Consider the following 87,335-nt stretch of genomic DNA (forward strand, 5'->3'; position numbering starts at 1 on the left):
CTACGATTGGAGGCTTTTTTATTCAATGTCCATTTTCTTTGGTTCTAAGCACAGGGGCAGCTTGGGGTTTAAATACAGATATATGATACAGACAGTTTTTACTTTAACAGAGCAATTTTATACAATGCAGCCGTAATGGTTTAGCTTATTATTGAAGTGGGCGGTGATTTGCCTGCCAAAAAATACCTTATAAGGAGTGTTTACAATGGAATTCCAGAAACTTTTTGAAAAATTCAATCTTGAGGGTCATTTGCTTTTGTCCGATACCGATGTCGCTTTTAAAGAAATTCCGTGGTCAAAACATCCGGTATTTGCCGGGGTGGAGTTAAAACATATTCTTACGGCGCAGCAGAGTGGCGGCGATTTCAGCTTTCATCTGGTACGCATTGCCCCCGGCTGTAAAATTGGCGGCCATGTGCATGAAAAGCAGCTGGAGACCCATGAAGTGCTCGCCGGGAAGGGCGTGTGTATCAATAACGGTACAGAATTAAAGTATGAGCCGGGCATTATTTCGATTTTTCCGGCCGGAGTGCCGCATGAAGTGCTTGCCGGGTCTGAAGGTCTGTATTTGTTTGCCAAGTTTATGCCGGCACTTTGTTAACAAGCAGTAGTTGCTAGAGCCTATGGCATGAGTTTTTATAGTCGGTAGGCGTTAAGCCTGTATATTTTTCAAAGTGTTTGATAAAGTGGCTTTGATCGCAGAAACCGGCGGTCAGGGCTGCTTTTGTTATAGTGTCAGCACTGCTGAGCAGACGCTGTGCTTTGCGAATACGGTTTTGCAGCTGAAACTGGTGCGGTGTCAGTCCTACGGCCCTTTTGAAGCAGCGGATCAAATGATATTTGCTGGTGCAGGCTGCCTGAGCCATGTCGTTGATGCTGAATTTATTTTCAGGAGCCCTTTCCAGGCGTTGTTTTAAATTATTGATGAACTGGTCACCGGTGTTGTGACGGAAAAGTTCTGCTTTGCCGCTAAGTGAGTCAAGGCAGTCTGTCAGTTGGACGAGCTGCTGCCGGCTGAGCTCATTTGCAACAGCGGCGCTGCGAAGCGCTTTATTGACGCAGGCTTTAAGGATATGCATATCATAATTACAGCGGCAGAATAATTCTTCGTGAATGCACAGGCTCAAAAGTGTGTAACTGTCTGCTGCGTCAATACTGTGCGGCAGATAAGGGGGAATGATAAAGGTCTGGCCTTTACCGTAAATATGTGAAGTTTGCCCGATCGTGACCGAAAGAGAGCCTTTTATTACGAGGCCGATCGTAAAAACGGAAATATGGTTATGCAGTGGATAAGAGAGTGTAGAGTCGGTGCAGATGATCACTTCCAGAGCACGGTCGGCACAGGTCAGGTAACGGATATGATTTTTTCTGGGCACCTGGCTCACCTCTTTCCTGTTTGGGAAGATTATATCATAATTTTTATTATATTTCTTCCAAAATCTGCCCATCTGTGCTGATAGTGACGACCTGCCAGGGGATCAATCTGCCGCTTTGCTGCAGGGCAGTTTTGACAGCCTGCTCGATGCCGCCGCAGCAGGGGACTTCCATGCGGACGACGGTAACGCTTTTAATGTCATTTGCCAGCAGGATCTCGGTCAGTTTGCGGCTGTAATCTTCATTGTCCAGCTTGGGGCAGCCGATGAGTGTGATGTGGTTTTTGATGAATTTGCGGTGGAAGTCACCGTAAGCAAAGGCTGTACAGTCAGCGGCAATGAGAAGCCTGCTGTTTTGCAGATAAGCTGCATGGGGATTGACCAGTTTGATCTGGACAGGCCATTGCTGTAGCTGGCTGGTTTGAAATATCTCTGCTGGTGCAGAATGAGGCGGCTGCAGCTGCTGTGCCTGCGTACCTGGGCAGCCTACAGTTTTCTGACCGGTTTTGTTAGCTAAAACAGCCGCTTCGTCATAAGCTGCTGCTTCACGCACTTCAAAGCTTATAGCATCAGCAGGGCAAACTGGCAGGCAGTCCCCAAGTCCGTCGCAGTAATCGTCGCGCAGCAGTACTGCTTTGCCGTCTGCTATACCGATAGCCTGTTCGTGACAGGCCTGGACGCAGAGACCGCAGCCATTACATTTTTCCTGATCTATCGTGATTATTTTACGTAACATGATGAACCTCCTGTTGTTTTTCTGCTTTTATTATAGTACGATAAGCAAAGGAAAGCTGTTGTTTTTACAACGGAGGTAAAGAAGCTTGGATAAATATTTGCAGATCATAGCGTCGTCGTCTTTGTTTCACGGTATTGCCAAAACAGAGATCGCAGCGGTGCTGAAGCACTTGGACGCACAGCTGAAGGTCTATCCGCGGAACGGGTTTATCTGGCGGCTGGGTGAGCGGGTGACGACTGCCGGTTTTGTGGTAGCCGGTAGTGTGCATATCCTGCGCGAGGATTATTGGGGCCGGCAGAATATTCTGGCACAGCTGGGCTGCGGTCATCTGTTCGGCGAGGTGTATGCCTGTTTGCAGCAGGTGCCGCTGACTGTAAGCGTGGCAGCGCCTAATGGAGCTGCTGTGATTTTTCTGGATCTCAAACGGCTGTTGTCGGGGCCGTCGCGCAGTGAAGCCGAAAGCAGGCTGCTGCATAATCTGCTCCTGTTGATGGCGGAACGTAATTTCTTCCTGACTCAAAAAATGGAATATCTGACGAAGCGGACAACGAGGGAAAAACTGCTGGCGTATCTTTCGGAGCAGGCACGCCTGCAGCAGAGCAATAAGCTTGTTATACCCTTTAACAGGCAGCAGCTGGCAGATTTTCTGGCGGTAGACCGCAGCGCTATGTCCGGCGAGCTGAGCAAAATGCAGGCTGACGGACTGATCAGGTATCAAAAGAATAAGTTTGAGCTGTTATAAAAAAATAAAACCAGCTGCCTGATGCAGCTGGTTTTATTTTTATCTGTTGTTACATATAAAGGAATTGCAGGCAGGTAGCAAATAAAGCCGCCGTTAAAACCTTGATAACAGCGCCGATAATTGCTGCCGTCATAGCTTCACGTTCGGTAAGGTCGGTACAGCCGCTCCAGATAGCGGGGATTTGCCCGAAGATGACCTGCAGCGGGAAGCCGGAGGAAGCCAGGATATACGAGCCTACGACCAGCGGCGGCGCAATAGTGGCGGCAATTTCTTTCAGCTGGGCCATAGCCAGCGAACCGCCAACTAAAATCGAGACAGAGCCGGTTTCAGCTTCGATATTGAACGCATTGAGCATGGCGGTGATGCCGGCCTGGATACTGCTCCAAAGACCGAAATGATCCAGCGCGCCAATAGCGGCAAAGACAACGGCGCAGGAGGGGATGATGAGCAGAAACAGCAGCTCGGCCCCTTCTTTGGCCGCATTGAAGATGGTCGGCAGAAAGCCTGTTTCCGGAGTGAATTTAGGCAGCTCGTCAATGGAAACGGCCTTAGTATCACGCCAGATAGTGAGCCGCAGCAGCAGCGGCGTCAGCAGTACCGGCAGGAAGATCGCCAGGAAGACGACGACCCAGACGGAAACCTTAGCGGCGTTCAAAGCTATCAGACCAAAGACAAAGATCGCGAAGGAGGACTGCGACTGCATCATCGTCGCAATGGCTATCTTCTGTTCATCTTTGGTAGCGTTGGATTTTTTGAGGATCGGGCCGCCGATACGGCCGGCTGCGTTGACGTCGCCAAGGATATTATAAACAGACGGCACGGCAACGGCTGCGTTGACACCGATGACTTTCATCAACGGCACAAAAATACGCATCAGAGCATCAGTAAAGCCCAAACGCTCCAAAAGACGGCCCATGGTGACGCTGATAATGATCGCGATACCGATAGAGCCGGTGATATAGACTTTGATGATAATAGGGGCAGCGTGATTGAACATGTTGTTGAACAGGTTCCCGATGCCGCCGGGATTGACTACCAGCATCAAAAAGGAAAAGGCAACTAAAAACAGACCCACGTATTCGATCAATTCGATCTTTCTTTTTCCACCATTCATCATAAACCCCTCCGTTATTCTGTTTTCGGCTTAGGCAGATAGTTGCGGGCCATTGTTTCGCCGTAGTTTTCGATATGAGTGCAGCCGCAGTGATCCAAAGGCAGGCTTACCATGCGTTCGCGGAAGATATGGATGTCCAGCTCGGGCAGTTGGAGACGCAGGGCCCAGGCCAGCGGGATACCGTTTTCTAAAATCTCCAGCGCATGGGAATTACCGGCGATCAGATTCAGGCCCAGCTCTTCGGCTTTTTTGACCAGCGGGTCGCCGGGCAGCGGGCGGCTGATAGTGCAGACGACTGTGTTGGCTTCGGGATATTCGGCGTAGGCTTTTTCCAGGTCTTCGGCCGAGAAACCTGTATGCGGGAAGACGGTGATAGTTTTACCCAGTTTGTTTTCCGGCTTGCCAACATAAATTTTGGCGCGGGCCGCGATCGAGGTTTCATGGATCTCGGTGCAGCCGCGGATCTGACGTTCAGAGGTGAGCACACGGGACTCGATATCAGTGCCCATGATCGTGTCGATACGGTTGAGCAGGTCGCCCAGCGTCTCTACTTCCGGCAGGGCGTTGCCGTACCAGACGATTTTACCGGGCACGCCGCCGAAACGGATATTGACGTGCTTGGCGCAGCTGCCATGGATCCAGGCAATACCGGGATGAAGGCCGTGAAAGGCTTCGTGCAGCTCGAACACTGCTAGATGATACAGATTAAAGTAGTTTCTGGCAGTCACGCCGCCGGTGTTGGAGCCTTCGGCAATGGGATGATGGGCGATCAGGCAGTCGACGCCGGTCGCACCGGCCAGTTCGATAGCGCTTTCAGTAAGCGTCATCATGACTGCTACTTTTTTGACGGGCATATCGGGGTCGCCCCAAACAAGTCCCGGAAGCTCGGTAACTGCTTTACCTGGGATACCGGAGGTCTTGGTCACGACGAAGGGATTGCCGCCGCCGTAGCTGAAGGAGTCGGTAATGACGCGTCCACCGGTGATGGTATCGAGGGCTTTGAGGATGTCACGTACAGTTGCCATCGGATTATCACATCTTTCTTATAATTTTGCAAAAATGTCGGTACAGCCAGCCGCTGCAACACGCGCTTTGATCGCGTCGTTGTCGGTGCTGTAAAGATTTTTGGCCTGCATCCGTTCAAAATAGACAGAGCCGGAGAAGGTGTATTTTTTATTGCGGGTTTCGACATCCAGCATTTGTTTGACAACGTAGCCGATAAATTCGCCGATAGCGGTACTTTCAGGCAGGATAACAGGTTCCAGGACGTTAGCTGCGCGGGCGGCGTTGTGGCCGGCAAGCGAACCGCTGACAATGGCTTCGGTGTGACCTACCATAGCGCCTGCCCTCTCGCCGCCGCAGAACAGATTGTCTTTGCCGTCGGCTTTCAGAGCAGCGTCGACGTGGGCAAAGTTGAAATAACGCATGGAGTTGCCCTTACCGCCGGACAGGGGATCTTCAAAACGGGCCCGTTCAAAGCCGGGGATCATACGCAATTCTTCCAGTGGGTAGTAGGGCGTCATCAGTTTGGCTGAGCCTGTGTCCAGCAGAACTATATTATCGGCGTAAGCGTCGAGAGCATATTGCTGGCAGGCTTTCATAGCCAGTTTTTCTTTATGTTTTTTGATTTCTTCCGGGATCGGCACGACGCAGCAGCCGGTTTTTTCCAGCTCGGCGACGATTTCCGGCGCCAGCGATTCTTTGAACAGCTTGCAGGAACCGCTCATGGCACCAAGACCGGTCGGTTTTTCTGCGGTCCATTCTTCAACGCCGGACTGGGTGGTGACGCTGACGCGGGGGCCGAAACTGTGACAGCGCAGGATGCACATGGCGCAGCCGTTGCCGTGTTTGTTACAGTTGAGCGGCATGGCTGAGGACCCGCTGACATCGACGAAAGCGTCGGCAGTGAGCCGCAGGCCGCTTTTGGTAGTCACAGCGATGATCCTGCTGCCTTCATAGTCGGTCTTGACCGCCGGGTCTGCCATCAGCAGTTGGATGCCGCGGCTAAGGAGCAGCTGTTTGGCAGCCGGTTCGATTTTATAGATATTATACAGGGTTGCGTGTTTATGACCGGGAAATTCCATGTTTTTGTGAGTTGCAACGGATTCCATAACTGCAAACAGGTCGCCTGCGCCCATGGCGATGCATTCTTCGGCAGCAGTATAGCGTCCGTTATTGCGGAAAATACCGCCGACCAGACCAGTGCCTAAAAGCATATCGGTACGTTCGAGCAGAGTTACGTCAGCGCCGGCTTTAGCAGCCGTGAGAGCAGCGGCACAGCCGGCCCAGCCGCCGCCGATAACGACGATTTTTTTCTTGGTCATCCTGATTCCTCCAAACGGGGTAAATTTTTATTTAATTATACCCCTTTAGTATAACAAATTAACAATTAAAGAGTAAAGTACATAAATTATGTATACACATAAAAAATGCAGGCTATACTGCCACAGCAGGTTGTGGTACAATAAACGCATAAAAACAGTTTTGGCTGGTGGAGGGATCAAGGTGACCAAGTATAAGAAAAATGGTAAAAAACTGGGAGTGCTGGGTGGCATGGGACCGGCGGCAGCGGCAGAATTTCTGCGTCAGCTGGCTGCCAGATGCCCGGCGGCAACGGACCAGGAGCACCCGGTGGTATATATGATCGGTGATTGCGAGATACCTGACCGCAGTACGGCGATCTTCGGTAAGGGTGAAAGCCCGGCACCGGTACTGCAGGCGCGCTTGCAGCAGTTGTGCGCTATGGGTGCCGATATTCTGGCGGTGCCCTGTAATACGGCCCATTATTTTATTGACGATTTCCGGGATGATCTGCCCAGGCCCCTGGTGCATATCATTGAAGAAACTGTACTGGCGGCGCGGCGCCTTAATCCTGACGGTGCCTGGATGCTGTCGACCCACGGTACCCGTGCCAGCGGCCTGTATCAGAAATATGCTGATAAGCATGGTTATACCTTATATCTGCCCAATGATGAACAGGCGGAAAAAGCGCAGCAGGCGATCCTGCACGTCAAAGCCGGTGAGCTGGCTCTGGCTGGCGCAGTGACTAAAGAGCTGGTAGAGGAGCTGTGGCATGCAGGGGATCTTCCCGTGATGACGGCCTGTACGGAGCTTCCTTTGGGTTATGCGGCCTCGGGACTGCCGCTGGAACGTGAAGTTTCCAGTATTGGTGCTTTGGTCGATGCCTGTATCGGGCTGCTGTATGACGAAGTAAAATAGGCATAAAACAAGGACTATCTCATTGAGATAGTCCTTGTTTTTTTACCAGCGCCGGCTGGAGCCGCCTCCGCCTCCGGAACCGCCACCGAAGCCACCGCCTCCTCCGCCACCACGTCCGCCGCCGCGCAAAAGCGCAAGCAGGATGAACTGGGTAATGATACCGCCGAAGAACATATGGTCAACGATGATGAGTACGATCAGGCCGACTGCGATCAGGGCCTTCATCCAGCCCGGCATCGGCGTATCGCCTGTGCCCTGCCCGGCGCCGCCGCTATAACGTACGCCTTCCAGCTTGACGTTATAGCTTTTGGCTACCGTGGTGGCAACAGTCAGATAGCCCTGCACAATGCCTTTTTCATATTGGCCCTGTTTAAAATAGGGCAGCATCTGCTGGTCCTGGATCCGTCCGGTCAGGCCGTCAGGCAGTACGCCTTCCAATCCGTAACCAACTTCGATACGTGATTGTCGGTCATCGACAGCGACTAAGATCAGCGCGCCGTTATTTTTTTCTTTATTGCCAAGACCCCATTGTCGCAGCAGAGTCAGTCCATATTCGTCAATGGGCTGGCCGTCCAGCGTTTTGACCGTTACGACAGCGACCTGGGCGGTCGTTTTATTGTCCAGATCCTGACCGATCCCATTGAGGGCCTGACGGGTCTGCGGTGACAAAACACCTGCGTAATCCTGTACATAGATACCGGACGCTGTGCTTGGTTTAGGTGGTACCTGGATCGCTGCTTCCGCACCGAGGGCAAAGAACGTCTGGAGCAGAAGCATTATAAGGACGAGCCAACGTTTCATGATCAGTAAGCTCCGTTATCGCTTAAAATTGTACTTGCGGAACAGTTTTAGCGCTTTCATCAGCTTTAAAGTAATCGCGGGCGTCAAAGCCGAACATGCCTGCATAAAGGACGGTCGGGAAGGATTTGATCTTAGCGTTGAAACCCTGTACGGCATTGTTGTAATCCATACGGGCTACGGCAATACGGTTTTCTGTGCCGGCCAGTTCGTCTTGCAGCTGTAGGAAGTTGGTGTTGGCCTTCAGATCAGGATAATTTTCCGCGATCATCAACAGGCGGGAAAGAGCGCTGCTCAATTCGCCGTTGGCCTGGCTGGTTTCGGCAACAGTTTTGGCGCCGCCCAATTTAGCACGGGCATCGGATACGGCTTTAAAAACGTCACTTTCGTGAGTAGCGTAGCCTTTAACGGTGTTGACCAGATTGGGTATCAGGTCGTTGCGGCGCTGCAGCTGGTTTTCTACCTGCGACCATTTGCCGTTGACGTCTTCGTTCATGGTGACCAGGCTGTTATAGCCGCTCATAATAATACCGACGAAAATAACAACGACGGCGATAATAATCATTAAAGTTTTGTTCATTTTTTATTCTGCCTCCAAAGATTTTTTTCTTAATACTTATCTTTCATTGTAACTAAAGCAGGGGCTGCTGTCAAATGGCGCAGTGCCTGAAAATGTAAAATATCTGTGTTATAATGTAAGCAATAAACAGGAAAAGGGCGGTGTTGACGTGGGTGCACTTGACGGTATCAGAGTTCTGGATTTGTCGCGGCTTTTGCCGGGACCGTATTGCAGTATGATTTTAGCTGATTTTGGCGCAGAAGTCATCAAGATCGAAGAACCGGGACGCGGCGACTATTCGCGCAGTTTCCCGCCGTTCCAAAACGGTTTTGGTTACTGGCATTTGCAGCTGAACCGTAATAAAAAAAGTGTGGTGCTGGATCTGAAAAGTGCTGCCGGCAAAGCAGCCTTTTTGAAATTGGCGCAGACAGCGGACGTAGTGCTGGAAAGCTACCGGCCAGGCGTGTTAAAACGCCTGGGCATTGATTATGAAACCGTGAGCAGGTTGAATTCGAAAATCGTTTACTGTGCGATCACCGGCTATGGCAAGCAGGGACCGTTGGTCAGGCAGGCTGATCACGATCTTGGTTATGTCAGTCTGGCCGGTATCACCTCGATGAGCGGCGAGCCCGGAGGCAGACCGGCGATACCGGGCATCCTGATGGCGGATATGAATGCGGCGCTGATGGCCGGTATGAGTATTATGATGGCTGTGCGCCATGCTGAGCAGACAGGACAGGGGCAGGAGATCGACATTTCACTTTATAATACGGCTTTGACGCTGATGCCGGGAGCGGCCAGCCTGTATTTTGGCAGCGGTTTTGTAGCCGAACGCGGTAATAACTGGCTGACCGGCGCCTATGCCAATTATAATATCTACGAAACGCAGGATGGGCGTTATGTTTCCGTCGGCTGTCTGGAGAAAAAATTCTGGAGCAACCTTTGCCGGGCTTTGGACCGGGCCAATCTGATCGATGCTCTGGATGATGAAACGCAGCACGGGCTGGTCAAAAGCGAGCTGACAAAGATTTTTAAGACTAAGACCATGCAGGAGTGGACTGCCTGTTTACAAGGTAAGGATACCTGCGTAACGCCGGTGCTGAATTTTGATGAAGCATTGGCGGCCGAACAGACGCTGGCTAACTCAATGGTGCTGACAGTAGAGGATGAGGAGATCGGTACTTACAAGCAGATGGGCTTTGCTATGAAAATGTCGGCAACGCCGGGAGCCTTGCAAAAACGGGCACCCAAGCTGGGCGAGGATACGGAAACTGTTTTACGCGGCTGCGGTTTGAGTGAGACTGAGCTGCAGGCGCTGCTGGCAAAAGCATAAAGACATAATAAAGGACCCGCATCGGACAGGTGCGGGTCCTTTTTGGGGGATGGCTCAGTGAACTTGGTATTTAAGTTCTTTTTCCATCAGAGCGCCATTTTCAGGGTTGAATTTCATTTCGCCGCGTAATTCGGGTGTGTAAAATTTCAACTCATATTCGTAAAGGCCATCGTCGCTGTCAAGTTTTACTTTTGTGAAGGTCGCGTTGGGGAACTCTTTGCGAACGAGGTCCTGAACGTCAGCGGCAGAGAGTACTACTTTAGGGCTGCCGAGAACTGTTTGGGCATCCATTTTGAATTCTTTCACAGCGCCGCCGTTTTTGAGTACTTCTACTTCATATTCGGTGTTGGTAGCGTTGTCATAGAATTTTACTTCATAATAAGATGCGTATTTGTGGCTTTCGTCTTTGGTCACCAGATGCGTGCTGCCGGCAGGTACCCATTGGGCAGCAATGCTGCGGGCCTGATCGGCACTGATGAACTCAGCGGCAAAAGCGGTTGCGGTGATTGCTAATGTACAGATAGCAGCGGCGATGAACGCCAGAAATTTTTTAGTCATTTTCTTTACCTCCTTGCGCCGTTTTTACTGCGGCGTTTTCTTTGTCTTTATTATAACGCGGAAAGATTAAAAGAAGATTAAAAGAAACTTTAATAAAAATTTATTTTATAAACTTATTATGGAACGGCTATTTTGACTATTTTTGTTGTACAATCTTATTATAGAAACTTGTAGAAAACAGCAGTTGTTTATTGAAGCGGCAGAAAGCGGGAAAGCTGAGGAATTTTTATGGCACAGGAAGCAGCGTGGCAAAAGCAGACGGCATTATTTCTGATCAGTCAGAATATATCTATTTTTGGCTCGTCGGTAGTGGGATTTGCCATTGTCTGGTATATCACAGTCAATACTGTGTCCGGTTTTTGGATCACTGTTGCGACCCTGGCAACGCTGATCCCTCAGGTAGTCGTTTCCCTGTGGGCCGGCGTTTTCGCTGACCGCTACAGTAAAAAACTGATCATCATGCTGGCGGACGGGTTTACGGCGCTGGCGACATTGCTGGCCTTTGCAGCGTTTGCGTTTGGCTATGAAAGCCTGACGTTTTTGATTTTTGTCGCCTGTCTGCGTTCTATCGGCAGTGGCTTCCAAAGTCCTGCCGTCAGTGCGCTGTATCCGGAACTGGTGCCGCCGGAACAGCTGGTAAGAGTTAACGGTATCAATCAGATGGCCAACAATGTACTGCTGCTGATCGCGCCGGCAGTAGGCGGAGCGATTTTAGGCACGTTCGGGATGAAGTGGGCTTTTTTGGTCGATGTGCTGACGGCAGCCGTCGCCATCATTATTATGCTGCGTCTGCAGGTAACTAGAACGGTTGTCAATCAAAGCAGAAGACCAGTGCTGGTAGAATTGCGCGAAGGTGTGCGTTATACCTGGTCGCAGCCGCTGCTGCGGGTCATGCTGGTTTGTTACGCGGTGACCTTTATTCTGATCACACCGGCAGCTTTTTTGACACCGCTGATGGTAGTGCGGACTTTTGGCAGCGAGGTTTGGAAGCTGACAGCTAACGAAATGGTATGGGCGCTGGGCTCGTTTTTAGGCGGCTTATTTGTCGCCTGGAAAGGCGATTTTAAAAATAAGATCACGGCGATAGCGGTCTCGTTGGCAGTGTTTGGCTGCACATTTGCCCTGATGGGCCTGTCGAAGGTTTTCTGGCTCTATCTGCTGTTTGACTGCATCTGCGGCTTATTCGTGCCGGTTTTTATTACGGCTGAAACGGTTTTGATCCAGACCCATACGGAGCCCGGTTATCTGGGACGTGTTTTTGCGTTGCTGCAATTTGTTTCGCAGGGCATGATGCCGGTGGCTATTCTCGGCTTTGGACCTTTGGGGGATTTTATCAAAATAGAATATATCATGATTGTCTGCGGCCTGTTGCTGCTGGGTTGGGGCCTGTGCTTTAAAAGGGCTGCCGAACAGGCACAGCGTTACAGGGGTTGAGTTGTTTTAGAACGTCTGCTGTCTGTGCTATAATAAAAATAATTAAAGGAGGTTGCGCTTATGCGGCTTTTATTCGTGGAAGATGAGCCTGATCTGCGTGAGGTGCTGAAAAAGCAGCTGCAGAGCAGCGGCTACAGTGTAGATGCCTGCGGTGATGGTCTGGAAGCATTGGATTATATGCATATGACATCTTATGACGCCATTATTTTAGATATTATGCTGCCGGGACTGGATGGGCTATCGGTGCTGCAGAAAATGCGTACTGCCGGCGATAAAACACCGGTGCTGCTGCTGACTGCCCGCGGCAGTGTCGAGGATCGCGTTGCCGGGCTTGATCTGGGAGCAGACGACTATTTAGTCAAACCCTTTGCCTTTGACGAATTGGTGGCGCGCTTGCGGGTACTGCTACGGCGTAGCAGCGGGCAGGTTTCGAACGTATTGCGGTGCGGCGATCTGGAAATGGATCTGAGCAGTCGCAGCGTCAGCAGAAATGGATGCGAGCTGCAGCTTTCCGCTAAAGAGTTTGCCGTGCTGGAATATTTACTGCGTAACCAGGGCGTAGTTTTAACACGGGAAACGATCGAAAATCATGTCTGGGATTATGATTTTGAAGGCGGGTCCAACGTGGTAGATGTATATATACGGTATCTGCGGAAAAAAGTAGATGACGGCTTTGAGAAAAAACTGATCCAGACAGTACGCGGCGCCGGTTATGTGCTGAAGGAGACTTTATGAAAAAGCTGTCGGTAAAAATGAAAATAACCCTGTGGTATACAGGGCTGATCGTAATAATTTTAGGGGCTATTTTTGCGGCCGTCCTGCTGGCGACAGATAAGGTTTTACTGTTGGGCGTGCAGAACAAGCTGGAAGAAGAAGTTTATGATTTTGCGGAAGAACTGAAAATAGACAATGCTGGCCGTCTGCGCCTGGAGAAGCTTGATTTTTTAAAGGACGGCGTCCGGCTTGCCGTATACTACGAAAACGGGCAGATGATCACAGGTCTGGTGGCCAGCGATCTGCCGGCAACGCCTTTTGCCGACGAGCTGCTGCAGAAGGCTGGTAATGGGCAGCAAAACTGGTTTGTTTATGATTTTTATTTCAAACCGCGCCATGCGGAAAATTTTTACTGGGTACGTGGCACGGTGCCGCTTAGCTCGGCCTATGCGGAACGCGATAAGATTTTGTGGCAGTGCGCGCTGTTTTTCCCATTGCTGATTTTATTGGCGGCCCTGGGTGGTTACTGGATCACCAAAAAAGCTTTTCGTCCGGTAACACGGATCACAGAAGCTGCGGCTCAGATCAGCAGCGGGAGCGATCTTTCCAAACGGATCGAACTGGAAGGTGCTGACGATGAAATCGATACGCTGGCAAAAACCTTTGACGGAATGTTTGCCAGATTAGAAGCGGCCTTTGAAGCAGAACGGCAGTTTACTGACGACGCTTCGCATGAATTGAGAACGCCGACCTCAGTGATCATAGCACAGGCTGAATGCGGGCTGCAGCAGCCTGACTCCGAGAGTAAACAGCAGGCGCTGCAGGGTGTGCTGCAGCAGGCCAGAAAAATGTCGAAACTGGTCAACCAGCTCTTGCAGCTAGCCAGAGCGGACCGGCATCAGGCAAGCCTGGATCTGGAAGTGTTCGATTTAAGCGAATTGACAGAGATCGTGGCGGAAGAAGCTAAGGGACTGGCGGCAGCCAAAGCGATCACGCTGACGGCAGAGATCGAGCCGGCAGTTATGGTTCAAGCTGATCAAACATTGCTGATGCGGATCTGGCTCAATCTGCTGACTAATGCGGTCAAGTATGGCAGGCAGCAGGGACAGATCTGGCTTACTTTAACAAGCGACGGTCAAAATGCCATTGGTACTGTCAGTGACGATGGTATTGGTATCAGTGCTGATGAACTGTCAAAAATCTGGAAACGCTTTTACAGGGTCAATACTGCCCGCAGCGGCGGGGCAGACAGCGGCACAGGCCTGGGACTGGCAATGGTAAAGTGGATGGTTGAAAGCCACGGCGGGACGGTCAGCGTCGTCAGTGAACTGGGCGTAGGCAGCAGCTTCAGTTTTACGATACCTCTGCGTCCTTTAGAAAAATAAACAGCGCAACAAAAAAGCTCACTTCGTAAGAAGTGAGCTTTAATTTCTGGTGGCCCCGGCAGGATTCGAACCTGCGACCTTTTGATTCGTAGTCAAACGCTCTATCCAACTGAGCTACGGAGTCATTGAGGTTACCTAAATCTTTAGGCAACGATAATATTATATCTGATTGCAGTGTTGTTGTCAACATCTTTTAAGAAAATTACTGACACCATTTTTGCAGCATGGTCTGAAATTGTTCTAAATTGACCGGCTTGCTGAGATGTTCGTTCATTCCTGCCTGCAGTGTGGCTGCAATATCTTCAGGAAAGGCGTTTGCCGTCATCGCGATGATAGGGACAGTCTGGGCGTCTTGGCAGGGCAGCGCCCGGATCGCTTTAGCGGCCTCCAGGCCGTTCATGACAGGCATTTGGATATCCATCAAAATCAGGTTATAGGTGCCTGGCGGTGTGGCTTTAAATTTATCCAGTGCTTCCAGACCGTTTTTTGCAGTAGTGATCTCCAAACCGGCATACTTTAATAATTCTACGGCTATTTCCAGATTGAGTTCATTATCCTCTGCCAGCAAAACCCGTTTTCCCTGGAAAGCCAGCTCCTGCAGTTTATCAATGCTGGCTGTCTGCATCAGAGATTTGCTGCGGCCTGCCTCCTGCTCGCGTGGCTGTAAATAAACGATGGCTTTAAAAGCAGAACCTTCGCCTAAAACACTTTGGACTTCGATAGTACCGTTCATCATGCGGGCGATGTTGAGAGCAATCGTCATACCCAGACCAGTTCCTTCTATTTCGCTGGTGCGCGAGTCGGAAGCGCGGGCAAATGGCTCAAAAATTTTTGCTGTAAATTCCGGCGTCATACCGATACCGTTATCTGTAATGATAAATTCATAACCGATGGTATCGTGAAGCCGGACGTGGGTTTCACGCACTTCCAAAGAGATATGGCCATGGAAAGGCGTGTATTTGATAGCATTGGCTAAAATATTGAGCAGCAGTTGTTTCAAGCGCAGCTTGTCACCCAGAACGTTGACACAAAGCGCAGGCGCTATATTCATAGTAAAAGTATGCTTTTTGTTTAAAAGCTGCGGATTGACCAGATCAAGCAGCTCCTCCAGCATCTCTTTGAGAGAAAAATCTTCATTTAGAAGATTGAGCTTGCCGCTTTCAATTTTGGACATATCAAGCACTTCATTGATCAAGGTCAAAAGATGATTGCTGGCAGTAGTTATTTTGGCAAGGCAATCCTGGAGCCGTGCTTTGTCTTCCAGATTTTTGCCGGCAATGGCAGTCATCCCTATAATGGCGTTCATAGGGGTACGTATATCATGGCTCATGCGCGAAAGGAATTCATTTTTAGCCATATTGGAAGCCTGGGCAGCATTAAAGGCTTCCTGCAAAGCCTGTTGTTCCCGCAGCTCTTTCAATTTATCCTCATGGATATCGCGCAGAGTAAGAATGATCTGGTGGTAACCGTCGCTTTGCGCTAATAAAGTCGAATTGAAGGCTGTCCAGCGATATTCTGTGCTGCAAAGGCTGCTGCGGCATTCCATGGCAAAGTCAATATGCCGGTCCTGTTTTTGACGGCGCAGGCCGCTTAGAGAGAAATGCTCTAAAATTTTTGTGCTGTCATCAGGATGAAAATGGCTGCGGATCAGCGGTTCGATGTCATAACTCCCGTTTGTACGGTATTGCGCGAACGCTGAGCAGTCTGTTTCCGGCAGACGCAGAGGAATGCCGGAGCCGTCTTCAAGGTTGACCAGATAGATGAAATAATAATTAGAATTGATGCTGGAAAGCAGATCATAATATTGCTGTCGGGTGCGGCGTTCGTGATCCAGCTCGCTCTGGCGGGCTTCCTCATCTTTTGTTATATCCAGGTAAATACTGTTGATAATAGTTTTGCCTTCCGGCGTCTTTGTTTTCCGGCCGCTGTCTATGATCCATTTCAGGCTGTCATCTTTGCAGGGGACGCGGTATTTCGTTGAGTAGGTAGGATTGCCGTCTTTAAAACATTCTTTACAATCAGCCAGCGCCTTAGGCAGATCCGGCGGATAAACAAGCCCTGTGGCGTTATTGCCGGTAAATTGCCGGAACTCTTCCATAGAATAGCCAAACATGCCGGGCAGCTCTTCGCTGATATAAGCGTAAGAATAGGTAGCGTCGTCATTGCTGCATTTGACGCCGCCATTGACGGACTGCAGTACGACTTCCATTTGCTGCTGTTTCTGCTGGAGCTGTTCTTTGGCTTTAGCAAGTTCTGCTTCCATATATCGATAGGTTTGTGAACCGACCTGAAAAGGAAAGTTTTCTGTGCCCTGCAGCTCCTGATATGGATGGGAAAGATTGACATACATATAACTGAAATCACTGCCCAGATCACGAATAATGATAGTGGCACGCTGGTGTGTTTGAACGAGCAATTGCTGGTCCTCTGCTGCTGTCAGATAATGACGTCCCTGAGCCAGATAGAGGGTTTCTGCCAACGGGATAACAGTCCATTCTTCATTTAACAGCCGGCAGGGAGGGATCTGACCATTTAAAGAAGCGATAAAATCGCGGGCTGCTTCAGGTGTATTATAATAATTATGCTCGGCGGCGCCGATGCCGATGAGCTGAGGATCAAGATGGCTGAGAATAAAAGGCAGATCCTGGTCACAAAGTAATTTATAGATATATTGATGGGCAAAATCTTTAATTGCCTTAATTTTTTCCTGTGATAAATTTACCATAGTACCCCTCCATCCATTTGCAAGTAAATCTTGAATTTTAAATATAGTATGTATTTATTATAACATTGTTTATTATCTTTTATTTAAAAATATTAAATAAAAGATAATGGGTAGGCTTGTGGGTGCGGTATTCTGGTTTAAAGGATTAGTTGATTATGGGCAAAATAAAAAACGCATTCCTTTTCGGAATGCGTCGATTGCCATGGTGGCCCCGGCAGGATTCGAACCTGCGACCTTTTGATTCGTGGGCAAGGGTTGCAGGATAAAATTTTGTGTTTAAAAGGCCCTAAAAACGCATTAATACAGCGGTGGAGTTATTATATTGCCGTTGATACTTGGTAATATCTGCGGTTTGCACTCAGTGCTGGTAATGCTGGGCGGTTTTAGTTATTTTTTAATAGATTTTATTTTAGCGGCTTCTTGTTCTAATTCCAGTAGATCTATGTGGTCAGCTTCCTTAGCTTCTACTGCCTTACGCCGTGCATCAAAGCTTTTATAAATCTTGTTAGCGTGCGCTATGGCCTGTTTATGTGAAACTTTACCATGTGCTTGTAATAAAGGAACATCATGATCAAGAAGAAGTTTATCTACACTGGCACGCCAAAATTCAAGCGTTAAATCTTTGCGCTTCTTTACCCTGAATTCAGCACTTTCTAAAAAGATGTTCACTAAACGATTTAATGAGTCTAACTCATCATGTAGGAGGTAGTTTTTAGCTGTGATAATATCTGATTTTCGAACTATGGAACCTTGCCATGAAGTTAAAGCCATATTGGGTTTATCAGCATTAGCACGTGTCATAATCAACTCTGCTGCAGTTTGCCCTGTAACGCCGTAGATAAGTTTATTTTGTGTTTCTGCAAAAAATAATTTAGTAGTGTTTTCGTTAGGGATATAATCGCTTGAAAGTGAGAAAAGATCACGCAACTTTTGATAGAATCGTTTTTCACTGGCACGAATATCGCGAATACGTTCCATTAATTCGTCAAAATAGTCGGGCCGTCCGTCAGGATTTTTTAGGCGTTCATCATCCATCACAAACCCTTTTAAAAGGTATTCTTTTAATGTACTGTTAGCCCACTGTCGAAATTGGGTGCCACGTGGTGAACGTATACGAAAGCCAATAGCTAAAATCATATCAAGATTATAATATTTAACATTATAATCTTTTTTATCAGTGGCAGTTGTCAAGTAATACTTGACAACTGAATTTTCAACAAGTTCACCTTCACTGAATATTTTATTGATATGTAAACTTATATTTTGTTTAGTTACATTAAATAAATCTGCTATTTGTGCTTGGGTCAGCCAAACAGTGTTATTATCTGCATAAAGGTTAATGCTGACTTTACCGTCTGCTGTATTGTATATAATAATATCAGCCATTTGTATAGTTCTCCTTCATCTAATTTTTGTCAAGATCAACATATATTAACCAACTTTGTTTTAATGGTAATATTTTTTCGTTCATGTGCTCAGTTCCTAAATCTTTATCAATATTATCTTACTCTGAAATCTTTAATCCGTAAATAAAAATCATAAGAAATTTGGTAAAACTACTTGCCGTCACGATAAAGTAACATAGCATGATATTCAACAGTGGAAAATTTTAGCCAGAGCAAATTTTGAAAAGATGGAATATAAAGTAAGAACTGATTGGTTTGTTGCGTTTAGGCTCATTGATAATCAGTTTAAGGCATTGAATAATGAAGAGTTTTTCAGGAATGCAAGTGTGGAAGATACAATAAAATATTTGCGCCAGTGTTTGAAAATTCCTAATGCTGAAAAACAAAAAATGGCAGATGTAAAGAAAATATTGGAAAAATATACTGCCTAAGATATCACATGAATAATAAAAAATATTTTAAACACAGAATATTTTATTTTGTTATTCTTTGTTAATGAACAATACTCAAAATCTTCCCCAAATATTCCCCATACCAAATTGACATTTGTTCCCCGGAAAACAAAAAAACACCGCAATTCCTTGCGGTGTCTGCATTCTAGTGGTGGCCCCGGCAGGATTCGAACCTGCGACCTTTTGATTCGTAGTTATTTTACCATATTTTTTTGAATGGCCTGACATCTAGCTTTAGCTGGAAAACGTTGATTTTACTGTATTTTTGCTTTTAATACAAGAGAACAGTTTAGAACCTAACAGTTTTCTTTGGATGTCAAAGTGGATGTCAAAAGATGTCAGATGTTAAAACGTTTTTCCGCGCTTTCAACAGCTTCGATGATACCATCTTGCATAGATGCGGAATTATGAACGTAGGTATCCATCGTAAAAGCGGCGCTGGCATGACCAAGGCGGAGCTGGATTTTTTTAGGACTCAAATTTCCTTCTGCCAAAACTGTAGCGTGAGTATGACGGAAACTATGCATACAAGTACGGTCTGGAAGATCAAGCTTTTTCCTGAGCTTGGTCATCATAGAAGTGATATAATCCGGACGTAATGGTTTAGATAAATCAGTGGGGCTTCTGAAAATATAATCTGATTCATTCCAGGGCAAGCCTGCTCTGAACAAATTTCTTCTCAAAATCTTTTTCCACTCAAGCAACTTTTCTATAGCGGTGTCGGATATAATAAGCTCCCTTTCTCCGTGCGGACTTTTGGTAGTACCTTCAAATAAGCCTTTTTCTTTGGTCCTTTTCAGGGATTTTTTTAACTTTAGTATTTTTTCATTTGGGAAAAATTTATTCCAGCGCAGGGCGCATAATTCACCGCGACGAGCACCGCAATCGAAACCCAAAAATAAAATGTAATACATTTGAGTATCTTTTACTGTATTCATCAAAGCAGTATATATTTCAGGGGTGAGCAGTGCTGCCGGTTTTGCTTTGGCTTTTGGTTTACGGACAAATTTACAGGGATTGTCGGTTATGACCTGCTCGAAGACAGCTTCGGAGAAAATAGAATTAAGAATAGTATAGGTGTACTCTTTTGTACGATCTCCTTTTATTTGCCTGAGAATATTTTTGATGTGAAAAACTTTTATTTCTGACATTTTTATTTTCTCTGGCAAATATGGTAAAATATGATTAGTAATAATGTTTTTATATGATTCTTCGGTGACTTCATTTATCTGTTTATATTCACGCTTGGTTTTTAGACATTCTAAATACCAATCTGAAAAAGTGGCATCCTGTAGAAAAAGAATTTGATTTTTAGCAGCCTGGAGAAGTTGTTTTTTTTCAAATTCTATTTCTGCTTCACTATATCCATAAACATATTTACGTTCTTTTTTACCGGTAAAGATGTTTTCCACATAAACGGATGATTGAAGTCGCCCATCTTTTCTTAATGTTGACATATGATCGCAGCTCCTTTCTTTATAATCTTATGTTTGCTTAATAATCGTGAAGTGAAACAGCCAACCTCAAATGGTTGGTTATTTTTTTACCTTATCTGTAAGCATATTTACATGGGGACAATTTGTCCCTATGTAGACACCTAATTCCGAAAATTAAAGGTCGATGACCCATTTTTGCATGTTAACTCTACTTACTATTTTCCTCTGCCAGCTTTTGTTTTAAACGCTCTTTAAATGTCAGCTCAGGTTTTGGTGCATTAGGATCTATTGGCTTTAATTTTCCGCTTTCAACTGCGTCAAAATCTTCATAGGTAAGCTTAGTGATTAGTCTGATTTCTTCAAGCTCTTCCGCAGGTAATTTTTCCGGTCCTTGTTCTTTGTCTTTCATGTAAAATTGAAACCAAAGTTGATCTTTGAAGTTGGTGATTTTACTAACGACTTCCGGTGGAATGAGAAAATCAGCAACGGCCATATGTTTTGCTGGACGAATGGTATAGGTGGGAGCAGCAATAATTTTTTCAATGGTATAAGTAACTCCGTCAACAATAACATCTGCTTTATTTTCAATTATACGCTTATGAAATCCTATGCCTTGATATTTGATTTGAACGTGGCAAAATGAAGAACCATCATCACGAACAGTTTTCATAAAATCAATAGTTGAAGAATGGCGCCAGTGCATTACATTTTTGTATGCACGGTAAATAACAGCATTTTGCGCATTGTCAACAGCACATTCAATTTTCGCAAAAGCAGGAACTGCAAACAGCACGGTAGCAGTTAAAGCCATAATTAAAGTTTTTTTCATAATTTCATCCCCTTAAATATTGCCCGGCATATGGCCGGGCTTTTTTATTTATTTGTCTGGTGTGTGAAAATGTAACACTTTAGTGCAGGGATAATGCCGGCGAGTTACATTTTCCGAAGTCGACCCTCGTAGCTGGTAATCCCCATATTTTTAAAAATAAGTCCGTTAAGATAACCTACCGCGTTTAAAAACTGATCATGTGGCAGTGATCGCAGCAGGTTGATAATAGAGCGTTCTTCTTCATTAAGAGTATTCATTTGTAATAGCCTCCTTTATTTTGTGCCCGTAGCGGGCAGGCTGACAGAGTTCCTTCTATCAATAAAACTGTCCATGATGCCGAAAAGGAGCATTTGGTCATCATGGCTTAGTTTTCTAAATTTTTCAAGGAAGGTTTTTTCATCGTTTGCCAATTCTAAGGAAGTGTCCCTATTTGTCTCCCAACCCATAAGTTCGGTAGGCGAACAATCAAAAAGTTTTGATAATATTATAATTTTGTCATAATCAATAGTTGTTATTTTTCCTGATTCATATCTTTGGGCTGTAGCTTCTGAAACCCCCAAATGCAAAGCAATATCTTTTAAAGTGAGTTTTTTTGTTAGTCTGTATGATTTTATTCGTTCTCCAAGCTTCATTGTAACAGCCTCCTTTTAGTGCAATTATACCAATAGTTTACACAATCTGCAAGAGAAAAAAGGAAAAACAAACAAAAACTTGCATAAAATGTATTGACATTAAAACCGATTAGCGTTATTATACTTACATAGAATGCAAGAAGGAGGCGGAGGAAATGAACCAATATATTGTTGATACTGATGCTATTAAAATCATTATGATTAAGAAAAAAATAAAGTCCCAGATGGAATTGTCCCGTCGGTCGGGGATTAATCGCAATGTATTAAGCAATGTTTTGAACAATAAAAAATATCCATCAAGTACAGTTATGAATAAACTTATTTCTGCTCTTGATATAGACCAAGACACTGCTGGGAAAATTTTTTTTGCACATGAACTTACTTAAAACGTAAGATTATATAAATGTTAAGGAGGTGCAAAATGAAAAAAGAAAAAAGCCCTGCGGACAGGCAGGGCGAGAATAGGCGTATGCTGGTCCATACAGATTATAAGACTGTGTGTGAGACATCAAAAAATCGCGTTAACAAAAGTATCACAACTATAGTATTAGGTATATTAAGGGAGGTATAAATATGAAGTTAGATGCATCCAAACAATCAAATGTTAGACAAACTTTACATGGCAATCCTCAAAGAACGTTTCGATCTTACGTACGACAGACTGAAGAAGTTGTTGTGAAGGCAGTTCGATTATCATGTCTCCGTCGGAACAAAGATCATCAAAAAAATCTAATTGATCTTCTGCTAAATCCTTGACTGTAGCAAGAAATTGGATAGAATCCAGGTCATTCTCTTTACCGTTTAACTGGTCATAAACTTTATGTAAATGTTGCAATTGAAGATTTTTTTCACTGTTGGATAGTGAATCGTCTTCTGTAGTGTATTCTATTGCTTCCTGTATAAGCGGGTTGATTACAAGAATTTCTTCATCAGTTATGCAGATTGTTACTTCTGTTTTTTTAGTATCCATAAAAATACACTTCCTTTAACAATAAAGTCAGGAATGGCAGTTCCTGCTGATTCACATTATAGCATTAATAAGAGTTAGAAAGAAGGCAAAAAATGGACAGTGGATATTTAGTACCACCACCGCTTCCACCAGGAGTTCGTAATGAAGTGGCAGCAATTATGGATAAGTACAAGTTAAATGAAGAATCGCGCCGCGAATTGCTTTTAGCTGAACTTAGGAAAATAGATAAAGAAAATACAGTAAAGAATTTCCCTGACAAAGTATATGAACTGATAGCAGAGGTCAGAAAATTAAGAGTTACCATATCGGCTGTTGCCTTCATAGCTGTAGCAACAGCCATATATATAAGATAAATTTGCCGCTGTTTTAAAATAGCGCAATAAAAAAGAAACACCCGCCTCTACCGTGGAAAGTTTAGCGAGTGTTTCTTGTGACCAGCCGAAGCTGACGAGAACATTATAACACGCTTCGACTGGTATATCAACTTTGAAAGAGGGATATACCATGGAAAAGAAACAGTTAAGTGCTGCTCAAATTAAGGCTTTACTTACTCTTATTAAAATAGTGAAGAGTATGCCGGAAGAAGAATTTATAAAAAGATATGCCAGCTTACCGGAAGATGGGCTGGTTGAACAATATTTAGCCGAAAAAAACAGGCAGGAAGGGGATGGTGAATAATGATGCCTGCAGAGATACCGATTTGGAGAAAAATTGCGTTATCACCGGAAGAAGCAGCCAGTTATACGAATTTGAATGTCAAGCTGATCCGTGGCTTAGTCGCTTTGGCGGCAGCAGGGAAAATTGATTTTCCCGTGTTCTATTCGGGCAACGCGGTTAAAATACCAAGAGCCTCTTTAGAACAATGGGTTATTGAAGCTGGCGCCGATCATCACAGGTTTGATTTACAAATGGTCGAACGGATGCTGAAAAATTCAGAAGAAGCAGTAGCAGGGAAACGTGGAAGGCCTAAAAAAACGCGGGAGGCGGTGCCTGTATTATGAAAAAAACAAATGGATGTAAGGCTTTAAAGATTATTCTGGAGGATCAATTTATTAAGGTAAAAGCGGCAAAGATTATCAGCTTTGGCTCCGGTCATAAAGTTATTTTCGACAAGCCGATAAAAGTGAATAATCGTAGTATTACAGGTTGGTACTTTTTGAATATTATGGCCTATGATGTGCGGGTAGGTGACATTATGAGATTTGAGTTTGTCGAAAATGGTTTATATTTTGAAGGCGTGGATCTGGCGAAGCGAAAAATGGAGGGGTGAAGAATGTTGGAAAAAACGTACGTTATTGGGGGAGAAAATGCTGGGGGATTTTGGGCGCCGGAAAAGCTTATACCAATACCAAGACCATTAATAGCTGAAGAACTGGAAGCAAAAGAACGATTAGAAAATGTTATGAATTATTATAAACTTGATGAAAATATTAGGTATCGTCTTTTGAAGGGGATGATTGAGAATATCGAACGGAAACGAAAAGATGAGCGGGAAATGAATCTTTTGCCATATAGAGTTGAAAGAATTGAAGAAGATATGAGAAGTCAGCTGCGAGAATACAAAAGCCGTTTGGTTGCGGTCGAAATAACCTTAACAGTTACTGCTGCATTACTTATGTTGAAAGCGATACATTGGTGGGTTACAGGAGCATGGAAGGAGCTTGGATATGAATGAAATTTATTTGTGGTATTTAGCGGCAGTAGACGGCATTTGTTGGGTATTGAATAGTATTGCCAGGCGACCGGCATTATGGGTATGTGGATCGGCGGCGGTACTATTGGCGGCATATTTGATTTATAAAGTTGGTTTTGCTGATGGGATGGTGAGCAGGCTATGAAAAAGCCTAAGCCTATATGGCAAGAATACTTAGAGGCCTGTTTATTAGGAATTGTAATAGTTGCAGGTGGTGTTTATATAGCTATCATAGCGGCTGTTGTGACTGTAGGAGCTTTACGATGAATGGTAAAGAAAAAGAGCCATTGAAGCGGTAACTTCAACAGCTCTAGGTGGACAGTAAATTTACGCAATATGTTTAACGTCCGTATTTATTTTAGCATAAAGAATGATATTGGACAATCTAGTTTAAGCGGAATGGAGCGATATAAATGGAACAGCGTTATTTAAATAAAAAATCTTTAGAGGAATTATTAGAACTTGTCAAAGCTAAGGCGTATTACCAGAAACAGCTTGATGAGTTATCACGTCTAAAAGAAAAAATTGGGAGAAGTAAAAAACACGGCATTGATCTTATTATCTCATATGAGGTAGGACCTGAAATTGGTGCTCATAAAATGGAAGAATTTGCAGTGGAAAAGGCTTCTAATTCATTGGTGGATTACTTTGAGATGATACCAAACAGAGTAATTGAAGAATTACAAACTGAATTGTTAAATATAGTTTCGGCTATAGAATCATACCTTTGGGATCGGTTTGGTTATACCGATGATGAAGCAGCAATGAAAGAAGCTGAACTGCAGGACAAAATAAATCAATTTATGTTTGAAAAGAGCATGCAAATTGAAATTTCTCCGAACGCAACAAGGAGCTTTTTCGGTGCAGGAACTTCTATACGGAAAATGTTAGAAGCAACACTGAACCAACTGAACCAAAGGACGGATGGAAATGATAATGGTGGAGGAAAGCAAGATGAGCAAGTCTAAATGTAGCCGCTGCGGCAAGAGACTACGGGCTGGGGATTGGATGCTTGTTTATGATCAAGGACAAAAATGCGCAGTAAAAGTTTGCAGGGACGACAGAAACTGCATTGCCAAGCAAAAGGGAACGCCGCTGCCTGGCCCAGAGCAGAATAGAATGATCAAAGATTATCGAGGCCGCTGATATGGCAAGGAAGAAGAAACTTTCGAATCTAACTCTAACGAATAACCATAACGTAAACTTAGGAACTTTGATGCCAGAGATTGTTTGTCAAGAATGTGGAAAGTTAAAATGTTTGCCGTGGGGAACGAATTTAACAGATTATGCATATAAAAAACAGCATGGTTACAAAAGCGGCAGGCCAAGAATGGAATATTACTGTTCATATACTTGTTATCGTAAAGCCATTGCCAAGGGCAAATAGGAGGATAATTGAGATGCGCAAGGCCGATTATAAAGTGTCCGCAAAGCCAGTAAGGATAAATGGCTTCTGCAGTATATGCAAAAAAGAGACGAATAATGGTTATTGTTATGTTCATCCTTATGGGCATAGAGAATACTTGATCTGCCCAAACTGCTTAATGCATGGTGATGATTCTATAGTAAAAGAAGCCAGGATAGAGTTAAGAAATGGAGGGCAGAAAAGATGATCCATAAATTAAAAATATTACCAGAATTTTTCCCGTTGGTGGAGAAGGGAAAAAAGAGATTTGAATTGCGTAAGAATGATCGTAATTATTAGGAAGACGACATTTTATTACTGCAGGAATATTTTGACGGCGAATATACCGGTCGCCAATGCGTAGTAAAAATAACAAATGTTTTTGGCAGTAATAACGAAGAAAGTCTTTGGCCAGAGTTAAAGAAAGAAACTATTATCTCAGACCAGTACGTCATTTTATCAATCAAGAAAATCAATGTACCTATTGAGATATTAATGGAGATTGAAAGGCCAATGGAGCAAGGGTATACCAATAGTTTTTATGGCGAAGAAGTGGATGCAGAGGTAATAATCGTTGAAGACACTAAACAATTAGGAGAAGGAACGGCGGCGTTACCTCCACCATCTAATCCGTGGGCATCTAAAAACCGTAAGCAGACTGATGATTCCGACAATGATGGACAGTAAAATTTTTGAAAAAAGCTTTGATGCTTGGAATCTTGCAACAGTAACTTCTACTGTTTGGGGCCCTGAAAGTAATATGGCCCAAAAAGCTCAAAAAGATTTTTACCGTTTGCTTATGGCTATGGATGATCAAATAAAACTAGATTTTTTTGAATACTTAGAGAAAGTTAAAGTACGATTAGATTCATGGGGATAAAGTTTATGGCGTAGTTGTAATTATGAAAATTAAAGCAATAACACCAGAAGATATTGACAAGCTGAACACTAATAAGTCAGAACCGTTTTGATATACAGTCAACTTTAGGAGGCAAGCAATGAAAATAAAGACAGAATTTTATTGTGATAATTTTCAAAATTTTAAACGGTATGGGATTCCCAAGGCACAGTTAGTAATTGCGGATATACCGTACAACCTTGGAGCAAATGCTTACGGATCTAATCCAATGTGGTATGTAGATGGCGATAATAAAAAAGGTGAAAGCAAATTTGCAGGTAAAGCTTTTTTCAATACAGATCATAATTTTAACATTGCAGAATACTTTCATTTTTGTAATCGCTTATTAAAAAAAGAGCCTAAAGAAAAAGGGAAAGCTCCGTGCATGATAGTTTTTTGCTCATTTGAACAAATGCCGATGGTAATTCAGTATGCAGAAAAACATGGGTTTAAAAAACACATTCCTTTAATTTTCATCAAAAACTTTTCAGCACAGGTATTAAAAGCAAATATGCGTGTTGTTGGTGCTACTGAATACGCTTTGGTGTTATACAGGGAAAAACTACCGAAATTTAATAATAATGGAAAAATGATTTTTAATTGGTTTAACTGGGTAAAGGATACAAAAACATATCCTAAAATACATCCGACACAAAAGCCAGTTAATTTGTTGAAGCAGTTAATAACAATCTTTACAGACCCAAGTGACGTGGTTATAGATCCAGTAGCAGGGAGTGGGACAACATTAAGAGCGGCTATGGAATTAGGTAGAAACAGTTATGGATTTGAGTTATCTAAGGAGTTTTACAATAAAGCTAAAACCGAAATGCTCAAGCCGCAGAAATTTGAACAATTAGTTTGTTTTTAGTTAAAACGGCCGCGCATACTAACTATATACAAGCATAAAGGGAAGTATACCCCTGCGGAGGTGATTAGCCCGTAGGGGGCGGCCTTTTAAATATAAGGAGTTGAAAATATGACGAGAACAAGAATACTTGACGCTTGTTGTGGCAGTAGAATGTTTTGGTATGATCGAGATAATAAATATACAGTTTATCAGGATAACAGAGAATTGGATACTACGCTATGTGATGGGCGGAAACTGAAAATTACTCCTGGACTTTTTGGCGATTTTAGAAAAATGATATATGCAGACAATTACTTTGATTTAGTGGTTTTTGATCCGCCTCACTTGGTTAGAGCTGGTAAAACGTCGTGGCTGGCGCAGAAATATGGGGTGTTGGATGAAAACTGGAAAGCTGATATTAAAGCAGGATTTGCAGAGTGTTTTAGAGTGCTGCGGCCATTTGGAACGTTGGTTTTTAAGTGGAATACAGAGCAGATACCATTTAGCGAGGTTATAAAACTTGCGCCTGAACAGCCGCTATTTGGGGATAAAAGAGTTAATACTCGTTGGGTTGTGTTTTGCAAAGGTACTAGAACCAGTGATAGAGTTACTGATTAATACAAGTTTGGAGTGGTAAGGCATGAAGCAATACTGTCGTTATTGTAGTAACTGTATGGATGCAGGCGATATTTATTATTGTGACGCTAAAGCAATTCCGAATACAAGCATAAATGCTATATTGCCAATAGAAAAATTAAAGCGTGTCAATAAATGCAGAGATTTTTGCTTTTGTGCAGTAGATGTGTTAGATCCGATAGGGGATAGACGATATAAACCGCGACGTCCATCTGTTCTGAAAAGAAAAATGTTAGAAGAAACCTTGTTCAAATAAAGGAGAACGGTAAATGAAACCAATAAATATAAAAATTATGATGGCGTTAATCGAAAAAGAACCAGGCGATCAGTATGTACCAGTATTGAAACCAGTGCTTATGCAGATACTGACGGAACTTAGACATCTGCGCTGGAAGAATAGCCAGATTAGTGCTAAGGCTGCTCGGTATCGGAGAGAAAAGAAAGATCTTGAAGATGCCTTGGCGATGTACCAATGACGACGTGGAATGAACTGCCGGCACACCTTGTAAGTAAAATACGTTCGGACAGCGTAACGGTGCCGGCGAATTTACCCGGGGCTGTACCTGTGCTGAAATATGGCAATAGAGTTACCGAGGTAGACGGTATCCGTTTCGACAGCGAAAAAGAAGCTGACTATTACTGGCAGTTACACTGGATGATGCGCGAAGGTACAGTAAAAGAGGTTGAACTACAGCCAAAATTTGTTTTACAGCCTGGTTATAAGAGGGAAGGTAAAAAGATAAGGCCGATTATTTACAAGGCTGATTTTAAGGTGACGGAAGCCGGCGGTCATGTTTATTACGTCGATACAAAGGGTATGAAAACACCGGTATATTTGCTAAAGAAAAAGATGCTGCTTTATAAGTACCCAGATATTGATTTTAGAGAAGTTTAAGGCGGTGGAGTAGTGGACAAAATCACACAAAAAATTGTGCAAATTAAACCTATTGACAAAGTAAAAAAGGGCGTTAGATGTAAATGCTACAATAATTTTCTGTCAAGCGATAACAAGCCCCTAAAACTGGTGTTAGACAGCGAAAATAGACTGCTTTATTGCGACCATTGCGGTAACATAATAGACCCAATTATTGCGCTAGAGATGCTTGCTAAAACATGGGAAACTCTATATGAGGAAAGAGAATATGTTGTGAAGTGTATCCGTCGTGCATGGGAAATAGGGAGAAAGTACCGACCATGGAAACGGTCGTTAAAAGACTTAGAAAAGCAGATAGGCAGAAGAGGCGAAAACTTGCCATGTTGCCCCCATTGCGATAAGGCATTTCGCATTGAAGATATAACCAGCTTTGAATGTTCTCCAAACGGATACCGAAAATTCGGATACAAGCTAGGGAGTTTTAATAATATAGATTAGGCGGTGGAGTAGATGACCAAATATTATGTTGGCTCTAGTTTAAAATACCATTGTGTTTTTGAAAAAGCTGGTGACAAAAAGCGAAAGATACTGTTGATGTTGAATTGTCGAAGAAATGCAGAGCTTATTGCAGAGATACTAACAAGAGATGATAACGGTAAAGCGCAGACGCCATATGGCATACTTGATGCTATAGATGATTTAAAAGATAACATTGGTGGAATCCTGATAGAAAATAAACGTTTAAGGGATTTATGGAACAGACGGGACGGTGAATAAAAATGGAAGAAGAACAATGCCCTTGTGATGATTGTGACGCTACCTGTGATTACTGGGACAGTAAATACTGCTGTACATATTGTCGTTGGCAGTATGGAGACATTGAACCTGACTGCGAGAATTGTGACCCGATGGATGTTTGAGAGGACGGTGAATAGATTATGAGATTAATAGACGCTGATAAAGCGAAAGCTGAATTATTAAGAATAGCTAGAGATATACACGATTGCTGTGGGTTTTATGACGGTCTTAAAGCTGGTTATCAAAGTGCTGCTGATAGGCTTGATACAATGCTAGTTGTAGAAGAACGTAAGCATGGGCATTGGCTTACTAAAAAAGCATGGCATGTGGAGTGTTCCGAGTGCCATCATGTTTTAGAGTTTATTTGCGACGTTAAAAAATACTGCCCGAACTGCGGCGCCAAAATGGACGGTGAAAGTAATGAGTAAATATAGACGCGGCCAGAGCATACGGGTGAAGTCAATAAAAAGACTTTTCAGAGCAGTAAAAAAGATCATACGGCAAGAAGCCGCTAAAGGACGGTGAATAATATGGAATTGATAGATAAAGATGCTTTGGTGAAATATTTAGAGGGAATGGGAAATGAAATATATGCAGGCAATGATGAATATTTTCTAGGACAGAAAGCGGCTTTAATGAAAGTCGTTGGTGTTGTAATGACCTTTCCTACAGTAGAAGAACGTAAGCATGGTTACTGGAAAAAGGAAGGCAGTTGGTATAAATGCAGCTGTTGTAATAGCGCTATTGATCCATGGGATAACACATGGATGAAATACTGTTCCTGCTGTGGGGCTATTATGGACGGTCAAGCTATATGTAATGATTAAGGAGTGAAGATATGAATTATCCTGATCTAATAAAATGGAGGTATAAAATATGAAAAATTTAGCGGAAAAAGTGTTTATAGGTACTATGATTTTAATATTTATAATTATAGGCGGTATAGGTTATCCGCTTTACAATGTATGGACTAGTGAACAAGCTGGCATTGCAGAACTAAAAAAAGCAGAAGGAAATAGAAAAATTGCTATTCAAGAAGCTGAAGCTAAGAAAGAAAGTGCAAAGTCTTTAGCAGAAGCAGAAATCATCAGAGCGAAAGGTGTGGCTGAAGCTAATAGAATTATTGGAGATAGCTTAAAAAATAACGAAGCTTATTTACGGTATCTTTGGATTCGCAATCTTGAGGATGGACCTAATCAAATTATTTATGTGCCTACAGAAGCGAATTTACCTTTGTTAGAAAGCTCCCGACACATTGCTGATAATTTATTGAGCAAGGATGTACTTAATGATTGATAAATTAGAGTTTATTGGGATAGGAATATTATTTTCGATTTGTCTGGGAAATTATATTAAAGAAAGAACAACATCTACACTTCTTATGCTTATTTCTTATATCATTTTAGTAATTATTAAGATATTAAAGTAATCTATCAAACTGGGAGTATATTTATCAATATGTTCCCAAACCTTAATATTTTAGAAAATTTCCTTCCATTATATATGCTATTTTTATGACAAGGGACGCTGGTCCCTTTTGACTTGATTCAATCTATTAATTTAAGGCGGATTTTATCATGTATATAAAAAAATCAATTTTTGCGGGGATGACGTTGGAAGTCGAAAAGACTTACACGATTAAATATAAAAGTAAAAAAGTGACCAAGTCGGGCAATATAAACCCTACTCCGGAAAATATGAAAAAAGTAAATGAGCGTAATGCTGCAAAAAAATTACGATGGCAGATCAACACTAATTTCAGATCAGGTGATTACCATTTGATTCTCACTTATAGACCGGAAGAAAGAGCGCTCAATCCAGAAGAAGCAAGAAAAGACCTAAAAAGATTTTTGGAAAAGTTGAGAAGTCATTACAAAAAAATGGGGCTGGCACTGAAATATGTGGCGGTAGCCGAATATGGAAAAGTTTCCATGCATTTCCATTTGGTGGTCAACGGTGGTATATTGCCGGAAGAAATAAATAGAATATGGGGGCATGGCAGAGTTGGGCTGAGAGTGTTGGATGATTCTGGAGACTATATCAAGCTTGCTGCATATTTAATAAAACAGACCAGTAAAACATACAACGATCCTGAAAAAGCTGTATTCAGGAAAAGATGGTGCTCGTCTAGAAATCTTAAAAAACCAGAAATTAAACCAGAAATAGTTAAAGCTGACAGTTGGCGCGAAACTCCAAAAGTGCCGCAAGGGTATATGTTAATTGCTGACAGCGTGGAATATGGCGTAAGTGAAATAACCGGGTATCCATATCAATATTACCGAGCAATTAAAATATCAGATAAACCAAAGAAAGGACGGCGTGAATATGATAAAAATGGTATTAGACATACCACCTAGTGTGAATCACTGTTATGTAAATATTGCTGGTCAACGTAAAGGCAGGAAATTGACTGAGGCGGCTAAGAATTGGAAGCTCCTTGCCGGTTATGAAGCCAATCAGGCAAAACGGAAACAGGGCTGGATTTACCCGGACAAAGATGAAAAAATCGTCCTGCTGTTGTGGGCGTTTTGGCCCGATCGTCGTCCTCGCGATATGAATAATTGTCATAAGCTCCTGCCGGACGCTCTTGAAAACGTCCTCTTTGAAAATGATAAAAACGTCCTTGTTCGCGATATGGATTTCTCCTTCGACGCAAAACGTCCTCGGCTGGAAATTGTCGTCGCCCGGAAAGATGAGGTAGACGTGAATGAAACACAATACTAAAAAATTCGTCCTGCAGGAACTGGCTGACTACAGGGAAAGCTGTGCAGAAAATGTCCGGATCCGTGAGCGGATAAATAACCTGAAATGTTCTGGCAATGCAGACGTGACAAACAGGGAGCTTAAGCTACTGTTTTTACGACAGGCGTATCTGGAACGGGTTATAGTTGCAATAGATAATTTACGCGAGAATCTGAATGAGGATTTATCACAGTTGTTTAATGCAAAGTTTTTGACCAGGCCGAGTATGCAGGATAAAAAAATAATCGCACAGCTTAATATCAGCCGTGCGAAGTTTTACAAAGATATTGATTTGATTTGTCAAATGCTGGCCGACAGGCTAGGGCTTTCATAGTTGCACGCAGATTTGCCGTTGCACGCGGTTTTGCCGTTGCACGCAGTTTCGCCGTTGCACGCGGTTTTGCCGTTGCACGCAGTTTCGCCGTTGCACGCGGTTTTGCCGTTGCACGCAGTTTCGCCGTTGCACGCAGTTTTGCCGTTGCACGTAGTTTTGCCGTTGCACGTAGTTTTGCCGTTGCACGCAAATAGCCGCTGATATACGTCAGCGGCTGCATTATCAGAGTGGAGAGAGTACCGCAGTATTCAAACTTGCGGATAGTTGGCCACGCTTGCAAAAAACAAGACCTTTTCGCCCTTGGTAACCTCAACCCTATAGCTCTAAGCGGTTCTAAAGCTTTCCAAGACGTAGCGCCCTCAAGTACTTTGAGTAGCAAACTATTTAATTCTTTTTTTGTTTTAAATTCAGATTGAGCTTTTTCGTTAACTTGCAAATGTCTGTCACCGTCAACAACTAAAAAAACGCTATACATGATTCAACACCCTTTCCGGTCTGCCATCGTCAGAGCTGGGCGACCATCCCACAGCTGACGCCCGCAGGCGCGGGCGTTTCGGATTAAAATGTTCTGATAAATTCAGCGTTTCCATTCAGATCACTGTTAATTTTTTTGATTGCATTATGTAATTTTCTTTCTGTGAATTCTGTAATATCCCACGCTTTAAAAATAACGTTGTATTCTGCCGTTATAAAAATCATGTTTGCAACTTTTTCAATTTCGAATTTCATTTTTGGTATCTCCTTTAGTTTAATTCGTCGACAGCCACAAGGGTCGTTGATTTGTAGCGGCGGTTAAACTGGTTGCCTCTTTCGTTAATCGTTGTAACAATAACGCTTTGAGCGCCTTTTGGTTCAACTGCCAAAATCAAGCTTCTTAATCCGTAGTTATAGAGTATATGCTGGCCAGGTTTTAGTTCTTGGGCGGCAACGGAATTTTTCCAGCCTATGCCTTGTAATTGGCTTTGGTGTTTGCGCTTTTCTGCAAGTTCTTTTTCAGCTGCTAAATATTGGGATAAGTTTGTCATTGTGATCACTCCAATTCTAATTTTTAAATCAGCCTGCCATCATCAGAGCCGGGAGGCTATCCCACGGCTGACGCCCACAAGCGTGGGCGTTTCGGCTAATTACATGTACTTTTCAAAAATTTTAAGCGCTGTTTGAGCCGCATTTTTTTTCATAGCCTTACCGCTTTTGCGTTTCAAATATTTGACGCAAGCCTTGGAGCTAGATAAACCGTACCACGCACTTGCCTTTTTCACAATAGTCGCATCTTCCGGGGTCATTTTTATAGCTTTAAGCGTATTAGGATTTATGTAGTAAGATTCGTCACTTTGACACAAAGGCACTAGCTCAGCGCTTTGCATGTGATTGCCAATGTTCCAAATTTCGTAACCTACGGGGATTTTTTCAACGATTTCAAAACTGTAATCCTCAATATTGTGATATGCTGTCATTTAAAACATCTCCTTATTTTGATAATGATTTATATTTTCTGGTTGTAAATTTCAGTTTAGTATGATATTCTTTATTTGTAGGCAGTGTTGACGCACTGCCTACAGGCTAACTATTTGCTAGCTTTTGTTGCTGCCGCTGGTTTTACGCCAGCGGTTTTTCCTTTTTCCAAAATGTTAACGCCAACCCAGGGCGCCGGTGTTTTTGGAATCTCAAAAGGGTTTATAATGCTTTTCATGTTCCCCACCTCCTTTCTTTAGTTATATTTTAATACAAAACGGTTAAAAAGTCAATGGTTTTTAATAAAAATAGGTTAAGATTTACTTAAAATGTTGACAAAAAAAGCTGAAACGATTAAAATAAAAGAAAGGCGGTGAGATCATGAGCGTAACTGATAAATTAAGAGCACTAATGGAATTATCAGGAGTAAAGGGGGTAGATTTGTCTGAAGCGCTGGGGGTCTCTTACAATTCTGCATCTAATCGCATGTATAAAGGTGTTAAGCGGATTGATGACTTGATAAAGATATGTGATAAATGCGAGGCTAAGATATCAATCACAGCCAAAGACGGTACAGTTATACGGCTAACCATAGACGACATAGAGAAGACAAAAAGTAAATAGTTAAACAGTAAAGGGCACTTGCTCAATGCAAGCGCCCTTTCTATATTCAAGCAGAAGCTTATAGGCTTCTGCTTTTTTCTTTTCGTAGACAATTTCGAGACTTTTGGGGGGTACCGCTTACTGTCTGCTCGGTATATGGTTATATATATATAGCTGTACCAGGTGCAGACACACGCAGGGCAGAGCACCAGTAGCCGACAATGTGCCGCACGAATGGGCAAAGGTACTTCCCAGAGGGGGTGCGGCCCGAAGGTCGGGGAGCGCGCGGCGTCTGTCTCTAAAAAAATAAAAATTTTTACTTCGGAACTTCGGAATTGATATGGATAAGAAAAATGAAAAATCAGAAAAAAACTTAACATCTAATGGCCCGAAAAAAAGCACCTCAAAAAAGGTGCAAAAAAAGGGGCAAAATTCCGAAGTAAGGGACCCCCCTAAACTTCGGAATTCGGGAAGCGAAAAAACGGTCAGATTACGACGTGTTATTCCGCAGTATTTACAAATATCTACCGATGATCGGCTTTTCCTTCGTAGCAGCCAGGTCTGTAAGCTGTTCGACATTAGCGACAGGACGCTTTCAACGTGGACTGCCCGCGGTGCTCCGCAATACAAACGTGGCTGGTGGGACTTGGCGGCACTTATTGATTGGCGAATCAAAGAGGCGGGGCTGGGAGAAGAAGACGGTGGTACTACAAACGAAGCAAAAAGGCTTAACGCAGATGCCCGGCTGAAAGAGGTAAAGGCTGACATTGAGGAAATGCGACTTGAAAGGATGCTGGAAAGGTTTATTCCGGTAGAACTTGTGGAAGAAGAACTTTCAAGCTGTTTTGCAAATGCCAGGTCGGCCATGCTCCGCATAGGAGAAAAGGTTTTTACGGAGCTGTATTCACAATATCCGGAAATAACGAACGATGTCAGGAGAATCATAAATTATGAGATCGAAAACGCACTCCAAAGGCTTGCAGAGTTTAAGCTGGATAAGTGAGCTGCAGATCAAAAAATGGCAGAGCGCGTTAAAAGAAATCAGCAAAAGGGCCTTTGAACAGTTCAGACCGCCTGAAAGAATGACAGTATCCGAATGGGCAGACCGAAATAGGGTCCTGCCGGTTGGATCTACATCAAGACCAGGTTTATGGTCCACAGATTTTGTACCGTATATGCGTGCCATAATGGACTCATTTGCAGATGAAAGCATTGAGGAAATTGCTTTTATCAAGGCATCTCAGACCAGCGGAACAGAAAGTGCGCTGAATATGCTGGGATATACCATAGATCAAAAGCCGCATCGTCTTCTATACGTAATGCCGGACGAAGACACCTATAGAGAGTTTTCAGAAGAACGCCTGCAGGTAATGCTTACTTCCTGTGACTGCTTCAAAGGCAAGTTTGATGAAAATGCAAGCCGTGATGGCTTCTTAAAATTCCGTGGCGGTTTTTGTAAGCTGACAACGGCCAATTCTCCTAGTAAACTGGCGAGTTTATCTATACCGTATATCATCATGGACGAGATAGATAAATATCCGCGCTGGTCTGGACGGGAAGCAAACCCTATAAAATTGGCCAGAGAGCGTTCTAAAAACTGGCCAGGAATGAATAAGCTGGTGCTTATTTCCACACCGACGCTGAAAGAGGGCAATATTTATAAAGCCTACATGGAATCCGATATCAGATTCAGGTATCACGTACCGTGTCCGCATTGTGGGCATATGCAGCCGTTTTTATGGGAAAATGTGAAATTTGACAGCAAAGAACCCGCAACGGTAGTCGAATATGCTACTCATTACGAATGCTGCGAATGTCATGGTGTTATCAAGGACCATCATAAACCAGAAATGCTCAGGCATGGTAAATGGATTCCGGAAAATGAATGTAAAGGCAGACCGAAAAAGATTGGTTTTGCTATAAATTCTATCTATAGCCCGTGGATCACCTTCGGACAGGTGGCGGCAGAATTCCAGAGATCCAAAGACGACCCTGCTGATTTGATGAACTTTATCAACTCGTGGCTGGGCGAACCGTGGGAAAATCTTTCTGCCAACATGGATATCGGCAGCGTTTTGGAACAGCGTACAGAGATACCAGCTCATGTTGTACCTGCATGGGCCCAACTGTTGACTGCTGGCGTAGACGTACAAAAGGATTATTTTTACTGGACTATTCGCGCATGGGGAGCAAAGCTTACAAGCCAGAATATAGCATACGGTATGGCCCGGACATGGGAAGAGCTGGAAGCCGTTATGGATAAATTCTGGGCGGATGAAGAGGGAGAGCTGCGGTGGCAGGTCAACGCCTATTGCGTCGATTCCGGTTACAGGACGGACGAAGTTTACGAATACTGTAATGCTCGTCACGGCGTAGCGATTCCCTGCAAAGGGTCCAGTACGCCAATGGTAGGTAAATACCGTCCGGCGAATATAGAACCCAAAATAAAAGGCCTCAGGCCGTCGCTTTTGTATATCGTTGATACAGACCAGTACAAAAATATAATCGCATCGAGACTGCATAGACCTATTGGCATAGGTGCATGGATGCTGAATAAGGACACGGAGCTTGTTTACGCGGAGCATTTGACGGCTGAACACAGAGTAGTAACGACTAAAGGCAGCAGACAGATTGAAACGTGGGTCAAAAAAACTTCGGCCAAGCAGAACCACTGGTGGGACTGCGAAGTATATGCTTTTTTGGCGGCAGATCTCAGTCACGTTTCGCTTCTGGAAGAATTGCCAGAAGAATAGGAGGGAAAACATGGCAACGATTAAAGAACAGCTGGAAGCCATTAACGCCGCAATCAATGATATTCTGACGACAGGCCAGCGGATAAAAACACCGACCGCAGAAGTTGAACATGCCAGTCTTGCAGAACTGCGCAGCGAACGTGCAAGGCTTGAAGAAAAGCTGGCTCTGGAAAATGGCGGCGGTGGTAGCGGCGGAATAGTCCGCGGGATTTTTTTAGGATAAGGAAGGATAAAAATGTCAAATAATGCGAGAAATCCTACCATGGGAAATGATTTGAATATTATCGATCGTACGATAGCATTTTTTGCCCCGCAAAAAGCATGGGAGCGAATGCAGTATCGGCGCGCTTTAGGCGGTTACAAGGCGGGAGACCAGAACGCCAGCCGTGCTAACTGGCAGCCGATGATCGGTACCGGCGAGAGTATCAATAAAGTGTCAAGAGACAGGATGAGGGCCAGGGCTAGAGATGCTGAGCGCAACAGCGATATTGCCAACGGTATCCTGCTTGCCTATCAGCGCAATGTAGTTGGTCGTGGCTTTAACCTGCAGGCCAGGACAGAGGATGATACCTTTAACAAAGCCGCTGAAAAACTTTGGCGGCACTGGTCAAAGCCTGAAAACTGCGACTTGACAGGGCAGCAGTCGCTGCGTGAGATGCTGAACATGATCACTCAGCGAACGCAGGTAGATGGCGGGATAGTTATTGTCAAAACGTATGTGCAGGATAAAAAATATCCTTTCAAAGTGCAGATACGGGAAGTTGATGATATTGATGCCATGGGCCGCATGGAAGCGGACAACGGCAATGTTATCTGTAACGGTATCGAGCTTGACCAGTATAACCGTCCGGTAGCGTATTACCTGAAAGAAACTGATCCTAACGGTTTTAGTGACTATAAGGTAACAAGGGTAGAAGCGGACAGGATTATTTATTTCTGGCAGCGGCGGCGTCCTACTGAATACAGGGAGATATCCCGACTGGCGCGGACACTACCAAGGATACGCGACACTGACGATTATCTGGACACAGTGAGTTTTGCTCATAAAATAGCTGCGTCACTGGCGCTGGTAATTACCCAGAAATTCCCTGACGGCATTGCCGGAGGTATTGGTCGAAAGGTACAGGGCTTGCTTGAAAAAATGGGCGAACCTATACCTGAAGACCAGAAAATACAGGGGTTTACCGGCGGCGATATTCTATATCTGCAGCCGGGTCAGGATGCTACCAGTGTCGTACCAACAGGGGCGGCGGCTGAGACCAAGGATTTCACAACTACGCAGCAGCGGCTGGCGGCGGCGGGACAGGGATTGTCACATGAAAGTGCCAGTAGGGATGTGAGTGAGGTCAATTATTCCTCTGCCCGGCAAAATCTGTTAGAAGACGAAAAAACATATCTTGATATGCAGATGTCTTTGATTGAGCATGTACTAAGTAAGCTTTATGAAGAAGTCGTCAAAGCAGGTTATCAAACAGGTATGATCGACGCCCAAAAGTATCCTGATTTTTGGGAAAGGCTGGAAGAATATTTGGAACATGAGTTTATTCCGCAGGGTATGCCGTGGATTGACCCTCTGAAAGAGGCCAACGCCAAAAAGATCGGCATTGAATCAAAAACGCTCACCCGCAAAGCCCTTGCGGCCAGCGAGGGCAAGGATTGGAAGGAAGAGCTGGAACAGCTGGCAGCTGAGCAGAAAATGATGGAAGAACTCGGATTAATTGCGAAGGGAGAGGATAAAAATGCCAAGTCAAAGCAAGACACTGACCCGGCAGCAGGCGGCCAAAGCCCCAAGGATGAGGGCAGCGTCGCTGACTAATTTTAACGCTTCAGAGCGTACAGCGCGGCTGTCATTTGCGTCAGAAACACCGGTACGCGATTACTGGTATGGTAAGGAGATTCTGCGGGTCAGTGATAGCAGTATGAACACGGAGCGTTTCATTGCAGGTGTGATGCCGATACTGTTTAATCACGACAGAGATAAGGTTATTGCAAGGGTGGATAACATCTGGACCGAATGCAGCAAGGCGTATGCCGATATTACTTTTGACGATGATGAGCTTTCTGAGCGTATTCTGAAAAAAGTGGAAAGCGGCAGCCTGCGCGGTGTATCGGTAATGTACAACATCCAAAATTACAGTATTATCGAACGTGATGAAACCAGTGCGGACGGTATCGAGGGACCAGCGCTGATAGCTGACAAGTGGGAAGTTTTAGAAATCAGTATAGTTTCAGTACCGGCAGATGCGGCTGTAGGAGTTGGCCGCAGCAGATTGTACAGTCCTGACGTCTTCCGTGATATGGGAGACGGAGCAGGGGCGGAAGAAGCCGAGGAAACTGAGGTAGAGAAACCAAATCCTGACGGCGGCGAACGGTCCGCTGAGCTCCAAGAAGAAAAAAATAATTACGAAGGTGAGGAAAAGGAAATGACACCAGAAGAAAGAGCAGCACTCGCGGCGGAGGCCCGCACTGCAGAAAACCAGCGGCAAAGTAATATCCGCGCATTGTGCCGTGAATTGAAAATCGAAGAAAAGGATATGGAGGCAATGCTCAAAGATGAGGACTGCACCATGGAAAAGGCAAATGAACGGGCTTTGGCAATTTTGAAAGAGCGGATGAAACCTACCGCTCCGCCTAAAGTAACAGTTACTCAGGATGAAGCCGATAAAAAACGCACAGCTATCGTTGACGGTTTGTTCCTGCGCCATGGCGGCATCTTGGAGAAGCCGGCAGACGGCGCTGATGAGTTCCGCAACTGCCGCTTTGCTGATGTGGCAAGAATGACGTTGCAGGATGCTGGCGAAACCGGCATCGGTCGCATGACTGATCGTGAACTGTTTGCTAGAGCGCTGACTACTACCAGCGCATTGTCTGCTATTGCTGATAATCTGGCGCATAAGAGCCTGTCCAGCGGTTACAACGAGGTTGCGACGACCTATGGAGCATGGACCCAGACCGGCAGCAATACTGATTTTAAAATTGCCAAGCGTTACCGCATTTATGACGCTATGGCACCGGTTAAAATTCCTGAGGGCGGCGAATTCAGTTACAGTGAATTGCTGGATGAATCCGTAGGCGTACAGTTGGCGACCTATGGTGACGCTACTAATTTTACCCGCGAAATGATGATCAATGACGATCTTGATGTCTTGGTAAAAATCCCGAAGCTGCTGAGAACATCTATGGAACGTTATAAAAATCATTTGGCCTATAAAGCGCTTATCGATGCCAATAATTACAGCTCTGCTAAGGGCAATCTTGGTACAGCGGCGGCACTGTCGGTCAAGTCTTTGGGTGAAGCCAAAAAGCTGATGCGTAAGCAGAAGCTGGGCAATAATACCGTACTGAATATTGTGCCTAAGTATCTGATCATTCCGGCAGCATTGGAAACGGTGGCTGAACAGCTGCTGACGTCTACAGCAGATCCGGAAGGCAAAAACAGCGGCGTAAGCAATCCAGCAAACAGAACCCGCAGTAATCTTGAACTGATCGTTGACGCCACGCTGGATGAATTGAGCGGTGAAACTGCTTATTATCTGGTAGCTACCAAAGGGATGGTAGATACGATCGAGGTTTGTTATTTGAATGGTAATGCAGCGCCAATCATTGAAACTGGTACTGACTTTAATAATCTGGGCATTAATTTTAGAATGTACCATGATTTTGCAATCAACGTACTGGATACACGCGGCCTGGTTAAAAACGCCGGCAAATAAGGGAGGGAAAAGAAATGTTTAAACGTAAAGGTGAAAATCTTGATTATACATGCACTGCTGACGTGGAACGTGGCGAAGTTGTTGTTATTAACGACGCGCTGGGTGTAGCGGCCAGCACAGCCAAAAAGAATGATGTGATCGCTGTTTATATGGCAGGAGTTTTTCTGCTGCCCAAGGATAGTTCTACAGAATTACAGCAAGGGAAAAAAGTATATTGGGATCCGGCTGCGAAGAAGGTAACTGTGGATGCTAATGACGGCGCAGAATCCAATCCGACCGCTTATCTTGAAGCCGGCATTGTGTGGGAAACGGCACTGGCCAGCGCAGATAAAGTGCAGGTCAAAATCGGTTAAAAGGAAAAGGCGGCTTAGTCCGCCTTTTTCACAAGGTGAATTATGAGCAGTATCGCAGATGTTATAAAAAAAGCTGTCTTTGGCAGCGTTCTGTCAGAAACAGTATCTTACCAGGATCGGGAAATCAAAGCGATTGTCAGTATCGGAACGCCGGTCGTGCGCAAAAATTTCTTTCGTGGGATTACCGTCAATGATGTAGTCAGTGACGAGGCTTCTTTTACTTTGTTGGAAGAAGATGCACAGGAGATTAAAACTGGCGATCAGATTATCCATAAAGGTGTGACATGGTATGTCAATAAACAGATAGCGCAGGACACTATCGGCAAGACAGTTACCTTCGGAGCTTCGAAAAATACCAAAGGTTTTGCGAGGGGGTTTGAAAAATAATGTATTTCAAAATCGATCTCGAAGATGGTATCAGCCCTGTTGTGCAGCGTTGGCTAAAGAATAACCCGCGTTTCATAAGCTCTGTACTGAAAAGTACCGGTTATATGGTGCAGAACGAGTTGAAAGAAGCGGTGCGCGGCAAATTTACAGGGCAAAGTTGGCCGCAGCGTTGGACGCTGCAAGACAGGCGAAAATTATCGAGGACTGCGCCTGGCGTATGGTATGGACGTTTGAAAAATGCTTTAGGCTATGCCTATAATTCGGCAGATAGTAGCGTCAATGTTGGCTGGACCAGCAGGACAGCGGCGTTTGAAGGCAACGTGCAGGAGGAAGGCGTAACTAAACAGGTAACGCCGGGTTTACGCTGGTTATTTCATAAGCGAGGCATCCATCTGCGGGCAACGACGACAAAGCTGGTGACACCAGAGCGACCGTTTATTGAACCGAAATACATGGATATCCGAGATAAAATACCTGCTTATATCACGCAAAGGGTACAGGAATACATGGATAACGGCGGGTTTGTTAAAAATGTAGGAAAGGGCCGTAAATATACGGTTTACAGTGGCTTAAATGCAGCAGCAGATTAACATGGTGGAAATGAGCCGTAAACTGGCGGTACATTTAAAATCATCGGCAGAACTTGAAGCTTACTGCCAACAGGAATTTGGCAAAAGCATAACGACGGTGGTTGAATATCGTAATGTCAATGAGATACCGGACTTGGAGACAGCTCCTTATATTATGTTTTATAACGCTGGCAAGACAGAAGGACTGACTAAGAAGGTCCATTATCAGGTCGATATCGCTATCGGCGTTCCCGGCAGCGTCAGTGATTCGTATCTGGAAACAGAAGAAGGCGTTTTAGTTTTAAAAAGCTATAAAAATGTTTCTGATATCATGCAAATCATTCAAAGCGAGCTGAACGCCTACCAGAACAAGAAAATACCACCTGAGGTATTTTCCGCAATTTTTACCGGCGAAGCTGATCAGGCAGGCTTACTTTGGACAGGTATGATCCATTGCGAGTGGGAATTTCAGCAAATATTAGGACCGCTGGGCATGATCGATTTTTAATCTACATGCTAAAAACAACGGTTAAAATACGGTAAAATGCGGTAAGATACCGCTAAATTTAGCACAAAGAATAAAGGATGTGAGAGTAATGGCAATAGGAGAACAACAGCAGGGCGTATATACCCAAAGTTTAATGGCGTTTGAGGACGCTTTTGGTAAAGATCCGGCAGATTTGAGCAGCAGGGCTATTTTGCTGCCGTTCAATTCTAACGCGCTAACGGCCAGTCAAAACAGTACCGCTCCGGGAACGATTACGGGCAGACGTGATCCGGTAGAGCCTATTTACGGCAATATCGATGTTGCAGGACAGGTCGTTGTACCTGTGGATGCTACGTCTTTCGGCTGGTGGCTGACAGCGGCGTTTGGTGAACCAACAACGGAAGATGGGACTGTTGAAGGAACTTATAAGCACGTTTTTAAACCGTCGAAGCGGCAGCCTTCTTTGATTATGGAAAAAGCCTTTCCTGATATCGGCGTCTATACTAAATACAATGGCTGTAAGGTAAGCACACTGGAAATAACGACCGGCGGAGACGGCGAACTGGTGGCTAATATCGATATGATGGGCGCCAATGAAACGATCAATAAAGCGACGATCAGTACGACGCCTAAAACTCCGGTCATGGATAGATTCAATAATTTTATGGCGTCTTTTAAGCTTAATGATGAATTGGCGGCAGTATGTACGGAAGTATCTATGAATATGAATTTCAATCTAGACGGAGATACTTATGCTATTGGCGGCAAAGGATTCCGAACGGCATTGAATGAAGGCATATTGGAGCTGAGCGGCAGTATGACGGCATTTTTTACCGACAGCAAATTCATTGAATATGCAGAAGACAGTACAACAATCAGCGCTGAGCTGATTTTTGAAACAGGCGACTTTAAATTGTCATTCCTGTATCCGGAAATGAAGCTGGCGCGTAACACACCGCCTATTGACGGACCTACAGGTATTAGTCAGCAGCTGGATTACAATGCTTTTTATAAGAGCAATGCCCAAAACAGCAGTGTAATAGTTACGCTTATCAATAAAACAGCATCGTACACGAAGGGAGCTTAATCATAATGGCTATTAAAAAAATGATTGAATGCAGATGTATGACATGGGAAGAGAACGTCATGCATGATGATCTCGTAGAAGAATTACTGGACAAAGAACCCCAAATATCAGGAAGAAAAATTTTGCAAAAAATGGCGCCATGGGTACTGGAGACAGTTTACAAAGTCAAAGTCAGCGACTTTACCCCGGGCGAGATCGTTGAGATCTATACACGCACCAAAGAGCTGACAGCCCATGTACGTACAGAAGAAATAAAAAACTTGAAGCCCTTGTCGTCTGGCAGCGCGAACGGGCCGGATACTGCAGAGACTGCCGAAAAATCCAAAAAGTAAAGAGAACTCTTGATTGTAATACCTGCGCTTACCGCGCACCGGAGCTGATGGAAGGTAATCGTGAAGCGTATGCGGCGTGGTATGCGATCCGTAACTGCAGACGTTATGCAGTCGGTATGACCGGAGCTATTCTGCTGGGTATCAGCTGGCAGGATGCAGATTACATTTTGCAAAAGTACGGTTTTCGCGTATCGGCGTTGATGATGAAGAAGCTGCAAAAACTGGAAGATTTAGAGATAGAAAACAGCCTGAGGAAGGAAGGTAAGTGAAGTGGCAAAGAATGTAGCGGAAACCAGAGTAAAAATATCTCTGACGGACGGCATGAGCGCTGGGCTATTAACGGCACAGAAAAACTTAACCGGACTGAATCGGGCTGCTTCGTCTACATCAAGTATTTTTAAAGGCGTGACGATGCAGGCGGCAGGACTGACTGCGGCTTTGACCGGACTGTATGGAGTTTCCGAAGCGGTAGGGAACCTGATCAAGGCTCCGTATGAATTCGCCAAAAACATGGAAACCAATCAGATCGGCATCAGCGGTATTCTGCAGTCGATGACAAAACTGGACGGCAAAACGCTGGAATGGAATACGGCTATGCGGATATCCGGCGGCATTTTACATGACCTGAACGATGCGGCCCTGCGAACGGCAGCAACCAGCGAAGATTTGATTGAGGCATTCAGGGCGCTTTTAGGGCCCGGTCTTGCTGCAGGCATGAACATTGAACAGCTGAAAGAATTTACGACTATCGGTACCAATGCAGTAAAGTCTATGGGCTTGCCCAGAAATCAGATAGTGCAGGAACTGCGTGACCTGGTACAGGGTGGGATTCGTCCGCAGTCGAGTACACTGGCAACATCTTTGGGTTTGACTGACGCCGATATCAAGGCTGCAAAAGAAAGCAGCGAAGGCCTGTATGCGTTTTTGATGAAGCGCATGGAAGGATTTAAAGCAGCAGCACTGGCTACACCGAAAACCATGGCTGGATTGCTGGATCAGATTAAGGAAGGATATACCCGTACTGCGGCAGACGGAACGGCCGAAATCTACAGTTATTACAAAGAGCTTCTGGGGAAGGTAGCTAATCTGTTTTTGGATCAGGAAACTTTTAAACTGGACGAGGACCTGATTAAAAATGTAAGTGCTTTTAGTACCCATGTTGTAAATGCTGCCAGAGGTTTGGAAAATGTGGCCAGCGCAGGCTGGACTGTTATAGGGCCGGCCCTTGAAACAGCAGGGACGGCGGCCGGAGTTTTGGCAGATAATACCGAGCTAATCGTCAAAGGATTTGCAGCGTGGAAGTTGGGGGGTATAGTTTTTGATCTTGGCAATGTCGTAACCCAAACAAATAATGCGTATCAGGCGCAGACTTTGCTTGGTACTGCGGTGCAAAAGGTCAGCGGCTATTGGAACACCAACAAAATAGCGGCGCAGGGAGCATACCAGCAGGAGATACAGGCGGCAGAGAATGCGGCGGCGGTGATCAACCAGACTGAGCGTCAAAAACAGGCGGCAAAAAGGCAAACAAAAGTTGTTGAAGAGGCTTTTAGCAAAGCCATAAGAAATAATAATTCTGTTCTTGCCATTGAGCTAAAAATGGCAGCGCAGCATTATCAAAACTTGGGATTATCGGCCGAAAAAGCCGGGCAAATGCAGTTACAGGCGGCAAAAGTGGCTGCGAAAGGGCAGTTGGATCTGGCGAAACAGATCCTTGATACTCAGGAAAAACATATTCTGGCCGCTAATGCGGCGCTGGACCATGGCAAGAAACTGCAGGGATTACAAAATAAAGCCATGCTTTTTGGGGGAACACTTACAGGACTTGGTGTTACTGTACAAATGCTGTCAGATGACACGGAAAGTTTTTCGTATAAACTGGCGGGAACAGCAGTCAACGCAGGAATTACTATAGGAGCAATAGGAACGCTTATAGGATGGCTGGGAAAATTGGCACTTGCCTACAAGGAAGTAGCCACAATGGGTGCTGCGGCTGGATTACTTTCTACTGTCGGTATTGTCGGTGCTGGTGCTGTTGGGATAGGTGCGGCAATTGGTGCAGGAACTGTGGGGATTTATGCAGCAAAAGAAGGACTAAGCTTTGAAGACCTTGTTGACAGATGGACTGCGACACCACAATCCAGAGAAGAAGAACGGCTGGAAAAAAAGAAGAAATTTAGGGCGGAACAAGATGAAATTGCGGCACGCCAAAAAGAAATTGACGATGCTAGAAAAGCCGCGGAAGAAGCTTCGCGGTTGGCTTTGAACAGTTTTGGCGGCAGTGATGATAAAGGCAAAAAAGCTAAGGGCGGTAAGTCAGAAGCAGAGAAACAGGCTGAAAAGGCATTAAAAGAGCTGACGAAATGGCAGGGCAAGGTAAATGAGCTTGCCGAGGATCTGCAAACTAAAATAACTGAACAGACTGGTTCCAAACTCGATATAGCCACAGCTTCGCTGACGGCAGAACTGGAAAAAATGAATTCTACCATCGAAAATGCGAAGGTGGCGGGTGTTGATAATGAGGCGTTAAAAAGTGTTCAGGCCCAGATAGATTTATACAAAAAATTAAAAGAAGAGCAAAACAATCGTGACTGGATAACCGAACAGCATAAACTGCGGATGGATAACCTGCAGGCAGAGGAAGATGCACAGAGCCGGCATATCAGCGTAATCAACGAAATGCGAGTCCGGGAGCTTGAACTCTACAAGGAGAAGCTGCAGAAAGAACTTGAAGCAACTAATCTGACTGAGCAGGAAAAGCTACGGCTGCGGCAGGAATTTGCAGCTGCCAATCAGGCACTGCAGGATGCGCAGGCGACCGACCTGAAAGCGTCTTGGGACAATGCCATGGAATACATCAAAAATAAGCAGTTCAATCAGTTTGAGACTATCAAAGGCGGCTTTGATGACATACTAAGTACGATGACTAATTTTGGGCAGAATATGATCACGGAGCAAAAGTCTTTTTCAGAAATGGCAGACAGCCTGTTCAAAGATTTAGCCAACAGCATTATGAACACGATGTCGAAAGTTATCATGCAGGGGCTGGTAATGAACTCTATCATGAGTATGTTCGGTATGGGTAGCGGCATGTTGACTAGTGCTAACGGTATTCGCTATCAGGATTTTGGCGGTACTATAGTGTCCAATACTCCTTCTAGCCTAATACAGTTTAGGGCTAAAGGCGGTTATGCCAGCGGATGGAATATTGTCGGTGAAAAAGGGCCGGAATTGGTCAATTTCAGTTCTCCGGGACGCGTTTATACCGCAGAGCAGACCAGAGCTGCTTTAAGCGGGAATGCGGCAGGTGGAACAACAAAAATTATTGTGCAGCTGGAAAACAAGAGCGGTACGCAATTAAAGGCATCCGAGCAAAATACTACCTTTGATGGAAAGAACTATGTAGTATCGGTACTGCTGGAAGCGGTGACGACAAATTATATGGGAACGCAGAATATTTTAAGGGGCGCATTGGGAACGCCGTAAGGAGCTGAGAACATGGCAAATGTTATTTTCCCGGATATTCCGGCGCCGTCGTATCCAATCAAGGAAGATCCTGAGGACAATTCCATTATGTCAACCTTTGAAGATGGAACGACGCAGGCGCGGCGGCGATTCACTAAAAGCCGTATGACATTTGGCTTGACGTGGAATTCATTATATACGGATGAATATCAGAAGTTGAAAGACTTTGTGCAGAAAAAGGTTTATTTTGCAGCGGTAGCTTTTGAATGGACAAATCCTCATACAGGTATAACCTATACGGTGCGCTGCACAAAATTCAGCGGTAATCTGAAATATACAGACTATTACAGTGTTGAGATGACGCTGCAGGAGGTATGAAGTGTTACAGATATCAGCAGTCATAAAAGAATTGAAAAATAAGTTATCAAGTGACAGCTGTTGGATTTTGTTACTGGAGCTTGATACCAAAATAGAGGGGCTGGAACCGATCAGAGTGGCCCGCAATAATGAGGATATTGCTTATCGTGGCAACACCTATATTGCTTTCCCGCTGGAACCGCCGACGATATCGGAAGATGCTACCGGAAGCATACCATCTTTTGAGTTGTCGATCGATAATACTTCCAGGGCGGCTACGTGGTACATGGAGGAGGGCGAAGGGGCTATCGGCGGTATCGTGAAGCTGATGGTAATCAATACTTCTGCTATAGATGAAGATCCGGTACTGGAAGAGGAATTCAAGGTACAGAAAGCAGTAGTCAACGATAAGTTTATTACGCTGACGTTATCTGTTGATTACTACATCAATTCCAGGCGTCCGGTAGGGCGCTTTATGAAGAATAACTGCAATTTTAAATATAAAGGATTGCGCTGCGCAGCGACATCTGATCTGCCGGAATGTGATCATACGTTAACCGCCTGCCGTGAGCGTAAGAATAGCGCCAGATTTGGCGGGTATCCTGGTATAGACCAGAAAGGGGTATACGTATGATAGAGTATGCAGACTTGATCGGCGCACCATTTAAATCACATGGTCGCGACATTAAAACAGGCGTTGACTGTTATGGACTGGTGCAGGAAGTTTTCAGGCGTGAAGGAATAGAACTGCCGGAATTTGACGCAGATTATAACGACTGCAAAAAAATAAACGCTATCGTTCGCGGGGAAGAGGAGCGGGCGAGCATATGGCGTCGGCTGGAAGTTCCCAAAGTACCCTGCATCGTGACTATATCTTTTGGCGTAGCCAGAAGCGTTATCAACCATACCGGCGTTTATATCGGTGGCAATAAGTTTATCCATATCAGGGAGAATATCGGTGTTTGTGTAGACGATATAAATAGTCCGGCGTGGCGCAAAATAATCCACGGCTATTATGAGTACATCGGGAAGGAGTGAAAGCGGTATGAATGACAAGATCAGAGTAGTCATTGTCCGCAATCCGTTCCAGCCTGATGAGAACAGGGAAGTACATCTGCTGGCACCTGATGAACATAAAACACTGCAGGACTGTATAAGTGCTTATGAGGCGATCTATGCCGGCAGTGACGGCTTTAGAGTAACTGTCAACAGTTATGTTGTCGAAGACTTTAGCAGCGCAGCCAAAGCGGGTGATTTTATAGTGATGTCACCTGTAGTTGGCAAAGGCGGCAAAAGTGTTTTGGGTTTGATCGCTGCCGTGGCGCTGTCAGTAGTATCTTTTGGCGTTGGTGGTTTGGCGGCAGGCGGATCATTTTGGGGAGGCCTTGCAGCAGCTTCTGGATGGGCCGCGGTAGGTGGTTATCTTGCGGCAGCAGCGGTTATGTTTCTGGGCGGCAGTCTGGTATCAAAAATGTTTGCCGGTAAAGTGGATGTAGGAAAATATAATACCGAAGGCAGTGAGGCGACTTATAGCTGGAACGGTATCCAGACTATGGAAGGGCAGAACAATCCAGAGCAGCTTACATATGGCAAGGTCAAAAGCGGTGGACAGAGCATAGCGAAATTTGTGGATAACGATAATAACGATCAGTATTTGAACTGGCTGATCGCTGCCGGAAGCGGGCCGCTGGAAATAACAGAAATCAAATTGAATGATAATGATATTGGCAATTATGAAGGCGTGAAACTGGATATACGACCGGGAATCAATGATCAGGCGATCATCGACAATTTCAACGATATCAGGTCTACAAAAAGTCTTGGCTATGAACTTGAAGGTGAGTGGCGGCAAGATGTTGTTACCGGAAGCGCTACACAGGGAATAATTATTGATATCGAATTCAGCCAGGGACTATATCATGCTGATGACGACGGTAACCTGGTTAATGCATGGGTTGATTTGGCGGCTGATTATGCCTTGCGTGGCAGTGGCGAATGGAAGCCTATTGTCAGCGGTTATACTCTTATAACGTCAAATCCTGTCAACGCCGTTCTTATAGACGATTCTGCAGAACTTGGAAACTGGAAGATCAGAGTAAATAGGGTGAAATCAGAAACTACAGATAGTGATGGAGATACTATTAAACAAATTTATTGGCGGATTAGTGTTGGGAAGCCAGATGCAAAAGACGTCTGGATTTTTGCTGGTATTTCTGGTACTTTCGGTTGGTATTCCGACTCATTTTCACCGGGTGAAACAGGCAGTATCAATGTCGGGCCATTTAGGTTTGATAAACAAACAATGCAGGATAAAGGTGATGGCTATAGCACCAATATTGGAGTATCTAAAAATGGACGTGTAACAGCAGCACAATCATCAGCTGTGCGCCGCAGCTTCCGCATCGATAATATCGCTCCCGGAGAATACGACGTGCGTGTAAGAGTTGTAGGCAGGTCTGCATCCACGACCAGTACCCGTGACGGGGTGAAATGCTGGTGGACGATGGTAGAAGGTATTGTCTATGATGACTTCATTTATCCTGACATGGCGCTGATCGGGATTAAAGCACTGGCAACCAGCCAGTTGAATGGTACACCGACTTTAACCTTTATGAAAGAACGTGCTAATGTTTGGGTATGGAATCCATATGCAAAAGCCTATGAAGAAAAACCAGCCAATAACCCGGCGTGGGCCGCTTATGACTTTATTCATCAGGCGTCACAACTAACAAATATTCACACTGGAGAGCTTGAATTTGAAGTGAGAGGCGCCAAAGCAGAGTTGATGATGTATGACAAATTTGCTGAATGGGCAGAGTTCTGCACAGAATACAAATTGGAGATCAACATTGAGATCAATACTACCGGACGTTTATTGAATATGGTAAATGAAAAAATAGCGCCTATTGGGCGCGGGTTGGTATTGTGCTTTGGTACGAAGTTTGGATGTATTTGGAACGGACCAAAACAGCCGACACAGATGTTTGGGATGGGTAATATCATTCAGGGTACTTTTGAAGAAAATTTCATGCAGTTATCGGACAGGGCGAATGCTTTGGAGATAACCTTTACCAATAAACAGAAAAACTATGAACGCGATACGCTGGTAGTTTACGGCAAGAGTTATGACGATCCGGATGCCTATGATAATACTACGCAGGTATCGTTTGACGGTATTACCAGCTATGAGCAGGCCTATCGTGAGGGCAAATTCCAGCTGTGCTGCAATCAATATCTGACACGTACTTACAGATGGAAGACTGACATTGATGCCATAGCTTGTACAGTTGGCGATTTGGTATATATCAGCCATGACGTTACCAAATACGGCACGAGCGGACGCATTATTGCAGTAGAAGGTCCGAATATAACCTGCGGCGCCTTTATGGAGGACTATGATCCGGCAAAGATGTATCGATTTCAGTATCGATCCAGTGAAACTGATAATATTTATAAAATTAACATTTTACAAATCACCGTTAATGCTGATGATACGCGGTTAATCGTCGATTTGCAAAGCGTGGCAGAGCCGCCTGCAGTTGGAGATATTTTTGATATTGCCGAAGAAAGTATCGGTACCGTACCGGTTATTATCCAATCTATCAACAGGGATGGCGATCTGCGGAGACAGCTCGAAGCTATAATCTACAATGAAAATGTCTATAAAGAAAATTATAACATTCCTGAAATGGATTACAGCACGGCAGAGCAGGATGTAGCGGTAAATGTCATCAACCTGCAGGGTAATCAGGTTTTGTACTGCGATCCTATGAAAACGCGGCACAGCAGGATGTTCCTGTCGTGGCGGCTGCCTGATGGTGCAACAGCGACAAAGTTCAGTGTGCAGCTATCTTCTAATGGTGGGACCACATGGACTGTCGCCGGAGATACAATATCGACAAGCTTTGAAACAGAAACAACGCCGGGACTGGATTATCTGGTAAAGGTAGTTACGGTGTTGGGATTGTCGACTTCTACAGGCACAGTGATCTCTATTCCAGCGGCTACTGTTGATTTGCTACCGCCTAATGTTTTGCTGATTGACCATGATCAACTCAATGACGGTACCCGGCGGTTTTGGTGGACTTATAATTATCCAAATCCTAATGATGTCGCAGGATTTAAACTGAAATATATTCAGGGCAGCTATCCGACATGGGAGAAAGCGACAGATCTGCATACGGGACTTGTAACGCTGCAACCATTTGAAACAAAGGCTTTGTGTCAGGGTGTGCATACGGTAATGATCAAGGCGGTGGATAATGCTGGGCAGGAGAGTTATATGCCCACTTACGCCATATTGAACCTTGGCGATCTGCTGGAAGAGAATGTGCTTTATAAAGTAGATATCACGGCTGATAACTGGTCGCATACAGTGCATAACGGCGTGGTCCGGACAGATGGACAACTGCACGCCCAGCAGAATGTTTATTATTGGCAAAACTCAAACGTGCAGGCGTGGACAGCACCGACACTGGCGGCATGGCAGGAACGTTATAGCTCTTTTAACTTTATTTATCAGGCAATAGCACCTGCCAGCGGACAGTTTTGGCTGCAGTATGAAATTGATGGGCCAGCAGCCATTGAACATAGAAAAGTTGGTGATAAACCTGTGTGGAGCATACCGGAAGCGTCGGCTTGGGAAAAACCTCAATATCCTGCGTGGTTGGATGATACTACGATCTATAAACCTTATACCGGTAAAGTTTTGGTAAGAGCAGGAGACACAATTCAAGTAAGGGCTTCGGCGCAGGAGAACGTTGCCGAAGAAACAGTAATAAAAACTATGGATATGTTTATTGATGTTCCGGACAGAGAGGAGCATTTTGAAAACCTTAATGTACCCGAGGACGGCGTGACGCTGGATATCAAAACACCGCATTACTATACAACGGCAGTAAGGATTGATGCCGTACAGGACAGCACCGTCGGTGCTGTAATAATAAGAACGGCTATTATCAGCCGCAATCCGTGCAGAATAAAACTGCTGGATATAAATAATAACCCTGTCGCAGGCGTGGTTGATGTAACATGGCAGGGATTTGAAAAGGAGCTGATTTAAAGTGGAAGTACCAAAGTTTATAAAAGGCGTTGCAAAATACTTTACTTACGCCAGTGATAGTGGCGAAACAACGCCGACGACGCAGGCTGACCTGCAGGAATTGATGAAAAACAATAATACCATCTTAGAATGTCTGGTTGATGGTCTTTGGCAGGCTGAAAAAGAAATGAAACTGAACCAGATAATCAGATCACCGAACATGCCTGCAAACACTGTTGCAAAAGTGACGTCGGTTGGTGTTACGGGAACGACTGAACCGGAATGGCCTGAAACGGTTGAGGCAACTGTGAGTGATGGCAGCGTTACGTTTAAGATGGTTGAAAACATTACGAATACTTTTAGATCAAACATTATAGTATCAAACGGCACAGCGGCAGGTAGTAGCGGTAGTGTAAGTTTTGGTGTTTCTCCAGCAGGTGAGACAGTACAAGCGAGAATTGGTACAAACAATTTAGGTGGATTATTTTATAATACAAGCACAAATCAACCTCATGTATTTAGAATTGGAACTAACAACGATGTGCTTAGCATACGTGATGCCACCTCAAAGATGGCTTTAATAAGTAATAATAAAGCTTTCGCAACGGTAACTCATGAAGGCGTTGCGAAGTGGCTAGGTAATGCAAATACCGCTACGAAGTTAGAAACCGCTCGCACAATAAACGGTGTGGCTTTCGACGGAACGAAAGATATAATTGTAGGCTCCAATCCAGTGGGAACAATAATCGCCGTGGCATATACAGGGGTGCCGGAAGGATATATGCACTGCAATGGTGCAGCGGTTAGCCGTACTACTTACGCTAATTTATTTAGTAAAATCGGTACAACTTATGGTGCTGGCGATGGTAGTACTACATTTAATTTGCCTAATACTGTAGCTAGATTCCTAGAGGGCGGCATAGGTGCCGGAACTTACTACGAAGCTGGGCTGCCTAATATTACTGGTAATATTTCAGCATTTAAATCTAGTATTAGTGGTGCGTTTGTAGGAAGTAACAATACTAACAGATACGATGGTTGGAATGATAACGAAGATGAATATGCAGTATCTACCAGTTTTGATGCTTCTCGTAGCAGCACCATTTACGGTGCAAGTACTACTGTGCAACCGCCTGCTATGACTGTAATTTACTGCATTAAATATTAAGGGGAGAATAAAGATGAAATTATATTATTATGACGAGAACGGATATTATAGTGCAATGTCAGAAGCGTTTTTAGACCCGCTTGAAACAGAACTGCAAGGGAAAGAAGTGTGGCTTATACCACCGCACGCAACAACTATTGAGCCACCATCAAGCGCAGATGGACACATTATAAAATTTAATGGGAAGACATGGGAACTGGAAAAAATGCCTGATCCGGAGCCGGAACCAGAACTTACGTTAGAAGAATTAAAAGCCCAAAAGCTTAAACTTGTTGATGCATGGACAGCAGATAAAATTACTGGCGGTTTTACTTCTCGATGCACCGGTAGCCCTGTGAGGTATGATAGCGACAGAGATACACAAAACACAGTTTCTAGCGATCTCAACACAATCTATCTTTCGCCTGAAAAGTTTAACGAAAATTTCCCCAATGGATACCCAATGAGAGGATATCCAGAAAATGCAAATATTAAGCAGGTATATTTTTTAACAAAAGAACAGTTATTGCAGTGGAATGTTGATCTAGGTCTTCACAGAGGCACTTGTAAACAGAATGGTTGGATAAAACAGGCTGAAGTAAATGCAGCCCAGAGTAAAGAAGAACTGGACGCTATTATATTAGATTAGGCGGTGCATTGATATGGCAGAAGGAGATACTAGAAGAATTTTTGAACGGTTAGATCAAATGGGACAGGAGCTAACTAGGCTCGTTGTCTTGGGTGAGGCGAAAAATAGACAATGTGATCAGCAAGAAAAAAAAATTGCCGATCACGAGGAGCGTATAACAAACTTAGAATGTCAAAGCGGCTGCATCCGCGGAAACGTAAGTTTACTGGCTTGGTTGGCGACATTAGCGGTAGCTGTTTATGGTGTGGTTATAAAGTGAGTGATAAAAATGTTTAATAAAATAAAAAAGTGGATAGAAACAGGACTGAATAAACTGCCTAAACTAAAAAGAACTACCGGTAATTTATGGCTGACTTATACGGCAATAGGTCTGCTACTGGGGACGATATTGATGTATATCGGCACTTGGGTATATTTTACGTTTTGGCTGTATAAGGCTGGGCTGGCAGAGTTGAGAGAGATTATTGTGCTCATGGCTGGCGCACCATTTATAACAGTACTATGCCTGTTGAGGAAGGGGACAGTAGATAAAGACGGCAATGGCATAGCTGACGAAGATGAAAAACAACCCGAAAGAAGGCCGCGTAATGACTTTAACGACAGATGAAGCAATACAGGTATTGGAAGCTATACGCAACTGTTTAGATCCTCGCCGGGTGAGATATGGCGCTGACTGGCGAAAAGATAAAGCGTTATGTATGGCTATAGAAAAATTGAAAGAAGATGATCAGAATGGATAACCCATTATATGTAAGTAAGCATTGGAGCGTGACAGAGTGGGATTGCTGGCGACGTAGCAGGAATGAGTATGCATGGGACGAAAATGGTCGACTATGTACAAATGATGAAAAGACTGCTAACTTATTTCGTATTTTTGATATGCTGAGAGATTGGAACCCTAATTGGGTTATCAACACTACCAGTTACCATGAAGAGTATGGCACCAACTTTAAATCAGGCTTCAGAACAGTAGCTGATGGAGTAAATGCTGCTTGTGGCGGTGAAGTAGGCAGTTACCATACTCGTGGCTGTGCAGCTGACATCCATATTTCAGGGCAGGACGATACTGATACTGCATTGGCAGACACGGTCATTGCGGCAGCTAAAGCATGGGGAATAGAGGATCAGTTAGGCATCGGATATTATGGAAACTGGATTCATGTTGACACTCGAGGCTATACATCAAGATGGTAAAGGAGTTAGAAGAAAATGAAAAATATTATTGAATGGTTTATTAAAACGACAGAAGACTTAAAGGGATTTGACGCACATTTGCAAGAGGAAATGCAGAAATATGCTAATAAGCAATGTAAAAAATCTTTTCTGGCCGGAACGATCATTGGAGTAGTACTTGGCATTGCGGTAAAAGCGTATATATTCTAATAATTTCCACAGAATTAACTTGTACGCTGTTTTATTGTTAAAATCAGTATTAATATTCGAGCGTATAGAAAACGGCGTACAGGTTAAATATTGAGGTGGTGAAAATGCTAAATGAAGAAAAGCAAATCAAATATAGTAAAAACTTTATTATTGTCTGTTTTATTGCTGCTTTTATTGTTATGGCCTTTAACTGGCTTGGCGGCAGAAGCAATAAATCAGGAATCGGTATATATAATAACGGAAACGGAACTGGCGATGTTGGAGCAAAACTCCAACAGGCTATTGGAAATCAGCAAACAATTAACGACGGAATTAGAGACAGCCAGGCAACGGTTGAAAATATCGGAACAAGCATCGACCGAAGCCAAACTGCAGAAAGAACTGCTGCAGAAGCAGTTGATCGAGCAGCAAGCCTTGTTGAAGAATCAGGAAGACTTGCTGCAGCAAACACAGAAATCATTAAAAACATCCGCTCCAGAGGCCCTGCGGGAAATTGGGATGAAGATGGACGTAGAGAAATATATCAGGGGCATTAGTTATGGGGTAAGTAAACGTATTGTTAATAATAAGTATATAGGCCTTCGCGGAGAATATGACTGGAAAGACAATCAATTTGGGATGTGGTTGACTTATCAGTATTAAGGCTGGTGATTTTATGGAACCGTCATGTTTGCGGACCAGGAAGACGCTTGAAGATATACCGACTAAAAATGAATTTTGGGAAGTAATTAATAAAGTAAAGCTGACACCTAGACAAATGGAAATACTTGAATTAAGATTTATTGATGATCTGCTGGTTTATGAAATTGGCGAAAAGATGGGAATATCACGTAAAACTGTAGAAAGGGATTTACGTGATTGCTATAGAAAAATAAAACGAATACTTGAAAAGTAAAAAAACGCTCCTTTTGGAGCGTTTTTATTTGACATCATAGGTTATATCCATTATAATAAATATAGGATATAACCTATAAAGGAAGGCAGTGAAGGAATGCAGGGATTTGAAGTTGTTTTTTATGAGAAGGAGGATGGGAGTTGTCCGGTCGAAGAGTTTTTAAAAGGACTGGATGCACCGATGGAAGCTAAAATGCTTAGAACAATAGAGCTGCTGGAAAATAATGGACATAATTTAAGAGAACCGTACTCCAAAGCCATTGGCGACGGCATATTTGAACTGCGTGCAAAGGTTTCATCTGATATAACTCGTGTTTTATTTTTCTTTGCAAAAGGTCGCCAGATTGTCCTCACTAATGGATTTGTAAAAAAGACTGATAAAACACCGAAATCTGAAATTGATCGTGCGCAAAAATTTCGAGCTGAATATCTTAGTAGAGAGGAGGGATAATATATGGCTAGAAAATTTAGAGATTTTTTAAAAGAAGAATTGAAAAAACCTGAAATAAAAGCAGAATTTGATGCATTAGAGCCCGAATTTACAATTATCCAGGCTCTGATAGACGCAAGGAAAAAATCTGGATTTACTCAAATTGAATTATCAAAAAGAACAGGTATAGCTCAAGCAGATATAAGCAAAATAGAAAAAGGTAATGCAAATCCATCAATTAAAACACTTCAAAGATTAGCTGCTGGAATGGGAATGAAATTTAAAATAGAGTTTATTTAAAAATTATTGATAATATTATTTATTCTTTAAAACAAAAATAAAATAACATTAATTAAAATACACCTGCTAATACAGGTGTATTTTTTTGTCTGAAAAATGTCCGAATTATGAGGTTTTTATCTGCATAAGTTTAGAGATAATACAGGTATGAAACAAAACGGAGGCGATAACAATGTATGTAAATCCTTATGCTCCTGTTAATCCAGCTATGCTGGGAATAACACAACAGCGACTAGCGGCAGGCTTCCAACAGCAGATGCCACAAGGATATCAACAGCAATTTGCTCCTATGCAGCAGATGCAGCCAATGCCGCAGGTTATGAAGGGGCGAATTGTAGCAAGCTTGGATGAAGTAAAAGCCGCTCAGATAGATTTGGATGGTAGTTTTACTTATTTTCATTGTCCGGCGGAAAACTGCATTTATGCAAAAGCCATAGACATCAATGGTATGCCGGTAATACAAACATATAAGCTGTCAAATGATCAGGCCGCAGCTCCAAAGCGTTATGCTGATGCTGAAACTGTAGAAGCACTGCAGCAAAAGGTTACATCACTGGAAAGATATTTGAAAGGAGAGGTTCCAAATGCAAATGAATCCGTTCACAATGATGCAAATATTCAACCAGCTTCGCAGCAATCCAAACCCAATGGAAGCAATGCAGAAAATGCTGGGGAACAATCCCCTGTTTGGGCGCGCAATGGAAATGGCCAAAGGCAAAAGCCCTGATGAATTAAAAGAGACTGTTATGAATATTGCCAAACAACGTGGTATTGATCCACAACAGGCTCAGCAAATGCTTTCTCAATTCGGTATTAAAATCTAAAAGGTGGCCACCGGCAGATTTTAAGCAATAAATCTAAAGGAGATGTTCTATATGACTATGGAAGGTACTGGCGTAATGCCTGTATATGATTTGAATAACCGTACCGCAGCAGCAGACGGCGCAGGTTTTGGCGGCGGCTGGATGTGGGTAGTAATGTTATTCTTCCTGCTTGCCTGGGGCGGCGGTGGATTCGGTGGTTTCGGAGGCGGAGCGAATGGTGCTGTAAATACTTTGACTAATGAATTTCTTTATACCAACCTTAATAATACGTTGGATCGTGGCTTTAATCAGCTTGCTAATCAAAACTTTGGCATCCAGCAGGACCTGTGTCAAGGCTTTAGTGGCGTCCAGGCCGCTATCGCTCAATCAAGTTTTGCTGCACAACAGTGCTGCTGCGAAACTAATCGCAACATTGATGCGGTTCGTTATGAAAATGCTAAAAACACCTGCGATATTACTTCCGCTATTCATGCAGAAGGTGAAGCAACTCGCGCGTTAATGACTGCAAACGTAATGCAGGAATTGCGTGATCAGCTGCAAGCTGCTCAACTGCAACTTGGTAACGTTGCTCAAACTACCAACATTATCAATGCAGTACGCCCGTTCCCGCAACCCGCTTATATCACTTGTAGCCCTTATACGGCTATGAATGGCTATGGATGCAACGGCTGTGGTAACTGCTAATATCCGCTGAATGCGTGACGAAGAAACAGGGGAGCTGTCACGCTTCCCTGTTTTAATTTAAGGAGATGAATTATAAATGGCAACTTGTAATTGCAGAACTGTATTGACTACGGCTGTAGCAGTGAGCGGCAGTAATTTGGTATTAACCATTCCTGCCGGCACTTATGAAAACTGCGTTAGATATTGTATTAGGATAGCGCAGGATATTCCTTCTACTGCTACAAATCTTATGCCGGTAGTTATTAAAATCGGTACTGGTGCGACTTTATATAATGTAAATCGTAAATGCGGGCATCATTTATATGCCAACCAGGTAAGAACGCGACGTAATTATTCTTTATTGGTAGCTGCTGACAGTGCAACATTTGTTTTTGAATACGGCTACATTTGCACCTGTAACTGCGGAACGGTAGCAAGCTTGCCGGCACCTACACCACCTGCTGAAAATGCTGTAGCGGCTTTGGCGGGTAAGAAGGCGGTGGGCAAGGATGCATAAGTACGAAGAATACATGAAAATGATCGACGGCAATGAGGCAAAAGAGAAAGAAGCCGACTATGTGATGGCAGCAGCTTTACACAAACTGAAATCGCATGATGAAGCTGATTTTGAATGCGTTATGGAAAAGCTACATTGTCTGGTATATGGTCCGCACTTTGACGAACACTTGGCTAAAAAGGCAGTCTCTGAAATGAAAAACGTCGATGGTACAAGTGGCGAGCATTGGACATTAGAAGAGACCACCAAAGTAATGGAACAGAACGGGATTAAAGTCAATAAGTATGATTGGTATTATCTGCTTAATATGCTGCACAGTGATTACTCCAAAATTTGGGGTGATGATACAGGGCAGTATGTAAAATTTGCTAAAGCGTATATTGAAGATCCTGATGCTACAGAAGGTAAAGTTTTTTATCTTTGGAGAGCTGGCAAGCATCACAATTAAAAAGCAAAGAATAAAACAAAAACTCCCTGCACATGTGCAGGGAGTTAGTTTTATTATAAGCAACATAAGATTATGTAGGTGTCAAAATGGATGTCAAAAATACTTTTGATGAAAAATAAAAGCTCCCGAAAATTATCGAGAGCCGCATAAACAATGGTGGCCCCGGCAGGATTCGAACCTGCGACCTTTTGATTCGTAGTCAAACGCTCTATCCAACTGAGCTACGGAGTCATTGATGCTGTCTGTATTACTAAGCAACGATATTATTATATATGATTATGAAAAAATGTCAACTGATTTTAAAAAAATATTGTCAGCAGATATCTGTTAGGGACGCAGTCCTTTAAAAGCAACACGCAGTCTTTTTTGCAGACTGTCTTCTGAATTAACGTCGATAAGTTTTAGTTTATCCATCAGGGGTTCGTTTTTATGCTGCTGCAGGATAGTATTTTTGATGACGATTGGCTGGATCAGAATACTCTGCAGGGTCGTATAGATCTCATAGCTGTTCATATCGCTGCACAGGTCGCCATCGCGCTGTGCCTGTTCGATCAGTGTCCGGACAAAAATAAAATGCTGGACTCTATAATTGGTAAAGTAGGCAGCAGCTTTGTGATGATATAAAGCATCAGTCAGAAATTGCGCCGTATTGAAGTTTTCTATAAAATATTTTGTCATACGGTAAAAAATCTGCTGCAGTTGAATGACGGCTTTGGCATTTTTGTCGGGATAATTCTGTAATTTAGACAAATAGTCTTCATAAATTTTTTGGAAAATAACTTTCATATATTCTTCTTTAAAACCAAAGTAGTAAACAAACATACCCTGATTAACATTTGCCAGAGTGCAAATAGCGCGCACAGTCGGGTCGTAATTACCCTGAGCAATTAATTCTATACCAGCTTTAATTAAAGCCTGATCTGTGTTGCGTGATTTTCTGCCTATGATAATCATCTCCCTTAGGTTTCGATATTCACAAATAAATTGTTAAAATTAATAATTATAATCAAAAAAGTGCTAAAACAAACACAATTAATTATATCACTGTATAAATTATTGTGCAAGAAGTGTTTTATATGGAAAACCAATAGGTTCTTTCTGCGGAAACAAATGTTTATAATATATTGCCTTTTAACAGCTTTGCCAGAAAACAGGCAAGTTTTGCTTGACTTTGTTGTAAAGTTTGCATACAATAAAGTTACTCTTTGGCCGTCCTCAGTAGCGGGCGTTTTTTATTGCCAAAAATCGGGAGGGGTATTCTTATGTCAGTTTCTTTGGCGATATTGATACTTTACATTATTGCCTTGTTTGGTATCAGCTGGTTTGCGAAAAAGCGCAGTGAAGGCAATGCGGAAAATTATGCATTGGCAGGCCGCAGGTTATCGGCACCGCTGATCGCGGTTACTATTATTGGCCTGGCTGTTGGCGGTGCTTCGACGATCGGCGTCTCGGAGCATGCGTTCAGGGTCGGCTTATCTGCCGGCTGGTATACTATTGCCTGGGCAATAGGCGCGATCGTGATGGGTATTTTTATGGCGAAAAAATATCGCGAGCAGAATATTACCACTATTTCTGAACTGATTGAACGTCACCATGGTACGAATGCCGTTATTTTAGGTGTGTTCTGTCAGATCGTTATTCAATTGGTAATTATTTCGCTGCAATATATTGCCGGCGGCAGTATCCTGCACGCTATTATGCCGGAAGTTTTTGATTTCAAAACAGGTATGCTGGTCAGTGCGGTAACTTTTATCAGCATCACCTTTATCGGCGGGATGTGGTCGGCGTCGCTGACCAATGTGCTGAATATAATTTTGATTTATTTTGGCATCGTAGCGGCAACCTTTATCCAGCTTGATAAAGTAGGCGGTATAAGCGAGCTGGCTAAAACCTTGCCGGCGAACGTACCGTGGTTCAGTTTTACTGAAGGTGTAGGCTTAACGACGATCACCAGCTGGATCATTACGCTGGTCACCGTCAATCTGTCGCTGCAGAGTATATTGCAGATTTCGCTGGGGGCAAAAGACGCCGCAACTGCCAGAAGAGGCTTTGTCTGGGGCGGTATCATCATGCTGCCGGTAGGTGTGTTGGCGGCGCTGCTGGGTATTTGTGCCAAATCCATGTATCCTGATGCCCAGGCTGCTCTGGCACTGCCGCAGGTCATCGTAGGGCTGCAGCCGGCGCTGGCCGGTGTTACACTGGCTGCTTTATGGGCGGCGGACGTATCGACTGCCTGCAATCTGCTGCTTTCGGCAGGAACGCTGTTTTCTAATGATATTTACAAACGGTTTATCAATCCGAAGTGTTCGGATGCCAAACAGCTGACGATGATGCGTTTGTGCATCGTGATCTCCGGCGTGCTGACCTTAGGTATGGCTATGGGCGTTTCCAGTATTCTGGGAACGATTATGATCGGCCTCAGTCTGACGGCGGCTTTCAGCGTTATCGTTATCGTGGCATTGTTTTTCCCGCGCTACAGCTGCAAAGCGGCCGGGTTCTGGACGCTGCTGGTTGGCTTTATCATGCTGGTCCTGTGGCAGCTGGTGCCGGCAGTACGCATTTTCCCGAACGTTATTTATATGGAATGGTTTGCCTGCATTCTGACTTATGCGGTTGTGGCATTGCTGCAGCCTGGTAAGAAGCTTGCGGCAGATGCCGTTGAATAAAATTCTTCAAGAGTATAGCAGAGGACGCGGAAGCGTCCTCTTTTTATTCGCTGCCGCTGATTTAATATTTGTATAGCTGACAGCAGGATTTATCATAAATTCAGCCAATTTTAATATACATATGGTATAAGTTGCCAAAAGAGGTGAACGCTATGAAAATACTTTTAGCAGAAGATGATAAAAATCTGGGCAGGTTATTGCAGAGCCTGTTGAAAAAAGAAAATATCACGACTGACTGGGTGGAAGACGGCGAAGCGGCTTACGAGCAGTGTTATCGTGACGGTTATGATGTTTTGGTATTAGACTGGATGATGCCGAAGCTGGACGGCGTAACTTTGTGCAGGCGCCTGCGTGAAGAGGAATACCAGGGGAAAATACTGATGCTGACAGCGCGTGACAGCCTGGATGATAAGGTAGCGGGGCTGAACGAAGGCGCTGACGATTATCTGGTCAAGCCTTTTGAAATGGCGGAGCTGCTGGCGCGGCTGCATGCGTTAGTGCGGCGGCAGAGCGGTTACAAGCAGGAGGATTTTGCCTGTCAAGGCGTGACCCTGGCTGTTAAAGATTATACCGTGGGTTACAAAAACAAGAAGGTACAGCTGCGGCCGCGGGAATTTAAGCTGATGGAGCTGCTGCTGATCAATATCGGCCAGATTTTGCCGCGGGAGCTGCTTTTAGAGCGTATCTGGGGCATTGACGGCGATGTTACTGAAAATAATCTTGATGTGCATATCCGGTCACTGCGTTTGAAACTGGCGTCGATCGGAGCGGAGAGCCTGATCAAGACTGTGCGTGGCGTCGGTTATATGTTAGAGGTACATGATGTTTGATAAATTACGTTTAAAGCTTACTATTATTTATACAGGGATTTTTTCATTGCTGGTAGTGATGATCGTGACCGGCTGCATCATCCTGTTAGGCCATTCGGTGCTGACGCATGAAAAGCAGCAAATGCGCGATCTGATCATCCACGAGGGTGAGGAATATGTGGAGAGCGGTGAGCTGCCGGTGTCGAATCACTCTATTGAAGTCGGCCGGGAGCTGGCGTATATGCTGAAGCCCGGTTCAGATGAAGTGCTGCACGATCAGGTCAGCGGCAGCCCGGTAGCTCAGCAGTTATTCGCTTTGCGCGATAAATGGCCGAAGCAGGACCGCAAAGTAAAATGGCTCACTCTGCGTGATGCAAATGACCGGCTCTGGATATATATCGTTGGCCGGGACCAGATAATGAACGGAACTGCCAGTGCGGCGACTTTGTATATGTTTAAGGATCTGAGCGATTATTATTATGAAGAACAGGGCGAGGTCGTCTGGCTTGTTCTGATGAGTTTGTTTTTTATCTGCTGCGGCGCCGGTATCGGTTATTACCTGGCCGGGCGCAGTATCAAACCGATCCGGGAAATGTTTAAACGGCAACGTGAATTTGTTGCCGATGCCTCGCATGAACTGCGGACCCCGCTGACAGTTATGGGTATCGCCGCCGAAGGTATGGAGGGCGATACAGACAGTAAATTCAGTGAGTTTACTGCCGATACCCTGAAAACCATGCGTATGGAAATCAAACGCATGAATAATCTGGTCGCTGCCCTGCTGTCGCTGGCCCGCAATGACGCCGGCGTCGCTGAGGTCAAGCTGGAACAGGTAAACTTTAATGTGCTGTTGGAGCAGACAGCCGGGACTTTAAGTATACTGGCGCAGCAAAAGGGCTTAAAGCTGGAACTGCAGCTGCCGCCGGAACGTTTGATCATTTGGGGCAACCGGCTGCGCCTGGAACAGCTGCTGACGATCCTGATCGATAATGCCATCAAATATTCGCTGAGCGGCACGGTCACAGTCAGTGCCCTGCGGCATAATCAGCAGCTTGTGATCAGGGTGGATGATGAAGGCATAGGTATTGACGCTACAGATATCGAACGTATTTTTGAAAGGTTTTACCGGGTCGATAAAGCCAGGACCCGTGCTGAAGGCGGCTTTGGTCTGGGGCTGCCGATAGCGAAGATAATCGTAGAGCAGCATCAGGGAACGATCGAAGTGGAAAGTAAAAAAGCAGGCGGCAGCTGCTTTATTGTCAAGCTGCCCCTGACGATGCAGCGCTAAAAATAATAACTCCTTGTTTCAGGTTATTTTCAGTCACATTTTTTATGATAAGGCTGAAATAGAGGCAAGGAGTTGTTTTTTATGAATAGGAAAAGTTGGGCTGTTTTCTGGCTGGCCGCAGTACTGTTATTATTTGTCTTTAACAGTGCTTTATTGATCACTGATTCGGTAGAATCAAATTATGCGTTGACAGCTAAAGAAATGGTAGTATCGGGAGACTGGCTGTCGCCGCAGATTTACGGACAGTATTGGTTTGACAAACCGGTATTTTTTTACTGGCTGACAGCATTGGGGTTTAAGCTCTTTGGCTTTACTGAATTTGCCGCACGTTTCTTCCCGGCCTGTTTTGGTTTGGCTGGACTGGGGCTGCTTGTCTGGGGTGCGAAAAAGCTTTTTGATGATAAAACTGCTTTTTACAGCGGTTTAGTGCTGTTGACTTCGGTAGAATTTTTTCTGATCAGTAAATCGGTCATCACCGATGCGATCCTGTTTTTCTTTTTCAGCGGCAGCTTGCTTTTCTTTTATCTGGGTTACAGCACGCCGCAGAAGAAGTATTATTATGGGATGTATGCCTGCGCGGCTCTGGCGACGCTGACTAAAGGGCCGATCGGCTTTCTGCTGCCGGGACTGATCATGTTCCTGTTTTTGGCGTTCGATAAAGGCTGGCGGGAAATCAAACACATGAAGCTTTGCAGCGGCAGCCTGCTTTTTTTAGCTATAGGCCTGCCCTGGTATCTGGCAATGATAAGCCTGCATGGCGACGCGTTCACCAAAACTTTTTTAGGTACGCATAATTTCCTGCGGGCTACGGTTTCCGAGCATCCGCGCGATAATGTCATTTATTACTATACTTTGGTCAATCTGCTGGCGTTATTCCCCTGGAGCGGACTGCTGCCGCAATGTCTGTGGCAGAAATTCGTCAAAGAGGACAGATTGCAGCGCCCTGATAATCTGACTGTTTTTTTAGTGATCTGGGCTGCAGCGGTATTCTTCTTTTTCCAGAATATGGCAACTAAATATATTACTTATACCTATCCGCTGCTGTTCCCGGCAGCATTGCTGCTTGGGCGCTATATAGCAGTCAATGGTTCCAGGGTCTTCAGCCGTGGTTATATGCTGTTTCACGGGATTTTTTATGCTGTTTTGGCCGGCGCTGTTTATTGGTGCCGGTTTCGGGGCGTGGCTCCCGTACAGGGTGAATTTTTTGTATTGCTGACGGCGCTGGCAGGTTTCTGCCTGGTATATGCTGTTAAAAGCTATAACCAAAAGTACCTGACAGCTGCTGTTGCCGCCATGGCGCTGCTTTTCAATATAGCTTTGATACCTTCTGTGGCAGTTCCGTTGAGCGAGCTGCGGTCAGGCAAACAGCTGGCGCTGCAGCTGCAGGCTCAGTATCCAGAGAAGCAGGAGATAGGCCTGTATGGCGCGTATCCAACCTCAGCTGTTTTTTATTCCGGCAAAAAACTGGTAAAACTTTTACCGCAGGGAGATATCGAAGGTTTTAAACCCAAAGCTTTCAGCTGGAGCAGCAAAAACGTGATGCCCTATGCGGAATTGAAAAGCTATGCCGCTGTCAAAGATAACGTAGTCGTTGTGCAGAAAAAATCAATGCGTGATTTTATGAACAATGCCGATACGTATTTGCTGGTGGCAGGCGAGAATAAAGGCTGGTATATCGTGCAAGGTTAAAGTGATTTCTTACTCTGGCTGCGGCCAGAGTATTTTTTTGTAAAAAATCATCATGGCGGCAGGGAAATGTGTTTTTGTGGCTAATATAATATTTAGTGAAACTATAAGCGTTTCCGAAAAGAAGGTGTGAATCATGTCAAAAAAAGCAAACCAAAAAGCAAAGCTCTTGCATCTGCAGCAGATTTTGCTGGAAGAAACTGACGAAAAGCATGTGCTGACAGTACAGCAGCTGATCGAAAGATTGGCAGAGCTGGAAATACCTGCCGAACGGAAAAGCTTGTATGACGACATCGCTACATTGCAGGCTTTTGGCCTGGATATTATTGCTACGCGCAGCAGGGCCAATATTTACAGGATCGGCAGCCGGCTTTTTACACTGCCTGAACTGCAGCTGGTGGCAGAGGCTGTGCTGAAATCTGCTGCTGTCGGCAAAAGTAAGGCCCAGAAACTGGTAGAGAAGCTGGCCTGTTTAGGCAGCAGGTATCAGGCCGAGGCTTTAAGGGCAAGCCTGAAAGCGCAGAAATATGAGGAAGCAGAGCTGTTATGCCCGATTGAACTGCGCTGCAGTAACGAGCTGGTACCGGCCGTGCTGGAATACCTTGCTGAAGGTAAGGTGAAAAAAAGCAAAGAAGCAACCAGCGTTATCGAAGGCACCGTCGTTGCAGACCAGGCTTTTTACAGCTGGCTGTTCGGTTTGGGCAGCAAAGCTAAACTTACCGGCCCTGCCAATGTGAAGAAAGATTTTGTCAAATATTGTAAAAAAGTGCTGAATCAATATAAATGATCAAGGAGAGTATCATGCAAGAAATAAAATTCCCTGTTCCCAACAGAAGCGAGTATATCCCTTCGCCGCTGGAGCCTGATGCAGACGGAGTGCTGGATATAGGCTACTATAAAGGTGCTATTATTGGCGGGCGTCCTTATGTTCTGGAATGCTGGCAGATGGATGAGCTTGTCGTAGCGACAGTCTTTTTTTCGGACGAAGGTCTTGACGCTTACAGCCGTGAAGATCTGGTGCTGCTTTTGGAACTGGAAGATATTATTAAATTTACCGGCGCAAAACGTTTGTTTCAGTGTACGCATACCGAGGATGATGCAGGGGTGCCCATGTGGGCGGTCAATATTACCCTGCAGAATGCCAAGGGCAAATATGCTGAGGTTTTATGCCCTTTACGCAGATATAGATGAAACTGCATTAGAGGAGGAATGAAAATGGCGAATTGCAACGAAGCCAACTGTACCTGTAAAATGGTAAACTGTGTGCGGCATGGCAAGTGCTGTGAATGTATCAACCATCATCGGGAAAAAGGCTCTTTAGTAGCCTGCATGAAGGCTGTTTGCGAAGATGTAAAAAAATAAATGCGTGCAGGTCAGCACGCATTTATTTTCAGTTTCGGCAGACAAAGAGAAAACCGTTCGCTGGGGATGGTAGCGAACGGTTCCTCCATAGGAAAGCTGTTTATGATGAATTTGATGGGAAGGGTGTAGCAAGTTCGTCACTTGCTATGCTTTAAGTATACAACAGACATTTGACAGAAAAAGGGCAAACCTTTGAACAGTTTGTGAAATGTAAAAAGGACCGGAGGAAGCGGCTAATGAATGATTTTGTAACAAAGTTTTTTAAATTTCAAGAGCGCCAGACTACCTGGCAGCGCGAGACGATCGGGGGGATCACGTCCTTTGTGACGATGGCGTATATCATTTTTGTCAATCCGCAGATCATGGCTGCGGCCGGCATGGATAAAGGAACTGTCATGCTGGCTACCTGTCTGGCGTCAGCCGCAGGCACGCTGCTGATGGCGCTGTATGCCAATGCGCCTTTTGGCCTGGCACCGGGCATGGGGATCAATGCCTTTTTTGCCTATACCCTGTGCGGTACGATGGGGTATAGCTGGGAGCAGGGCTTAGGGGCAGTTTTGCTGTCCGGCATTATTTTTGTCGTGGTTTCTGTTACCGGCCTGCGCAGCAGGATCATTGCTGAGATTCCGCTGCATCTGAAAAAAGCGATCGGCATCGGTATCGGGATGTTTATTTTATACATCGGCTTAAAAAATGCGTCCTTATTGAGCTTTGCCGCTAATCCCGGCAGCTTCATCCCCCTGGGCGACAGCATGAAGTTAGACAGCAGCATCATTCCTGCTCTGACTTTTGCCAGCGATTCGACCAAGCTGGCCCTGATCGGCATTTTCCTGAATATCTGCTTTTTGCTGCGCGGTACAAAAGGTGGTATGCTGCTCAGCATCATTATTACTTCTGCGCTGGGCTGTTATCTGCAGTTTTTCAGCGGCTGGCAGCTGGGGCTGCATCTGCCGGGAACGATGCCTGTCGGTGATATTGGCGATACCTTTGGTAAGTGTCTGAGTGGTTTTGTGCAGCTGTTCGATACATCGCAGGGAGTCGGAGTCATGATCTTTTCACTGTTTTCGGTGATGATCACCATGACGATCGCCGATATGTTCGATACAATCGGCACCGTGCTGGCAACTGCGTCCAGGGCCAATCTTGTCGATGCAGATGGCAATATCGTCGACGGCGACCGCATCTTGCTGGCTGACGCTGCCGCAACCGTCATGGGATCATTTTTTGGTACTTCTACTGTAACTACTTATGTCGAATCAAGCACAGGTGTGGCAGCAGGCGCCAGAACCGGTTTTGCTTCGGTGATAACGGCATTGTTATTTCTGCTGAGTGTGTCTTTAGCGCCGCTGCTGGGTATGGTGCCGGCAGCAGCGACAGCGCCGGTACTGATCATGGTCGGGATCTTGATGGCTTCCGATATCGGCGACATCGACTGGCGCAATCTGGAAATAGCTATACCGGCATATTTAACAATAACTATCATGTGCTTTGGCTATAATATTGCCGACGGTATCGCGATCGGTTTTATTATGTACAGCTTTGTTAAAGCTGTAGTTGGTAAATGGCCGGAGGTTTCGCTGCTGGTGCGCGGGTTGAGCGTCATGTTTTTATTGCGCTTTGCTTTTATGCTGATTTATTAAGAGCTGTATTGATAAAAAAATGAAAAACAGGCAGGCGTACGCCTGCCTGTTTTTTGACTGTTAAGTTATTTTTTGCCGCGTTTTTTACTAGTTATGGTCGGTGCTGCTTCGACATGCTTTTCGCGCCAGCCGAAATAGAGGAAAAAGCCCAGTGCTATCAAAAAGAAAGCAAGGCTGGTAGCCTGAGCCGATTTTAAACCAAAGAGGAAGGGTTCGACATAATCGCCCCGCAGCATTTCCAGACTAAAGCGTACAGCCGAGTACAGCATGACATACAGGCACATAGCCTGACCTTTGGCATGATTGGTAGTGCGGAACAACAGCAGGATAGCAAAGATCACGATATCCAGCTGGCCCTCCCAGACCTCGGCCGGCCAGAGAGGCACAGCGCCATAGGTCTTAAAAGCCAGGGTCCCTTCCGGGTATAACAGGCCAAAGCTGCCGCCGGTAGGCGTGCCGAAAGCATCGCCGTTCAGCAGGTTGGCCATGCGGCCAATAGCCTGACCGATCAGAATAGCGGGGCAGACGATGTCAGCAAAGGCCAGCCAGTCGATCTTGTGCCGCTTGCAGTACCAGATACCTGCCAGCACGCCGGCAATAACGCCGCCCTGGATCGCCATGCCGCCCTGCCAGACAAAGGGTATCTCCAGCAGATGATGCTGGTAATAATCCCAGTCGAAGAAGAAGACGTCCCAAAGCCGCCCGCCGACAAGGCCGGCAAAGCCGCCGTAGATGCCGATGTCAAGCACATGCTGCTGCCAGCGGCCATCCTGTTTAGCCAGGAAATATGCAACGCCGGTCGCCAGAAAAATACTCATACATAAAACCAGGCCGTACATACGGACCGGAAAATCGCCGATATGGAATAAATACTGATGCATAGAACCTCCAAATGCCTGCCGGTAAAATTTTATTTGCAGCTGCAGATACCGTTAGCCAAATCTTTGAATAAGATTATTCTAACACAGTGCGCCTAAAAATTCTATCTTGCGCAGGAAGTGTGAGGATTTAATTCCTACGATTAGAGTATGGAATTTAGGGGGATTATATGGTATAATAAACCAGTATCAATTTCAGAAAGAGGGATAACTATGTTGAAAATAGAAAATCTGTCCGTCGCCGTGCAAGGCCGGCAGATTCTTCACGATATTAATCTGCATATCAAACCGGGCGAGGTCCACGTTTTATTCGGGCCTAACGGCACCGGCAAATCTACGTTGATCGGCACGATCATGGGTTTTGAACGCTATGAGGTTTTAAGCGGCAAAATTTATTTCAAAGGGCATGATATCACCGAAGCCCCCTGTTATGAGCGGGCCCGTTTAGGCGTGGGCGTGATGATCCAGCGTCCGCCGACGATCCGCGGCCTGTCGCTGCGTCAGATGATCGAGATCTGCGGCGCAACGCCTCAGGAAACTGAGCAGATGGCGCGCTGGATGGGTCTGGCTGATTTTCTTGACCGCAGTGTCAATGAAGGCTTCAGCGGCGGCGAGCTCAAACGCTCCGAATTATTGCAGCTGATGGCACAAAAGCCGGACCTGCTGCTTTTAGACGAACCGGAATCCGGCGTCGATGTAGAAAATATCGCTCTGGTAGGGCGGGCTGCCAACTATATCCTGCATAACGAGCCCTGCGGCGGTGCAGGCTGCGATCAGCCCTGCTGCGCCCATAGTCTGGACTGCGACAGCTACAACCCGCTCAATAGTCAGCGCAGCGGACTGATCATTACCCATGTCGGCCATATTTTAAAATATGTGCCCGCTTCGCATGCGCATATTTTATATCAGGGCACGCTTAGCTGTACCAGCGGCGATCCTTTGGACGTTCTGGGCTGCATCAGCAAAGCCGGCTACGAAAAATGCGTCAATGGCGGCTGCAGGAGGTTGATGAAATGAGTGAACAGGTAAAATTACAGGAAGCGCTGGCTAAAAAAGCAGCCTTTGGCAATGATATCGATTTGGAAAAATTTGACGATAATAATGAACAGCATGTGCAAAGCACAGCCGAGCTGTCCGCAGCCGGTAAGGAACGGCTGGAGCACGTCGGTATCGATCTGGAGCGTGAAAACCGCAGCGCCAGCTTTATTCAGGTCGATAACGCTCCTATTGAGGCCGAGGTCAAGGCACAGCTGCCGCTGGAATTGATGAATACCGGCGCCGCTGCCAAAAAATATCCCGAACTGGTCAAAAAATACTGGTGGAACGCCGTTAAGGCCGACACCGACAAATACACCGCCAAAACTGCTTTAGAGCAGGAGCAGGGCTATTTTATCCGTGTCAAAGCCGGACAGAAGATCGCCGCTCCCTTGCAGGCCTGTGTTTTTATCGGGCATGAAGAGCAGCTGCAGCGCGTCCATAATATCGTGATCGTGGAAGAAGGCGCCGAGCTGAATATCATCTCCGGCTGTGCCAGCGATCCCAGTGTGGAAAAAGGCGTGCATATCGGCATCAGCGAATTTTACGTCGAAAAAAATGCCAAACTGACCTTTACCATGATCCACAGCTGGGGCGAAAACATTGCCGTACGTCCCCGCAGCGTAACGATCATCGAAGCAGGCGGGCACTTTATTTCTAATTATGTGTGTATGGAAAAAGTCAAAGACGTGCAGATGTACCCGACGACCAGACTGGTCGGCGAAGGCGCTGTCGCCCGGCTGAATTCCATTTTAGTGGCGCCGGAAGGATCGCATCTGGACATCGGCGGCAAAGCGCTGCTGGAAGTCCCCGGCACACGGGCCGAGATCGTGACCCGTACCATTTCTACCGGCGGCGAGATCATCAACCGCGGCAACCTGACCGGCCGTGCCGAAGGCATCAGGGCCCATCTGGAATGTAACGGCCTGATGCTCAGCGATAAAGGCTATATTTCGGCTATTCCCGAGCTGGACGCCTTTACCGGCAATGCCGAGCTCAGCCATGAAGCAGCAGTCGGCCGCATCGCGCCGGAAGAGATCGAATATCTGATGGCACGCGGCATGGACGAAGAAGAAGCGACGGCTACTATCGTCCGCGGCTTCCTCAATGTCAATATCGAAGGCCTGCCGGAAGCGCTGGCGCAAAAGATCAACGACACGCTTGATACCTTTACTTATAATAAGGGCATGTAAAAAATAAAAAAAGTACTTGTCAAGCGCGGCAAATTGAGTTATAATAACCATTGTGTTCAGCACAATTCCGGGATGGTGTAATGGTAGCACAGGTGATTCTGGATCATCTTGTCTGGGTTCGAGCCCTAGTCCCGGAGCCAATGGCGCCATGGTCAAGCGGCTAAGACGTCGCCCTCTCAAGGCGAAATCACGAGTTCGATTCTCGTTGGCGCTACCAAGCCGTAGTTAAACCCTCTGACTTTAGTCGGAGGGTTTTTGTTTTTCGTGGACAGTTAAAAAAATAATTTTTAAAAAATCAAGCCAGGAGTTCGTGTGTATGCAGTATATTATTTGGCATTTATTGCTATAGCATAATATCATTGATATAATATATATATAATATATCTTGTTTGATCCAAAACATTTGAAAGAGGTGCTGAAAATGACAAAAACAGTTTTGAAAGAAAAATTTGTACAACTTACCGATGAACAAATGAAGCAGTTATTGCAATGCAAGGATCAGGACGCTCTTTACAGCAAGTTTAAAGAATTTATTGGCGAAGATTTTGCTATGTCTGATTTGAAAGCCGTGCTCAGTGATTTTTCTGCCCTGGCAGAAAACAATGAAGCTGCTATTACAATGATGCAAACGATACATAATGTAATCGAAACTGTACCGGGGATGCAGGAGAAATTGGCCGCGGCCCATGATAACGCTGCTGCTTACGCTTTATTAAAACAGTATTTAGGTGACGTTACCCTGGCAAATTTTGAAAAAGCCTGTCAGTCAGTCGATTCACTTATGAATGATGTCGCACCGATCAGTGCTTTAACAGATACAGATCTGGAGGCTGTGACCGGCGGCAGCTGGAAAAGCTTTTGGAGTGGTTTTAAAACCGGTTTTGTCGACACCTTCAAAATTATTGGGTCAGCAGTGATGATCGGGGTCAATATTGTGGGTCAAAATCCGAGTATGGCAGAGAAGTGGGGCGAACCGCTGGAAAAAAGTGTCAAGCATTTATCTGATGCTCTGCATAATAAATAAGAGCTGAGCTTAAAACCAGCGGCTGTAAATTTTTTTGATTTGTTTCTTGAACTGTATTGTAACAATACAGTTCTTTTTATTATATAATAGGAATATAGCACAGAGTGAGGTGGTTGGCATGACTACTTATATTTCGATCAGTGAAATGGCCAAATTGCACGGAATTACCAGACAGACGCTCATTCATTATGATAATATCGACCTTTTTAAGCCGGCGAAAGTAGACGCTAACGGCTACAGATATTATTGTAAGCACCAGATCCCCTATCTGCGTGAGATCTGTTTTCTCAAATCACTGGGGATAAGCCTGAAGGATATCCAGCAGCATTTTCAGGAACGGACGCCGGAAAATGAAATGTATCTTTTGGAAAAGCAAAAACAGTATATCATGAACCAGATCGCCAAGCTCAATACCCTGCGCGAATACCTGAACCAGCGGATCGACCTGTACGAAGAAGCTGTCGATGCGGGGATGATGCGGATGTCGCTGCCCTTTGTGCGCTATATAGACGTCCGGCAGGCGATTTTTAAAGAGTGGCTGCAGCCTATCGACAAGGACAATCTGCATACGACGCTGATGGACTTGTGGCAGCGTATTTTTGAACGGGAAATGGTGCCTTCCGGCGGCTTCGGCTCGATCATCAAAAAAGAAGCCGCCCAAAGCGGCGACTGGCTGGCAGGGGCCGGCTCCTGCATCTTTCTGCCAATCTGGAACAAAGAGCACGAGAATACGCTTACGATACCGGCCGGGGAATATGTGTGCATGTATAAGTATGGTATGCCCTATGATACCGAGCACCTGGAAAAGCTGATGCAGTGGCTGGTGCAGAACGGTTACGAGCTGACCGGCGACATCGTCGACGTCTGCTTGCTGGACACGACCTTTTACAAAAAAGAAACAGGTGTAGACTTCTGTATGTTGCAGGCTCCGGTAGCGTTAAAAAAATAAATAGAAAATTTTTTAAAAAACCTCTTGACTGTATTGTTACACCACAATTTATGATCAAATTGTGAGGTAACACTCAACAAAAAGTCAGGAGGTTATTTTTATGACTAAAGAAATTATTGATTTAAGATCTGCATTGGAATTGTTGGAAAGCATTCCCGGACAAATGGTACATACTGACGTAGAGGTCGACCCTTCCGCTGAGCTGGCAGGCGTTTACCGTTATGTAGGCGCAGGCGGCACCGTGGCTCGTCCCACTAAGACCGGCCCTGCCATGACTTTTGAAAAAATCAAAGGCCATCCCGGCGCTAAAGTCGTTATTGGTCTTTTGGCAAGCCGTAAACGTGTAGGCTATCTGTTAAATACCAAACCTGAAAAATTAGGCTTTATGATGCGTGACGCTGTCAAAAACGCTATCGCTCCCGTCGTTGTCGGCAAAGAAAAAGCTAAATGCCAGGAAGTTGTGCATCTGGCGACCGATGCAGACTTCGATATCCGCAAATTGATCCCGGCCCCGACCAACACCCCGGAAGATGCCGGACCGTATGTAACTTTGGGTATGTGCTACGCTTCCGATGTCGAAACCGGTGAATCCGACGTGACGATCCACAGATTGTGCCTGCAGAGCAAAGATGAGATCTCCATGTTCTTTACTCCCGGCGCCCGCCATTTAGGCGCTTTCCGTGAAAAAGCCGAAGCTCTGGGCAAACCGCTGCCGATCTCTATCAGCATCGGCGTCGACCCGGCGATCGAGATCGCTTCCTGCTTCGAGCCGCCGACTACGCCGCTGGGCTTCAACGAATTGTCCATCGCCGGCGCGATCCGCGGCAAAGCTGTTGAACTGACTCCCTGTGTGACTATCGACGAAAAATGTATCGCTAACGCCGAATACGTTATCGAAGGCGAGCTTATCGTCGGCGCCCGCGTCCGTGAGGACCAGAACTCCAACACCGGCAAAGCCATGCCGGAATTCCCCGGTTACACAGGGCCTGCCAATCCGGCTCTGCCTGTGATCAAGGTCAAAGCTGTGACCCACAGAGTCAATCCGATCATGCAAACCTGTATCGGCCCTTCCGAAGAACACGTCAGCATGGCCGGTATCCCCACCGAAGCCTCGATTTTGGATATGGTGGAAAGAGCTATGCCCGGCCGCGTACAAAATGTTTACGCCCATTCCTCCGGCGGCGGCAAATTCCTGGCCGTTATCCAGTTCAAAAAAAGCGTGCCCAGTGACGAAGGCCGTCAGCGTCAGGCCGCTTTGCTGGCCTTCTCGGCTTTCCCCGAACTGAAACAGGTGATCTTAGTCGATGAAGACGTCGATATTTTCGATACTAACGATATCCTCTGGGCCATGACTACCAGAATGCAGGCCGATGTCGATATCGTCACGATCCCCGGCGTGCGCTGCCATCCGCTCGATCCGTCCAACGACGCTTCCTGCAGCTGGACGATCCGCGATCATGGTATCGCCTGCAAAACTATTTATGACGCCACGATCCCTTATTCAGAAAAAGCACGCTTCCAACGTGCTCAATTTATGGAAGTCGACGTCAAAAAATTCCTGCCGGATTTTGCTGACAAGGACTGATCAAAAATACCGGTTAAGGCGTGCACAGCGCCTTAACCACACTTATCATATGGCTCGGCTATTTTAAGGAGGACAATTATGGGAAAGAATAAACCGATCATAGGTTTTATTTTAGGTATCATCGTCGCTGTGATCATCTTTTTTGCCAACATTCCCGGTTTAGGACGGGAAGGGCAGATGTGCATGGCGTTTTCGCTGATGACAGTGATTTTCTGGGCTTTCGGCATTGCCCAGCCCGGTTATGTATCCGGTCTGTATCTTTTGCTTTTAGCAGTTTTTAAAGTGGCGCCAACAACGCTGATTTTTTCTACCTGGACTACTTCCATGATGTATCTGATCATTGGCGCTTACCTGATCGCGGTAGCGGTCAAAGAATCAGGCCTGGGTGAGCGGATCGCCTATAAATTTATCGTCAAATACGTATCTTCGTTTAAAAGCATCATCATCTCTATCTTTGCCCTGACTTTTATTCTGGCCCTGCTGATCCCGCATCCCTGGCCGCGGGCCTTCCTCATTATGTCGGTCATGGCTGTTGTGGTAAAAAGTGCCGCTATTCCTCATGAAGACGCTGTGAAGATCGGCTTTACCGTTTTTACGGCTTCGATCCCGGTCTCCATGATCTTCCTGACCGGCGACGCCTCCATCAACCCGCTGGCAGCTACCAGCTGTGCTCCCGAACCGGTAGGCTGGCTGCGCTGGTTCGAAGTCATGGGTCTGCCGATGATCGTTACCAGTATCATTACCATGGTCATGATCTTGTTTATGTTCAAGCCTACCAAAGAAGTCAGTGTCAACAAAGGTGAAATTTTAGCCAAATTGCAGGCTATGGGCCCGATGAGCGGCAAAGAACTGCGTACTGCCATCTGGGTAACGCTGGCGATCGTCCTCTGGATGACTGATACCATGCATGGCATCGATATCGGCTGGGTAACCTTATTCATTGCTATGGGGATGGCGATGCCCAGGATCGGCGGCATCCTGACCCCGCAAAGCTGGGGCGGAGTACCGGTGCAGACATTGATCTTTTTGACTGCCGCCGTAGCTATCGGCCGCGTTGGCGGCGCTACCGGCATGAATACCTGGATCGCCCAGACCGTGCTGCCCGGCAGTGTACCGGAAAATATGTTTGTACTGGCAGCGTTCATTACAGCAGTTTCCATTGCTATCCATATGCTGTTCGGCAGCGTCATCGCCGTTATGGGTATCGTGATCCCTGCCATGCTGGCCTTTACCGGCAGTATGGGCATCAGCACTATTATTCCGGTCATGATCGCCTATATCGCTATCAATGCCCACTTTATCCTGCCCTTCCATAATCTGGCGATTTTAGTCGGCGTAGGTGAGGATAACGGTATGTATACGGAAAAAGAAACTATTAAATTCGGCGTGCCGTTTACCATCGTCTTATTCATCATTACTGTCGGCGTTGCCGTACCCTGGTGGAAAGTGATCGGACTGTGGTGATACGTTTTAAAAAGTAAGCTTGAGAAAGGTTGGTTATTATGAAGCGCTTGATCGTAGGAATATCGGGGGCCAGCGGCGTCGTTATGGGCCACAGGCTGCTGAAGGTCTTAAAACAGCTGCCGGATCTGGAGGTGCATCTGGTCATCACAGAAGGTGCTGTGAAAAATTTTGCCTGTGAAACAGACCTTGACGTCACTGAATTGACGCAGCTGGCTGCATTTACCCACAGCAATAAAAATCTGGCGGCCAGCATTTCCAGCGGCTCGTTTGTGACTGACGGCATGATCATCATTCCCGCCAGTATGAAAACAGTAGCCGGTATCGCCTCCGGCTTTGCCGAAAATCTGCTGCTGCGGGCTGCCGACGTGTGCCTGAAGGAAAACCGCAAGGTGGTTTTGGTGCCGCGCGAAATGCCGCTCAGCCGCATCCACCTGCGCAATATCAGGGAATGTGCCGATAACGGCTGCGTCATAGTGCCGCCGATGCTTACTTTTTATAACGGCGCCGATTCGCTGGAGCAGCAGATCGACCATATCATCGGCAAGATCCTGATGCAGTTCGGCATCGAATATCAAAAATTTGTTGCCTGGCAGGGGGAAGACGCATGAAAACGACGATCTTAACAGCAGGCAGCGAGCCTTATGCAGTTACCGCCTGCGTCGTTTGCTGCGGTTCGGACATCGCAGTCGTGATCGGCGGCGGTGCGGCGCCCCATATCGGCGCGGTAGCTTTGGCGTCACCCCGGCCCAGCCTGAAAAATAACGGCGCTGTTTCGGCCAGTGCTTCGGTACTGTGCCGTTTGGGTCATAAAGACGACCAGCCGGCGCGGGAAGCCGCCCTGTATCTGGCAAGCCGCTTCAATACCAATGTTGCCGTCACTGTCGGCCTGCACCTTGATGAGGCCGGTGCTGACGATATTGCGGCCCTGCAGCAGAGTTTGCAGCAAATTCTGCACAAGGTGGAAGCCTGGCTGCTGTCTGCGCAGGCATAAACAGATTTACCAAGACTGCCTGGGGCAGGACACTTACACATCAGCATAAAAATGCTCTGACGAATTTCGTCAGAGCATTTTGTTTGAGCAGGTATTGTTAAGTTAAGCATCACAGCTTATATAAGGTATGAGCAAAAATAATTTATGACGAAGATATACAGCAAAAGGATGATCGATAACTTAAAAAATATATAGTAAAGGTAATCGAAATACTTGCCCGAAGATTAAACTCCAGGCAAGTATTTTTTGTTTTTTACACAATTTGGTTTGCTTTTTGCTTCAACAATATACATATTACCTGTTTTATCTTAGAAAATACTAAAATGAGTTTAATTAAATTGAAGAATAGTATGAATTTTATACAAAAACGAGAAAATTTCCTGCGTGTTCAAAGTTATGAAATGAAAGAAATATCGTTATTTGGAAATTTTTGTTTGAATAAGTATAATTAATTTTGTAAATGAATAATTAATTTTTGATAACTAAAATAGGGGAAGGATGAAAAGTTTGATGGGGAAAAAACTTACATATTTTCTTGTGTGCTTAAATGCTTTACTGACAGCGGTAACAGCCTGTGCCGCACCAAGCAGCGATATTGACCTGCAGCAGCAGATTCTGCAGCAAAAAGAACAGGAGCTGGCCGCTAAACGGGCTGAACAGGCCCTGCAGCAGCGGGTCAAACAGGGGATGTCGAAAACGCCTGCCGGCAGCACTAAGCTGGAAGTAGTGGCCTTGCCGCAGGAAGTCAACAGCTTTAAGATCAAAAATTTTACGCTGAAAGCAGCATCATATGGTTATAAATTCAACTGGATAACTGATTATCTGGCAAACTATAACGGCGAAAGTATTGGTGTGCAGGGGATCAACCTGCTGCTGCAAAACATCAATAAAGAGATCATGAACAGGGGCTATGTTACGACCAGAGTTTATGTTGAGCCGCAGGACCTGAGCAGCGGGACAATGTATTTTACGCTGCTGCCCGGTATCATTTCGGATATCCGTTTCCGGGAAGAAACCTGGGGCACCTGGCATAATGCAGTGGCGATGCGCAAAGGATCACTGCTCAACATACGCGATATTGAGCAGACCGTCGATAACTTTAACAGCGTACCGTCGCAAAGTGCGGATATTAAAATAGAACCCGGTCCCAATGAAGGTGAAAGTGATCTGGTGATCGATATCAAACGCGGCAAACCGTGGAGCCTGAGTATGACTCTTGATAATTCCGGCACCAGGGAAACAGGCAAGGTCCAGATGTCGGGCGCTGTGCAATTGGCTCAACCTTTTTCGGCCAACGATATTTTTTATGCCAGCTGGAATAAAGATGCTACACAATCAGGCGAAACTAAGGGCACACGCGCCAACAGTTTTTATTATGCCGTGCCTTTGGGCAAAGAACGCTTTGCCTTCAGCCATAGCAAAAACGATTATCATCAAACAGTAGAATATGCTGTCAATCCTTTTGTCTCCAGCGGCGAATTCACTTCGGACAGTCTGACCTGGACGCATCTGCTGCAGAGGAACCAAAGCAGTAAAACAGATTTTGAACTGGGGCTTGTACATAAAACACGCCATAGCTATATAGACGGTACGGAAATCGAAGTGCAGCGCCAAAAAACAACGTCGATGCAGATCGGGTTCAATCACAGGCAGTATCTGGGCCCCAGCGTTTTAAATGCCTCGGTGAAATGGCAGAAGGGCCTGCCGTGGTATGCTGACGCCGGGCCGACCGACGGTATGAGCGGCGAAGCGACGACGCAGTATAATATGTATCTTATCAGTGCTAACTTTGCGACGCCGGTACCTTTCGGCGATAACTACGATGCCCAATATAACGTAAGCATCAGGGGACAAAAAAGCGATCAGCGCATTTACGGCAGCGAATTCTTCTCGATCGGCGGCTGGTATAGCGTCAGAGGCTTTGACGGCGAACAGACCCTTTCGGCAGAAGACGGTATCACTATCAGAAACGAACTGCGGTTCCCGATCGAAAAATATCACCAGTTGTATCTGGCGCTGGATTACGGTAAAGTATCAGGCCCGTCAGCCGAATACCTTTTGGGTACGGAACTGGTTGGCAGCGCCATTGGCCTGCGTGGGCAGATTGGTCCCTGCAATTATGATGCCTTTGTGGGCTGGCCTTTGAAAAAGCCGGATGGATTTACCTGTGCTGCCAGAACCTACGGTTTTATGCTGACGGCGCAGATCTGAGAATAAACTGAGGTCAAGTTGAAAATAAAGGAGAGCGAAATCATGGGGAAATATCAAAGCAGAAAGAAAAAATTGATCGCCTGCGCTGTAATTATGTCGGTGCAGATGCAGGCAGTTTTGCCCTGTTATATAGCGGCAGCGGCTCCTCAGGCTGCACCGCCGGTAGTGAATATTGCCAAACCAAACGAGAGCGGCTTATCGCATAATAAAACCGATGCCTTTAACGTAGGGCCGGAAGGACTTGTCTTCAACAATAATGCCAGCGGCGGTAACGTCAATACAGCGCTGGCAGGCCAGGTAGGCGCCAATGCCAATCTGGGCGGCAATGCTGCCAAAGTGATCCTGCAGGAAGTAACAGGCACAGGCAGATCGAACCTGAACGGTATGATGGAGATCGCCGGCAGTAAAGCCGACCTGATCATCGCCAACCCTAACGGCATCACTGGCAGCGGTTTTGGCTTTATCAACGTAGGCCGTGCCACCTTGACAACAGGTACGCCCCGTATCACAGCCGACGGCCGGGTGGAAGGCTTTGACGTGAACGGCGGCAAAATAGCAATAAACGGCGCTGGCAATATGCCGATATTTGATGAAACGACCGGTACCTATAAATATGTACCAGTCAGTAAACTGGATATCTATGCCAACGCGGCAGAAATCAATGCGCAGTTGTGGGCCCAGGACGAAATCAACGTAGTGACCGGTAAGGACAAGATCGATTATGCCGCAGGAACGGCGACAGCACAGCCGGGCAGTGTCGGCAGCGGCGTAAGCCTTGATGTCGGAGCTTTGGGCGGCATGTATGCCGGCAAGATCACTTTAGTTGGTACCAATAAAGGCCTGGGCATGAATATCGGCGGCAACCTTAACGCCCAGAAAAACCTCAATATTACCAACGATGGCCAAATAGTTTTTACCGAAAACAAATATCAGGAGATAGACGAGGACGGCAATCAATATGAAGCCGCAACCATGATTCACTCTGATGGCGATATGCGTATCGACGCGAGTAATGCAGACATTGAAAACGGCGCGATGCTGACAGCCAGAGAAAACATAAATATAGAACTGGGCGGAACGCTTACCAACACCGGTAAAATCATTGCCGGTGAAGAATACGAGCAGACAGAAGAATCGGATATCTTCCAGCGCGATAGTGCTGATCTTTCGGTCAAGGCAGCGCAGGGCATCACCAATACCGGCCTTTTGGACGCATCCAATAATCTGTCAGTCACTGCCGCTGCCGGCGGCGCCGCACTTGGCGGCACTATCAGCGCCTTAAATAACATCGATCTTGCGGCAGCAAAGGCAGTCGATATCAAAGGCAGTGTTTTTTCTGCAAACGGCACGATCGCCGTTACCGGCGCCCAAGTAAAATATAGTAAAGAAAACCTGCAGACCCAGAATCCTGAGCAGGTAACGATCTTAGAAACCGACCCGGAAAAACCAGCAGAACTGCCGCCGCCGGAACCGCCGCGTGAAGCGGAAGACCTTACCAATCCGGAACTGGCTGACACTGCCGGCGTAGCAGGCACAGTTCAGCAGGATAAAATAAGCGACAGCGAACTGGCCCTGGTGGCCGACAGCACTGCTGACGGCAAATATAAACCCATTATCGACAAAGCCGCCAACGGCGTAGATCTGGTACAGATCGCCGAAGTCAACAGCAACGGCGTATCACGCAACCTGTACAGCGACTTTAACATCAAATCCAGCGGCCTGATCCTGAACAACGCTACCAAATACACCCAAACAGAACTGGGTGGCTACATCGACCGCAATATGTTTCTGGCCGGCAAAGGTGCCCGCGTTATCCTTAACGAAGTCACCAGCTCCAAAGCCAGCGTACTCAACGGTTATCTGGAAGTTGCCGGCAACAGCGCCAGCGTCGTTATCGCCAACGCCAACGGGATCAGCGTCAACGGTCTGGACTTCATCAACACCGACAACGTCGTGCTGGCTACCGGCAAAGTAACAAACTGGGCCGACGGCAACATGAAATTCAGCGCGGCCAAAGGCGACCTGCTCATCAACGGCGACGGACTGAACGGACGCGATCCAGGACGGTTAGACCTTATTGCCGATAATATCACTATCGACCGCAGTGAACTGTGGGGCAATGAACTGCATATTTCAGCTGACGGACTGCTGGCTAATACCAGTAAGATCGGCGGCAGCGGGAATGTGGACATAACTGCCGGCAGCATCGAAAATACAGCTAACGGCTACATCGAAGCCGGCAAAGACCTGACCCTGGCAGCGGCCGGACTGCTGCACCAGAACCAGGCCACCAGCAAAGCCGGAGGTGATCTGAACGTCTCCGCCGGTTCGATCAATAACGAAGCGGCTTCCCTGCTGGGAGCAGGCGGCAACCTTACTGCCAGTGCGGCTGCAAACTTTGACAACACCGGTGCGACCATCATGGCCGGTGCCAAAGTCACTATCAGCGCCGACAGCTTTGCCAACAGCAGCTCGGCACTGGTCAACGGTACTGACCTGCAGCTGCAGGCAGAGCGTCTGACTAACGACAATGCCAATATCTATCTTACCGGCAGCGGCAATATTACCGCTGGCCGGCTGACTAATCAAAATATGGGCACTATCCATATCGGGAAAGACGCTGTGATTACCGCAGACACCATGCTGAACACCAAAGCCGCTGTTGACGTGCTGGGCAACCTGTCAGTGCAGGCCGGCAGCTTCACCAATACCGACAGTGCCTATTTTGGTGCAGGCCAAAAGGCCGTCTTTACTACCGGCAGCTTTACCAACAGCGCCTTGGGCAGCATCTTTGTCAGCGGCGGCTTCACTGCAGACAGCACAGGCGATTTCACCAACGACGACGGCTTGCTGGCGTTGGGCAGTACCGGCAGCATCACGGCCCAGAACATTTATAACCAAAACGGCAGCAGCTACTATAATGGCTCTGTCATCAGCGCCGCCGGCGACCTGACGCTTACAGCCAGAGAGACATTGCTCAACCGTTCCTCGGATATCGAAAGCAAGAGCAATATTACCATAAACGCTGCTGACCTGATCAATAAAAAAGAAAACTTCGTCACCGACTGGGACGTGACCTATGAATATATCTCCTATAAGATCCCGCATCTGCAGGGCGGCGATTATTACGACGCCATGCGCGAATTTACCCGTACCATCCACACCGGCGTTATCAAAGAAGAGACCGCCGACGCCAACATCATTGCCAGCGGCAATATAACCATCAATGCCGACAACGATGTAACCAACCACTACAGCAAGATCATGGCCGGTAACGATTTGACCATTGACGCCGGCGGCACTGTCGAAAACGTGGGCTACCAGGGCACGATCCACCACGACGACCTGGGGCAGGATAACCACTACTGGAAATACAAAAAACACAGAAGAATGCATATCGGCTGCCATATGGTCTATGGCACTACAGTCATTCCCTATGAAGACCACAACGTCTACGATCAGGACGCAGCCCCCGGCAGCGAAAGACTGGCAGTGCTGGGCGCAACCGGTACCGTAAAGATCAATGCCGGCAACGTCGTCAACAAAACCTTAGAGGCTGACGGCAGCCAATATGCTGACCGCGACAAAACCGTAAGCACCGACGTAGATGACAAGCTGGCCGGCAACAGCGCGGCTGAAAGAAAGCCGCTGGACGACAACAAGCTGCTGGCGATCGACCAGCTGCAATACAACAACAAAATCTATCAGCTTAACGACGATCCCAGCGCCAGGTACCTGATCGAAACCAACCCCAAATTTGCCGACTACCACCAATTCCTCTCCAGCGACTATCTGCTGGAACGGGTAAAAGCCGACCCGGAAAAAGTAGCCAAACGATTGGGCGACGGCTACTTTGAACAGCAATTTGTTATCGAACAGATCGGACAGCTCACCGGCAGGCCTTACCTGGGCAGCTACGGCAGCGACATGGAACAATTCCAGGCCCTGATGAACGCCGGTGCCGTAGCAGCGGAAGCCCTGAACCTGGAGATCGGGGTCAGCCTGACGGCGCAGCAGGTCGCCAGCCTGACCAGCGACATCGTCTGGCTGGTCGAAACAACCGTCAACGGCCAGAAAGTTTTGGTGCCGCAGGTCTATCTGGCAGCAGTACGCAGCGAAGACCTGCAGCCGGGCGGCGCTTTGATCGTCGGCGGCGACGTAGAAATATATTCCAAACAGGATATCCAAAATGTAGGTACCATCAAAGCCGACGGTACTTTAGATCTGCACGGCCAAAATGTCAGCAACCTGGGCGGCAGTCTGGCCGGCAACGATATCGCGATCACGGCGGCCGACAAGATCACCAATCAGGGCGGCAGCATCACTGCGCAGCACGACGCCGCTTTGCAGGCCCACGATATTATCAATGAGACCACAACCCAAAATACCACCTATAAAGAACTGCAGCAAACGACCGCAGGTAAAACTGCCGGCATCACTGCGGGCAATGACCTGCGTCTGGAAGCGGCAGGCGACATCACTAACAAAGGCGGCGTTCTGGCGGCAGATAACGACCTGACACTCAGTGCGGGACAGAACATCAATATCACCACAGTCGCCAACGAAAAACACGTAGCAGTGACCTACGGCAGTTCGGCAGCCGAGATCCACAGCGTCGAAAACCAGCAAAGCGCCCTGACAGGTAAAAATGTCAGCCTTACGGCCGGCAGCGACGTCAACATCAAAGGCGGCATTATCGCAGCAGCTGAAGATACAGCTATCAAAGCCGACGGCGACGTCAATATCGCAGCCGTTAAAGACCTGCACAGCGAAGAAAGCAGCGTGGGCAGCCGCGGCAGCAACTATTATAACCACTCCCGCCAGGTCGATGAAACCGTAAAAGGCAGCCTCGTCGCCGGCACGGAAAATATCACCGTCAGCAGCGGCAGCGACATCAACCTGCAGGGCAGCAGCCTTGCCAGCGAAAAAGGCAAGATCGAGCTTGACGCCGGCAGCAATGTCAATATCACCAATGCGACAGAATACCACGAACGCCTGCAGGAATCGCATACCAAGGTCAGCGGCGTTCTCAGCAGCAAAACCACCGACATCTACGACTACAGCAATCTGGACGCTGTCGTCGGCAGCACCGTCAGCGGCAGCAGTGTTGTCATCAACAGCGGCGCCGATACCAACGTCAAAGGCAGCAGCGTAGTTGCCGATAACGACGTCAACATCACAGCCGGCGGCGACCTGAACGTGACCAGCGCCGAACAGACCAGTACCAGCGAATATATAAAACAGGTCAAAAAATCCGGCCTGCTCAGCGGCGGCGGTTTGGGCTTCACCATCGGCAAAGAACAGCAAAAAGACCAGTATGCCAACCAGAACACCGAGCAGGTAGGCAGTACTATCGGCAGCATCAACGGCAACGTCAATATCGAAGCCGGCAAAGATGTCAGCATCAGCGCTAGCGACGTGATCGCCGGGCAGGACATCAATGTAACCGGCCAAAACGTCACCATCGAAAGTGCCGATAATACCTATAACGCCCAGGAAAAACACGAATATAAAAAGAGCGGGATAACTGTATCTTTGGGCACGCCAGCCTTATCAGTGGCTCAAAGTGTGCATGATACTATCAAAAAGGCCGACAGCGTTAAAGATGATCGTCTGAAAGCACTGATCGTTGGCAAAGAAGTCAGCGACCTGACCAAAAACGGCAAAGACAGCGTCCTGAATCAGACAAACAATGGCCTGCAGGACGGCTTTAATGCGGATGACTTTACCCTGACTGTCAGCATCGGCAGCCAGAAATATAAAAATGAGTCCAACAGCACTACCACTATTGCCCAGGGCAGCAGTGTGCAGGCTGGCGGCAATGTTAAGATCACTGCAACTGAAAAAGATATCAATATCAAAGGCAGCAGTGTCAGCGGCGAAAATGTCAATCTTGCAGCCAAAGGTGACGTCAACATCACCTCCAGCGATAATACCAATACGGCCAATTCAGAATCCAAAGGCAGCAGCTCCAGTCTGGGACTGGGCTTTAACACTTCTGGACTCAGCGATATCAGTGCCGGCTACTCCAAATACAATGGCAAAGTCAAAGAAAACGGCA

The 87,335-nt window shown here is 45.7% G+C and carries 107 protein-coding genes, 4 tRNA genes, 2 other RNA genes and 1 pseudogene; 87 read left to right on the forward strand and 27 right to left on the reverse strand.

Annotated features, from left to right (window positions below):
• Nucleotides 1–205: 205 nt before the first annotated feature.
• Nucleotides 206–601 carry a cupin domain-containing protein gene (locus tag Q4G98_RS07640; RefSeq protein WP_298564296.1) on the forward strand — a complete coding sequence of 132 codons (396 nt, stop codon included), beginning with the start codon at nt 206–208 and terminating at the stop codon, nt 599–601.
• A gap of 13 nt (nt 602–614) precedes the next feature.
• Here the strand turns inward: Q4G98_RS07640 and Q4G98_RS07645 are convergent, their stop codons facing one another.
• Both Q4G98_RS07645 and Q4G98_RS07650 read right to left on the reverse strand, forming a co-directional pair.
• Entirely contained in the window at nt 615–1,376 is a 762-nt protein-coding gene (locus Q4G98_RS07645; protein ID WP_298564298.1) for an AraC family transcriptional regulator, read from the reverse strand.
• Between the two features lie 46 nt (nt 1,377–1,422).
• Nucleotides 1,423–2,109, reverse strand: coding sequence for an ATP-binding protein (locus Q4G98_RS07650; RefSeq protein ID WP_177560291.1), 687 nt, complete (start codon nt 2,107–2,109; stop codon nt 1,423–1,425).
• 85 nt (nt 2,110–2,194) lie between these two features.
• On the opposite strand from Q4G98_RS07650, the gene Q4G98_RS07655 reads away from it, so the two are divergent.
• A complete protein-coding gene (locus tag Q4G98_RS07655) occupies nt 2,195–2,851 on the forward strand; it encodes a Crp/Fnr family transcriptional regulator (protein ID WP_293719481.1) in 657 nt (218 codons plus the stop codon).
• 49 nt (nt 2,852–2,900) lie between these two features.
• On the opposite strand, the gene Q4G98_RS07660 is transcribed toward Q4G98_RS07655, so the two are convergent.
• The 4 genes and pseudogenes from Q4G98_RS07660 to Q4G98_RS07675 all read right to left on the reverse strand — a co-directional run.
• Nucleotides 2,901–3,968 (reverse strand): hypothetical protein, encoded by a 1,068-nt coding sequence (locus Q4G98_RS07660; protein WP_177560294.1) that lies wholly within the window; start codon nt 3,966–3,968, stop codon nt 2,901–2,903.
• Nucleotides 3,969–3,979: 11 nt separating this feature from the next.
• Nucleotides 3,980–4,990, reverse strand: coding sequence for a Nif3-like dinuclear metal center hexameric protein (locus tag Q4G98_RS07665; protein ID WP_177560298.1), 1,011 nt, complete (start codon nt 4,988–4,990; stop codon nt 3,980–3,982).
• An 18-nt stretch (nt 4,991–5,008) separates the two neighbouring features.
• Nucleotides 5,009–5,692 (reverse strand): FAD-dependent oxidoreductase, encoded by a 684-nt coding sequence (locus Q4G98_RS07670; protein ID WP_366916990.1) that lies wholly within the window; start codon nt 5,690–5,692, stop codon nt 5,009–5,011.
• A pseudogene (locus Q4G98_RS07675) lies at nt 5,675–6,298 on the reverse strand (FAD-dependent oxidoreductase); the annotation flags it as partial. The gene Q4G98_RS07670 and the pseudogene Q4G98_RS07675, both read right to left, overlap by 18 nt.
• Nucleotides 6,299–6,470: 172 nt before the next feature.
• Between Q4G98_RS07675 and Q4G98_RS07680 the strand changes: the two are divergent.
• Nucleotides 6,471–7,184 (forward strand): aspartate/glutamate racemase family protein, encoded by a 714-nt coding sequence (locus tag Q4G98_RS07680; RefSeq protein ID WP_298564300.1) that lies wholly within the window; start codon nt 6,471–6,473, stop codon nt 7,182–7,184.
• A gap of 42 nt (nt 7,185–7,226) precedes the next feature.
• Here Q4G98_RS07680 and Q4G98_RS07685 read toward each other — a convergent pair whose 3' ends face one another.
• The gene (locus Q4G98_RS07685; protein WP_298564302.1) at nt 7,227–7,985 is read right to left on the reverse strand and encodes a YgcG family protein; all 759 of its coding nucleotides are present in this window, start codon (nt 7,983–7,985) and stop codon (nt 7,227–7,229) included.
• A 22-nt stretch (nt 7,986–8,007) separates the two neighbouring features.
• On the reverse strand, nt 8,008–8,562 hold the full coding sequence (locus Q4G98_RS07690) for a LemA family protein (RefSeq protein WP_177559080.1): 555 nt from the start codon (nt 8,560–8,562) through the stop codon (nt 8,008–8,010).
• An 82-nt stretch (nt 8,563–8,644) separates the two neighbouring features.
• Between Q4G98_RS07690 and Q4G98_RS07695 the strand changes: the two genes are divergently transcribed.
• On the forward strand, nt 8,645–9,874 hold the full coding sequence (locus tag Q4G98_RS07695) for a CaiB/BaiF CoA-transferase family protein (RefSeq protein WP_298564303.1): 1,230 nt from the start codon (nt 8,645–8,647) through the stop codon (nt 9,872–9,874).
• Between the two features lie 54 nt (nt 9,875–9,928).
• Here the strand turns inward: Q4G98_RS07695 and Q4G98_RS07700 are convergent, their stop codons facing one another.
• Nucleotides 9,929–10,432: a PepSY domain-containing protein gene (locus tag Q4G98_RS07700; RefSeq protein WP_177559088.1), complete on the reverse strand. Its 504-nt coding sequence runs from the start codon at nt 10,430–10,432 to the stop codon at nt 9,929–9,931.
• Nucleotides 10,433–10,660: 228 nt separating this feature from the next.
• On the opposite strand from Q4G98_RS07700, the gene Q4G98_RS07705 reads away from it, so the two are divergent.
• Genes Q4G98_RS07705 through Q4G98_RS07715 form a run of 3 tightly spaced genes read left to right on the forward strand, consistent with a single transcriptional unit; the run spans nt 10,661 to nt 13,965 of the window.
• Complete coding sequence (locus tag Q4G98_RS07705; protein WP_177559091.1) at nt 10,661–11,866, forward strand: MFS transporter; 1,206 nt, start codon at nt 10,661–10,663, stop codon at nt 11,864–11,866.
• Between the two features lie 60 nt (nt 11,867–11,926).
• On the forward strand, nt 11,927–12,601 hold the full coding sequence (locus Q4G98_RS07710; RefSeq protein WP_298564304.1) for a response regulator transcription factor: 675 nt from the start codon (nt 11,927–11,929) through the stop codon (nt 12,599–12,601).
• A complete protein-coding gene (locus Q4G98_RS07715) occupies nt 12,598–13,965 on the forward strand; it encodes a HAMP domain-containing sensor histidine kinase (RefSeq protein WP_298564305.1) in 1,368 nt (455 codons plus the stop codon). The genes Q4G98_RS07710 and Q4G98_RS07715 overlap by 4 nt, the downstream gene beginning before the upstream one ends.
• Nucleotides 13,966–14,012: 47 nt before the next feature.
• Here the strand turns inward: Q4G98_RS07715 and Q4G98_RS07720 are convergent.
• From Q4G98_RS07720 to Q4G98_RS07730, 3 genes are all read right to left on the reverse strand, one after another.
• A tRNA-Arg gene (locus Q4G98_RS07720) sits at nt 14,013–14,089 on the reverse strand.
• Between the two features lie 78 nt (nt 14,090–14,167).
• A complete protein-coding gene (locus Q4G98_RS07725) occupies nt 14,168–16,690 on the reverse strand; it encodes a PAS domain-containing hybrid sensor histidine kinase/response regulator (RefSeq protein ID WP_298564412.1) in 2,523 nt (840 codons plus the stop codon).
• 387 nt (nt 16,691–17,077) lie between these two features.
• Complete coding sequence (locus Q4G98_RS07730; protein ID WP_177561381.1) at nt 17,078–18,076, reverse strand: virulence RhuM family protein; 999 nt, start codon at nt 18,074–18,076, stop codon at nt 17,078–17,080.
• Nucleotides 18,077–18,323: 247 nt separating this feature from the next.
• On the opposite strand from Q4G98_RS07730, the gene Q4G98_RS07735 reads away from it, so the two are divergent.
• The gene (locus tag Q4G98_RS07735; RefSeq protein WP_177561380.1) at nt 18,324–18,527 is read left to right on the forward strand and encodes a hypothetical protein; all 204 of its coding nucleotides are present in this window, start codon (nt 18,324–18,326) and stop codon (nt 18,525–18,527) included.
• A 359-nt stretch (nt 18,528–18,886) separates the two neighbouring features.
• Here the strand turns inward: Q4G98_RS07735 and Q4G98_RS07740 are convergent, their stop codons facing one another.
• From Q4G98_RS07740 to Q4G98_RS07755, 4 genes are all read right to left on the reverse strand, one after another.
• Nucleotides 18,887–20,005 (reverse strand): site-specific integrase, encoded by a 1,119-nt coding sequence (locus Q4G98_RS07740; protein WP_298564306.1) that lies wholly within the window; start codon nt 20,003–20,005, stop codon nt 18,887–18,889.
• Nucleotides 20,006–20,192: 187 nt separating this feature from the next.
• Nucleotides 20,193–20,813 (reverse strand): hypothetical protein, encoded by a 621-nt coding sequence (locus Q4G98_RS07745; RefSeq protein ID WP_298564307.1) that lies wholly within the window; start codon nt 20,811–20,813, stop codon nt 20,193–20,195.
• Nucleotides 20,814–20,917: 104 nt separating this feature from the next.
• The gene (locus Q4G98_RS07750) at nt 20,918–21,070 is read right to left on the reverse strand and encodes a hypothetical protein (RefSeq protein WP_298564308.1); all 153 of its coding nucleotides are present in this window, start codon (nt 21,068–21,070) and stop codon (nt 20,918–20,920) included.
• 15 nt (nt 21,071–21,085) lie between these two features.
• Nucleotides 21,086–21,445, reverse strand: coding sequence for a helix-turn-helix domain-containing protein (locus Q4G98_RS07755; protein WP_298564309.1), 360 nt, complete (start codon nt 21,443–21,445; stop codon nt 21,086–21,088).
• 155 nt (nt 21,446–21,600) lie between these two features.
• Between Q4G98_RS07755 and Q4G98_RS07760 the strand changes: the two genes are divergently transcribed.
• Both Q4G98_RS07760 and Q4G98_RS07765 read left to right on the forward strand, forming a co-directional pair.
• Complete coding sequence (locus Q4G98_RS07760; RefSeq protein WP_298564311.1) at nt 21,601–21,831, forward strand: helix-turn-helix domain-containing protein; 231 nt, start codon at nt 21,601–21,603, stop codon at nt 21,829–21,831.
• A 35-nt stretch (nt 21,832–21,866) separates the two neighbouring features.
• A complete protein-coding gene (locus Q4G98_RS07765) occupies nt 21,867–22,016 on the forward strand; it encodes a hypothetical protein (RefSeq protein ID WP_298564313.1) in 150 nt (49 codons plus the stop codon).
• Nucleotides 22,017–22,049: 33 nt separating this feature from the next.
• On the opposite strand, the gene Q4G98_RS07770 is transcribed toward Q4G98_RS07765, so the two are convergent.
• Nucleotides 22,050–22,415, reverse strand: coding sequence for a hypothetical protein (locus Q4G98_RS07770; RefSeq protein ID WP_298564314.1), 366 nt, complete (start codon nt 22,413–22,415; stop codon nt 22,050–22,052).
• Between the two features lie 92 nt (nt 22,416–22,507).
• On the opposite strand from Q4G98_RS07770, the gene Q4G98_RS07775 reads away from it, so the two are divergent.
• From Q4G98_RS07775 to Q4G98_RS07885, 24 genes are all read left to right on the forward strand, one after another.
• Entirely contained in the window at nt 22,508–22,768 is a 261-nt protein-coding gene (locus Q4G98_RS07775) for a hypothetical protein (protein WP_298564316.1), read from the forward strand.
• A gap of 151 nt (nt 22,769–22,919) precedes the next feature.
• Nucleotides 22,920–23,093, forward strand: coding sequence for a hypothetical protein (locus tag Q4G98_RS07780; RefSeq protein WP_298564317.1), 174 nt, complete (start codon nt 22,920–22,922; stop codon nt 23,091–23,093).
• Entirely contained in the window at nt 23,093–23,416 is a 324-nt protein-coding gene (locus Q4G98_RS07785) for an excisionase (protein ID WP_298564319.1), read from the forward strand. Before Q4G98_RS07780 ends, Q4G98_RS07785 begins: the two co-directional genes overlap by 1 nt.
• Complete coding sequence (locus Q4G98_RS07790) at nt 23,413–23,685, forward strand: hypothetical protein (RefSeq protein ID WP_298564321.1); 273 nt, start codon at nt 23,413–23,415, stop codon at nt 23,683–23,685. The genes Q4G98_RS07785 and Q4G98_RS07790 overlap by 4 nt, the downstream gene beginning before the upstream one ends.
• 3 nt (nt 23,686–23,688) lie before the next feature.
• Nucleotides 23,689–24,090 (forward strand): hypothetical protein, encoded by a 402-nt coding sequence (locus Q4G98_RS07795; RefSeq protein WP_298564323.1) that lies wholly within the window; start codon nt 23,689–23,691, stop codon nt 24,088–24,090.
• Complete coding sequence (locus tag Q4G98_RS07800) at nt 24,083–24,253, forward strand: hypothetical protein (protein ID WP_298564324.1); 171 nt, start codon at nt 24,083–24,085, stop codon at nt 24,251–24,253. Before Q4G98_RS07795 ends, Q4G98_RS07800 begins: the two co-directional genes overlap by 8 nt.
• 268 nt (nt 24,254–24,521) lie before the next feature.
• Entirely contained in the window at nt 24,522–25,076 is a 555-nt protein-coding gene (locus Q4G98_RS07805; protein WP_298564326.1) for a hypothetical protein, read from the forward strand.
• On the forward strand, nt 25,063–25,254 hold the full coding sequence (locus Q4G98_RS07810) for a hypothetical protein (protein WP_298564327.1): 192 nt from the start codon (nt 25,063–25,065) through the stop codon (nt 25,252–25,254). Before Q4G98_RS07805 ends, Q4G98_RS07810 begins: the two co-directional genes overlap by 14 nt.
• Before the next feature lie 463 nt (nt 25,255–25,717).
• A complete protein-coding gene (locus tag Q4G98_RS12400; protein WP_366916989.1) occupies nt 25,718–25,813 on the forward strand; it encodes a DUF3850 domain-containing protein in 96 nt (31 codons plus the stop codon).
• A gap of 213 nt (nt 25,814–26,026) precedes the next feature.
• Complete coding sequence (locus Q4G98_RS07815; protein ID WP_298564329.1) at nt 26,027–26,200, forward strand: hypothetical protein; 174 nt, start codon at nt 26,027–26,029, stop codon at nt 26,198–26,200.
• A complete protein-coding gene (locus Q4G98_RS07820) occupies nt 26,187–26,393 on the forward strand; it encodes a hypothetical protein (RefSeq protein ID WP_298564330.1) in 207 nt (68 codons plus the stop codon). The genes Q4G98_RS07815 and Q4G98_RS07820 overlap by 14 nt, the downstream gene beginning before the upstream one ends.
• Before the next feature lie 118 nt (nt 26,394–26,511).
• On the forward strand, nt 26,512–27,279 hold the full coding sequence (locus Q4G98_RS07825) for a site-specific DNA-methyltransferase (RefSeq protein ID WP_117947979.1): 768 nt from the start codon (nt 26,512–26,514) through the stop codon (nt 27,277–27,279).
• Nucleotides 27,280–27,387: 108 nt separating this feature from the next.
• Nucleotides 27,388–27,876, forward strand: a complete 489-nt coding sequence (locus Q4G98_RS07830) for a class I SAM-dependent methyltransferase (protein WP_298564332.1) — start codon at nt 27,388–27,390, stop codon at nt 27,874–27,876.
• Between the two features lie 22 nt (nt 27,877–27,898).
• Nucleotides 27,899–28,150, forward strand: coding sequence for a hypothetical protein (locus tag Q4G98_RS07835; RefSeq protein WP_298564334.1), 252 nt, complete (start codon nt 27,899–27,901; stop codon nt 28,148–28,150).
• A gap of 13 nt (nt 28,151–28,163) precedes the next feature.
• Entirely contained in the window at nt 28,164–28,370 is a 207-nt protein-coding gene (locus Q4G98_RS07840; protein WP_298564335.1) for a hypothetical protein, read from the forward strand.
• Nucleotides 28,367–28,789, forward strand: a complete 423-nt coding sequence (locus Q4G98_RS07845) for a DUF1064 domain-containing protein (RefSeq protein ID WP_298564337.1) — start codon at nt 28,367–28,369, stop codon at nt 28,787–28,789. The genes Q4G98_RS07840 and Q4G98_RS07845 overlap by 4 nt, the downstream gene beginning before the upstream one ends.
• 12 nt (nt 28,790–28,801) lie before the next feature.
• The gene (locus Q4G98_RS07850) at nt 28,802–29,266 is read left to right on the forward strand and encodes a hypothetical protein (RefSeq protein ID WP_298564339.1); all 465 of its coding nucleotides are present in this window, start codon (nt 28,802–28,804) and stop codon (nt 29,264–29,266) included.
• A gap of 12 nt (nt 29,267–29,278) precedes the next feature.
• Nucleotides 29,279–29,545 carry a hypothetical protein gene (locus tag Q4G98_RS07855; protein ID WP_298564341.1) on the forward strand — a complete coding sequence of 89 codons (267 nt, stop codon included), beginning with the start codon at nt 29,279–29,281 and terminating at the stop codon, nt 29,543–29,545.
• A 2-nt stretch (nt 29,546–29,547) separates the two neighbouring features.
• Nucleotides 29,548–29,688 (forward strand): hypothetical protein, encoded by a 141-nt coding sequence (locus Q4G98_RS07860; protein WP_298564343.1) that lies wholly within the window; start codon nt 29,548–29,550, stop codon nt 29,686–29,688.
• A gap of 18 nt (nt 29,689–29,706) precedes the next feature.
• Nucleotides 29,707–29,994, forward strand: a complete 288-nt coding sequence (locus Q4G98_RS07865; protein ID WP_298564345.1) for a hypothetical protein — start codon at nt 29,707–29,709, stop codon at nt 29,992–29,994.
• Nucleotides 29,995–30,096: 102 nt separating this feature from the next.
• Nucleotides 30,097–30,393, forward strand: a complete 297-nt coding sequence (locus Q4G98_RS07870) for a hypothetical protein (protein ID WP_298564347.1) — start codon at nt 30,097–30,099, stop codon at nt 30,391–30,393.
• A gap of 49 nt (nt 30,394–30,442) precedes the next feature.
• Nucleotides 30,443–30,862, forward strand: coding sequence for a hypothetical protein (locus Q4G98_RS07875; RefSeq protein ID WP_298564349.1), 420 nt, complete (start codon nt 30,443–30,445; stop codon nt 30,860–30,862).
• A 281-nt stretch (nt 30,863–31,143) separates the two neighbouring features.
• Nucleotides 31,144–31,923, forward strand: coding sequence for a hypothetical protein (locus Q4G98_RS07880; RefSeq protein ID WP_298564351.1), 780 nt, complete (start codon nt 31,144–31,146; stop codon nt 31,921–31,923).
• Nucleotides 31,892–32,290 (forward strand): RusA family crossover junction endodeoxyribonuclease, encoded by a 399-nt coding sequence (locus Q4G98_RS07885; protein ID WP_298564353.1) that lies wholly within the window; start codon nt 31,892–31,894, stop codon nt 32,288–32,290. Before Q4G98_RS07880 ends, Q4G98_RS07885 begins: the two co-directional genes overlap by 32 nt.
• A gap of 278 nt (nt 32,291–32,568) precedes the next feature.
• On the opposite strand, the gene Q4G98_RS07890 is transcribed toward Q4G98_RS07885, so the two are convergent.
• From Q4G98_RS07890 to Q4G98_RS07920, 7 genes are all read right to left on the reverse strand, one after another.
• A complete protein-coding gene (locus Q4G98_RS07890; protein WP_298564355.1) occupies nt 32,569–33,117 on the reverse strand; it encodes a hypothetical protein in 549 nt (182 codons plus the stop codon).
• A gap of 14 nt (nt 33,118–33,131) precedes the next feature.
• An RNA gene (locus Q4G98_RS07895) (hammerhead ribozyme type II) lies at nt 33,132–33,201 on the reverse strand.
• Nucleotides 33,201–33,371 carry a hypothetical protein gene (locus tag Q4G98_RS07900; protein ID WP_298564358.1) on the reverse strand — a complete coding sequence of 57 codons (171 nt, stop codon included), beginning with the start codon at nt 33,369–33,371 and terminating at the stop codon, nt 33,201–33,203. The genes Q4G98_RS07895 and Q4G98_RS07900 overlap by 1 nt, the downstream gene beginning before the upstream one ends.
• Nucleotides 33,372–33,385: 14 nt before the next feature.
• Complete coding sequence (locus Q4G98_RS07905) at nt 33,386–33,667, reverse strand: hypothetical protein (protein ID WP_298564360.1); 282 nt, start codon at nt 33,665–33,667, stop codon at nt 33,386–33,388.
• Between the two features lie 27 nt (nt 33,668–33,694).
• Nucleotides 33,695–33,764: hammerhead ribozyme type II (locus Q4G98_RS07910), an RNA gene on the reverse strand.
• Nucleotides 33,765–33,766: 2 nt separating this feature from the next.
• The gene (locus Q4G98_RS07915) at nt 33,767–34,096 is read right to left on the reverse strand and encodes a hypothetical protein (protein ID WP_298564361.1); all 330 of its coding nucleotides are present in this window, start codon (nt 34,094–34,096) and stop codon (nt 33,767–33,769) included.
• A 110-nt stretch (nt 34,097–34,206) separates the two neighbouring features.
• Entirely contained in the window at nt 34,207–34,332 is a 126-nt protein-coding gene (locus Q4G98_RS07920) for a hypothetical protein (protein WP_298564363.1), read from the reverse strand.
• A gap of 143 nt (nt 34,333–34,475) precedes the next feature.
• Between Q4G98_RS07920 and Q4G98_RS07925 the strand changes: the two genes are divergently transcribed.
• The 33 genes from Q4G98_RS07925 to Q4G98_RS08085 all read left to right on the forward strand — a co-directional run bounded on the left by Q4G98_RS07925 (nt 34,476) and on the right by Q4G98_RS08085 (nt 60,493).
• Entirely contained in the window at nt 34,476–34,718 is a 243-nt protein-coding gene (locus Q4G98_RS07925) for a hypothetical protein (RefSeq protein ID WP_298564364.1), read from the forward strand.
• Nucleotides 34,719–35,037: 319 nt separating this feature from the next.
• Nucleotides 35,038–35,700 carry a hypothetical protein gene (locus Q4G98_RS07930; RefSeq protein ID WP_298564366.1) on the forward strand — a complete coding sequence of 221 codons (663 nt, stop codon included), beginning with the start codon at nt 35,038–35,040 and terminating at the stop codon, nt 35,698–35,700.
• A complete protein-coding gene (locus Q4G98_RS07935) occupies nt 35,648–37,450 on the forward strand; it encodes a phage terminase large subunit family protein (protein ID WP_298564369.1) in 1,803 nt (600 codons plus the stop codon). The genes Q4G98_RS07930 and Q4G98_RS07935 overlap by 53 nt, the downstream gene beginning before the upstream one ends.
• Nucleotides 37,451–37,460: 10 nt before the next feature.
• Entirely contained in the window at nt 37,461–37,673 is a 213-nt protein-coding gene (locus tag Q4G98_RS07940) for a hypothetical protein (protein WP_298564371.1), read from the forward strand.
• A 12-nt stretch (nt 37,674–37,685) separates the two neighbouring features.
• Complete coding sequence (locus Q4G98_RS07945; protein ID WP_298564373.1) at nt 37,686–39,266, forward strand: phage portal protein; 1,581 nt, start codon at nt 37,686–37,688, stop codon at nt 39,264–39,266.
• Nucleotides 39,190–41,163: an HK97 family phage prohead protease gene (locus tag Q4G98_RS07950; RefSeq protein ID WP_298564375.1), complete on the forward strand. Its 1,974-nt coding sequence runs from the start codon at nt 39,190–39,192 to the stop codon at nt 41,161–41,163. The genes Q4G98_RS07945 and Q4G98_RS07950 overlap by 77 nt, the downstream gene beginning before the upstream one ends.
• Nucleotides 41,164–41,177: 14 nt before the next feature.
• Nucleotides 41,178–41,516 (forward strand): DUF2190 family protein, encoded by a 339-nt coding sequence (locus Q4G98_RS07955; RefSeq protein ID WP_298564377.1) that lies wholly within the window; start codon nt 41,178–41,180, stop codon nt 41,514–41,516.
• 42 nt (nt 41,517–41,558) lie between these two features.
• Nucleotides 41,559–41,903, forward strand: a complete 345-nt coding sequence (locus Q4G98_RS07960) for a hypothetical protein (protein WP_298564379.1) — start codon at nt 41,559–41,561, stop codon at nt 41,901–41,903.
• Nucleotides 41,903–42,493 (forward strand): hypothetical protein, encoded by a 591-nt coding sequence (locus tag Q4G98_RS07965; protein WP_298564381.1) that lies wholly within the window; start codon nt 41,903–41,905, stop codon nt 42,491–42,493. Before Q4G98_RS07960 ends, Q4G98_RS07965 begins: the two co-directional genes overlap by 1 nt.
• Nucleotides 42,477–42,980, forward strand: a complete 504-nt coding sequence (locus Q4G98_RS07970; protein WP_298564383.1) for a hypothetical protein — start codon at nt 42,477–42,479, stop codon at nt 42,978–42,980. Before Q4G98_RS07965 ends, Q4G98_RS07970 begins: the two co-directional genes overlap by 17 nt.
• An 88-nt stretch (nt 42,981–43,068) precedes the next feature.
• Nucleotides 43,069–44,046, forward strand: a complete 978-nt coding sequence (locus tag Q4G98_RS07975; protein WP_298564385.1) for a phage tail tube protein — start codon at nt 43,069–43,071, stop codon at nt 44,044–44,046.
• Nucleotides 44,047–44,051: 5 nt separating this feature from the next.
• Nucleotides 44,052–44,378, forward strand: a complete 327-nt coding sequence (locus Q4G98_RS07980; RefSeq protein ID WP_298564386.1) for a hypothetical protein — start codon at nt 44,052–44,054, stop codon at nt 44,376–44,378.
• Between the two features lie 47 nt (nt 44,379–44,425).
• On the forward strand, nt 44,426–44,647 hold the full coding sequence (locus tag Q4G98_RS07985; RefSeq protein WP_301961917.1) for a hypothetical protein: 222 nt from the start codon (nt 44,426–44,428) through the stop codon (nt 44,645–44,647).
• A gap of 1 nt (nt 44,648) precedes the next feature.
• A complete protein-coding gene (locus Q4G98_RS07990) occupies nt 44,649–47,861 on the forward strand; it encodes a hypothetical protein (protein WP_301961918.1) in 3,213 nt (1,070 codons plus the stop codon).
• A 12-nt stretch (nt 47,862–47,873) separates the two neighbouring features.
• Nucleotides 47,874–48,218 (forward strand): hypothetical protein, encoded by a 345-nt coding sequence (locus tag Q4G98_RS07995; protein ID WP_298564389.1) that lies wholly within the window; start codon nt 47,874–47,876, stop codon nt 48,216–48,218.
• Nucleotide 48,219: 1 nt separating this feature from the next.
• On the forward strand, nt 48,220–48,831 hold the full coding sequence (locus Q4G98_RS08000) for a hypothetical protein (RefSeq protein WP_298564390.1): 612 nt from the start codon (nt 48,220–48,222) through the stop codon (nt 48,829–48,831).
• Nucleotides 48,828–49,235 (forward strand): C40 family peptidase, encoded by a 408-nt coding sequence (locus Q4G98_RS08005; protein ID WP_298564392.1) that lies wholly within the window; start codon nt 48,828–48,830, stop codon nt 49,233–49,235. Before Q4G98_RS08000 ends, Q4G98_RS08005 begins: the two co-directional genes overlap by 4 nt.
• 7 nt (nt 49,236–49,242) lie before the next feature.
• Complete coding sequence (locus Q4G98_RS08010) at nt 49,243–53,259, forward strand: phage tail protein (RefSeq protein ID WP_301961919.1); 4,017 nt, start codon at nt 49,243–49,245, stop codon at nt 53,257–53,259.
• Between the two features lies 1 nt (nt 53,260).
• The gene (locus Q4G98_RS08015) at nt 53,261–54,406 is read left to right on the forward strand and encodes a phage tail protein (protein WP_298564395.1); all 1,146 of its coding nucleotides are present in this window, start codon (nt 53,261–53,263) and stop codon (nt 54,404–54,406) included.
• A 13-nt stretch (nt 54,407–54,419) separates the two neighbouring features.
• A complete protein-coding gene (locus Q4G98_RS08020; RefSeq protein ID WP_298564396.1) occupies nt 54,420–55,034 on the forward strand; it encodes a hypothetical protein in 615 nt (204 codons plus the stop codon).
• Nucleotides 55,035–55,047: 13 nt separating this feature from the next.
• Nucleotides 55,048–55,293, forward strand: a complete 246-nt coding sequence (locus Q4G98_RS08025) for a hypothetical protein (protein WP_298564398.1) — start codon at nt 55,048–55,050, stop codon at nt 55,291–55,293.
• A gap of 9 nt (nt 55,294–55,302) precedes the next feature.
• Entirely contained in the window at nt 55,303–55,641 is a 339-nt protein-coding gene (locus Q4G98_RS08030) for a hypothetical protein (protein ID WP_301961920.1), read from the forward strand.
• Entirely contained in the window at nt 55,622–55,774 is a 153-nt protein-coding gene (locus tag Q4G98_RS08035) for a hypothetical protein (RefSeq protein ID WP_298564401.1), read from the forward strand. The genes Q4G98_RS08030 and Q4G98_RS08035 overlap by 20 nt, the downstream gene beginning before the upstream one ends.
• A 139-nt stretch (nt 55,775–55,913) precedes the next feature.
• Nucleotides 55,914–56,228 (forward strand): D-Ala-D-Ala carboxypeptidase family metallohydrolase, encoded by a 315-nt coding sequence (locus tag Q4G98_RS08040; RefSeq protein WP_298564402.1) that lies wholly within the window; start codon nt 55,914–55,916, stop codon nt 56,226–56,228.
• Nucleotides 56,229–56,243: 15 nt separating this feature from the next.
• A complete protein-coding gene (locus Q4G98_RS08045) occupies nt 56,244–56,417 on the forward strand; it encodes a hypothetical protein (protein ID WP_298564403.1) in 174 nt (57 codons plus the stop codon).
• Between the two features lie 104 nt (nt 56,418–56,521).
• Complete coding sequence (locus tag Q4G98_RS08050; RefSeq protein ID WP_298564404.1) at nt 56,522–56,953, forward strand: hypothetical protein; 432 nt, start codon at nt 56,522–56,524, stop codon at nt 56,951–56,953.
• Between the two features lie 119 nt (nt 56,954–57,072).
• The gene (locus Q4G98_RS08055; protein ID WP_298564405.1) at nt 57,073–57,312 is read left to right on the forward strand and encodes an RNA polymerase sigma factor; all 240 of its coding nucleotides are present in this window, start codon (nt 57,073–57,075) and stop codon (nt 57,310–57,312) included.
• A 96-nt stretch (nt 57,313–57,408) separates the two neighbouring features.
• Nucleotides 57,409–57,762, forward strand: a complete 354-nt coding sequence (locus Q4G98_RS08060; RefSeq protein ID WP_298564406.1) for a type II toxin-antitoxin system RelE/ParE family toxin — start codon at nt 57,409–57,411, stop codon at nt 57,760–57,762.
• Between the two features lie 3 nt (nt 57,763–57,765).
• A complete protein-coding gene (locus Q4G98_RS08065) occupies nt 57,766–58,041 on the forward strand; it encodes a helix-turn-helix domain-containing protein (protein ID WP_298564407.1) in 276 nt (91 codons plus the stop codon).
• Nucleotides 58,042–58,213: 172 nt separating this feature from the next.
• Nucleotides 58,214–58,768 carry a hypothetical protein gene (locus Q4G98_RS08070; protein ID WP_298564408.1) on the forward strand — a complete coding sequence of 185 codons (555 nt, stop codon included), beginning with the start codon at nt 58,214–58,216 and terminating at the stop codon, nt 58,766–58,768.
• 148 nt (nt 58,769–58,916) lie between these two features.
• Nucleotides 58,917–59,549, forward strand: coding sequence for a hypothetical protein (locus tag Q4G98_RS08075; protein WP_298564409.1), 633 nt, complete (start codon nt 58,917–58,919; stop codon nt 59,547–59,549).
• Between the two features lie 76 nt (nt 59,550–59,625).
• Nucleotides 59,626–60,045 carry a hypothetical protein gene (locus Q4G98_RS08080; RefSeq protein ID WP_298564410.1) on the forward strand — a complete coding sequence of 140 codons (420 nt, stop codon included), beginning with the start codon at nt 59,626–59,628 and terminating at the stop codon, nt 60,043–60,045.
• Nucleotides 60,038–60,493: a hypothetical protein gene (locus tag Q4G98_RS08085; RefSeq protein ID WP_298564411.1), complete on the forward strand. Its 456-nt coding sequence runs from the start codon at nt 60,038–60,040 to the stop codon at nt 60,491–60,493. The genes Q4G98_RS08080 and Q4G98_RS08085 overlap by 8 nt, the downstream gene beginning before the upstream one ends.
• Before the next feature lie 154 nt (nt 60,494–60,647).
• Here the strand turns inward: Q4G98_RS08085 and Q4G98_RS08090 are convergent.
• Nucleotides 60,648–60,724: transfer RNA gene (locus Q4G98_RS08090), tRNA-Arg, on the reverse strand.
• 96 nt (nt 60,725–60,820) lie between these two features.
• Nucleotides 60,821–61,447: a TetR/AcrR family transcriptional regulator gene (locus tag Q4G98_RS08095; protein ID WP_177561379.1), complete on the reverse strand. Its 627-nt coding sequence runs from the start codon at nt 61,445–61,447 to the stop codon at nt 60,821–60,823.
• Nucleotides 61,448–61,755: 308 nt separating this feature from the next.
• Between Q4G98_RS08095 and Q4G98_RS08100 the strand changes: the two genes are divergently transcribed.
• The 8 genes from Q4G98_RS08100 to Q4G98_RS08135 all read left to right on the forward strand — a co-directional run bounded on the left by Q4G98_RS08100 (nt 61,756) and on the right by Q4G98_RS08135 (nt 69,944).
• Entirely contained in the window at nt 61,756–63,159 is a 1,404-nt protein-coding gene (locus Q4G98_RS08100) for a sodium:solute symporter family protein (protein ID WP_177561378.1), read from the forward strand.
• Nucleotides 63,160–63,311: 152 nt separating this feature from the next.
• Complete coding sequence (locus Q4G98_RS08105) at nt 63,312–63,989, forward strand: response regulator transcription factor (protein ID WP_177561377.1); 678 nt, start codon at nt 63,312–63,314, stop codon at nt 63,987–63,989.
• Nucleotides 63,982–65,256, forward strand: a complete 1,275-nt coding sequence (locus Q4G98_RS08110) for a cell wall metabolism sensor histidine kinase WalK (RefSeq protein ID WP_298564414.1) — start codon at nt 63,982–63,984, stop codon at nt 65,254–65,256. The genes Q4G98_RS08105 and Q4G98_RS08110 overlap by 8 nt, the downstream gene beginning before the upstream one ends.
• Before the next feature lie 81 nt (nt 65,257–65,337).
• A complete protein-coding gene (locus Q4G98_RS08115) occupies nt 65,338–66,945 on the forward strand; it encodes a glycosyltransferase family 39 protein (protein ID WP_177561375.1) in 1,608 nt (535 codons plus the stop codon).
• Between the two features lie 133 nt (nt 66,946–67,078).
• A complete protein-coding gene (locus tag Q4G98_RS08120) occupies nt 67,079–67,729 on the forward strand; it encodes a hypothetical protein (protein WP_177561374.1) in 651 nt (216 codons plus the stop codon).
• 14 nt (nt 67,730–67,743) lie between these two features.
• Nucleotides 67,744–68,133, forward strand: coding sequence for a hypothetical protein (locus Q4G98_RS08125; protein ID WP_177561373.1), 390 nt, complete (start codon nt 67,744–67,746; stop codon nt 68,131–68,133).
• A 24-nt stretch (nt 68,134–68,157) separates the two neighbouring features.
• Nucleotides 68,158–68,304, forward strand: a complete 147-nt coding sequence (locus tag Q4G98_RS08130) for a hypothetical protein (RefSeq protein WP_177561372.1) — start codon at nt 68,158–68,160, stop codon at nt 68,302–68,304.
• A 236-nt stretch (nt 68,305–68,540) separates the two neighbouring features.
• Nucleotides 68,541–69,944: an NCS2 family permease gene (locus Q4G98_RS08135; protein WP_298564415.1), complete on the forward strand. Its 1,404-nt coding sequence runs from the start codon at nt 68,541–68,543 to the stop codon at nt 69,942–69,944.
• A 65-nt stretch (nt 69,945–70,009) separates the two neighbouring features.
• Here the strand turns inward: Q4G98_RS08135 and lgt are convergent, their stop codons facing one another.
• Nucleotides 70,010–70,825 carry a prolipoprotein diacylglyceryl transferase gene (gene lgt, locus Q4G98_RS08140; RefSeq protein ID WP_177561370.1) on the reverse strand — a complete coding sequence of 272 codons (816 nt, stop codon included), beginning with the start codon at nt 70,823–70,825 and terminating at the stop codon, nt 70,010–70,012.
• Between the two features lie 210 nt (nt 70,826–71,035).
• On the opposite strand from lgt, the gene Q4G98_RS08145 reads away from it, so the two are divergent.
• The 12 genes from Q4G98_RS08145 to Q4G98_RS08200 form a co-directional block, all read left to right on the forward strand.
• On the forward strand, nt 71,036–71,839 hold the full coding sequence (locus tag Q4G98_RS08145; RefSeq protein ID WP_177561369.1) for an ABC transporter ATP-binding protein: 804 nt from the start codon (nt 71,036–71,038) through the stop codon (nt 71,837–71,839).
• A complete protein-coding gene (locus tag Q4G98_RS08150) occupies nt 71,836–73,050 on the forward strand; it encodes a SufD family Fe-S cluster assembly protein (RefSeq protein WP_177561368.1) in 1,215 nt (404 codons plus the stop codon). Before Q4G98_RS08145 ends, Q4G98_RS08150 begins: the two co-directional genes overlap by 4 nt.
• A 66-nt stretch (nt 73,051–73,116) precedes the next feature.
• Nucleotides 73,117–73,190 (forward strand) — tRNA-Gln (locus tag Q4G98_RS08155).
• A 2-nt stretch (nt 73,191–73,192) separates the two neighbouring features.
• A tRNA-Glu gene (locus Q4G98_RS08160) sits at nt 73,193–73,267 on the forward strand.
• Between the two features lie 204 nt (nt 73,268–73,471).
• Complete coding sequence (locus Q4G98_RS08165; protein ID WP_177561367.1) at nt 73,472–74,074, forward strand: hypothetical protein; 603 nt, start codon at nt 73,472–73,474, stop codon at nt 74,072–74,074.
• Nucleotides 74,075–74,192: 118 nt separating this feature from the next.
• Nucleotides 74,193–75,023 carry a MerR family transcriptional regulator gene (locus tag Q4G98_RS08170; RefSeq protein ID WP_177561366.1) on the forward strand — a complete coding sequence of 277 codons (831 nt, stop codon included), beginning with the start codon at nt 74,193–74,195 and terminating at the stop codon, nt 75,021–75,023.
• Between the two features lie 100 nt (nt 75,024–75,123).
• Nucleotides 75,124–76,608, forward strand: a complete 1,485-nt coding sequence (locus Q4G98_RS08175) for a UbiD family decarboxylase (RefSeq protein WP_177561365.1) — start codon at nt 75,124–75,126, stop codon at nt 76,606–76,608.
• Nucleotides 76,609–76,686: 78 nt separating this feature from the next.
• Entirely contained in the window at nt 76,687–78,072 is a 1,386-nt protein-coding gene (locus Q4G98_RS08180; protein ID WP_177561364.1) for an anion permease, read from the forward strand.
• 38 nt (nt 78,073–78,110) lie between these two features.
• Nucleotides 78,111–78,680, forward strand: a complete 570-nt coding sequence (locus tag Q4G98_RS08185) for a UbiX family flavin prenyltransferase (protein ID WP_298564417.1) — start codon at nt 78,111–78,113, stop codon at nt 78,678–78,680.
• The gene (locus Q4G98_RS08190) at nt 78,677–79,063 is read left to right on the forward strand and encodes a hypothetical protein (protein WP_298564418.1); all 387 of its coding nucleotides are present in this window, start codon (nt 78,677–78,679) and stop codon (nt 79,061–79,063) included. The genes Q4G98_RS08185 and Q4G98_RS08190 overlap by 4 nt, the downstream gene beginning before the upstream one ends.
• Before the next feature lie 510 nt (nt 79,064–79,573).
• Complete coding sequence (locus Q4G98_RS08195; RefSeq protein ID WP_298564420.1) at nt 79,574–81,274, forward strand: ShlB/FhaC/HecB family hemolysin secretion/activation protein; 1,701 nt, start codon at nt 79,574–79,576, stop codon at nt 81,272–81,274.
• 42 nt (nt 81,275–81,316) lie between these two features.
• Nucleotides 81,317–87,335 (forward strand): hemagglutinin repeat-containing protein (locus Q4G98_RS08200; RefSeq protein WP_301961921.1); only part of this gene is annotated, 6,019 nt, incomplete at its 3' end.

It is taken from the genome of uncultured Phascolarctobacterium sp., from assembly GCF_958349595.1.
Classification (GTDB): Bacteria; Bacillota; Negativicutes; order Acidaminococcales; family Acidaminococcaceae; genus Phascolarctobacterium.

Coding starts and splice junctions, on each gene's coding strand:
- Q4G98_RS07640 (WP_298564296.1), top strand. CDS start 206: ATGGAATTCCAGAAACTTTTTGAAAAATTCAATCTTGAGGGTCATTTG.
- Q4G98_RS07650 (WP_177560291.1), bottom strand. CDS start 2,109: ATGTTACGTAAAATAATCACGATAGATCAGGAAAAATGTAATGGCTGC.
- Q4G98_RS07660 (WP_177560294.1), bottom strand. CDS start 3,968: ATGATGAATGGTGGAAAAAGAAAGATCGAATTGATCGAATACGTGGGT.
- Q4G98_RS07665 (WP_177560298.1), bottom strand. CDS start 4,990: ATGGCAACTGTACGTGACATCCTCAAAGCCCTCGATACCATCACCGGT.
- Q4G98_RS07670 (WP_366916990.1), bottom strand. CDS start 5,692: ATGAGCGGTTCCTGCAAGCTGTTCAAAGAATCGCTGGCGCCGGAAATC.
- Q4G98_RS07685 (WP_298564302.1), bottom strand. CDS start 7,985: ATGAAACGTTGGCTCGTCCTTATAATGCTTCTGCTCCAGACGTTCTTT.
- Q4G98_RS07690 (WP_177559080.1), bottom strand. CDS start 8,562: ATGAACAAAACTTTAATGATTATTATCGCCGTCGTTGTTATTTTCGTC.
- Q4G98_RS07700 (WP_177559088.1), bottom strand. CDS start 10,432: ATGACTAAAAAATTTCTGGCGTTCATCGCCGCTGCTATCTGTACATTA.
- Q4G98_RS07705 (WP_177559091.1), top strand. CDS start 10,661: ATGGCACAGGAAGCAGCGTGGCAAAAGCAGACGGCATTATTTCTGATC.
- Q4G98_RS07710 (WP_298564304.1), top strand. CDS start 11,927: ATGCGGCTTTTATTCGTGGAAGATGAGCCTGATCTGCGTGAGGTGCTG.
- Q4G98_RS07715 (WP_298564305.1), top strand. CDS start 12,598: ATGAAAAAGCTGTCGGTAAAAATGAAAATAACCCTGTGGTATACAGGG.
- Q4G98_RS07725 (WP_298564412.1), bottom strand. CDS start 16,690: ATGGTAAATTTATCACAGGAAAAAATTAAGGCAATTAAAGATTTTGCC.
- Q4G98_RS07730 (WP_177561381.1), bottom strand. CDS start 18,076: ATGGCTGATATTATTATATACAATACAGCAGACGGTAAAGTCAGCATT.
- Q4G98_RS07735 (WP_177561380.1), top strand. CDS start 18,324: ATGGAATATAAAGTAAGAACTGATTGGTTTGTTGCGTTTAGGCTCATT.
- Q4G98_RS07740 (WP_298564306.1), bottom strand. CDS start 20,005: ATGTCAACATTAAGAAAAGATGGGCGACTTCAATCATCCGTTTATGTG.
- Q4G98_RS07745 (WP_298564307.1), bottom strand. CDS start 20,813: ATGAAAAAAACTTTAATTATGGCTTTAACTGCTACCGTGCTGTTTGCA.
- Q4G98_RS07750 (WP_298564308.1), bottom strand. CDS start 21,070: ATGAATACTCTTAATGAAGAAGAACGCTCTATTATCAACCTGCTGCGA.
- Q4G98_RS07755 (WP_298564309.1), bottom strand. CDS start 21,445: ATGAAGCTTGGAGAACGAATAAAATCATACAGACTAACAAAAAAACTC.
- Q4G98_RS07760 (WP_298564311.1), top strand. CDS start 21,601: ATGAACCAATATATTGTTGATACTGATGCTATTAAAATCATTATGATT.
- Q4G98_RS07765 (WP_298564313.1), top strand. CDS start 21,867: ATGAAAAAAGAAAAAAGCCCTGCGGACAGGCAGGGCGAGAATAGGCGT.
- Q4G98_RS07770 (WP_298564314.1), bottom strand. CDS start 22,415: ATGGATACTAAAAAAACAGAAGTAACAATCTGCATAACTGATGAAGAA.
- Q4G98_RS07775 (WP_298564316.1), top strand. CDS start 22,508: ATGGACAGTGGATATTTAGTACCACCACCGCTTCCACCAGGAGTTCGT.
- Q4G98_RS07780 (WP_298564317.1), top strand. CDS start 22,920: ATGGAAAAGAAACAGTTAAGTGCTGCTCAAATTAAGGCTTTACTTACT.
- Q4G98_RS07785 (WP_298564319.1), top strand. CDS start 23,093: ATGATGCCTGCAGAGATACCGATTTGGAGAAAAATTGCGTTATCACCG.
- Q4G98_RS07790 (WP_298564321.1), top strand. CDS start 23,413: ATGAAAAAAACAAATGGATGTAAGGCTTTAAAGATTATTCTGGAGGAT.
- Q4G98_RS07795 (WP_298564323.1), top strand. CDS start 23,689: ATGTTGGAAAAAACGTACGTTATTGGGGGAGAAAATGCTGGGGGATTT.
- Q4G98_RS07800 (WP_298564324.1), top strand. CDS start 24,083: ATGAATGAAATTTATTTGTGGTATTTAGCGGCAGTAGACGGCATTTGT.
- Q4G98_RS07805 (WP_298564326.1), top strand. CDS start 24,522: ATGGAACAGCGTTATTTAAATAAAAAATCTTTAGAGGAATTATTAGAA.
- Q4G98_RS07810 (WP_298564327.1), top strand. CDS start 25,063: ATGAGCAAGTCTAAATGTAGCCGCTGCGGCAAGAGACTACGGGCTGGG.
- Q4G98_RS12400 (WP_366916989.1), top strand. CDS start 25,718: ATGATCCATAAATTAAAAATATTACCAGAATTTTTCCCGTTGGTGGAG.
- Q4G98_RS07815 (WP_298564329.1), top strand. CDS start 26,027: ATGGAGCAAGGGTATACCAATAGTTTTTATGGCGAAGAAGTGGATGCA.
- Q4G98_RS07820 (WP_298564330.1), top strand. CDS start 26,187: ATGATGGACAGTAAAATTTTTGAAAAAAGCTTTGATGCTTGGAATCTT.
- Q4G98_RS07825 (WP_117947979.1), top strand. CDS start 26,512: ATGAAAATAAAGACAGAATTTTATTGTGATAATTTTCAAAATTTTAAA.
- Q4G98_RS07830 (WP_298564332.1), top strand. CDS start 27,388: ATGACGAGAACAAGAATACTTGACGCTTGTTGTGGCAGTAGAATGTTT.
- Q4G98_RS07835 (WP_298564334.1), top strand. CDS start 27,899: ATGAAGCAATACTGTCGTTATTGTAGTAACTGTATGGATGCAGGCGAT.
- Q4G98_RS07840 (WP_298564335.1), top strand. CDS start 28,164: ATGAAACCAATAAATATAAAAATTATGATGGCGTTAATCGAAAAAGAA.
- Q4G98_RS07845 (WP_298564337.1), top strand. CDS start 28,367: ATGACGACGTGGAATGAACTGCCGGCACACCTTGTAAGTAAAATACGT.
- Q4G98_RS07855 (WP_298564341.1), top strand. CDS start 29,279: ATGACCAAATATTATGTTGGCTCTAGTTTAAAATACCATTGTGTTTTT.
- Q4G98_RS07860 (WP_298564343.1), top strand. CDS start 29,548: ATGGAAGAAGAACAATGCCCTTGTGATGATTGTGACGCTACCTGTGAT.
- Q4G98_RS07865 (WP_298564345.1), top strand. CDS start 29,707: ATGAGATTAATAGACGCTGATAAAGCGAAAGCTGAATTATTAAGAATA.
- Q4G98_RS07870 (WP_298564347.1), top strand. CDS start 30,097: ATGGAATTGATAGATAAAGATGCTTTGGTGAAATATTTAGAGGGAATG.
- Q4G98_RS07875 (WP_298564349.1), top strand. CDS start 30,443: ATGAAAAATTTAGCGGAAAAAGTGTTTATAGGTACTATGATTTTAATA.
- Q4G98_RS07880 (WP_298564351.1), top strand. CDS start 31,144: ATGTATATAAAAAAATCAATTTTTGCGGGGATGACGTTGGAAGTCGAA.
- Q4G98_RS07885 (WP_298564353.1), top strand. CDS start 31,892: ATGATAAAAATGGTATTAGACATACCACCTAGTGTGAATCACTGTTAT.
- Q4G98_RS07890 (WP_298564355.1), bottom strand. CDS start 33,117: ATGTATAGCGTTTTTTTAGTTGTTGACGGTGACAGACATTTGCAAGTT.
- Q4G98_RS07900 (WP_298564358.1), bottom strand. CDS start 33,371: ATGAAATTCGAAATTGAAAAAGTTGCAAACATGATTTTTATAACGGCA.
- Q4G98_RS07905 (WP_298564360.1), bottom strand. CDS start 33,667: ATGACAAACTTATCCCAATATTTAGCAGCTGAAAAAGAACTTGCAGAA.
- Q4G98_RS07915 (WP_298564361.1), bottom strand. CDS start 34,096: ATGACAGCATATCACAATATTGAGGATTACAGTTTTGAAATCGTTGAA.
- Q4G98_RS07920 (WP_298564363.1), bottom strand. CDS start 34,332: ATGAAAAGCATTATAAACCCTTTTGAGATTCCAAAAACACCGGCGCCC.
- Q4G98_RS07925 (WP_298564364.1), top strand. CDS start 34,476: ATGAGCGTAACTGATAAATTAAGAGCACTAATGGAATTATCAGGAGTA.
- Q4G98_RS07930 (WP_298564366.1), top strand. CDS start 35,038: ATGGATAAGAAAAATGAAAAATCAGAAAAAAACTTAACATCTAATGGC.
- Q4G98_RS07935 (WP_298564369.1), top strand. CDS start 35,648: ATGAGATCGAAAACGCACTCCAAAGGCTTGCAGAGTTTAAGCTGGATA.
- Q4G98_RS07940 (WP_298564371.1), top strand. CDS start 37,461: ATGGCAACGATTAAAGAACAGCTGGAAGCCATTAACGCCGCAATCAAT.
- Q4G98_RS07945 (WP_298564373.1), top strand. CDS start 37,686: ATGTCAAATAATGCGAGAAATCCTACCATGGGAAATGATTTGAATATT.
- Q4G98_RS07950 (WP_298564375.1), top strand. CDS start 39,190: ATGCCAAGTCAAAGCAAGACACTGACCCGGCAGCAGGCGGCCAAAGCC.
- Q4G98_RS07955 (WP_298564377.1), top strand. CDS start 41,178: ATGTTTAAACGTAAAGGTGAAAATCTTGATTATACATGCACTGCTGAC.
- Q4G98_RS07960 (WP_298564379.1), top strand. CDS start 41,559: ATGAGCAGTATCGCAGATGTTATAAAAAAAGCTGTCTTTGGCAGCGTT.
- Q4G98_RS07965 (WP_298564381.1), top strand. CDS start 41,903: ATGTATTTCAAAATCGATCTCGAAGATGGTATCAGCCCTGTTGTGCAG.
- Q4G98_RS07970 (WP_298564383.1), top strand. CDS start 42,477: ATGCAGCAGCAGATTAACATGGTGGAAATGAGCCGTAAACTGGCGGTA.
- Q4G98_RS07975 (WP_298564385.1), top strand. CDS start 43,069: ATGGCAATAGGAGAACAACAGCAGGGCGTATATACCCAAAGTTTAATG.
- Q4G98_RS07980 (WP_298564386.1), top strand. CDS start 44,052: ATGGCTATTAAAAAAATGATTGAATGCAGATGTATGACATGGGAAGAG.
- Q4G98_RS07985 (WP_301961917.1), top strand. CDS start 44,426: ATGGAAGGTAATCGTGAAGCGTATGCGGCGTGGTATGCGATCCGTAAC.
- Q4G98_RS07995 (WP_298564389.1), top strand. CDS start 47,874: ATGGCAAATGTTATTTTCCCGGATATTCCGGCGCCGTCGTATCCAATC.
- Q4G98_RS08005 (WP_298564392.1), top strand. CDS start 48,828: ATGATAGAGTATGCAGACTTGATCGGCGCACCATTTAAATCACATGGT.
- Q4G98_RS08010 (WP_301961919.1), top strand. CDS start 49,243: ATGAATGACAAGATCAGAGTAGTCATTGTCCGCAATCCGTTCCAGCCT.
- Q4G98_RS08020 (WP_298564396.1), top strand. CDS start 54,420: ATGAAATTATATTATTATGACGAGAACGGATATTATAGTGCAATGTCA.
- Q4G98_RS08025 (WP_298564398.1), top strand. CDS start 55,048: ATGGCAGAAGGAGATACTAGAAGAATTTTTGAACGGTTAGATCAAATG.
- Q4G98_RS08030 (WP_301961920.1), top strand. CDS start 55,303: ATGTTTAATAAAATAAAAAAGTGGATAGAAACAGGACTGAATAAACTG.
- Q4G98_RS08035 (WP_298564401.1), top strand. CDS start 55,622: ATGACTTTAACGACAGATGAAGCAATACAGGTATTGGAAGCTATACGC.
- Q4G98_RS08040 (WP_298564402.1), top strand. CDS start 55,914: ATGCTGAGAGATTGGAACCCTAATTGGGTTATCAACACTACCAGTTAC.
- Q4G98_RS08045 (WP_298564403.1), top strand. CDS start 56,244: ATGAAAAATATTATTGAATGGTTTATTAAAACGACAGAAGACTTAAAG.
- Q4G98_RS08050 (WP_298564404.1), top strand. CDS start 56,522: ATGCTAAATGAAGAAAAGCAAATCAAATATAGTAAAAACTTTATTATT.
- Q4G98_RS08055 (WP_298564405.1), top strand. CDS start 57,073: ATGGAACCGTCATGTTTGCGGACCAGGAAGACGCTTGAAGATATACCG.
- Q4G98_RS08060 (WP_298564406.1), top strand. CDS start 57,409: ATGCAGGGATTTGAAGTTGTTTTTTATGAGAAGGAGGATGGGAGTTGT.
- Q4G98_RS08065 (WP_298564407.1), top strand. CDS start 57,766: ATGGCTAGAAAATTTAGAGATTTTTTAAAAGAAGAATTGAAAAAACCT.
- Q4G98_RS08070 (WP_298564408.1), top strand. CDS start 58,214: ATGTATGTAAATCCTTATGCTCCTGTTAATCCAGCTATGCTGGGAATA.
- Q4G98_RS08075 (WP_298564409.1), top strand. CDS start 58,917: ATGACTATGGAAGGTACTGGCGTAATGCCTGTATATGATTTGAATAAC.
- Q4G98_RS08080 (WP_298564410.1), top strand. CDS start 59,626: ATGGCAACTTGTAATTGCAGAACTGTATTGACTACGGCTGTAGCAGTG.
- Q4G98_RS08085 (WP_298564411.1), top strand. CDS start 60,038: ATGCATAAGTACGAAGAATACATGAAAATGATCGACGGCAATGAGGCA.
- Q4G98_RS08095 (WP_177561379.1), bottom strand. CDS start 61,447: ATGATTATCATAGGCAGAAAATCACGCAACACAGATCAGGCTTTAATT.
- Q4G98_RS08100 (WP_177561378.1), top strand. CDS start 61,756: ATGTCAGTTTCTTTGGCGATATTGATACTTTACATTATTGCCTTGTTT.
- Q4G98_RS08105 (WP_177561377.1), top strand. CDS start 63,312: ATGAAAATACTTTTAGCAGAAGATGATAAAAATCTGGGCAGGTTATTG.
- Q4G98_RS08110 (WP_298564414.1), top strand. CDS start 63,982: ATGTTTGATAAATTACGTTTAAAGCTTACTATTATTTATACAGGGATT.
- Q4G98_RS08115 (WP_177561375.1), top strand. CDS start 65,338: ATGAATAGGAAAAGTTGGGCTGTTTTCTGGCTGGCCGCAGTACTGTTA.
- Q4G98_RS08120 (WP_177561374.1), top strand. CDS start 67,079: ATGTCAAAAAAAGCAAACCAAAAAGCAAAGCTCTTGCATCTGCAGCAG.
- Q4G98_RS08125 (WP_177561373.1), top strand. CDS start 67,744: ATGCAAGAAATAAAATTCCCTGTTCCCAACAGAAGCGAGTATATCCCT.
- Q4G98_RS08130 (WP_177561372.1), top strand. CDS start 68,158: ATGGCGAATTGCAACGAAGCCAACTGTACCTGTAAAATGGTAAACTGT.
- Q4G98_RS08135 (WP_298564415.1), top strand. CDS start 68,541: ATGAATGATTTTGTAACAAAGTTTTTTAAATTTCAAGAGCGCCAGACT.
- lgt (WP_177561370.1), bottom strand. CDS start 70,825: ATGCATCAGTATTTATTCCATATCGGCGATTTTCCGGTCCGTATGTAC.
- Q4G98_RS08145 (WP_177561369.1), top strand. CDS start 71,036: ATGTTGAAAATAGAAAATCTGTCCGTCGCCGTGCAAGGCCGGCAGATT.
- Q4G98_RS08150 (WP_177561368.1), top strand. CDS start 71,836: ATGAGTGAACAGGTAAAATTACAGGAAGCGCTGGCTAAAAAAGCAGCC.
- Q4G98_RS08165 (WP_177561367.1), top strand. CDS start 73,472: ATGACAAAAACAGTTTTGAAAGAAAAATTTGTACAACTTACCGATGAA.
- Q4G98_RS08170 (WP_177561366.1), top strand. CDS start 74,193: ATGACTACTTATATTTCGATCAGTGAAATGGCCAAATTGCACGGAATT.
- Q4G98_RS08175 (WP_177561365.1), top strand. CDS start 75,124: ATGACTAAAGAAATTATTGATTTAAGATCTGCATTGGAATTGTTGGAA.
- Q4G98_RS08180 (WP_177561364.1), top strand. CDS start 76,687: ATGGGAAAGAATAAACCGATCATAGGTTTTATTTTAGGTATCATCGTC.
- Q4G98_RS08185 (WP_298564417.1), top strand. CDS start 78,111: ATGAAGCGCTTGATCGTAGGAATATCGGGGGCCAGCGGCGTCGTTATG.
- Q4G98_RS08190 (WP_298564418.1), top strand. CDS start 78,677: ATGAAAACGACGATCTTAACAGCAGGCAGCGAGCCTTATGCAGTTACC.
- Q4G98_RS08195 (WP_298564420.1), top strand. CDS start 79,574: ATGGGGAAAAAACTTACATATTTTCTTGTGTGCTTAAATGCTTTACTG.